98 protein-coding genes, 1 tRNA gene and 2 pseudogenes (2 of these 101 cut by a window edge) are annotated in these 115343 nt (G+C 59.8%); 53 read left to right on the top strand and 48 right to left on the bottom strand.

The window, feature by feature from the left end:
* From HMPREF1531_RS04425 to gyrB, 9 genes are all read right to left on the bottom strand, one after another.
* A protein-coding gene (locus tag HMPREF1531_RS04425) for a Tat pathway signal sequence (RefSeq protein ID WP_156860171.1) crosses the window boundary here: on the bottom strand, positions 1–787 show its 5' portion. It extends 212 nt beyond the left edge of the window; only the first 787 of its 999 coding nucleotides appear in the window; its start codon is at positions 785–787; its stop codon lies beyond the left edge, outside the window.
* A 552-nt stretch (positions 788–1339) separates the two neighbouring features.
* The gene (locus tag HMPREF1531_RS14290) at positions 1340–1474 is read right to left on the bottom strand and encodes a hypothetical protein (protein ID WP_016668711.1); all 135 of its coding nucleotides are present in this window, start codon (positions 1472–1474) and stop codon (positions 1340–1342) included.
* A 234-nt stretch (positions 1475–1708) separates the two neighbouring features.
* Complete coding sequence (locus HMPREF1531_RS04420; RefSeq protein ID WP_016668710.1) at positions 1709–1993, bottom strand: hypothetical protein; 285 nt, start codon at positions 1991–1993, stop codon at positions 1709–1711.
* Positions 1990–2706: a RelA/SpoT domain-containing protein gene (locus HMPREF1531_RS04415; RefSeq protein WP_016668709.1), complete on the bottom strand. Its 717-nt coding sequence runs from the start codon at positions 2704–2706 to the stop codon at positions 1990–1992. The genes HMPREF1531_RS04420 and HMPREF1531_RS04415 overlap by 4 nt, the downstream gene beginning before the upstream one ends.
* A 335-nt stretch (positions 2707–3041) precedes the next feature.
* On the bottom strand, positions 3042–3464 hold the full coding sequence (locus tag HMPREF1531_RS14100) for a hypothetical protein (protein WP_016668708.1): 423 nt from the start codon (positions 3462–3464) through the stop codon (positions 3042–3044).
* Positions 3465–3690: 226 nt separating this feature from the next.
* Positions 3691–3767: transfer RNA gene (locus HMPREF1531_RS04405), tRNA-Ile, on the bottom strand.
* A gap of 178 nt (positions 3768–3945) precedes the next feature.
* Positions 3946–4452, bottom strand: coding sequence for a DUF3566 domain-containing protein (locus HMPREF1531_RS04400; protein ID WP_016668707.1), 507 nt, complete (start codon positions 4450–4452; stop codon positions 3946–3948).
* A complete protein-coding gene (gene gyrA / locus HMPREF1531_RS04395; RefSeq protein WP_016668706.1) occupies positions 4445–7150 on the bottom strand; it encodes a DNA gyrase subunit A in 2706 nt (901 codons plus the stop codon). The genes HMPREF1531_RS04400 and gyrA overlap by 8 nt, the downstream gene beginning before the upstream one ends.
* A gap of 53 nt (positions 7151–7203) precedes the next feature.
* Complete coding sequence (gene gyrB / locus HMPREF1531_RS04390; protein WP_016668705.1) at positions 7204–9246, bottom strand: DNA topoisomerase (ATP-hydrolyzing) subunit B; 2043 nt, start codon at positions 9244–9246, stop codon at positions 7204–7206.
* A gap of 287 nt (positions 9247–9533) precedes the next feature.
* On the opposite strand from gyrB, the gene HMPREF1531_RS04385 reads away from it, so the two are divergent.
* Positions 9534–10292: a hypothetical protein gene (locus tag HMPREF1531_RS04385; RefSeq protein WP_016668704.1), complete on the top strand. Its 759-nt coding sequence runs from the start codon at positions 9534–9536 to the stop codon at positions 10290–10292.
* A gap of 5 nt (positions 10293–10297) precedes the next feature.
* Here the strand turns inward: HMPREF1531_RS04385 and HMPREF1531_RS04380 are convergent, their stop codons facing one another.
* The 6 genes from HMPREF1531_RS04380 to HMPREF1531_RS04355 form a co-directional block, all read right to left on the bottom strand.
* Complete coding sequence (locus HMPREF1531_RS04380; RefSeq protein WP_016668703.1) at positions 10298–10885, bottom strand: hypothetical protein; 588 nt, start codon at positions 10883–10885, stop codon at positions 10298–10300.
* Entirely contained in the window at positions 10882–12816 is a 1935-nt protein-coding gene (locus HMPREF1531_RS04375; RefSeq protein ID WP_016668702.1) for a hypothetical protein, read from the bottom strand. The genes HMPREF1531_RS04380 and HMPREF1531_RS04375 overlap by 4 nt, the downstream gene beginning before the upstream one ends.
* 28 nt (positions 12817–12844) lie before the next feature.
* A complete protein-coding gene (locus HMPREF1531_RS04370) occupies positions 12845–13654 on the bottom strand; it encodes a hypothetical protein (protein WP_016668701.1) in 810 nt (269 codons plus the stop codon).
* Positions 13655–13719: 65 nt separating this feature from the next.
* A complete protein-coding gene (locus tag HMPREF1531_RS04365; RefSeq protein WP_016668700.1) occupies positions 13720–14256 on the bottom strand; it encodes a DUF721 domain-containing protein in 537 nt (178 codons plus the stop codon).
* On the bottom strand, positions 14256–15383 hold the full coding sequence (recF, locus tag HMPREF1531_RS04360; protein WP_016668699.1) for a DNA replication/repair protein RecF: 1128 nt from the start codon (positions 15381–15383) through the stop codon (positions 14256–14258). Before recF ends, HMPREF1531_RS04365 begins: the two co-directional genes overlap by 1 nt.
* Before the next feature lie 157 nt (positions 15384–15540).
* The gene (locus HMPREF1531_RS04355) at positions 15541–15918 is read right to left on the bottom strand and encodes a cytochrome b5 domain-containing protein (RefSeq protein WP_198010986.1); all 378 of its coding nucleotides are present in this window, start codon (positions 15916–15918) and stop codon (positions 15541–15543) included.
* Positions 15919–15970: 52 nt separating this feature from the next.
* Between HMPREF1531_RS04355 and HMPREF1531_RS04350 the strand changes: the two genes are divergently transcribed.
* Positions 15971–16849 carry a TetR/AcrR family transcriptional regulator gene (locus HMPREF1531_RS04350; protein WP_016668697.1) on the top strand — a complete coding sequence of 293 codons (879 nt, stop codon included), beginning with the start codon at positions 15971–15973 and terminating at the stop codon, positions 16847–16849.
* An 11-nt stretch (positions 16850–16860) separates the two neighbouring features.
* On the opposite strand, the gene dnaN is transcribed toward HMPREF1531_RS04350, so the two are convergent.
* From dnaN to dnaA, 4 genes are all read right to left on the bottom strand, one after another.
* Positions 16861–18021 carry a DNA polymerase III subunit beta gene (gene dnaN, locus HMPREF1531_RS04345; protein ID WP_016668696.1) on the bottom strand — a complete coding sequence of 387 codons (1161 nt, stop codon included), beginning with the start codon at positions 18019–18021 and terminating at the stop codon, positions 16861–16863.
* A 114-nt stretch (positions 18022–18135) separates the two neighbouring features.
* A complete protein-coding gene (locus HMPREF1531_RS04340) occupies positions 18136–20712 on the bottom strand; it encodes an ABC transporter permease (RefSeq protein ID WP_016668695.1) in 2577 nt (858 codons plus the stop codon).
* A gap of 2 nt (positions 20713–20714) precedes the next feature.
* Positions 20715–21605 (bottom strand): ABC transporter ATP-binding protein, encoded by an 891-nt coding sequence (locus tag HMPREF1531_RS04335; protein WP_016668694.1) that lies wholly within the window; start codon positions 21603–21605, stop codon positions 20715–20717.
* Between the two features lie 468 nt (positions 21606–22073).
* On the bottom strand, positions 22074–23546 hold the full coding sequence (gene dnaA / locus HMPREF1531_RS04330) for a chromosomal replication initiator protein DnaA (protein WP_016668693.1): 1473 nt from the start codon (positions 23544–23546) through the stop codon (positions 22074–22076).
* A 313-nt stretch (positions 23547–23859) separates the two neighbouring features.
* Between dnaA and rpmH the strand changes: the two genes are divergently transcribed.
* The 8 genes from rpmH (at position 23860) to HMPREF1531_RS04290 (ending at position 29954) form a co-directional block, all read left to right on the top strand.
* A complete protein-coding gene (gene rpmH, locus HMPREF1531_RS04325) occupies positions 23860–23997 on the top strand; it encodes a 50S ribosomal protein L34 (protein ID WP_016668692.1) in 138 nt (45 codons plus the stop codon).
* A gap of 4 nt (positions 23998–24001) precedes the next feature.
* On the top strand, positions 24002–24340 hold the full coding sequence (gene rnpA, locus HMPREF1531_RS04320) for a ribonuclease P protein component (RefSeq protein WP_016668691.1): 339 nt from the start codon (positions 24002–24004) through the stop codon (positions 24338–24340).
* Positions 24337–24666 (top strand): membrane protein insertion efficiency factor YidD, encoded by a 330-nt coding sequence (yidD, locus tag HMPREF1531_RS04315; protein ID WP_016668690.1) that lies wholly within the window; start codon positions 24337–24339, stop codon positions 24664–24666. The genes rnpA and yidD overlap by 4 nt, the downstream gene beginning before the upstream one ends.
* Positions 24666–25754: a membrane protein insertase YidC gene (gene yidC, locus HMPREF1531_RS04310; RefSeq protein ID WP_016668689.1), complete on the top strand. Its 1089-nt coding sequence runs from the start codon at positions 24666–24668 to the stop codon at positions 25752–25754. The genes yidD and yidC overlap by 1 nt, the downstream gene beginning before the upstream one ends.
* Positions 25755–25800: 46 nt before the next feature.
* On the top strand, positions 25801–26316 hold the full coding sequence (locus tag HMPREF1531_RS04305) for a Jag family protein (RefSeq protein ID WP_016668688.1): 516 nt from the start codon (positions 25801–25803) through the stop codon (positions 26314–26316).
* Between the two features lie 80 nt (positions 26317–26396).
* Positions 26397–27017, top strand: a complete 621-nt coding sequence (gene rsmG / locus HMPREF1531_RS04300) for a 16S rRNA (guanine(527)-N(7))-methyltransferase RsmG (protein ID WP_016668687.1) — start codon at positions 26397–26399, stop codon at positions 27015–27017.
* A 1180-nt stretch (positions 27018–28197) separates the two neighbouring features.
* Entirely contained in the window at positions 28198–29040 is an 843-nt protein-coding gene (locus HMPREF1531_RS04295) for a ParA family protein (protein ID WP_016668685.1), read from the top strand.
* Entirely contained in the window at positions 29040–29954 is a 915-nt protein-coding gene (locus HMPREF1531_RS04290; protein ID WP_016668684.1) for a ParB/RepB/Spo0J family partition protein, read from the top strand. Before HMPREF1531_RS04295 ends, HMPREF1531_RS04290 begins: the two co-directional genes overlap by 1 nt.
* A gap of 232 nt (positions 29955–30186) precedes the next feature.
* Here HMPREF1531_RS04290 and trxA read toward each other — a convergent pair whose 3' ends face one another.
* The 7 genes from trxA to HMPREF1531_RS04255 form a co-directional block, all read right to left on the bottom strand.
* Complete coding sequence (trxA, locus tag HMPREF1531_RS04285; RefSeq protein WP_016668683.1) at positions 30187–30510, bottom strand: thioredoxin; 324 nt, start codon at positions 30508–30510, stop codon at positions 30187–30189.
* 88 nt (positions 30511–30598) lie between these two features.
* Positions 30599–31633 carry a thioredoxin-disulfide reductase gene (gene trxB / locus HMPREF1531_RS04280; RefSeq protein ID WP_016668682.1) on the bottom strand — a complete coding sequence of 345 codons (1035 nt, stop codon included), beginning with the start codon at positions 31631–31633 and terminating at the stop codon, positions 30599–30601.
* Positions 31634–31914: 281 nt separating this feature from the next.
* Positions 31915–32640, bottom strand: a complete 726-nt coding sequence (locus tag HMPREF1531_RS04275; protein WP_016668681.1) for a histidine phosphatase family protein — start codon at positions 32638–32640, stop codon at positions 31915–31917.
* Positions 32641–32650: 10 nt separating this feature from the next.
* Positions 32651–34501 carry a protein kinase family protein gene (locus HMPREF1531_RS04270; RefSeq protein ID WP_016668680.1) on the bottom strand — a complete coding sequence of 617 codons (1851 nt, stop codon included), beginning with the start codon at positions 34499–34501 and terminating at the stop codon, positions 32651–32653.
* A gap of 46 nt (positions 34502–34547) precedes the next feature.
* Entirely contained in the window at positions 34548–36452 is a 1905-nt protein-coding gene (locus HMPREF1531_RS04265; protein WP_016668679.1) for a DUF6049 family protein, read from the bottom strand.
* A 9-nt stretch (positions 36453–36461) separates the two neighbouring features.
* Positions 36462–37976 (bottom strand): MFS transporter, encoded by a 1515-nt coding sequence (locus tag HMPREF1531_RS04260; protein WP_016668678.1) that lies wholly within the window; start codon positions 37974–37976, stop codon positions 36462–36464.
* A gap of 13 nt (positions 37977–37989) precedes the next feature.
* Entirely contained in the window at positions 37990–39633 is a 1644-nt protein-coding gene (locus HMPREF1531_RS04255) for a CCA tRNA nucleotidyltransferase (protein WP_084669267.1), read from the bottom strand.
* On the opposite strand from HMPREF1531_RS04255, the gene HMPREF1531_RS12805 reads away from it, so the two are divergent.
* Positions 39605–40219, top strand: a complete 615-nt coding sequence (locus HMPREF1531_RS12805; protein WP_016668676.1) for an HAD-IA family hydrolase — start codon at positions 39605–39607, stop codon at positions 40217–40219. The two genes, HMPREF1531_RS04255 and HMPREF1531_RS12805, sit on opposite strands and share 29 nt — an antisense overlap.
* Here HMPREF1531_RS12805 and HMPREF1531_RS04245 read toward each other — a convergent pair.
* Together HMPREF1531_RS04245 and HMPREF1531_RS04240 are read right to left on the bottom strand one after the other, a co-directional pair.
* Positions 40192–41073 carry a mechanosensitive ion channel family protein gene (locus tag HMPREF1531_RS04245; RefSeq protein WP_016668675.1) on the bottom strand — a complete coding sequence of 294 codons (882 nt, stop codon included), beginning with the start codon at positions 41071–41073 and terminating at the stop codon, positions 40192–40194. The two genes, HMPREF1531_RS12805 and HMPREF1531_RS04245, sit on opposite strands and share 28 nt — an antisense overlap.
* A 12-nt stretch (positions 41074–41085) precedes the next feature.
* Entirely contained in the window at positions 41086–43029 is a 1944-nt protein-coding gene (locus HMPREF1531_RS04240; RefSeq protein ID WP_016668674.1) for a penicillin-binding transpeptidase domain-containing protein, read from the bottom strand.
* Positions 43030–43147: 118 nt separating this feature from the next.
* On the opposite strand from HMPREF1531_RS04240, the gene HMPREF1531_RS04235 reads away from it, so the two are divergent.
* Genes HMPREF1531_RS04235 through HMPREF1531_RS14095 form a run of 4 tightly spaced genes read left to right on the top strand, consistent with a single transcriptional unit; the run spans position 43148 to position 46077 of the window.
* Complete coding sequence (locus HMPREF1531_RS04235; protein WP_016668673.1) at positions 43148–43798, top strand: TetR/AcrR family transcriptional regulator; 651 nt, start codon at positions 43148–43150, stop codon at positions 43796–43798.
* Positions 43795–44646, top strand: coding sequence for an ABC transporter ATP-binding protein (locus HMPREF1531_RS04230; RefSeq protein ID WP_016668672.1), 852 nt, complete (start codon positions 43795–43797; stop codon positions 44644–44646). The genes HMPREF1531_RS04235 and HMPREF1531_RS04230 overlap by 4 nt, the downstream gene beginning before the upstream one ends.
* Positions 44643–45341 (top strand): fluoroquinolone export ABC transporter permease subunit, encoded by a 699-nt coding sequence (locus HMPREF1531_RS04225; RefSeq protein WP_016668671.1) that lies wholly within the window; start codon positions 44643–44645, stop codon positions 45339–45341. Before HMPREF1531_RS04230 ends, HMPREF1531_RS04225 begins: the two co-directional genes overlap by 4 nt.
* A gap of 1 nt (position 45342) precedes the next feature.
* Complete coding sequence (locus tag HMPREF1531_RS14095) at positions 45343–46077, top strand: hypothetical protein (protein ID WP_016668670.1); 735 nt, start codon at positions 45343–45345, stop codon at positions 46075–46077.
* A gap of 19 nt (positions 46078–46096) precedes the next feature.
* Here HMPREF1531_RS14095 and HMPREF1531_RS14390 read toward each other — a convergent pair.
* Together HMPREF1531_RS14390 and HMPREF1531_RS04215 are read right to left on the bottom strand one after the other, a co-directional pair.
* Positions 46097–46159 (bottom strand): annotated as a pseudogene (locus HMPREF1531_RS14390) (hypothetical protein); the annotation flags it as partial.
* A 52-nt stretch (positions 46160–46211) separates the two neighbouring features.
* Positions 46212–46841, bottom strand: a complete 630-nt coding sequence (locus HMPREF1531_RS04215) for a TetR/AcrR family transcriptional regulator (RefSeq protein ID WP_036897190.1) — start codon at positions 46839–46841, stop codon at positions 46212–46214.
* A 117-nt stretch (positions 46842–46958) separates the two neighbouring features.
* Between HMPREF1531_RS04215 and HMPREF1531_RS04210 the strand changes: the two genes are divergently transcribed.
* Positions 46959–48521 carry an MFS transporter gene (locus HMPREF1531_RS04210; protein WP_016668668.1) on the top strand — a complete coding sequence of 521 codons (1563 nt, stop codon included), beginning with the start codon at positions 46959–46961 and terminating at the stop codon, positions 48519–48521.
* A 117-nt stretch (positions 48522–48638) separates the two neighbouring features.
* Here the strand turns inward: HMPREF1531_RS04210 and HMPREF1531_RS04205 are convergent, their stop codons facing one another.
* Together HMPREF1531_RS04205 and HMPREF1531_RS04200 are read right to left on the bottom strand one after the other, a co-directional pair.
* Entirely contained in the window at positions 48639–49871 is a 1233-nt protein-coding gene (locus tag HMPREF1531_RS04205) for a L,D-transpeptidase (RefSeq protein ID WP_016668667.1), read from the bottom strand.
* Between the two features lie 117 nt (positions 49872–49988).
* The gene (locus HMPREF1531_RS04200; protein WP_036897188.1) at positions 49989–50372 is read right to left on the bottom strand and encodes a hypothetical protein; all 384 of its coding nucleotides are present in this window, start codon (positions 50370–50372) and stop codon (positions 49989–49991) included.
* A gap of 283 nt (positions 50373–50655) precedes the next feature.
* Between HMPREF1531_RS04200 and HMPREF1531_RS13560 the strand changes: the two genes are divergently transcribed.
* From HMPREF1531_RS13560 to HMPREF1531_RS04185, 4 genes are all read left to right on the top strand, one after another.
* Complete coding sequence (locus HMPREF1531_RS13560; protein WP_016668665.1) at positions 50656–50832, top strand: hypothetical protein; 177 nt, start codon at positions 50656–50658, stop codon at positions 50830–50832.
* A gap of 82 nt (positions 50833–50914) precedes the next feature.
* Positions 50915–52468, top strand: a complete 1554-nt coding sequence (locus HMPREF1531_RS04195; protein ID WP_016668664.1) for a hypothetical protein — start codon at positions 50915–50917, stop codon at positions 52466–52468.
* Positions 52469–52525: 57 nt separating this feature from the next.
* Positions 52526–53251 carry a glycosyltransferase family 2 protein gene (locus HMPREF1531_RS04190; RefSeq protein ID WP_016668663.1) on the top strand — a complete coding sequence of 242 codons (726 nt, stop codon included), beginning with the start codon at positions 52526–52528 and terminating at the stop codon, positions 53249–53251.
* A gap of 2 nt (positions 53252–53253) precedes the next feature.
* Positions 53254–53787, top strand: a complete 534-nt coding sequence (locus tag HMPREF1531_RS04185; RefSeq protein WP_016668662.1) for a GtrA family protein — start codon at positions 53254–53256, stop codon at positions 53785–53787.
* 90 nt (positions 53788–53877) lie between these two features.
* Here the strand turns inward: HMPREF1531_RS04185 and galE are convergent, their stop codons facing one another.
* Positions 53878–54861 (bottom strand): UDP-glucose 4-epimerase GalE, encoded by a 984-nt coding sequence (gene galE, locus HMPREF1531_RS04180; protein WP_016668661.1) that lies wholly within the window; start codon positions 54859–54861, stop codon positions 53878–53880.
* 165 nt (positions 54862–55026) lie between these two features.
* Here galE and HMPREF1531_RS04175 point away from each other — a divergent pair, with 165 nt between their 5' ends.
* The 4 genes from HMPREF1531_RS04175 (at position 55027) to HMPREF1531_RS12800 (ending at position 58065) form a co-directional block, all read left to right on the top strand.
* Complete coding sequence (locus HMPREF1531_RS04175) at positions 55027–55704, top strand: glycosyltransferase family 2 protein (RefSeq protein WP_016668660.1); 678 nt, start codon at positions 55027–55029, stop codon at positions 55702–55704.
* Between the two features lies 1 nt (position 55705).
* The gene (locus HMPREF1531_RS04170; protein ID WP_016668659.1) at positions 55706–56104 is read left to right on the top strand and encodes a DUF2304 domain-containing protein; all 399 of its coding nucleotides are present in this window, start codon (positions 55706–55708) and stop codon (positions 56102–56104) included.
* A gap of 32 nt (positions 56105–56136) precedes the next feature.
* A complete protein-coding gene (locus HMPREF1531_RS04165) occupies positions 56137–57018 on the top strand; it encodes a glycosyltransferase family 2 protein (protein WP_016668658.1) in 882 nt (293 codons plus the stop codon).
* A 69-nt stretch (positions 57019–57087) separates the two neighbouring features.
* The gene (locus HMPREF1531_RS12800; RefSeq protein WP_016668657.1) at positions 57088–58065 is read left to right on the top strand and encodes a glycosyltransferase family 2 protein; all 978 of its coding nucleotides are present in this window, start codon (positions 57088–57090) and stop codon (positions 58063–58065) included.
* A gap of 32 nt (positions 58066–58097) precedes the next feature.
* Here the strand turns inward: HMPREF1531_RS12800 and HMPREF1531_RS04155 are convergent, their stop codons facing one another.
* The 4 genes and pseudogenes from HMPREF1531_RS04155 to HMPREF1531_RS04135 form a co-directional block, all read right to left on the bottom strand.
* Complete coding sequence (locus HMPREF1531_RS04155) at positions 58098–59399, bottom strand: hypothetical protein (RefSeq protein WP_051123329.1); 1302 nt, start codon at positions 59397–59399, stop codon at positions 58098–58100.
* Positions 59400–59505: 106 nt separating this feature from the next.
* A pseudogene (locus tag HMPREF1531_RS14355) lies at positions 59506–60361 on the bottom strand (nucleotidyl transferase AbiEii/AbiGii toxin family protein).
* Positions 60358–60915 (bottom strand): type IV toxin-antitoxin system AbiEi family antitoxin domain-containing protein, encoded by a 558-nt coding sequence (locus HMPREF1531_RS04145; protein ID WP_016668653.1) that lies wholly within the window; start codon positions 60913–60915, stop codon positions 60358–60360. Before HMPREF1531_RS04145 ends, HMPREF1531_RS14355 begins: the two are co-directional and overlap by 4 nt.
* Before the next feature lie 815 nt (positions 60916–61730).
* Positions 61731–63122, bottom strand: a complete 1392-nt coding sequence (locus tag HMPREF1531_RS04135) for an LGFP repeat-containing protein (RefSeq protein WP_016668652.1) — start codon at positions 63120–63122, stop codon at positions 61731–61733.
* A gap of 383 nt (positions 63123–63505) precedes the next feature.
* Here HMPREF1531_RS04135 and glf point away from each other — a divergent pair, with 383 nt between their 5' ends.
* Genes glf through HMPREF1531_RS04105 form a run of 5 tightly spaced genes read left to right on the top strand, consistent with a single transcriptional unit; the run spans position 63506 to position 70373 of the window.
* Complete coding sequence (gene glf, locus HMPREF1531_RS04125; RefSeq protein ID WP_016668651.1) at positions 63506–64693, top strand: UDP-galactopyranose mutase; 1188 nt, start codon at positions 63506–63508, stop codon at positions 64691–64693.
* 5 nt (positions 64694–64698) lie between these two features.
* Positions 64699–66714, top strand: coding sequence for a glycosyltransferase (locus HMPREF1531_RS04120; protein ID WP_016668650.1), 2016 nt, complete (start codon positions 64699–64701; stop codon positions 66712–66714).
* Entirely contained in the window at positions 66715–67602 is an 888-nt protein-coding gene (locus tag HMPREF1531_RS04115; protein WP_016668649.1) for an ABC transporter permease, read from the top strand.
* Positions 67602–68348 carry an ABC transporter ATP-binding protein gene (locus HMPREF1531_RS04110; protein ID WP_016668648.1) on the top strand — a complete coding sequence of 249 codons (747 nt, stop codon included), beginning with the start codon at positions 67602–67604 and terminating at the stop codon, positions 68346–68348. The genes HMPREF1531_RS04115 and HMPREF1531_RS04110 overlap by 1 nt, the downstream gene beginning before the upstream one ends.
* Before the next feature lie 9 nt (positions 68349–68357).
* On the top strand, positions 68358–70373 hold the full coding sequence (locus HMPREF1531_RS04105; protein ID WP_016668647.1) for a DUF6541 family protein: 2016 nt from the start codon (positions 68358–68360) through the stop codon (positions 70371–70373).
* 292 nt (positions 70374–70665) lie between these two features.
* Here HMPREF1531_RS04105 and HMPREF1531_RS04100 read toward each other — a convergent pair whose 3' ends face one another.
* Complete coding sequence (locus HMPREF1531_RS04100; RefSeq protein WP_016668646.1) at positions 70666–72702, bottom strand: acyltransferase family protein; 2037 nt, start codon at positions 72700–72702, stop codon at positions 70666–70668.
* A 202-nt stretch (positions 72703–72904) separates the two neighbouring features.
* Between HMPREF1531_RS04100 and HMPREF1531_RS04095 the strand changes: the two genes are divergently transcribed.
* A complete protein-coding gene (locus tag HMPREF1531_RS04095; protein WP_016668645.1) occupies positions 72905–74773 on the top strand; it encodes a DUF2207 domain-containing protein in 1869 nt (622 codons plus the stop codon).
* Positions 74774–74948: 175 nt separating this feature from the next.
* On the opposite strand, the gene HMPREF1531_RS14085 is transcribed toward HMPREF1531_RS04095, so the two are convergent.
* The 4 genes from HMPREF1531_RS14085 to HMPREF1531_RS04070 form a co-directional block, all read right to left on the bottom strand.
* Positions 74949–76814 carry a glycosyltransferase gene (locus HMPREF1531_RS14085; protein WP_016668644.1) on the bottom strand — a complete coding sequence of 622 codons (1866 nt, stop codon included), beginning with the start codon at positions 76812–76814 and terminating at the stop codon, positions 74949–74951.
* 9 nt (positions 76815–76823) lie between these two features.
* Positions 76824–77606 carry a lysophospholipid acyltransferase family protein gene (locus tag HMPREF1531_RS04080; RefSeq protein ID WP_016668643.1) on the bottom strand — a complete coding sequence of 261 codons (783 nt, stop codon included), beginning with the start codon at positions 77604–77606 and terminating at the stop codon, positions 76824–76826.
* Positions 77606–78379 (bottom strand): SDR family NAD(P)-dependent oxidoreductase, encoded by a 774-nt coding sequence (locus HMPREF1531_RS04075; RefSeq protein ID WP_016668642.1) that lies wholly within the window; start codon positions 78377–78379, stop codon positions 77606–77608. The genes HMPREF1531_RS04080 and HMPREF1531_RS04075 overlap by 1 nt, the downstream gene beginning before the upstream one ends.
* Before the next feature lie 175 nt (positions 78380–78554).
* On the bottom strand, positions 78555–79745 hold the full coding sequence (locus tag HMPREF1531_RS04070) for an acetate/propionate family kinase (RefSeq protein ID WP_016668641.1): 1191 nt from the start codon (positions 79743–79745) through the stop codon (positions 78555–78557).
* A 300-nt stretch (positions 79746–80045) separates the two neighbouring features.
* Here HMPREF1531_RS04070 and HMPREF1531_RS04065 point away from each other — a divergent pair, with 300 nt between their 5' ends.
* From HMPREF1531_RS04065 to HMPREF1531_RS04020, 10 genes are all read left to right on the top strand, one after another.
* Positions 80046–82517: an ATP-binding cassette domain-containing protein gene (locus tag HMPREF1531_RS04065; RefSeq protein ID WP_016668640.1), complete on the top strand. Its 2472-nt coding sequence runs from the start codon at positions 80046–80048 to the stop codon at positions 82515–82517.
* Positions 82518–82527: 10 nt separating this feature from the next.
* Positions 82528–83466 (top strand): carbon-nitrogen hydrolase family protein, encoded by a 939-nt coding sequence (locus tag HMPREF1531_RS04060; RefSeq protein ID WP_016668639.1) that lies wholly within the window; start codon positions 82528–82530, stop codon positions 83464–83466.
* A 311-nt stretch (positions 83467–83777) separates the two neighbouring features.
* Positions 83778–84302: a hypothetical protein gene (locus HMPREF1531_RS13555; RefSeq protein WP_156860165.1), complete on the top strand. Its 525-nt coding sequence runs from the start codon at positions 83778–83780 to the stop codon at positions 84300–84302.
* 142 nt (positions 84303–84444) lie between these two features.
* Positions 84445–85296, top strand: a complete 852-nt coding sequence (locus tag HMPREF1531_RS14385) for a carbon-nitrogen hydrolase family protein (RefSeq protein WP_016668636.1) — start codon at positions 84445–84447, stop codon at positions 85294–85296.
* Complete coding sequence (locus HMPREF1531_RS04045) at positions 85293–86087, top strand: ABC transporter permease (RefSeq protein WP_016668635.1); 795 nt, start codon at positions 85293–85295, stop codon at positions 86085–86087. The genes HMPREF1531_RS14385 and HMPREF1531_RS04045 overlap by 4 nt, the downstream gene beginning before the upstream one ends.
* Before the next feature lie 61 nt (positions 86088–86148).
* Positions 86149–87054, top strand: a complete 906-nt coding sequence (locus tag HMPREF1531_RS04040) for an ABC transporter ATP-binding protein (protein WP_198010984.1) — start codon at positions 86149–86151, stop codon at positions 87052–87054.
* A 439-nt stretch (positions 87055–87493) separates the two neighbouring features.
* On the top strand, positions 87494–88093 hold the full coding sequence (locus HMPREF1531_RS04035) for a class I SAM-dependent methyltransferase (RefSeq protein WP_198010983.1): 600 nt from the start codon (positions 87494–87496) through the stop codon (positions 88091–88093).
* Positions 88086–88916 carry a carbon-nitrogen hydrolase family protein gene (locus HMPREF1531_RS04030; RefSeq protein WP_036897174.1) on the top strand — a complete coding sequence of 277 codons (831 nt, stop codon included), beginning with the start codon at positions 88086–88088 and terminating at the stop codon, positions 88914–88916. The genes HMPREF1531_RS04035 and HMPREF1531_RS04030 overlap by 8 nt, the downstream gene beginning before the upstream one ends.
* Before the next feature lie 61 nt (positions 88917–88977).
* Positions 88978–90480 carry a B12-binding domain-containing radical SAM protein gene (locus HMPREF1531_RS04025; RefSeq protein WP_016668630.1) on the top strand — a complete coding sequence of 501 codons (1503 nt, stop codon included), beginning with the start codon at positions 88978–88980 and terminating at the stop codon, positions 90478–90480.
* Positions 90481–91242: 762 nt separating this feature from the next.
* Positions 91243–92289 carry a BtrH N-terminal domain-containing protein gene (locus HMPREF1531_RS04020; protein WP_036897171.1) on the top strand — a complete coding sequence of 349 codons (1047 nt, stop codon included), beginning with the start codon at positions 91243–91245 and terminating at the stop codon, positions 92287–92289.
* 647 nt (positions 92290–92936) lie between these two features.
* Here the strand turns inward: HMPREF1531_RS04020 and HMPREF1531_RS04015 are convergent.
* The gene (locus HMPREF1531_RS04015) at positions 92937–94718 is read right to left on the bottom strand and encodes a carbamoyltransferase family protein (RefSeq protein ID WP_016668628.1); all 1782 of its coding nucleotides are present in this window, start codon (positions 94716–94718) and stop codon (positions 92937–92939) included.
* A 373-nt stretch (positions 94719–95091) separates the two neighbouring features.
* Between HMPREF1531_RS04015 and HMPREF1531_RS04010 the strand changes: the two genes are divergently transcribed.
* From HMPREF1531_RS04010 to HMPREF1531_RS03970, 9 genes are all read left to right on the top strand, one after another.
* Complete coding sequence (locus HMPREF1531_RS04010) at positions 95092–96408, top strand: TrpB-like pyridoxal phosphate-dependent enzyme (protein ID WP_016668627.1); 1317 nt, start codon at positions 95092–95094, stop codon at positions 96406–96408.
* Between the two features lie 53 nt (positions 96409–96461).
* Positions 96462–97532 carry a 2-deoxy-scyllo-inosose synthase gene (locus HMPREF1531_RS04005; protein ID WP_198010982.1) on the top strand — a complete coding sequence of 357 codons (1071 nt, stop codon included), beginning with the start codon at positions 96462–96464 and terminating at the stop codon, positions 97530–97532.
* Between the two features lie 93 nt (positions 97533–97625).
* Entirely contained in the window at positions 97626–98450 is an 825-nt protein-coding gene (locus HMPREF1531_RS04000; protein ID WP_016668625.1) for a sugar phosphate isomerase/epimerase family protein, read from the top strand.
* 10 nt (positions 98451–98460) lie between these two features.
* On the top strand, positions 98461–99339 hold the full coding sequence (locus HMPREF1531_RS03995; RefSeq protein WP_016668624.1) for a TatD family hydrolase: 879 nt from the start codon (positions 98461–98463) through the stop codon (positions 99337–99339).
* On the top strand, positions 99323–100495 hold the full coding sequence (gene mfnA, locus HMPREF1531_RS03990) for a tyrosine decarboxylase MfnA (RefSeq protein ID WP_084669264.1): 1173 nt from the start codon (positions 99323–99325) through the stop codon (positions 100493–100495). Before HMPREF1531_RS03995 ends, mfnA begins: the two co-directional genes overlap by 17 nt.
* Complete coding sequence (locus HMPREF1531_RS13200; protein WP_016668622.1) at positions 100495–101619, top strand: zinc-dependent alcohol dehydrogenase; 1125 nt, start codon at positions 100495–100497, stop codon at positions 101617–101619. Before mfnA ends, HMPREF1531_RS13200 begins: the two co-directional genes overlap by 1 nt.
* Positions 101612–102934: a phenylacetate--CoA ligase family protein gene (locus tag HMPREF1531_RS03980; protein WP_016668621.1), complete on the top strand. Its 1323-nt coding sequence runs from the start codon at positions 101612–101614 to the stop codon at positions 102932–102934. Before HMPREF1531_RS13200 ends, HMPREF1531_RS03980 begins: the two co-directional genes overlap by 8 nt.
* The gene (locus tag HMPREF1531_RS03975; RefSeq protein ID WP_016668620.1) at positions 102931–103590 is read left to right on the top strand and encodes an NAD(P)-binding domain-containing protein; all 660 of its coding nucleotides are present in this window, start codon (positions 102931–102933) and stop codon (positions 103588–103590) included. Before HMPREF1531_RS03980 ends, HMPREF1531_RS03975 begins: the two co-directional genes overlap by 4 nt.
* Before the next feature lie 43 nt (positions 103591–103633).
* Entirely contained in the window at positions 103634–104224 is a 591-nt protein-coding gene (locus HMPREF1531_RS03970; protein ID WP_051123326.1) for a hypothetical protein, read from the top strand.
* A gap of 44 nt (positions 104225–104268) precedes the next feature.
* Here HMPREF1531_RS03970 and HMPREF1531_RS03965 read toward each other — a convergent pair whose 3' ends face one another.
* Together HMPREF1531_RS03965 and HMPREF1531_RS03960 are read right to left on the bottom strand one after the other, a co-directional pair.
* On the bottom strand, positions 104269–105258 hold the full coding sequence (locus tag HMPREF1531_RS03965; RefSeq protein ID WP_016668618.1) for a BtrH N-terminal domain-containing protein: 990 nt from the start codon (positions 105256–105258) through the stop codon (positions 104269–104271).
* 92 nt (positions 105259–105350) lie between these two features.
* Positions 105351–107102: a BtrH N-terminal domain-containing protein gene (locus HMPREF1531_RS03960; protein ID WP_036897164.1), complete on the bottom strand. Its 1752-nt coding sequence runs from the start codon at positions 107100–107102 to the stop codon at positions 105351–105353.
* Positions 107103–107437: 335 nt separating this feature from the next.
* On the opposite strand from HMPREF1531_RS03960, the gene HMPREF1531_RS03955 reads away from it, so the two are divergent.
* The 4 genes from HMPREF1531_RS03955 to HMPREF1531_RS03945 are packed head-to-tail and all read left to right on the top strand — an operon-like array spanning position 107438 to position 110793.
* Positions 107438–107971: a PadR family transcriptional regulator gene (locus tag HMPREF1531_RS03955; RefSeq protein WP_016668616.1), complete on the top strand. Its 534-nt coding sequence runs from the start codon at positions 107438–107440 to the stop codon at positions 107969–107971.
* Positions 107971–108264 (top strand): hypothetical protein, encoded by a 294-nt coding sequence (locus HMPREF1531_RS03950; protein ID WP_051123324.1) that lies wholly within the window; start codon positions 107971–107973, stop codon positions 108262–108264. The genes HMPREF1531_RS03955 and HMPREF1531_RS03950 overlap by 1 nt, the downstream gene beginning before the upstream one ends.
* A complete protein-coding gene (locus tag HMPREF1531_RS12795; RefSeq protein WP_016668614.1) occupies positions 108255–108590 on the top strand; it encodes a hypothetical protein in 336 nt (111 codons plus the stop codon). The genes HMPREF1531_RS03950 and HMPREF1531_RS12795 overlap by 10 nt, the downstream gene beginning before the upstream one ends.
* 40 nt (positions 108591–108630) lie before the next feature.
* Complete coding sequence (locus HMPREF1531_RS03945) at positions 108631–110793, top strand: molybdopterin-containing oxidoreductase family protein (RefSeq protein ID WP_016668613.1); 2163 nt, start codon at positions 108631–108633, stop codon at positions 110791–110793.
* Positions 110794–112432: 1639 nt separating this feature from the next.
* On the opposite strand, the gene HMPREF1531_RS12790 is transcribed toward HMPREF1531_RS03945, so the two are convergent.
* The 3 genes from HMPREF1531_RS12790 to HMPREF1531_RS03920 form a co-directional block, all read right to left on the bottom strand.
* A complete protein-coding gene (locus HMPREF1531_RS12790) occupies positions 112433–113086 on the bottom strand; it encodes a GNAT family N-acetyltransferase (RefSeq protein WP_016668610.1) in 654 nt (217 codons plus the stop codon).
* A 1-nt stretch (position 113087) separates the two neighbouring features.
* Positions 113088–115142, bottom strand: coding sequence for a phosphate acetyltransferase (gene pta, locus HMPREF1531_RS03925; protein WP_016668609.1), 2055 nt, complete (start codon positions 115140–115142; stop codon positions 113088–113090).
* Positions 115143–115268: 126 nt separating this feature from the next.
* Positions 115269–115343, bottom strand: partial view of a PEP/pyruvate-binding domain-containing protein gene (locus HMPREF1531_RS03920; RefSeq protein WP_016668608.1) — the end only. The gene runs 2484 nt beyond the window's last position; only the last 75 of its 2559 coding nucleotides appear in the window; its start codon lies off the right edge, out of view — the gene reads right to left on this strand; it ends in the stop codon at positions 115269–115271.

The raw sequence follows: 115343 nt of genomic DNA, 5'->3' as shown, positions 1-115343 counted from the left end.
CTTGGGCACCGATCTCGCCGATGCCCAGATCCGCGTTGGGGAAGATCTTGCCCAGTGCGACGAGGGTCTCGGCGATTTGGGATGCGGTGGGGTGCTGTGGTGGTTTGCAGGCGGTTTCGTAGGCGCTGAGCAGAAGGTAGTCAGTCTCCTCACGTACCTGGGCGGGAATCGTTTCTGCGTAGGGGATTGTCTTTTCCCAGTCCTGGGAGTAGCAGTCGGAGCTAGACCAGTAGTTCAGGGTGATCGCGGTAGTGCCGCCGTGATCACTGATCACCCGGTGGGCGGCTGTCACCTTGGCATTAATCTCGGCAGGGCCGGTACCAGCCCACTCCCCATTGAGTTCATTGCCCACTTCCCAGATGTCGATCGTGTCGCCGAAAGCCGCGTAGTAGGCCTCGGCTCGGGCTCTCACCTGGTCGACATTGAGGGAGGCAATCCCTGTTGAATCAAGGAGTTCACCCATGAGAAAGGCGCGTTCCTTCAAAGCGGCGACCGCAGCGGCGTAGTACTCCGGGCCATTTTTGGGATCGAAGACGATGCGTACTGTGGGGGTTTCGGGGAGGGCATCGACCGCCGCGACGATGGCATCCAGGTTGTCGACGGTGTCGACTGTAACCCCGCGCAGCATCTCGTGCTTGGTCGGGGTACCAACCTCGGCGGGCTGGTGCGCGGCCATGTCTACGGAGGTCCCGGCAAGCTGATTCGTCGCTGTGGGGGAAGGTGCTGCGCAACCTCCGGCGAGCAACACCATGAGCAGTCCGGTCAGTATCCTTGACGTATTCCTCATGTCCCGACCGTAAACGGTCATGGGGTCAACCGTTGCCCGGTACCGACCTGGTTTTTCAGCCCACGTCCGTGACTAGGCCCGGAGGTGTTGGAATCATTGTTTGGTCATCTGGCTGCTACTGGAACCCATACTCCGGTTACATGATCGTGTGGTGCCGTGGGCGTCATTTCATAGGGATGGATTCACGAAAGCATCACCAGCACCGTAGGTGCGCAGTTACCATTAAAGGTTTCCCTAATCTCACGTCCGAAAGCCCATATCAAAACTACACTGCCCAGACGTAAGTTCACCCAATTCGGTACTGAGCCATAGCCTCCCGAACGTCGCAATGGTCAAAACAATGATCCTCAATTCAACTGTTGCCCAGCTGCGAGGCCCGCTGGTGCGATACTCCCATGAGCATCTCGAGTCACGCATTGATAGGCCAGATTGGTTCGGTATGTGGGCCGCAAAGCACACGAGGACGCATCCTCTGCGGCTTTGGTCACGGCATGGTACTGTTTCAGTGTTTTCCCAGATGAGTGAACTTGATCTTCGCCGATCTCGTCCATCTCACAGATGCCTGCGACTCATGGCAGGAGCCTGGTCAAGACGTTTGACCTGAGTGAGCCGGTGTTCTTGAGGACTGATGAACTCGGCAGCCCACCAGTCACCCAAGCGCGTGGCGATGGCATTGATCGTGGTCATTTGCCTTCCCGAACTGCTTCATGATCGCCGAACTGCTTCATGATCGCCCTAGCGGTGACCTTTTCGTGGCGAGGGACGCAGGTGACGGAGATTCCAACGTGTCGCGTCGCGGCCAGACCCCGAATCGCCGTCACGGACGGACCATGAGGGCAACGCTAACGGCGGGTGTCGACAAGTCGCACCACATGCGCCAGCGAGCCAGGCAACCATTTGCTGGCTACGGGTTTCCGGTACCTACATAGAGACGCCAGAGGCGTCAAGCATCGACTGCAGGTACCCCTCGAGATCTTGCTCGCCTTTGAGGAAGTAGTTGGAATGGGTGATCATCACGGAGTCGATGGAGTCGGCGCCCACGAGGACGATGTCGTAGCTTCTATCGCTTCTGTGTTCGCGCTCTAAATCTCGATACCGTGCCAGTGCTGCGTCGGCATCGTTTCCGAAACTGAGCCGTTCTTCTAGTGTCCCTGTCCGTCGGTTGTAGACGAGCAGGAAGTTCTTGATGTCACTCTCGGTGGTCACAACTCGCCTCCCTTGTCTTGCAACATCGCCTTCCAAGCATCTTCCAACTCATTGGAAGTCACATCGGCCATCTTGTCAAGTTCTCTTGCCGCAAACACACGGGATAGTAAGACTGCCCATTGATGGAACGAGCTGTTCCCGTCCTGCTTGTAGTTGAAGCCCAGCATGTCGGAGGCTCCTTCAACCATCTCTGCCCACTGGTGCATCACGATGGTTCTCAGCTGGATCTCCACCGGCCTAGAAGGTTCGGTGCCATAGTCGCAGATGAGATGCACCGCGCGGTAGCCACTGCTTCGCGGGTCCTCAACGTAGTCGATAATTTTAACACCCGAAGATCTACGGCGCTGCTCGATGTAGTCTTGGAGTCTGCGCAGGTCACCCAGTTCGCGGACCACAACACGGACACCTGCGATGTCTCGCATGTTGGCCAAGTTCATTTGAGACTCACGCCCAGTGAGCTTCTCCACAATGGTGCTCATCCGCTTGAGCCGTTGGGTAACGGTAGCCTCAATGGCAAGGGCATCCGTGAACCTGCGCATGGCGACGTTGCAGGCGATCATTGGCTTCACATAGGTCTGCCGATACCTCTCAATGACATCCAGGCATCCTTCGAGCAGCGTCTCGTCAGCCTCACCACGCTTGATCCGGCGCAGCTGCTTGCCAGCCCTCTCCACCTGGCTCTTCGATGGGCTGCTGCCGAATTCAACGCTCACGGTTCTTCCTTCGCGTCCAGGAGACAGCCCTTTGCAGACGGCGCCGCCCCAGTGCAACACGACGAAAGCGTATCGCAGCGCTACTACCGGTGATCGTCAAGATCTTGCGACTCGGTACCAGGACTGTCCCAGAACTCTCACGACTGCCCAAGCTCTCGCTAGCAAAGCTGGGCGTGAACGGAAAAATCTTGAGGAGTGCAGCATGAGTGGGTGTCAGCCAGCAAGCCGATCCATCAACGTTTCCCGGATGATGTCCGAGCGACGCAGCCCGGTGTATTCAGAGCTGCTTCAGCACGCAACCTAGTGACGAGTTCGGCCGACAGCCGGACGGTAACCTACAGCGAATGCGTACCGGGCGCGGTCAATAAAGGCCTCCCAGGGGTCGCATGGGCGGCCTCAACCAGTTCATCCACCACTTCCTGGGTCAAGCGACGGCCGTTGGGTAGCAGCACCTCCTCGGTGGCCAGATTGACATCGGGGCTAATGGGTGTGTCGGTGGTGATCCTCGGTGGGGTGCGCTTCTTGTCAACTCCTTCTGAGCGCGATCGCATCACGTGAACGACAAGCAGACAACCATCAGCGCCTTCAACCGCCACTATTTCGAGTTCAGTATCACGATCATCGACGCCGAAGTACAGCCAGCCAGGTTCGCCCTTGCTCGTCTCGATGGAAACCGGAATCGCCGTGGCGAGCACGTGACGTGCATGCGCACGCCGTTTGCAGCGCTTGCGAGCCGCCTGCGTGAACCTCACCTTCATAACATTAATTATGCAAGGCACGGGAGAGTGATGATGGCCTATGCCGCTGCTTGCCTGTCTACCGTCCTGCTCTCAGCCATCGGGTAATCAGAGCGGTAAAAGCTCAGCGAAGAGCTGTATGTCATGTTCTGAGTGCGAACCGGGCACAACCCAGCTCAGAACCCCGCCTCACTCCCGGCAGAACGATGAAATAAGTAGTGGACCGGTAAAAAACGACCCCACGAGGTGGTGGGCCTAACTGGACTTGAACCAGTGACCTCTTCCTTATCAGGGAAGCGCTCTAACCGACTGAGCTATAGGCCCGCACCATCACCGGAGCACCGGCGACGACGAGTTACGTTACCCCATCCGGCCTACTTCGACAAATCATCATCATCCCCCAGCCAAGAGCATCAACTTACCTTGTCACAAGGGTTTCACGACCAGAAAACACCAAGGGGTGGGGCCGATCCCCCGGCACCCACCCCGGTGATGTGACTTGTCAGTCCTCTGCGAGAGTGATCTCCAGGCCACCCAAGATCGAGGAGGTCAGGTTGTACAAGAAGGCCATCAAGGTGGAGATCGCAGTCATCAGCACCACATTGACCACCGAGACGACCATCGAGTAGCCGAGCACCCGCCAGCGGTCGATGTAGTTGGAGATCTCCACATTCCCCGAACCATCGGGATTGCCGATGACTGCGTTCATGGTCTCCTGCAACAGGTTCATCGCCCCCGAAGCCTCGATGATCGACCACACCACGAGCACTGCGACAACGGTCACGATGCCCAAAGCTATGGATAACATCATCGCGGTCTTCATCACCGACCACGGGTCGATGCGGGCAATGCGCAACCTCGCCTTGCGGGCCGGGCGCAGGTTGCCCTGCGAAGTGCTGCGAACCTTGCCGGTGCGATCCCGGCTGGATTCAGCGGTCACCGTCGAGCTCGCCGCAGCGGGTCTCTTGTCCTGGGCCACGGCGGGCTTCTTCGACCGGTTATCAGTCATCGCTGGAGGTCTCCTCGGCTTGCTGGTCGTTCCCAAGCGTAACCGCATCACCGGCCGCTGGCGCATCATCTGTCCCGGTTTCAGCATCTTCCAGCTCGGGACGCTCCGGGTTGCGTGTGACAGCAACCACCGTGTCGTTGCCCCGGAGACCGACAAATTTCACACCCATGGTGTCGCGTCCGGTGGGGCTTACATCGGCAACCGAGGAACGAATCACCTGGCCGGAAGCCTTGAAGGAGATCACCTCATCGTCGGCAGCCACAACCATGGCAGACACTAGCCCGCCCCGGTCATCCTTCAATCTCATGGCACGAATACCCAGACCACCCCGATTCTGCAACCGGTAGTCGGCAACCGGGGTGCGCTTGGCATATCCCTCGTCAGTCACGGTGAACACGAAGGACTCATCCTCATCCGCAGTGTTCGGGATGATCGACATCGACAACAATTCGTCGCCATCACGGAATCTCATCCCGGTAACACCCGATGTAGTGCGACCCATCGGGCGCACCTGGTCGTCGGATGCGTTGAACCTGATGCCCTGGCCCTTGCGGGAGATGAGCAACACATCGTCATCACGGTTGCACAACTCCGCACCGATCAGCTCGTCGTTCTCATCGCGGAAGCTCACCGCGATGAGCCCCGCAGCCCGCGAGGAATCGTAGGCACTTAGGGCAGTCTTCTTGATCAGCCCCTTGCGGGTGGCAAGCAGCAGGTATTCGGCCTGGTCGTAGCCGGACAGCACGATGCCTTGGGCGATCTGCTCATCGGGCAGGAAGGACAACAATCCGGCGACATGCCCGCCCTTGGCATCACGACCGCCCTCGGGCAGGTGCCAGGCCTTGATCCGGTAGGCCCGACCCAGGTTGGTGAACAACACCAGCCAGTCGTGGCTCATCGCGGTGAACACCGCGTCTACCTCATCCTCCGAACGCAACGATGCACCACGAACCCCCTTGCCGCCGCGTTTTTGCACGCGATACTGATCGATGCGAGTGCGCTTGATATAGCCACCGCGAGTCAAGGTGATGACGCACTCCTCATTCGGCACCAAGTCCTCATCGGATAGGTCCCCGTCGGCATGCATGATCCGGGTACGCCGCTCGTCGCCGTATTTGTCAACGATCTCGTTCAACTCACTGGAGATAATCTCCCGCTGCCGGGCAGGTTTGGCCAGGATGTCGTTCAGATCGGCGATCAACGCCTCAAGCTCGGCGAGCCGGTCGATGATCTTCTGGCGCTCCAGGGCGGCCAGACGACGCAGCTGCATATCCAAGATGGCCTGGGCCTGCACCTCGTCGATGCCCAGCAGCTCCTGCAATCCCAGATTCGCGGCCTCCGAGTTCGGCGAGCGACGGATCAACGCGATGACCTCGTCGAGCATGTCCAAGGCCTTGACCAAGCCACGGTAGATGTGCGCGGCCTTCTCAGCCTCGGCCAGCCGGTACTGGGTACGGCGACGGATGACCTCGACCTGGTGATTCACCCAATTCGAGATGAACTGGTCCAGACGCAGGGTGCGCGGCACATCGTCGACCAGGGCGAGCATATTGCAGCCGAAATTGTCCTGCAGCTGGGTGTGCTTGTACAGGTTGTTCATCACCACACGCGGCTGCGCGTCACGCTTGAGGACGATGACCAACCGCTGGCCGGTGCGGGCCGAAGAGTCGTCGCGGATGTCGGCGATGCCGGTGAGTTTCCCAGAGTTCACCAAGTCGGCAATCTTCTGGGCCAGGTTGTCCGGGTTGCACATATAGGGCAGCTCGGTGACCACCAGCGACGTTCGGCCGTTTTTCTCCTCCTCGACGTTGATCACCGCACGCATGGTGACCGAACCACGCCCGGTGCGGTAGGCGTCCTCAATGCCCTGACGTCCAATAATCAGCGCCCCGGTCGGGAAATCGGGACCCTTGATCCGGGCGATTGAGGCCTCCAATAGTTCCTCGCTGGTGGCTTCCGGATTCGCCAGCGCCCATTGCACTGCGTCGTTGACCTCGCGCAGGTTATGGGTAGGAATATTCGTGGCCATCCCAACCGCGATACCCGAGGAGCCGTTGACCAGCAGATTCGGAAAGCGAGCAGGCAGCACCACCGGTTCGGTCTCCCGGCCGTCGTAGTTGGGCTGGAAGTCGACGGTGTTCTCGTTGATGTCGCGGACCATCTCCATGGCCATCGGCGCCATCTTGCACTCGGTGTAACGCATAGCGGCAGCGGGATCGTTGCCCGCCGAACCGAAATTGCCCTGACCAGCCACCAATGGTGCACGCATCACCCACGGCTGGGCCAGCCGCACCAAGGTGTCGTAGATCGCGGAGTCGCCGTGGGGATGGTACAGACCCATCACCTCACCGACGACGCGGGAACATTTGTTCCAGCCGCGGTCTGGCCGGTAGCCGCCGTCGTACATGGCATAGATCACCCGGCGATGCACCGGTTTGAGGCCGTCGCGCACGTCTGGCAGGGCCCGCCCGACGATCACCGACATCGCGTATTCGAGGTACGACGACTGGATCTCCTGCTTCAGGTCGATCTGCTGGACGATGCCCTTACGTGGTTCAGCGATAGTGTTCTCGTCAGCCGCCGCATTGGTGGCGTCGAGGCGATTACCGCTGGAGCGCTGCTCACCGCCGCCAAGGATGGCGTCGTCGAGGGAGTCGTTGTCGTCAGGTCCGGTGGGTCCTTGCGGAGTTTCAGTCATCTACTCATTCCTTGTCGGTGCGGGCGGGCCCGCTCCAGTTCCGGAGACCGGGATCAGATGTCCAGGAAACGAACGTCCTTGGCGTTGCGCTGGATGAAGTTTCGCCGTTCCTCGACGTCCTCACCCATCAGGATCGAAAAGGCCTGGTCGGCCTGGGCGGCATCCTCAAGGGTCACCTGCAACAGGATGCGACCGTCCGGATCCATGGTTGTCTCCCACAGATCGGAGGCATCCATTTCGCCCAGACCCTTGTAGCGCTGGATCGGGTTGATATTCGGCAGCTTCTTGCCAGCCTTCAGACCAAGCTCCCACAGGGCATCACGCTCTGAATCGGAGTAGGCGAGTTCGTGCGGGGCGTTCGTCCAGCGCAGCCGGAATAATGGCGGCTGGGCCAGGTAGACGTGGCCCTCGTCGATCAGCGGTTTGACAAAGCGGAATAGAAGAGTGAGCAGCAGGGTACGGATGTGGGAACCATCAACATCGGCATCGGCCATCAAGATGATCTTGTGGTAGCGCAGCTTGGCGATGTCAAAATCGTCGTGCACACCGGTGCCCAGAGCGGTGATGATCGCCTCGACTTCCTTGTTCGCCCAGATGCGGTCAATCCGCGCCTTCTCGACATTGAGGATCTTGCCGCGCAGCGGGAGGATCGCCTGGGTGCGCGGGTTGCGCCCACCCTTGGCGGAGCCACCAGCAGAGTCACCCTCGACGATGAATACCTCGCATTCCTCCGGATTGTTGGAGGAACAATCGGCAAGCTTGCCGGGGAGCCCGCCCGAACCCAGCAAACCTTTGCGGTTGCGGGCAGCCTCGCGGGCCTTACGGGCTGCGATCCGAGCCGAGGCTGCAGCCATCGACTTACGGATGATCTCCTTGCCCTCGTTCGGGTTGCGCTCCAGCCAATCACCCAAGCGGTCGTTGACCACCTTCTGGACGAAGGACCGGGCCTCGGTGTTGCCCAGCTTGGTCTTGGTCTGGCCCTCGAACTGAGGCTCAGAGATCTTCACCGACAAGATCGCGGTGAGACCTTCGCGGATGTCTTCATTGGAGACGCGGTCCTCGCGCTTGCGGATCAGCCCCCAGGCCTCGCCCCATTTGTTGATGGTGGTGGTCAGCGCGGCCCGCAGACCCTCCTCGTGGGTGCCGCCTTCGTGGGTGTTGATGGTGTTGGCGAAGGTGTGCAGCGAGGTTCCGTAACCCATGTTCCACTGCATGGCCAACTCCACACCCATCGCCAGTTCAGTGGAATGGGCCTCGACGTCGATGACCGAACTCAACGGCTCGCGATTGCCTTGCAGGTATTTCACGTAGTCGACGAGGCCGTTCTCGAAGAAGAAGGATTCCCGGACTGGGTTGCCGTCCTCGTCCACGTGACCTGCCCGCAGGTCGGTGATGGTGATCCGCAGCCCCTTGTTGAGGAAGCACATCTCGCGGAACCGGGCCGAGAGGGTCTCGTAGGAGAAGTCCGTGGTTTCGAAGATCTCCGCCGAGGGATAGAAGGTGATCGTGGTGCCGGTCTCGGTGGTGGTGCCCACCTGAGTCACCTCGCGGCGGGGAACACCCAGGTCGAAGGACTGTTCCCAGATTGCCCCGTCGCGATGCACCTGGGCAGTCATATGCTCGGATAGGGCGTTGACGACGGAGGATCCGACGCCATGCAGGCCGCCGGAAACCTTGTAACCGCCGTTGCCGAATTTACCGCCGGCGTGCAGCACGGTGAGCACCACGGTCAAGGTGGAAATCCCCTCCACCGGGTGCACCGCCACCGGGATTCCCCGGCCATTGTCGGTGACCCGGCACCCGCCATTGTCCAGCAGTTCAACCGAGATGGTGTCGCAGTGGCCGGCCAGCGCCTCGTCGACAGAATTGTCGACGATCTCGTAGACCAGATGATGCAGACCCCGCTCACCAGTGGAGCCGATGTACATTCCGGGGCGTTTGCGCACCGCTTCGAGGCCCTCCAGGACCTGGATCTGGGATGCGCCGTACTCCCCCTCGGTGGTCAGGTCCGCTGCTTCGTCGGAGAGTTCGATGTCGGGCTCGGAGGTTCCAGGTTCGACGCCCCCATCGGTCTCGAAATCTTCTGCGTCACTCACCAGCGCCAGCTCCTTGGTGTCCGAGAACCCGGGCCCGGTTGGTCTCCGATGCCTGGGGGAACGTGGTGAGATGACACACGCCCCGAATCCAGAATTCTACCAGCCAGGAGGCTTCGCGCCCATTTCTGCGGCACCCTGTGGAAATGATCATCGCAGAATCTGGGGCTGGGCGCGATTCTGGCGGCCTTTGGGGGCTTCCACGCCCCCCAGTACACGCCGGGGTCTCGATGCGAACAACGGTCGCCGGGTGCATGGGGTACGGGCCTGCGCTGGCCTAGAATGCGGCCATGACCGGAACAACCGACCCCCGGCAACGGTTCACTAGACCGGGTCCCCCCGCCAGCCTTCCCAAAAGGGCACTTGACGAGGGAAATCTTCGCTTTGACCACTCGCTGCCCGACGCCGAGATGTCCTTCGACCCAGAGATACACCAGGCTGCTGCCCGAGTGCGTCGCCACATTCCCACCGCAGTGAAGGTGCTCACCAGCATGGTGGGCTGTTTCGCGGCACTGTGCGTGGCCATCTGGGCCATGGGTGGGTTCAAGACCCGAAACGATCTAGACGACGTCGCCCCCGGCCAGCAGTTCTCCGTGGGCCCGGTTAGTTTTACCCTCGACCACACTGAGGTCGACACCTCACGGACCCGCACCAAGTGGTTGGTACGCGGCACCTGCCGTTACGATCTTGATTCCCCCTCGGGGGGGTGGCAACGAGCAGCGACCAAGGCAGCGTTCCTAGGGGTGCGCGATCCGGACACCAACGAGCCGTTCATCAGCACCCAAGATCCGCTGCTCATCCTTGATAACGATCCCACCGCATTTTCGTTAGTTCGCAAGCAGCTGGCCCCGGACATGGAAGCCATCGACTGCGTGTTCGATTTCCCGATGCCAGAATCGGCCCCAACTAACCCCACCCAAGCGGTGATGGTGTTCTACGACCTGCAACTGACGGATGCCCACGCAACCTCCAGCGGCGATGAGAGCTCTCAGATCTGGGGTATTGCGCGATCAGGCCACCGGGTAAAGCTGCCGATCGTCATGAGCTGACCCAGTCACCGGATGACAGGGAACCGATAAGGAGTTCGACGGTCTCCCCGATCCACCAGCCCCACGATCTGATCCACCTGGTCGGCTGGCACCTCAAAATAAGTAACTACCTGTTGACTACGCAGCAAGGGCCGTTTGCTGATGTCTGCCAGGTACTTCTCGCCAGGTGGATAGTCAAGATTGGCCCTGGTCCAGTACTGGCCTTGGTCACCCACCAGATCGAAACTGCTCGCCGAGCGCGGAACGGAACTGGTGTCGAGAGAACTCGGCGCCGCTTCGCCCACGTCATATCCGATGCTGTAGTTGTCGATCTGCACAACACAGCGGATGAAGACCGCCCCCTGCTGGGGAGCCTTGTTGCCGACCCGGTCCAGCGTCTCCCTACTGACGACCGTGTAGGTCGTTCCCCATTGGTCGGTCCAAGATTCGCCGGGATCCATGATCCGCGGCGCAATGAGCACCACCCGGCCAAACCACAGGAGAACCGCGATGCAGATGGCCAGGAGTACCACGGCTGCCACCCACCACCGTCCCCTGTGGCGAAGAGACCCGCTGGATACTTCCCCGGACAAAGGCGACGCCGATTGGCTCATGACACCTCCTTGACGACACGCTCCATGGTGAGAACCTTGCCGGAAGCCTCGGAGAGCATTCGATCAGCCATCGGCTGGTCGATACCTAAGTCGATGCTCGCTGATGCTGGGTAGTCGAGGAAGGCAGAAGCGGAATTGCACTGCAACCTGGCGTCAGCCAACCGGTCGGCGGGGCGCTCGTAGACGTAACGGGCGGTCACCGAGAAACCGGCATCGGGCATCGTGGTGATCTCCCCATTCGCTGAGGGAGTCTGGTGGCCATCGGCGTCGACCATGACGCAGGTCATGGACACCATATCGTTGCGCACCGTGGAGAATTTCACGTCGGCAGTAACGAATACCCCCGTCGTCGTCAACGCCGCGACGTTGTTGTCGCCCAGGGCGGTTGCCGCATCCAAGCCAACCACTTGAATGGACTGGCCTTTGGTGAACCAACCGACCTCACCGGCCCCGACTTGGACCATATCGGTGTCCCCCGCCGGAGATAACCTGCCCACCAATGTGGCTGTGATGAGACAAAGCACGGTCACCAGAGTTAGGGTGACAACCCCAGTCACCTTGTGACGCCATCCGGGACGCTCCAGACGAGTGGCACCGGGAAGGTCATCGACGATGCCGATCTCGTCATCAAGGTCCTCGCGATTCTCTACAACGGTGGCGGTCATGGCAACGGCCAGCAGGCACATGACCAAGGGTTGGCCGATAGTCTGCGAGACCAGCTTCACGAAGGGAGCGGCCTCCACCCACCAGATGAACTCGTGGCCGCCCACCGCCATCTTGATCAGATCTGAGATCAGGGTCTCCACCTGATTGAACAAGGAGTAGCACAGCACATAGGCACCGACGAAACCGGCACCCACTCGCAGCACGTGCCGGGAGGACTGGATGAACGGCAGGATGCGGTCCTCTAGGTCCCCGTAGAAGGCCTCGAAGAGTTCGAGAACCAATGCCTTGGACCCTGCAGATGCGTGCAGGCCGCGGGATCCCAGCTTCTCGGCGCGTGCCCCGAATCTGCCCAGAAAGCTGGGCAGTGGTCCTTGGAGTCCCTTGTCCCAGAGGTCACTGATGGTCAGGGTATAGCTGCCGTGAACCAAGCCGGCAGCGGCCAGCCACAGCAGTGGAGCCAGGATGCCATCGGTGAGTAGTGGCCATGCTGTCGCGGTGAGAAAATGCCACCCCTGCTCCAGAGTCTGCGGAATGAGGTCATGGATTCTTCCGAGCACTTGGAGAATTCCCGAGACGCCTTCTTGGAGCCAGCGAGCCACCTCCCGGTCCATCAGCCAGTAGCGCAGATCACCCAGCATCTGTGTACCGCCGAAGACCAGAACCACCGAGAAGAAGCCTTCGGTCGCGGCTCCTAGGATGCCGCACACCGTCCAGCCCCGGGCCTCGGCGATCTTCTCCAGAACCCGCCGCAGCACATAGGCACCAAGGATCACCGCACCGACGATCAGCCGGTCCTTGGCGGTGTGTGGGGCCAGCACCCAGGCCGCAGCACTCTGTTCAAAGGTTTCCGATGCGACGGAACCCACCATGGCAAGGGTGTTCGTCGCCTTATCGATACCCCCGAAAACAGAATAGACACCGATGAACGGCAGCAAAGCGATGCTCACCACCCGCGTCAGGGGTTCGTCGCGGCCGATTTGCACCACATCCGGTGGCAGCACCTCCCACAGACCGGCTGCCTCACCTGCGATGCGGATCGACATGATCATTGAGGCCAGTAGAGCGACTAGTCCCAAGCTGAAGAGGACGATGGTGACCCACGGGTGGGTCTCCTGGATGGAACGGGTGGACAGCAACCCGATCTCGTAGCACAGCCAGCCTGCCAAGGTAAAGAACAAGAGCTTGGGCAGCACCATCCACCAGACCCGGAAGGTCTGGTGGAACAGACGGGTGAGGTGTCCCCACCACTGAGCGACGCCGGTCATCGGAATCAGTCAACCACCAATCCGCCGATCACCGCATATTCGTGGTGGTTTCAGCGAAAATCTCCTGGGAGATAACGGTCACCGCTTCACGTTCTTGACCTGTCATTGCTGCATCAATGCGGGTGATCTGCACATAGCCGACATCGTCTGCGGCACGAATTGCTACATCAACTAGCACATCGAAGGTGCCGGGGCCCTGTGAAGCTGATGGCCCAGGGGAAGAAGCAGCAGAGGGTGTCGCGGAGTCCCCCGGGGTCGCCGAGGACTGCGGCGTCGCAGAATCTCCCGGCGTCGCTGAAGACTGCGGCGTCGCTGAAGACTGCGGCGTCGCTGAGGACTGCGGCGTCGCAGAATCTGCAGGGCTGATCTCGGCGTCGTTGCCATTGTCGGGAAGACCGTTAGCCGAACAGGAGAAAGCATGCACGCCACTGGGCGTGCTGATCCCAGTGGTATGAGGCGAGGGGGTGATTCCGGTACCGGCAACCAAACCGCCAATGGCCCGGCCACACAGCTGTTCAGCGGTCTCGCTGGTTCTCGTCTCCTGGAGGAGAATCGACACGCGCGCACTGGTGTCAAGGATCCGCACCACCTGCCCCGAGGGTCTCGGTTCGGTCAGCACCGTCCACCGGCTATCAGTGGGTACGAAACCGCTTATCTCCTTGCCGAGCTCTACTCGTTGGTAGCCGTTTTCCGGTGACATTGGCTGGGCGACGTCCTCGGAGGGGGAACTGGATGTAGGCTGTTGAGGGCCGACGGCACCTGGGCGAGACTCGAGACCGCAAGCGCTCAGCACCAGGCACAGACAGGCGCAGACGGCAAACGATCGATATGAGATCATGTCTCATTGTGACCTTTCAGGGGTCCAACAATGGTCCAACCACGCTGGAACAAGGGAATGTCTGCTCAGCCGTAGGTATCGCGGGGTCCGCGACCATCGGCAATGGACAGTCGCCCATGTTTCCAGTTCGGGGCGTCCGGGCCCTTGATCTCCAAGCGTTTTACCGTTTCCTGCCCGATCCGTTCATTGAGCATGGCAATGATCCTCGGTGCCATCCGACGTAATACGGTTGCCCAGGCAGTGGAATCGGTCCTGACTCGAAGTACCTTGTCAACATATCCTTCTGGGCGGGAATGAGCGGCATTGGTCACCCCCACCACCAGCTCCCAGCTCTCCAGCACCCGACGCACTGCAATCTCCCTGCGCCAGCGTCGTCTGCCCACCAGGTCATCCAGTGCTGCTCCTAGAAGTTGCGGGTCCCGGGCGTCGGGAGCGGGCCCGGACCAATCCTGGGATTCATTGGCCGCATGCCGGGTTTTGCGGCTGATGGGTCGCGGCCGCACACCGAGCACGTTACTCAAGACGGTGTCGGCCAACTCGGAACCCAGCGGGTCATAGCCGGCGATCTTCGGCAGGGTGGGGAATTCGTCGTCGGGTTCCATCACTGCTCCCGGTGCTCACTAATGGTTCCAGCATGCACATCGAATCTGGCCCCAGCAAGCGCATCCGGCACATCGGAGGAGACCGCCGCAGTGACCAGCACCTGTTCGGCGCCGCTTACCGCCTCGGCGAGACGTTGCCTGCGCATGGCATCCAGCTCGGCGAAAACATCGTCCAAGATGAGCACCGCCTCGATATCGTCGCGACGCAACAACTCGAAGGCTCCCAGCCTCAAGGCCAAGGCCAGGGACCAGGACTCACCGTGGGAGGCATACCCTTTGGCGGGAAGCTCGCCGATGGTGAGCACGATCTCGTCGCGATGCGGGCCGACGAGGGTGAGGCCCCTGGCTAACTCGTCGCGGCGACGTGCGGTGAGGGCTTGGGCGAAGGCCCTTTCCAGCTCGGTGGGGTCATCGGAAAGCTCGAAGCTGGCACGGTAGGAGGCATTGGTCCAGTTGTTCACCGGTGCGATGGCTCGATAGGCGTCACCGGTGGGTTCCCGCAGTTCGACGAGGGTGTCTAGCCGGGCCGCCAGTAATTCTGCACCATATCTGGCGAGTTGGGCATCCCAGACCTCAAGAGTGATCCCCGCATCCTCGTCCATCTTCCGCCCAACCAAGGATTTGAGCAGGGCATTGCGTTGTTTCAGGACTTTCTCGTAATCCTGTTTGACCCCCAGCATCCGTGGCCACCGGGAGATTACCAGCCCATCGAGGAAGCTGCGCCGGGCCGCCGGGTCCCCCTTGATCACCGAGAGATCCTCCGGCGAGAAGACGATGGTGCGCAACACCCCGAGCAGATCATGGGTGCGGGGCAGGGTGCCCCGATTGATCCTGGCCCGATTGGCCTTGCCGGGGTTGATCTCCAGTTCCAACAGCAGCCTGCGCGGGTCATCGGCTCCGGCAACAACCTCGGCGCGCACGATGGCCTGAGATTCCCCCGTCTTAACCAGCGGAGCATCGGCGGACACCCGGTGTGAACCCAACCGGGACAGGTATTCGACGGCCTCCACCAGGTTCGTCTTTCCCTGCCCGTTGGGGCCCTGGAAGATCGTCACTCCCGGACTCAGGTCCACCTCGGCCATGGTGTAGTTACGGAACTGGTTCAGTTCCAGCCGGGAGACGAACATGGCCCAAGCATAGGTGGTGCGACACCAGGGTGCCGTCCCCCGGTTCGACCAGGTACCAGCACGTCCACAGCCCTGTGGGTGCCGGTAATGACCGAAAACCACGGTGCCGCATCACGTGACGGCATTGTCTCCACACTGCCCGTTCGATGCCGGTCGCTCAGGCTTCTAAGGAACCGACCACCGGCAGTTTCTGCAGGGTGGACAGCGGGTGCCCGGATTTGACGAAGGAATCGGTGACGTCGTGACCGGGCTTCACCCCATGATGGGTCCCCTTGGCCCAACTGGGGACACCAGAGACGTCGTAGACGACCTTGTTGACCGCAATCCAGCATCGTTGCTCCGCTTCACAGGTGGCGGTGGCCAGCTCCCCAGCCGTGATGTGAACGGTGTCGAGAAGTTGTTGTTCTGCGGGAGTGAAACTGCGGTTCAGCTTCGAGGTATCACCTGCATTCGAATTCGGCCGGAACAGCCAAAAGGCAGTTGCCATCGCTGCGACAAGCACGATCACGCCGACGATGATGACGGGACGCATCATTCCTCCAGTCTGAGACATAGTGTCTCATCGGTTATATGAGACACTATGTCTCATGAAGACCGGTGAGCACAAGCCCCACACCAGAGCTGCGGACAAGATGATTGACTTGGGCGTCGAGACCTTAGCCACCCAAGGGCTGAGCGTGGCATTCGAGAACATCCGAATGGAGGAATTCATCGCTGCCTCTGGAGTTTCCAGGGCGACTGCCTACCGGCGGTGGCCACATCGTGAGGAGTTCATCGGTGAGGTGCTGGAAACTGCCCTGCACCGCATATCGCTGATCCCCGAGGACGACCAGGATCTCAAACGTCTTGTCGAAATGGTCATTGAACGCCTCGATGCCCTAGCCACTGAACAAGGGCGGCGCAATCTCGTCGTGGAAGCCCTACGGACCTCTCTCGACGCCGACATCCGTCGGCTATCAGGTTCGGTGAAATGGCAGATGATGTTGTCCTTGTCGGCCGCCCATCACACCCTGCAACCACCGAGGCTGCGGAACCGAGTGGCAGAGGCATTGCGTTCGGCCGAACAGCAGATGGACCAACGCCGAGCAGAAATCTACGGCAACCTCGCTGTCATGGTGGGTTACCGGCTCACCCACGGTCAAGACTTCAAGGCGATGGCAGTGGCGATGGGAACCATGATGAAGGGAGTGGTACTGCGCGCCTTGCCAGATCCTGGATGGCTCGACGAACGTCACCCGGCGATGATGTTCGACTCCACCGAGACGGTCATGTGGTCACAACCGGAGATCATGCTCACCCGGGTATTGCTGGACCATCTGGAACCCAATCCCTCGATCGAGTGGAACCACGAGACCCTGATGAGATCTGTGAGGATCTTCGAGCAGCAAGTGCATCTGATGATGGCCCACTCGGAAAACGATGACCTGCCCGGAGCCGACGAATCCGATCGGTCATTCTCCAGTTGAATTCCCGGTACTCAGCTCGGCAACCGCATCAGCATGATGACGTGCTTGTAGTCGGTGTCCGGCTCGGCATCGGCATCATTGACCCCCTGCACCAGGCAGGGCTTGCCCGCAGCCGTGAAGGAGAAATGCACCCACGGGGTACCCACCGCACCCAAGGCGTCGACCAGGTAGTGCGGGTTGAAACCAGCCGCTGACAAAGCAGGTTCACCGCCTGCGATGTTGGTCACCTCGGCGGCCACTGCCTCGGAAGCCTGGGCCTGCTCACCGGATGCGGCCTCAAGGGCGATCTGATCGTCGCCGATGAGCATCCGCAGCGGGGAGTTACGCTCGGCCACCAAGGCGACGCGCTTCACCGAGGCGACCAATTCATCGGTGCGACAGCGCACCGTCAAGGTGGGCTGGATGTCCATGATGTGACGTACCTTGGGGAACTCTCCACCCAGCAGCCGGGTGGTGAGCTGGCGGGATGCGCCATTCCCGTGACCTTCCAAACCGATGAGTCCCTCTCCCACATCCGGGTTTGACAGGGCCACCGAGATCACCTCGCCGGAAGCCATCGAGCGAGCAGCCTCGGACAGCACCCGGGCCGGTACCAGGGCCGCACCCCGGGTGGACGTCGATCCAGGCTTCCAGACGAGTTCCTTGAGGGCCATGCGGTAGCGGTCGGTGGCTAGCAGAGAAATCCTCTCCCCCTCGATCTCGACCCGCACACCGGTGAACACCGGCAACAACTCGTCGCGGCCAGCAGCCACCACGACCTGAGAGATCGCCTGGGCGAAGTCACCGGACCCAATCTCCCCGGTGGCCGAAGGCATCTCCGGCAACTCTGGGTAGTCCTCGACCGGGAGGGTCTGCAAGGTGAACCTGGCCGATCCGCACACCAGCTCGGCACGACTCGCGTCGGCGGTGAATTCAACCGGTTTTGCTGGCAGTGACTTGGCGATGTCGGCGAGCAACCGCCCAGAGACGAGCACCTCCCCCTCGTCGACAACGTGTGCGGTGACCTGCACCTGGGCGGAGGTCTCATAATCGAAGGAACTCATCGTCACGCCATTGGCATCGGCCTTGATGAGCAGACCCGCAAGGATCGGCACAGAGGGCCGTGACGGCAGTGAACGGGCGGCCCAGGCAACGGCCTCGGCCATGGCATCACGTTCAAGACGGATCTTCACGCTGCTTCCTCACTTCTGGGCCGACCACTGCTGTCGAGCATTCTTTGGATCAGATCATAACGACTGGATCGGCAAGCTCCCACCACCGACGAGCCGAGGTTCGTCATCGAATCGTCATTCATGGGCGATGGCATCAAGAATGTTCATTCTTGCGGCCCGCCTGGCTGGGGAAACAGCAGCCAGCACACCCACCAGGACTGCCCCACCCATGCACACCGCCACCAGCGTCCAGTTGATCGCCAATACCCGAAGCCCCTGGTTGACCAGGACATGTTGCAGACAGATTCCCACACTCAGGCCAAGACCCACCCCCAGCACGGCTCCGAGCAAGGCGATGGTGATGGATTCCAGAGCAATCATCCGGCGCAGCTGGGATCTCTGCATCCCAACGGCACGCAGCAGTCCCAGTTCCCGGGTGCGTTCGATCGTCGACAGCACCAAGGTGTTGACAATGCCCAAGATCGCAATGACGATGGCCAGCCCCAATAGCGCATAGATCGTGTTGAGGGTGGTGTTGATCGTCGAGGTCTGTGAATCGACGAATTCGTCGCGGTCTTCAACCTTGAGCATGGGCTGGTCAGCCAGTGCATCAGTGAGCTGCTGCTTGACCGCATCCCGGTCTGCATCCTCGGTCAAAGTGATACCGACCGTCGACAACGATCCGGAGGCCCCCAGCGCGGTCATCGTCGTCATCCCGGTCATCACCGACGGTGACTGCATTCCCTCCGGGACCTCGAAAATGCCAACGATACGAAGCCCATAGGCAGCGACGGTTGCCGGGCTTGTGACTTCATGGATGTCACCGACCTTGAGGGAGTGGGAATCGGCATACTTCCTGGAAATGATCGCCTCCCCTTCGTTGTCGGTGTACTCCTGTCCATCAACGATGGTCATGGTCAACGTCGCGCCTAAGAACTGGGGATCTACACCGGTGATGGTCACGGACTTCTTCTCGGCATCAACGGTGTACAACGTGCGTTGTGCAATGACGGTCTTCACCCCGTCGATCTCGGCGAAACGATCCACCAACGAGCCCGGCATCCCGGTGAAGGCACTCGCGGGGGTGATTCGGAAATCTTCATGCATCATGTCTCCGGCAAGGGACCGTACTGAAGCGATGGTGGAGGAACCGAGTATCGATATCGTCGATACCAAGGTGAGCCCCACCACCAAGGCGGTGGCCGTCGAGGCCGTGCGGCGCGGATGACGTTTGGTGTTGAGAGACGCCAGCTTGCCCGGGGTACGGAACACCAGGCGCCACAGGCCTCCCAAGAGCCACAGCAGTGGGGTACCGATGATCGCACCGGTCGTGGTCATTGAGATGAGCAGCAAGACGGCACCCAGACCCACCAGAAAGGCCCCATCCTCATCCAGCCACAAGGTTCCAGCGAGCATCGATCCCAATCCCATCAAGCCCAAGCCGATGAACATGATCTCCTTGCGCCCGAACCGTGGCCGGTCATTGTCCAGCTGACCAGTCATGGCCACCACCGGCGGAATCCGTGACCCGCGTTGCGCAGGGAACCAGGCCGATGCCACTGTGACCAAGATGCCAACCACCAAGGCAGCGATGACGGTGGACAGGGAAGGAACCGGGGATGCGGTGGACATGTCCACGCCACTTTGGCTCATCGCCCAGGAGATGCCCCAGGCCAGCAAACAACCCAGGCCCAAACCCCCAGCCGAACCTATCAGGCCGATGACCAGGGACTCGAAGAGCACCGAACGCGACACCTGGCCTCGGCTGGCTCCTAGGGCACGCAGCAAGGCGAGTTCTCGTCCCCGCTGGGCAACGAGGATGGAGAAGGTATTAACGATCAGGAAGATGGCGACTACCAATCCGATCCCTGCGAAGACCAAGAGGAAGGTGTTGACGAAACTGAGGGATTTGTCGATGTAGCTGGAGTTAAACTCGGCCACCTTGCCGCCGTCGGTTGCCTCCCATCCCTCGGGCAGCACCTTGTTGATTTCGTCAACGATCTGGCGGCGAGAGTCCTCGTCGCGCCGATTCTCGTCGAGGGTAACCCAACCCATCTGGAAACCGGTGATGCCCTCGCCCAACAGCACCCGCTGGGCATCCTCGGTGGTGAAAAACGTATAGGAAGCCCCTACACCGCTGGAATTGCCGAATGTGGCGGTGCCGACCAAGGTGCGGGTGATGGTTTCCTGTGGGGTAGCGATGCGGATCTGTTCACCCAAACTGACGCCAAGTTTCCGATAGGTCTGTGGATCGACGGCCACCTCTTGGGAAGATGTGGGCTCATGCCCCTCGACGACGACGATCCCGGGCTGGCCCCCGTAGGCGGGGGCCGTCATCCAGGAGAAACCTAGACCCGGAGCCTGGGAGGCCGAGGCGACTCGTCCCTCAGCGTTCAGCGGATACACCCCGGGATTCGATAAGACGCCATCGATACTCACCACCCCGTCGACCCTGGAGACTGGAGCAAAGTCAGACTCCTGCAACATCTGCTGGGAGGAGAAGGAGACAGTCGTGTCGGATTCGTAAGTGCCCTTCCGGGAGATGGCGATGTCTGGAATCGCGGAAGTGGTTAACTGCTTGATGCTCTGCTTGAGCATGCCTGTGAAGGTCAGGGAACCAACCATGAAGGCGATACCGAGCACCACAGCCAATGACGACAATAGAAAACGCGGCAGGTGTCCGAGCACCGAACGCAGGGATGCCTTGAACATGGTCAGTCCTCAGCAGCCCTGCGAGCATGCGAGGGGAAACTGCCCAGGGGTTCTGCTGATCCCATCTGCACCGTTTCGGTGGCTGGTGGAGGGGGTGGCGGGCTAGTAGGAGTCGAGTCCTGGCCGAAGTGGGAAAAACCTCGTGGCCCGGAAGGCCGGATCATCGGCCGATCCATCTTTCCCATGCGCTGCAGTACAGTCTCACGGGTCGGATCCGCCATATCATCGACGATGCGGCCATCGGCCAAAAAGACCGCACGATTGGCGTGAGAGGCAGCGAAAGCATCATGGGTGACCATGACGATGGTCTGGCCCAATTCCTCAACGCTGCGTCGCAGGAAGGCCAGTACCTCCGCCGAGGAGCCCGAATCGAGATTCCCGGTGGGTTCGTCGGCGAAGATGATGCTGGGTCGTGACAACAGTGCCCTGGCACAGGCGACTCGCTGCTGTTGACCGCCGGAGAGTTGATTAGGCTTGTGCTTGAGCCGGTCACCAAGCCCTACGGTGGAGACCACTTGCTCGAACCAAGCGTTGTCGGCTTTGTGGCCCGCGATGGCTAGGGGAAGCAGGATGTTCTCCTTGGCCGTGAGGGTGGGGACCAGGTTGAAGGACTGGAAGATGAAACCGATCCGGTCGCGACGCAACGCAGTGAGCTTCTTATCGTTGAGTGATCCGATCTCCGTATCGTCGATGAACACCCGCCCCGAACTCGGCTTATCCAATCCGGCGATGCAGTGCATCAGCGTCGACTTACCCGATCCCGACGGTCCCATGACCGCAGTGAAGGCACCTGATACGAAGCCGATGTCGACCTCGGCGAGGGCGACCACCTGAGCATCACCCCGGCCATAGATCTTGACCAGTTTTTCGGCACGTGCTGCGAGCGGTTCCATGGAATCTCCCTTCAGTGCCCCCAACCATAGGCAGACGTTGGCTCACTACGAAAAGGTTCTTTCCACCATGGTTACTTGTGAGGTCTATGACGATGTATGTAGATCTCGTAGTGGTGATAGGCGTTGTGGAATCTGTGGATTGCCTCCATCAAGGCTTGTGGTACCAGAACGAGCCATGTGTATGAGTTGTTGATCCTTGGTGGATGCCTCGGTGGGTTGTGTGGACAGGCACTGTCAGAGGCTGGCCCGTGCCGTGATATCCCCAACCCTGAGCACAGGGTTGTACACCGCACAGGAGAGTTGTCCACAGGGGTTGCGCAATGAAGAGGGCTCGTGAACGGGTGGTCATAGTGCTCACAGACGGCGCATTCTTGAGGTACCGGGACGAATCGGTGATCCAGGGCATGAGTTGCCAGATTGGTTGGCTCGCTCCAGTCACGAAACCTGTTGGCCGCAAGCAGATACGGATCAGGCGGTGGTGATCCGGTTGGTGAGTTCGTTCACTTGGGAGTAGACCGAACGGTCCTCGGCGATGAGTTTGGCGACCTTGTCGACATTGTGCATCACCGTGGTGTGATCCTTGTTGAATGGCTTCGAGATCGCCGGCAGTGACCTGTCTGTCAGCTGGCGACATAGATACATCGCTATCTGACGAGGGATAATGATCGCTTTGACGCGGGAAGTACCGGTCAACTCCTCGACCGTGATACCAAAATACTCGGCGGTGGCGGCGATGATCTGCTCGGGGCTCACCTGAGTGGTCTTCGTCGTGGAGATGACGTCGGCCATCACCGCCCGGGCCACATCCATGTTGACCGGGCGCCCGTCCAGCGAGGCATGGGCGCTCACATTGAGTAACGCTCCCTCCAGCTCCCGGATGTTGGTGTTGATGGTGGCGGCGATGAACTCCAGCACGTCGTCGGGAACTTGCAGATTGTCCGAGGCAACCTTGCGACGCAAGATCACCAGACGGGTTTCCACTGAGGGTAACTGCATGTCGGTGGTCAGGCCCCACTCGAAGCGACTACGCAGGCGATCGTCGAGGGTCTTCAAATCCTTGGGTGCCCGATCGGAGGTCATCACGATCTGTTTCTGTGCGTTGTAGAGGGTGTTGAACGTGTGGAAGAACTCCTCCTGGGTCTGGTCTTTACCCTCCAAGATCTGGATGTCGTCGATCAGCAATACATCAACGTCGCGGTAAGCACGCCGGAAAGCAGCCATCGTGCCTTGCTGGATCGCATTGATGAACTCATTGGTCATCTCTTCGGTGGAGACGTAGCGCACGACGAGGTCGGGCTGGAACTCCCGTACGAAGTGTCCAATGGCGTGCAGCAGGTGGGTTTTGCCCAGTCCGGAAGGCCCATAGATCATCAATGGGTTGTAGTTCGTGCCGGGCTCTTCGGCGACGCGAGTGGCAGCGGCGTGGGCCATCCGGTTCGACTCTCCCACGACGAAGTTGTCGAAGGTATAGCGCGGATGCAACGGCGAGCCGGAATCGGCAGTGGGTTTGGTGCGCGCTTCACCCGGTGAACCGGTCGGTCCAGTGACCGGTACCTCCTCAACCGCGGGGGGCTCGGGGGGCAGAAGGTCGAGTTCCTGGTCAGGTTCGACGGTGACCGCGATCTGCACCTGGCGGGAGAAGGTATCCCACAGCAGATCCTCGATCATCGTTCGTTGTTCGGTCTCCAGACGGTTGCGGGCAAAGTCGTTGGCGACCGGGATGAGAACCAGGGATTCGTTGACCATGGAGGGGGTGACGTGCTTGACCAGTGCCCTGGTTGAGGTCGGGAACTGCGCGAGGGCTTTCGCCCATGCCTTCGCCAGCACGTCGTCATCAGTGGCAGACACCCGAGCACCCACTTCCTGAACCGTCTGTATGCTGGTCGGCACGCCATGGGCGACGGGACGACCCGGTAACCAACGGATTTCCACAGGTTGCATCTGATGTGGACACGCCCCCGTTTACCTGTGGAGAACTCGTCGGCAGTTTCGTTAACCTACCGATAGGCTGAGATTGATTCAACTCGGAATGGCACATGTAGCACATCGGTTCGGCGTGTCGACTGGACAATCCACGATCCGAGGGTGGACCGTGCACTTTTGCCGTTAGGGCCCATCTGGCGTAGCATTCCTGAGTCAATGCCCTGAGGACGTTGATGGTGTTCGTGTGCCTGCGCGGATGTCATCATCCGACTCACCGGGTACGCCAAAGCTGTTCCAACCGGGACACACACCGACTCGACGGAGACTTCCCATGAGCAAGCGCACCTACCAGCCGAGCAACCGTCGGCGTGCCCGCACCCACGGCTTCCGGGCTCGCATGAGCACCCGCGCCGGACGCGCCATCCTCAACGCACGTCGGCGCAAGGGCCGCTCGGAACTTTCCGCCTGAGCCGATGCTTCCGGCCCGGTACCGGATGCGGTCCTCGGGTGATTTCGTGAGGACCGTAAAAGAAGGTGTCCGGGCAGGACGGCCCACCGTCGTCGTCCATGCCCGCCGATGCTCCACCAGTACCAAGGTCGGTTTTGTCGTGTCCAAGAAGGTCGGCAATGCAGTGACTCGCAACCGGGTCAAGCGCCGGATGCGCCACTTGGTGATTGAGCAGCTCCCGGTCGATGGGGTTGATATCGTCGTGCGGGCCCTTCCCTGCGCAGCTACCCACCCTGAGCGACTAGCCGGGGATTTCGGGGATGCGTGGGCAGCTGGTCTGCGTAAACTGGGGGTGGGTTCGTGAGGTACCCGCTCATTTGGTTCGTTCGAGGCTGGCGGCGGTTCGTTTCCCCGCTCTACGGAGATGTATGCAAGTACTACCCGTCGTGCTCGGCCTATGGGCTGGAGGCCTTACGCATCCACGGTGCTCTCAGGGGCTCCTGGATGATCATTCGCCGCATTGTGCGGTGCCATCCCTGGGCTGCCGGTGGGTTCGACCCGGTTCCCGGTTCGGACTTTGCCCGAGAGATGGCTGGACATCCGGAGCGTTTCACCGTTACAGACCACCATGTTCTTCCCCATGATCCCCGGCTGGTGGGGGTCGACATGAATCGTGAGGTTGCTGATTGATGAGCACGCTGGCGCTGATCAACTTATTTGAATCCCTCGGGCGCTTCTTCGGCGCCGTTATGGAGCCGCTGTACTGGGCCGTGTCCGGCATCATCGTGCTGGCTCACAAGATGTTCGCCCCGCTCTTCGGTCCGGATTCAGGGATCACGTGGGCCTTGTCAATCGCCTTTCTGACGGTAGTTATCCGCTTGGTGCTCATGCCGTTGTACGCCAGGCAGCTGAACTCGTCGCGGGCCATGCAGGCCCTGCAGCCAAAGATCAAGGAACTCCAGGACAAATACGGCTCCGACCGTGAGCGGCTCGGCCAAGAGACGATGAAGCTCTACAACGAGGAGGGTGTCAATCCGGCCGCCTCGTGTCTGCCGCTGCTGCTGCAACTTCCGATCTTCTGGGGTCTGTACCGGGTGCTTTACGGGGCCGCCCAGGGCAACGCCATTGGCCATTGGTTCCAGAAAGACACCTCGCTCGTCGACTCGTTGTCGAATGCCACCTTGTTCGGTGCGAAGCTGTCGGGGACCTTCCTTCCGCTAAATGGTTTCGGGGCGACTCAGATCTTGGCATTGGTGCTGATCATCATCATGGTCGGAGTGTTGTTCTTCCAGCAGCTGCACATGATGCGTCGCAACATGCCACCGGCCGCCTTCGAGGGCCCGATGGGTCAGCAGCAGAAGATGATGCTGTACATGATGCCGGCGATGTACGTCTTCATCGGCCCGAACATCCCGATCGGCGTACTGGTCTACTGGGTGATCACCAACATTTGGACCATGGGACAGCAGTGGGTCATCATTCGCAACTATCCCACCCCCGGAACTCCGGCACACATTGAGTGGACCGAGCGCATGGAGGCCAAGGGTAAGGATCCGAAGGCCATCGAACGGGCTCGTGTCGAGAAGGCCCGCTCCAAGAAGAAGGGCAACGGAGGGCTGCTTGGCGTTGCGATGCGTCAGGCACAGGGGGCTCAAGGATCCACCACCGTGACCCGGCAGGGCACCAACCGCTCGACGGTGCGCGGTGATTCGGGTAAGCAGGTGATCCAGCGTCAGCAGGTCACCCGGCAGAGTCGAGCACAACGCAAGAAGAAATGAGTTTTCGGACGCATTGGCGTCCCAATCCGATACCTAGGAGATCACCATGGACGAGAAGTCCGAAACTGTCGAAGACACCGAGATCCTTGACGATACCGACCTCGCCTCTGACGATCCCCTCGATGTTGAGGGTGATGTCGCGGCCGACTACCTGGAAGCCCTACTCGACATCGCTGATCTTGATGGTGATGTGGACATCTTCACCGAAGGTGGGCGAGCTCACGTGTCCATTGAGACCGACTCGGATCAGCTGGTGGGCAAGGGTGGTGAGGTGCTCGAAGCTCTTCAGGAACTCACCCGGCTCGCCGTCCAGAACGAGATCGGTAACCGTTCACTGCTGATGCTCGACATAGCGGGTTACCGCGAGCGTCGCCGCGTCGAGCTGCAGGGGCTGGCTACCGAGGCCATCGTCGAGGTGAAAGAGACCGGGGAGCCGGTACGCCTGGCTCCGATGAACCCTTTCGAACGCAAGGTCGTGCACGATGTTGTGGCTGCCGCAGGGCTTCATTCCGAGTCCGAGGGGCAGAACCCGAACCGTCGCGTGGTGATTTCGAAACCCTGAATGTGCCGCAAAGGCCCCACCAGTCAGCGACCTGGTGGGGCCTTTCCGTTGCTTTGGCCGATTTTCCATAGGGAGGTGCGATGAACCAGTCACCGGTTCCTGATGCCGTTGATGATGTTTTTGGATCTTCTGCCGATCTTGCAGTGGCTTACCACGAGATCTTGGCAACGCGCGGCATTGAGTGGGGGCTGATCGGCCCCCGGGAGGCTGGTCGGCTCTGGTCGCGGCACATTCTGAACAGCGCTGCGGTGGCTGGGTTACCTGATGGTGGAGTCAGCGTGGTCGACGTCGGTTCGGGTGCCGGGCTACCGGGAATACCACTCGCGCTGGCCCGTCCCGATCTGGAGGTAACTCTTTTAGAGCCAATGTTGCGCCGGTCGATTTTCCTGACCGGGGTGGTGGGTGAGTTGGGTATTGATGACCGAGTGCGGGTGCTGCGGGGGAGAGCGGAGAAGTGTACCGAATGTTTTGATGTCGTCACCTGCCGGGCGGTGGCGGGCCTTGGCAAACTTCTTGGCTGGACCACTGGATTGTTTGGTGCGTCTGGGGTGATGCACGCACTCAAAGGGGAAAGCGCTTCCCAGGAAATTGTGGATGCTAAACGGTTTCTGGCCCGCCATCGACTGACAGCCGAACTGACCGACATCAGGGTACCCGGGGCCGAGGTCACCCATGTGGTGACTATCCGGCGAGCCAGGTGATGTGCCGAGGACCTGGATGAAGTGATAGGGAAAATTGATGAGTGGCGAGGACCTTTCATGACCATTTTCCCCTAACCAGCACATGTCTCGGGAGAAGCCTTCCTGACAAAGTGATTGAAATTTGTATAGCATTGTGTGGTGCATTTCCCCTGGTCAGGCCGCAAGACTTGTCTGTTAGGGAGTGTCAGGCAGCCATGCAGATCTGTGGTTGTGTCGGCCATATCGTTGGTCCGTGCCATGCTGCTGGATTGTGGGAGCCGAGACGGATGGTTTGCTTCCGCCATGCGGTGTCGAGGGCGCATGATGCCGATCGTCCGCGGGAGAGGTTCACCGGAACCTTTACCACCCCGGCTTTCGCTGGCGAGCCCGATTCTTGCGGACGGCTGATCGCAGTGGGATTGGTTTGATACCGTTCTCGGGAAATCGTGGACCTTTGGCAGAATGCCGTGATAGGCGGTGCTCAACGACGTGGGGTCTTTTGTTCCCGGTGTCAGGCGAGAACGATCCAGCCGTGGCAGGCTGCCTGTACCGAGGAGGACTCACTCATCATGATCGTCAGTGGGTTTGTGCTGAAGCCTGCGACTGGCCGAGTTGCACCGTACATAGATGACTATCTTAGGTGCGCGTGTCTTTGCTTTGATTTGGGGTCGTGTGGCATCACCAATCCGGCGCATTTCAGATGATCTCGGCGTCGGTATTGCTAAGGGACATTTTGGTTGTTCAATGTGCCGGTGGCAGCCACGAAGATGAGCTGCGGGCGTGCTCGGTCTTGCTGTGATGTGAGGCAAACATGTTGCGATGAAGTGATCACGAGGTCCAGTCACACGAGGTCTAGTCAGAGGACGTGGGTCAGAGGACGGTCAGTCTTGCGTTCTGGTCGACTGTTGGTCCTCAGGGGAGGTACGTGCTTTGGTGAATGGGGTGAGGAATTCCGGAGTGTTCTGACGGTGTTGTGCTCTTCTGTCGGATGATGAGTGTGTCAACTGTCATGCTCACCTTGAGGTCACTTTTCAGTGTGCTTTATGACTGGTGAACATGGGGAGAGGCTTTCACAAGCGGTTCTGCCGACAAGTTCTGGTCCGTTTCACGTGAAACGAGATGGTTGTAGCACGCGTGAGAGAAAGCTGTCAGATCGGTAGGTTATTCTTTTTGAGTCGATGCGTTGAAGGAGGCATACCTCGTGACTGACACGACGACCGTTTCACGTGAAACATTCCCTCGCCCGGCCACACCGAGGACAATCGTCATCGCCAACCAGAAAGGTGGCGTGGGGAAAACGACAACGGCAGTGAACGTCGCCGCCGCGTTGGCAAAAAGCGGGCTCAAGGTTCTCCTGATGGATCTCGATCCCCAGGGGAATGCGTCCACGGCTCTCGGTGTGGATCACGTCTCGGGAACTCCCGGTACCTACGAAGTGCTGTTGCAGGACAAACCAATCGAAGATGTCGCCTCCAACTCGCCAGAATCCAAGAACCTTGTGGTGGTTCCGGCGACAATCGATCTCGCTGCCGCGGAGATTGAGCTGGTTCCGCTTGTGGCGAGGGAACAGAAACTGAAGAAAGCACTCAAAAGATTCCAATCAAAATACTACGTTGACTACGTGATATTCGATTGTCCGCCATCATTGGGGCTGCTGACGCTCAACGCTTTCGTTGCGGCGACGGAGGTCATGGTGCCGATTCAGACTGAGTACTACGCGCTCGAAGGTGTGACTCAGTTGATGCGAACGATCAACGCGGTCCAGGAAGATCTCAATCAGGAACTGGTGCTTGGCACGGTTCTGTTGACGATGTTCGATGCTAGGACGAAGCTTTCCAGTCAGGTGGGGGAGGAAGTTCGCAAGCATTTCCCGGAGCAGACCCTTCGGACGATGATCCCACGGTCGGTCCGGGTGAGTGAGGCGCCCAGCTACGGGCAGACGATTCTCACCTACGACCCGGAATCGGTGGGTGCTAAGTCCTATGTGAAGGCCGCGCGAGAAATTGCAGAACGCGGAGCAGAAATCAACCAGAAGGAGGACTGATGGCCAAGACGAAGCCCGGAGGTCTTGGACGAGGTCTCGGTGCACTCCTGCAGAGCACCGAACCGCGTGCGGAGGAAGTCGTAGAGGAAGCCAATGATGAGCCCCGGCGTGACCAGGCGCCGGACGGTTCCTACTACGCTGAAATCCCGGTTGACAAGGTGGTTCCCAATCCGCATCAGCCGCGGCAGGTCTTCGATGAGGCCGAGCTTGATGAACTTGTCGCCTCGGTCAAGGAGGTCGGCCTGCTGCAGCCGGTCGTCGTCAGGGAACGCTCTGGTGGGTATGAACTCATCATGGGGGAGCGCAGACTGCGCGCTCACAAGATCGCCGGATTGGCGGTCATTCCGGCCATCGTGCGCAAGACCGACGACGCCGATATGCTGCGCGACGCGCTGCTGGAGAACCTGCACCGGGCACAACTGAATCCTCTTGAAGAAGCGGCCGCTTACCGGCAGCTGTTGGATGATTTCGATTGCTCCCAAGAGGAGCTCTCCCAGCGGATCAAAAGATCACGTCCGCACATCTCGAACACCATGCGCCTACTCACCCTGCCCGGTCCGGTGCAGCGCCGGGTAGCCGCTGGTGTGCTCTCGGCTGGCCATGCCAGGGCGATTCTCAAACTTGATGATCCTGCCGCCCAGGAGCGCCTGGCCCAGCGAATCGTCGCTGAGGGGCTGTCGGTTCGTGGTGCCGAGGAGGAAGCCTCGCTGACCCAGCTGACCGGCTGGCCCAGCCCGGCCAGGCGTCGCCAGGCAAAAGAGGTCCCTGCCTACGCAACCGCTCATGCCGACCGGCTGGCCCATCGGCTCGATACGAAGGTACAGATTCAGGTGGGTGCCCGGAAGGGGAAGGTCACCATCGAGTTTGCCGACGCCGATGATCTGGACCGGATCATGGAACTGCTGGAGCGCTGAGTGCTGGACCCGACTGGTGGAGGTCATCCCGAGGCGGACGATGATCCTTGGCGGCGTGGACGACGACCCGGGCCGAAGTCCCCGGACCTCGGCATGCTTCTCCTTGGACAGGAGAAACCGACGCGGCTCCGATCCCCGGATCCGGAGGCGATCAACCATGGAATGACAAGGCTCCTTGCCTCAGCCCTCCATTTTGGAGATTTGCAGGCAAGGAGCTTTGTCGATAAATCAATCAGTCAATGATCGACTCGATGGCCCTGATCAGCGCGGCTTTCGTCTTGCCGCCCTGGAACTGCTGCACAACCTCCCCATTCACATAGAACTGGAGAGTCGGCAAGGCCATCACGCCCTGCTGCATCGGGATATCGGGGTTCGCATTGGTGTCGAGCTTGGCAAAGACCATGCGGTCGCCGTAGGTTTCTGCAAGCTCGTCGATGATCGGGGAGAGCTGCTTGCAGGGCGAGCACCAATCAGCCCAGTAGTCGACCAGGACCGGTTTCGTGGATTTGCGGACCTCTTCCTCGAAGGACTGGTCGGTGATCTCGATAACTGCCATGTGAGTTCCTCTCAAGTGTACGACAGCACGACCGCTGTCAGGGTCGGTGAAATAAACCGACGATTTGGTTGAAAATCAGATCAGTTTGTCAGGAAGGATCCCGGGTGAGGTTTGCTAGATGGCGCTCGGCGTCCAAGGCAGCCCGGCATCCAGTGCCGGCAGCCGTGATTGCCTGCTGGTAGACGTCGTCGACAAGATCGCCGCAGGCAAAGACTCCAGGAAGGCTGGTGCGAGTGGAGGACCCGTCGACCTTCACATACCCGCCCTCGGAGAGCTCGACCTGACCGGCGACCAGCTCAGAACGTGGCACCAGGCCAATGGCCTCAAAGAGCCCGGCAACCTCAATCTCGCGGGTCTGCCCGGTCACCGTATCCTCAAGGGTCAGCGACTGCAGGGTCGGTTCACCGCTCATGTCGACGATCCGGGAATTCCAAGCAACGGTGATCTTCGGATCCTCAAGTACCCGGGAAACCATGATCTTGGATGCACGCAATTCGTTGCGGCGATGGATAAGGGTCACCGAGTTGGCGAAACGGGTGAGGAAGGTGGCCTCCTCGGCTGCGGAGTCGCCACCGCCGACCACGGCGATGTCCTTGCCCCGGTAGAAGAATCCGTCGCAGGTGGCACACCAGGAAACCCCACGACCCGAATATTTCTCCTCGGCTGGGATATCCAGCTTGCGATGGGCCGCCCCCATGGCCAAGATGACCGTCTTTGCGCGATGCATTACCCCGGCGGAATCGGTGACGGTCTTCATCTCCCCCATGAGATCCATTGCGGTCACATCGTCGGCGACGAGTTGAGCGCCGAACCGCTCCGCCTGGGTGCGCATCTTACCCATCAGGTCCGGGCCGAGTACACCTTCGGGAAAACCGGGGTAATTCTCTACGTCGGTGGTGTTCATCAAGGCGCCACCAGCGCCGATTGAGCCCTCAAAGACCAGCGGCGCCAAGCCACCCCGGGCGGTGTACACCGCGGCGGTATACCCAGCGGGCCCCGAGCCGACGATGATCACTTCATGGATGGTGTCATCGGTGTGCAAAAAGGTGGATTCTTCGGAAACCGGGGTACTGGTGCCCAGACCAAGGTCAAGACCCGGCACGGCAAACGGATTGCTGGACATGAGAACCCCTCTCACAGGTTCGACGATCTCGTGACAGGTCGAACGCGCCGATGCCGACGCCTATTCCTCCGGCGGCGCGGACCGGATCACCGGCAGCCTGCACCCAACATTCAACCACCACAGATAAATTCCATACCTGAAGCCCACCCGAGTGTTGACGCCAATAGCTGACAAGGCTCTCAATCTTGAGAGGTCCGCATGACAGCGGGCCTTTCTGCACGATGAGATCGGTGCCAGGCAGATACCAGCTGGCACCGCAAGCCTGCCAGAATTCCGGCAACTCAGCCGGTGATCAGGTCGAGGGGTAGGTGCCGGGTGTTGTTGTGCCAGGTGAGAACCCGTTCCAGGGATGCGCCGTTGTGACTGGTCTCGGTCACCGGGACGGGTTGTTCCATATCAATGAAGGTCGTCCCAGTGTTGTTCATCCCCATCCACGGTTCGGCGACCCCTCCGACGGCGTGGAAGCCGATGGCTGCCCGGATCAGGTACTGGGCGATCCACTCGTGGCAAACGAGACCCACTATGCAATCCTGCCCGGCATGGGCGGCCACCATCTGCCGGATCACCATGGCGCCGCGCTCGGCCCGCGCTGGATCATCTTCCCCATGACCGTGGTACCAACCGCTTTCCTCCGCCTCGGTGGGCAACACGATGCGCGGGGTGAGCGCCTGCAATTCACTGCGTGAAGCACCTGGATGGGGCACCGGATCGGCCGGGTCGCCCTCGTAGGGTCCTCCAGCCTCGTAGATCTCGGGGTGGCCGACGATCGGCAGGTCTAGGGCGTCGGCCAGCGGGGCTGCGGTCTGGATCGCGCGACTCATCAGCGAGCAGTAGATCACCGTCGGAGCGGGTTGAGCACCATCAATCATCGCCTGAGCCAGGCTCTGCGCCTGCTGCTGTCCGCGCGGGGTGAGCAGTGGGTCGGGGGAGCGTCCTTCGAAACCACCAGTGGTTGCATGGAGGAGGTTGTTGGTCGACTCCCCGTGACGAATGATCAGCAACTTCATGGATGACTCCTCAGGAGGTGATAGTTACCTCGGCGATGCCCGATTTGTACTGGGCGTTCCCGATGGAAGGCAGTTGGGTGAAGTACACCATTATGAACCGAGTGGTGGTCGATGTCGTCAGGACGCCGCTGCTCCCCATCGCGTCGTCGCTGGCGACGACCGACCACGACGTGACCGAATCGGTAGGTGCCGTCTGAGTCGAGGGATCCGAAGGCACCATGATCTGTACCTTGTTCGGCTGGTTGGTCAGTTGCAGGCTTACCTGCGAAACCGAGGTCTGCTTCCCCAGGTCGAGCACCAGCCCCACGCCGGGCTTGAGTCCTCCAAAGGAGGGATTTCCGTAGTAGGTCAAAGTATCCCAGGTTGTCGCCGGATCACCGTCGACGGCCAGCGGGGCGTCCGACATATTCTCCGACATGTCGCCGCCGTCAGCTACCGGGTCCAAGACGAAGGCCTGGGCCACCGCCACCTGCTCGTGGGTCTCGGACTGTCCGGGGGATTCTGCACCGCCACCGGCACAGGACTTGACTCCCAGCACCAACGCCACGAGCACGGCGAGCGCCACGATGCCTGTCACCACCGGGCGAAGGGGTAGCCCGTCGATCCGGATCCGGGCACCCGGATTTCGTGGTTTGGCCGGGGAAAGCCACGGCGGGGGCTCTGGTGACTGGCCCGCGAAAAGATCGTCGTGGGCGGTGCCAGATTCCTCGTCATCCACCGAGGGCAGTACCGCGGTTCTGGGGCCATTGGCGTTCGGGGCTGACGTATGAGCCGGAACCTGGGATGGGGTCTGCGTGGCAGCTGGGGCCATGACCATTGTCGGGGCCTGCGGGTCGGTGGCGCTCGGTGTTGTTGGTTCGCCAGGGCCGGTCGCAAGCGTTTGGGTTGGTTCTTGGCCGACACCGAGCACCTGGGTGGCTGCATCCGAGGCCGCCACATCCGGCGTATTCGCTAGGGACGAGACTGAGCTCCCCGATCCGGCCATCATCCTTTCCAAGGTCTCCTCTGCCCCGGTCGCTCCGACGACCGAGGTGAGCGCGTCGGCCAGCTCTGCCGCCGAGTGCAGGCTTGGCCCAACCAGTCCCACGCTGGGGCGCAACCCGGCCAGGGCGATGCTAGCCAGACCCGGATCGGCCTGCGGGTTCAGCTGGGTGGGTGGGCACCAAAACTGCTCGGTGGTGGGGGGCAGACCCTGCAACGGGGCGGGTGGCAGGCCTCGGAAGGGTCGCTGCGGCTGGCTGGGGGGAATCGGCCAGTGGCCGGTGAGAGCGGCATACAGCAGCGAGGCCAGCCCCACGACGTCAGCCTTCTGCTGGACCGACCAGTCCCGCTGAGCCAGGTCGTTGGCTGCGGCCTCAATGAGAAAGCCGGAGATCTTCACATTCCCGTTGGCGGTCACCACCACCTGGTCGGGGCCCAGGCACTGGTGGAAATTCCCGTCGGCATGCTGGGCGCACAACGCATCGGTCACCTGGCCAACCAACAAACCTGCTTGCCGCGAGGTGAGCAGCTGCCGGGAAAGAAGGTCGACGAGAGAGTCGCCGACGGGGTATTCGCATACCACGTAACTCCACGGATTCTGGCCCGAGGCCTGGGCAGCGTCGAGCACCCGCAGGAACCGGGGATCACTCACCCCGGCGGCTCGTCGCGCGGCCTGTAGTACCCAGCCGAAACGTTCATCGTCAACGGAGGTCAGATGGACGAGTACCGAGCGTGACAGATCCTGGTCGGTCCCCCGCCAGGTGGTCACTTGGGTGTGGACTCCGAGATTCGCCTCCAACCGGTAGCGCCCGCCGATGAGCAAGCCTGGGGTCACGGTTGACACATTCTGGTGCCACGTCGTCGGCTCGTTGTTGTCCATACCCCTCCTGTTTCTCCAAGTCTGCCCGATCAGCCCAGTCAATGGTTCAGGTCGTTGCGGCGTCGCGGTTCTCGTGCCGCACTTGACGCACCCGCAGGGCGGTGGCTCCCAGCAGCACCGCACCCGAGGCGATGATGATGATCCATCCGATCCGCCCGGCATTGGTACCGGTGATTGAGAAATCGACCGGATCCCCCACTGGAATCCGCGACGGAGTGAGCGCCTGGGCGGTGAAAGCGACCGTCCCGTTGCCTTGGGTGCGTGGTTTCACCCGCACCGTGGCGGATTCCCCTGGGCTGATGGTCATCACCTCGGAATCCGGCACCTCGATGCGTAGCGGGTTGGCCGAGGTGAATTTGACCAGCAGATGCACTTGGTGGGCGGTTCGGTTGGTGATGGTCACCGGCAGCTGGTTGTCCTCTGCCGAGGTGGTCACCCAATCGCTGGTGGCCAATTCGATACCTCCAGCACCCACCCCGGCTGACGGCGTCGCATCCAAGGCATCCAGCCAGGCCAAGGCGTCGTTTGGGCTGGACCAGCGGGTTGACCAGGCCCCGGGGATCAGTGAGTCCACGCAGGTTTCGTCGGTGACCATGGCGCACCATGTGGTGACCAGCTGGCGGGTCTGCTGGGTGCGGGCGGCCAGGGTGCCATTGGGACTGGCATCAGCGAGTTGTGCGAGGTCCACCGGTTCGCCAGTTTGGATGGCCGAGGCTTCGATCCAGGTGCGGATCGAAGCGGTGGACGACAACCAGGTGAGCTGTGCGAGGGTGGTGACAACCGACACCATGGCCGTGCCCTGGGTCCCGGCTACCACCTGCTCTGCGGCGGCCAACGAGGTCCAGGTGCCCTCTGGCGTGTGGGGATCAATGATCGATGAAGTGCGCAGCACCCGGGTGGAGCCATTGACACCCGAGGTATTCGATCCCAGCACGACGGAGGCCTGCGGGAAGGCATCCAGCATCGCTTGAGTCACCGTCCCACCAGCCGGGATGATCCACAGTTGGGCCCCGGCCAGCGGATGTGCTTCGGGGAGTTGCGCGCTGCGCTGGGCCAGTTGCTCGTCGGCGACGAGCAGGGAGGCGATATCCGGGGAGCCATACAGGCTTCGGACCAGTCGCTGCTGGGCGAGCATCGCAGTGATTATCTCCAGCCAAGCCTGGGCGGTATCGGCTCCCTCCAAGTGAGAGGCGGCCAGGGCCGTGGCCTCATCGAATAGCAGCGGGTCCACGACGACCTGCAGTCCATTGGCCTGGGCGTAGTTGGTCAGCGGTATCAATCGTTGCGTCAGGTCGATGGCCAGCCGGTTGTCGGCGAACTGCGCGGTTTGCCGCAGCGTGGTCGGTTCGGTCATCGACGGGATGGCGTTCAACTGGACGATGGGGGCCACGTGGGCGGTGACCGAGCCCGGGAGGGAGATGACGGTGCGCGCAGCGCCCAGCCACGAATCGTTCCAGGACGACATGGAGCGTACCTCGACACCGATCCGGTAGGCGGCACCCGGCTGCGACAACCACAGTTGTTCCTCTGCGTCGGAGCCCATCGCGGCTCGGACGGTGAACTGTTTGGTCTGTCCGGGCCCCAGGCTGCCGTCGCCAAGGTGGTCGTGAGCAGGCGCAGACTGCATCACCGCACCGCTGCCGCCATTGGCTTCCATCGCCTCGGCCAGCACATCCAGGGAGGTGATCGGGCGAGCATCACGCCACAGCTGCACTCCCAGGTCGGTGAGGGGTTCTTCGGTGGTGTTGGTCACCGTGCCGCTGAGTACGAGGTCCCCCTCATTCCCCAGCGTCGCCGGGTTTACCGACTCGAGCTCCACCTGGATCTGGTTCTTAGGGGGGTCCGCGCAGGCCGACAAGGGCATCAACCAGGTGGTGACCATCGCAAGGACGGCCATCAGCACCGCGACGACCGGCAGGTCCCCGCATCGGTGATGAGGTCTCGTGAGCACCAGCACATCCTATGGTTCGAGGTCATTGCTCCTGGCTGGTACCCAGGTGTTGGTCGCCGTTCCCGGACCCAGCATCCTTAGGTCCAGCACCGCGAGCACAGCCGCGACGAGCAGCACCACACCGATCAACCCGAAGGCCAGTTGGAAGCCAAGGGCCCAGCCGGCAGCTGCTGTGCCAGCGAACAGGGTGCCGCTGATCATCGCATTGCCGACGGCGGTTCCCATGCGCTCGGCTACTTGTTTCACTGCCCCGGAGGTACCACCCATCTCCACCGGAATGTCGGACAGGGCCAAGGTCTGGTTGGCCGAATTGATGGCTCCTACCCCAATCCCAGACAGCACCAGGGGCACGGCCAGCCACAGGGCGTCGAGGTCACCTGACTCGACGAAATGGGCAATCATCATCGTTCCCGCGATGCCTGCTAGGTGGGGTACGAAAGCCCAGGCGACGATGCGTCGCCCGTTGTTCAGCACGCGGTGTCCGGCCCACAAAGATGCCCAGGCGCTGGCGGCCGCATTCGGCAACCCGAGCAGACCGGACACGATCGCCGAGACCCCCAATCCGCTTTGCACGTACAGGGCGAGCACGGTGAAGATCGAGGTTGCTCCCAGGAACTGCACCCCAGAGACCAATACCCCGTTGGTGAAGGAACGGTGAGCAAACAACGACAGGTCGACCATCGGCTCCCCACCACGGGCCTTGTGGGCCCGTTCCCAGCGGACCCAGGTGAATCCCAGTACCCCGGCCACCAACAGCAACCCGAAAGAAGCCAAGGTCTTGATCATGAAAGGCATCATCGTGCACAGCACGCTGCCGGTGAGCAGCACCATGCCCAGCGGATCAAGGTCAATGCGGTGGGAGGCCAGGGTGCCTGTGGCACGCTGGGCGCGACGGTGCCGTTCGGTCTCGAAGGGCAGCCAGCGGATTCCGGCCACCAGGGCCGTTACCCCGATCGGCACATTCCAGAAGAAGGAGGCCCGCCACCCGGTCTCGGCACCGAGCCAGTTGATCAATACTCCGGTGATCGACGGCGCGACGGCGACCGACACCGACACCACAAGGCCGAACATGGCGAAGGCCTTCGCCCGTGCCAGGCCATTGAAGTATTGGACGATGGCCCCGTTCACCTGCGGGGACGCGATACCGGCCCCCACCCCTTGGGCGATCCGCATGGCGTTGAGCCAGATCGGGTCCTGAGCCACTGCACAACCCAGGGAACCCAGGGCGAACACCGCCAGACCCACCATGAACACCGACGAGCGTCCCAGTACATCACCCACCCGTCCTGCGGGAACCAGCACCATCCCGTAGACCAGGGCGTAACCGGCGAGCATCCACTGCACCTGGGAATTGCTTGCACCCAGGGAGGATTCGATCGAGGGCAGGGCGACGTTGATCGCCGAGATCGCCATCATCGCCATGGCAAGGATGGACATCAGAACCAGCTGCATCAACCCGCGGTGGATCACCCGGTCGCTGCCGTACACATGGATGAGGGACCCAGAATCCGGTTGGGTAGTCATCGCTCACCTGACCTCAGTGTGGTTGGTCGGCCCACCAGGCAAGCAGCTCGGCACGGGCACGTTCCTCGCCGAGCGGACCTTGGTCCATCCGGCGTTCGAGCAGGAATTTGTAAGCGGCACCCACCTGGCGTCCCGGGCCGATGCCCAGTAGAGCCATGATCTGGTCGCCGTTCAGGTCGGGGCGGATCGCCGCCAGTTCCTCGGCCGCAGCCAGCTCGTCGATGCGGTATTCCAGTTCGTCGTAGGCGCGCCGCAGCCGGTCGGCCTTGCGCTGGTTGCGAGTGGTGCAGTCGGAGCGGGTAAGGATGTGCAAGCGCTCCAGTTGATCACCAGCGTCGCGCACGTAACGGCGAACTGCGGAATCGCTCCACCCCGATGACGCCCCGCCAGAGGATCCCTCTGCATAGCCATGGAATCTCAGGTGCAAGGCGATGAGCTCGCATACCGCGGTGATCACATCACGTGGGTAGCGCAACGCCTTCAGGCGTTTGCGAGCCATCTTCGCCCCGACGATGTCGTGGTGGTGGAAGGTCACTTTGGATCCCTCGAAGGTTCTGGTGGCGGGCTTGCCGATGTCGTGCAGCAGGGCTGCCAGGCGCACCACCAGATCCGGGGTGTGGTCGGGGTTCGGTTTCCCGTCGACGAAGTCCCGGGCCTTCTCCAGGGCGATCGCCTGGTCGAGTACGGTCAACGAATGTTCATAGACATCCTTGTGGCGGGCGTGTTCGTCGCGTTCCAGCTGCATGGCGGGTAGTTCGGGCAGGACAATCTGGGCGATCCCGGAACGTACCAGTAGATCGAGCCCGAAGCGCGGGGAATCGGTGAGCAGCAGCTTCGACAGTTCGTCGCGGACCCGTTCGGCGGAGATGATTGAGATCCGCTCGGCCATCTCCCCCATCGCCCGGGCGGTGTCCGGGGCAAGATCAAAGTTGAGCTGGGATGCGAAGCGGGCGGCGCGCATCATCCGCAGCGGGTCGTCGGAGAAGGAGATCTCGGGTGCGGCCGGGGTGCGCAGGATGCGTTTGGCCAAGTCGTCGAGTCCGTCGTGGGGGTCGACGAGCCGCCACTGCTCAATGCTGGGGCCGGTGACGTCCAGGGCCATCGCGTTGATCGTGAAATCGCGGCGCACCAGATCACCGGTGACATTGTCACCGAAGGCAACGACTGGTTTGCGGGAATCGGTGCGGTAAGTGTCGGCGCGAAAGGTAGTGATCTCAATGAGCCAGGTGCGGTCCGTCGTCGTCTGGGCGGAGATGGTGCCGTACTCGGAGCCTACGTCCCAGACCGTCTTGGTGAACTTTTTCAACAGGGAGTGGGTCTGCGCCGGGTGAGCCGAGGTGGTGAAGTCGAGGTCGTTGCCGAGCTTGCCCAGCAGGGCATCACGGACCGAGCCACCCACCAAGTGCAGCTCGTGGCCCGCGGCGGCGAAGAGCTTGCCCAGTGAGGTAATGATGTCGCTTGCGGGCAGCAGCGTCGCCAAGGCAGTGGCACGTACCTCGTTCAGATCGCACACCCAGAACACTCTACCGCCCGGTATGTGCCGACCGGGGATCGCCAGGGCTTTGCCTGCGCAACTGGCTCGCTTGAGGTAACGGTAAGGCCAGGACGGCCCGGTATCATTGGGGCCGATGAGCAGGATCCTGGTTCTCGACGCCATGGGCGTCATCTACCGATCCGCCGACGATGTGGCCGAGCTTTTGATTCCGTTTGTCCGGGCCAAGGATTGCATCCTGTCTGCGGCGGAGATCAAGAGGCATTACCGAGCCGCAAGCCTTGGCCGGATGACCTCGGATGAACTGTGGTTAGCGTGCGGCCTCCCGCAGGGGCTGGACGAGGAATACTGCCAAAGGCACGAGTTGATGCCGGGTATCACGGATTTGGTTCAGGAGGCTGCTGCGCATGGATTACGAGTTACGGCTCTGACGAATGACATCTCGGCATGGTCGAGGCGCCTTAGAGGTCGTTTCGGGCTTGATGAGATCATCACCGATTGGGTGGTCAGCGCAGATATCGCAGTGCGCAAACCGGATCCACGTGCCTTCTCTTGTCTGCTTGAGCGCGTCGGATGTGACGCGGGCGATGTGTTGTTCTTCGATGACCGCTACGCCAACGTGGACGCGGCGCGCCACTTGGGCATTGATGCTCATGAATTCGTCGGTGTCGAGGAAGCACGAACCTTGGTCGGGGTTCATGCTCATCCACGCACATCTGTGGATCAAGCCTTCGGCGGTTGGCCGACGTAATCAATGGGGCGAGGGGTGCGGATTCCGGCTGCGTCGAAGGCGGTGAGGATGCGGGCCCGCAGTTCACGTTCCAGACCCCACTGCTTGTCGGTGGGGCATTTGAGGAGAATCTGGTAGTTTGCCAGATTCCCCTCAAAGGAGTTGAGGCCCAGCACCACCGGGGATTCGAGCATCGTCTCGGACCACACCTCGTCCTGGTCGAGGGCGATACAGATGGCGGTGAGAGTGGAGATGACGGCCTGCGGATCCTGAGAGATCGGCACCGGAACGGTGACTGTCGAGACGGACCATCCTTGGGTGCGGTTTCCGAGGGTGGAGATCTCCCCGTTGCGCACATACCAGATCTCGCCGTGCGGATCCTGGATACGGGTTACCCGCAGTCCCAAACCCAGCACGGTGCCGCGGAGGTCCCCGACGTCGATCGAATCACCGACCCCGAACTGGTCCTCCATCATGATGAAGATTCCCGACAAGATGTCCTTCACCAGGGATTGGGCCCCGAAGCCGATCGCTATCCCGCCGATTCCCGCCGAGGCCAGGGCGGGGGCAATATTGATGCCGACGGCCTGCAGCACCATGAAGGCGACGACTATGACGAGCAATGCGTTGAGGATAGAGCCAAGCATTGAGGCCAGGGTGCGGGATCGGTGGTTTTGCCGTTCGGTGTCCATCGCCCCGGCGGCAGCGATCACCTTGGCGGCCCGGCCCGACAGGTCATCGCGTTGCCGTTCGGCACGTCGTGTGGAAGAGCGGATCCACATCCGGATCACCCGCATCAGCACCCCGCGGGTGACGATGGCGACGGCGAGGATGACGCCGATTTCGATAATGGTGTCCGGCCAGATGATATTCATGGTTCCTGCCTGTCAGCCCAGCAGGGCCTTGATGACTTCGTTGGGGATCCAACTGTGTGATTCGTAGTCCATCACGGTGATCGCGTAATCCTCGGTGTATCCGACGGTCCAGATGTGGTTGCGGGTGATGTCGTCGGAGAATTCCGAGGTGCCCGATTTGCCGCCTTGCAACACCCCAGATACATGGGTGAGGGTACCGGAGGCGACGACCGAGGCCATGATGTCCTGCAACATGGAGGCCTCCTGCCCGGTGAGCGGCTGGGCGGTGGAGGTGGGCACCTGGTCGGAGATGAGGTAGGGGATCTTCGTCTCCCCGCTGGACACCGAGGCAGCCATTCCGGCCATCGCCATCGGTGACATTTGTACCAGCCCCTGGCCGATGTTGTTCGAGGCCTTGGTCACCACATCGGGGGGTGTGGGTATCGAACCGTAGAAGGCGTCGAAGCCTGAATCGTGATCGACGGACAGGCCCAAGGAGGCTGCTGCGGAGGCGAGCTCGGTGTCGGACATGTCCACCGAAGCGTTGATGAATGCGGTGTTGCAGGACTGGGCAACGGCATCGCGTAGCGGGATGACGCCGTTGTGCTCCGGCGGGTAGCCGGGGAAGTTGGTGAAGATGCGACCGTCGACGGTGGCTTCCTTGGAGCAGTTCACCGGGGAGTCGGGGGTGTAGCCGCGACGCAGCAGGGCGAGGGCGGTCACCACCTTCAGCGTCGAGCCTGGTGGGTAGGCGCCGGTGGTGGCGAAGGAATTCGCGCCCGCCGCCGGGGAATTTGCTGCGGCCAAGATCGCTCCGGTGTGTCGGTCGAGCACTACCGCCATCACCAGCCACTCGTAGCGGGACAGCAGTTCCTCAGTGCGGCGCTGCAGGTCGGAGTTGAGAGTGAGGCTCACGCCGGACCCGTCGACTGCGGCCACCGAGTAGACGGTGTGATCCTGCTGGAGCGTGCCGGGATTGGTGGATGGGGCCGGTTCCGAGGATGGGGGCTGGCCCATCTCGGATAGCTGTTCTGGGGTGCGTGGTGAGATGGTGATTGTATGCCCGGGAATCCCACGCAACCGGGAGTCTTGGTACATCTGTACCCCACTGAGCCCGACGATGTCCCCGGTGATGATCTCTCCCTTTGATTTCGCAATGACTTCGGGTGGTGCCTCGCCAGAGATGCCAAGCAATCCTCGTGCGAAGTTCTGGTCCGGGGCTAGCGGGAGGGTGGAGGGCACGGCAGCTGCGCCCGGGACGGATGCGATGGCGTTCGGTACCCGGCCTTCGCGCAGGGTGATGGCTGAGACGAAGGCCAGCGGTCCCGAGGCCAGGACTTGGGCAGCGTACTGGTCTGGATCGACCTCCAGGAGTCCCGCCAAGGACCGGGCGGAGGGTTCCCATTGGGCGGGGTCGGTTTGGGATTTGTCGATACCCACCTTGTAAACGGTGCGGTTCTCCACCAGGGCGGTGCCTGCGGCGTCGCGGATGGTCCCACGTACCCCGGTGCTCCGTTCGTCGCGCAGCCGGGTGGTGGCCGATAACTGCGGATGGACGATTGATGGCGACCAGTCGAGGAGCCAGGTGTCGTCGTGACGCAGCGTGGCATGGGTTTGGAAGGTCCACGAGCCCTGTGGGAAAGCGTATTCCTGGTTGATGAGAACATCGGCCGTGCGGCCCCCATCTTTGTAGGTGATGCCAGCGAGACTCGTATTGGGCAGCAGAGCACCCATGGAGCCGATCACCTGCTCATGGTCGCGCACGGCCTGGTCCTGGTCGATGGCTTCGATGCTGGAGATATCACCGACGGCCAGGGCGACGACCAGCCGCTCGGCCAGGGATTCGGCCTTGCCGGGGTCGATGCCACGGTCGGTGAGCCCTGCGCACCCGCTGGTGACCAGCGCACATGCCAGCCCAGCGGCGGTGAGCCTGGTGGGTATGCGGCCCGGCCAGCCATTGGTTCGCCAACCCTTCATGTATCGAAGCCTATCTGGACGAAATATTTGGCCGGAGCCTCGTTGCCAGCGGCTTACCCTCGGCGTAGATTATGACTCATCAGTCATATGACTGATGAGTCACCTAGGGAGTGATCCGGTGCCGCACCCCACATTCGACAACCTGCCGCAGGACAAAAGACAGCGGCTCGTCGCTGCCCTCAAGACCGAGTTCGCCCGTTACAGCTTCGATGGCGCCTCCGTCGACCGGATCACCCAGCGTGCCGGGGTGTCCAAAGGCAGTTTCTATCAGTACTTTCTCGACAAACAGGACGCCTACCTGGTCGCAGTGCAGGACTCGCTGGAGCGTCGTGTCGCCATGACCGACGATCTTGGTGACGATGCATCCTTCGCCGAGCGTCTGAAGAGCGTCGTCTTGGACACCCAGGCCTTCCAGCTTGCCGATCCGCTCTCGTGGGAGGTTCTCGTCCGGGCGAATAGCAGTGATGCGGTGGCGGTTATGGCGGCCATGCGCAATACCGGCGATCAGGTGCACGCATGGGTCTGCGATGCGGTACGTGCGGGCGTGGCGGGCGGGGAACTGCACCCTGATCTCGATCCGGATGCCGCTGCTTGGCTGGTCGAGCACACGGTCATGGGCCTCGGAAAGTACCTGCTGACTAGGTTCGGGATCCCGAGCGCCCGGGAACTTGCAGACGCTGATGCCCAGACGCGTGAGGACCTCCAGCAGACGGTTTGTGCGGTGCTGGACATGGTGCTGCGTGCAGTGGGCTGTGAAGAGCAGAAATGAGCGGGGTCATCGCGGTCGCAGGGCTAGGCTTCACGTACCCGGGCAACGTGGCGCCCACGCTGCACGACGTGGCCTTCAACATCTCGCCCGGCGAGGTCTTCGGATTCCTGGGGCCAAGCGGGGCTGGCAAGTCCACCACCCAGCGCATCCTCACGGGGCTGCTCACTGGTTACACCGGCAAGGTTACGGTCCTTGGCCGGGAGATCGGGGCCTGGGGTCGCGACTACTACGAGCGGGTGGGGGTGGGCTTCGAATCCCCGATTGCCTTCGGCGGGCTGACGCTGGTGGAGAACCTTAGGTATTTTGCGCACCTCTATCGTGGGCCGACGCGTAACCCGCTAGAACTCCTCGAACGTGTCGGGTTGGCTTCTGATGCGAACCTGCCTGCGGCTCGGATGAGCAAGGGCATGGGGGTGCGGCTGAACGTGGCGCGTGCGCTGATCCATACCCCGGAGATCATCTTCCTCGACGAACCCACCTCCGGCCTCGACCCGGTCGGTGCCGAGCACATGATGAGTCTCATCAGCGACGAGAGGAACGCCGGACGCACTGTGATCGTCTCGACCCATGACATGGGCCTGGCGGAGCGGATCTGCGACCGGGTGGCTTTCATCGTCGAGGGTTGTGTCGCACAGATCGGCGTCCCCGACCAGTTGCGCCGCCAGCACGGCAGCGCAGCCGTGAGACTCAGCTGGCCCGGCGGACAGGCGGTCTTCCCCTTGATGGGTTTGGCGGACAACCGTGAGTTCCACGAGACGCTCCGGAACAAGCCGGTACAGTCAATCCATTCTCAGGAGGCTGGCCTGGCCGATGTTTTTACCCAATTGACCGGTCGGAGTCTGACATGATGCGCCGACTGGGGGCGACCGTGTGGGTTGATCTGCGTCGGCAGGTGACCGAGGGCTTCTGGCTCGTGGCGCTCGTCGTGGCCCTCCTCCTGGCAGCCGTGCTGCGCGCCGTCGACGTCGAGTGGGCCGTGTGGTGGCCGGTCGTTCTCCTGGCCGATCTCACCATTACTGCGTTCTATTTCGCAGCGGCTCACGTGCTCATGCAGCGTGTGGAGGGCACCCTCAATGCGCAGGCCGTGAGCCCGTTGCGGCCGCATGAGTATCTGGCGTCCCTGGTGGTGTCGCTGGCGGTGCTGTCGTTGGTGGAAATGTCGGTGTTGGTGCTTGTTGGATGTGGCCGGCGGTTGAACTGGTTCGCCTACCTCGCTGCCGCCGCGGTTGCCGCAGCCCTCTATGTCCTCTACGGCTTCATCGCAGTGTCCAAATACCCTTCGATCAGCCGGTTCTTGCTGCCGTCTGGGTTGTGGACGGCAGTGTTCGCGGTCCCAATGCTGCCGCTGTTCGGTGCTCCGTCGGGGTGGTGGCTGTGGCTTCATCCCCTCCACCCAGTGGTCGTGCTGATCCAGGTTGCGTTTGGCTGGTTGGCCGCCTGGTGGGCCGTGCCCGCTCTCATCGTCGCTGTGATCTGGGTGCTGATCGGATTCAAGGTGGCCAGCGCCCGCTTCCAGCGCTTCCTCGTGGGTGACCAGGTGTGACATGAGGTGGAAAGTATTGAGGAATTTGGTGGCTGCAGATGGCCGACGCGTGGTGCGTGACGGCTTTCTGGTGTGGATGCTGATGGTCCCGGTCGCGATGGCTCTTGCCCTGCGTGCCCTGGCTGATCCCATCCGCGGCGCGCTCGGCGAGGCTGGCGGTGCCGAGCGCTGGCTGGGCATCATTGAGACGGCATTCTTTGCGGTCGTCATACCGTTAGTGGTGGGGACTCTTCTCGGGTTCATGTTGCTGGATGAGAAGGATGACCGGACGCTGACCGCGATCCGAGTTACCCCCGTGTCTCTTACCGGGTACCTCGCTTGGCGGGCGGTTGTGGCGTGGCTGCTCAGCATGATCATGATCATGCTGGCCCTCCCGATTGCTGGTTTGACCCGCATAGACGTCGTCGATACGATCTTCACTGCAGTGGCGGGAGCTCCCTTGGGCGCGGCCTTCGGGTTGGTCCTCGCGGCGGGTGCCGCCAACAAGGTTCAAGGTTTTGCCGTGGTGAAGCTGGCACTGGTGGTGCTGTTACTGCCCTGCATGGGCCTGATCACAGACGGATTCTGGGCGTGGGCGACGGTGTGGCTTCCCAGCTGGTGGCCGGTCATGGCGAACCGCCAAGCCGACGACGGACGACCCATTTGGGGGTACGTGGCCGGAAGCTACGTGGTGAACATCGTCCTGGGAGTGGCGGCAGTCCGGCACCTGAGCGCACGGGGAAGGTGGAGCCGGTGAACTCGCAGGGGTCACCCACCAGGGTGTATTCGAACAGCCAGGCAGCGTTCTCGTCGGATAGCCCGGTGCATCCGTGGGAGACGTTCTCGCTGCCGTTTACACAACGATATGGTGCTCTGGCCCGGCGATGTCGCTCAGGTGCTGAGGGGAGTGAGAAGTTGGCTGAGTCGGTGTGCCGCGCCTGGAATGTCGGCGTTACCGGTGATCACCTGTTCAATCACCAGTCCAAAGACGACGTTCTGCATCAGGGCCGCTACTTCCACGGGTTCCAACGACGTTGTGACTATTCCGCTGTCTTGCCAGCGGCGAATCAGTCGCGTGAGTTGGGTGCGGATGGTGATGTAGTTCGCGCGAAGCATGTCACCGAGTTGTGCATCTCTGCCGATTTCGTTCCAAGCATTCAGTGCTAGTCGGGTAGAACGGAGCATGGCCGAGGGGTCTTCTGCTTCGGCAGATTCGGGGTGAGGCCACAGGACACCGATCCCTTCGAGGAACGCTTGTTCCAGGGGTGGCGGGTGTGCCTGGTCGGCGAGAGCGGCGATCCGGTTGAGGAGAGGGTCGATGCGAGCCGCGGATACGGCGTGGATGAGTTCCTGCTTTCCCCCAGGGTAGTACCGATAGACGGTGCTTGATGACATGCCTGCTTCGGCGATGATCTCGTCCATAGACGTCGCGTGGAAGCCATTGCGGGCAAAGCAGCGTTCCGCCGCGGCGTAGATGCGGGCTGCCTGGCGCTGTTGTCGAGCGTCGCTGAGCTTGGGCATGCCGCGAGCATACCCGTTTGACCCATCAAATCGAAACGATCGTTTTTGACACATCTCGCATCCGGAGGTACGTTCGCAGAGGAAACCGAAACGATGGTTTCGATATGGAGGTGGGTTATGAGCAGAAACAACACGGCGGCCGTGGCGCCAGCGGTGGGGAAAAGGGTTCGCTCGGGAGCGGTCCTCGTCAGCGCGGTGATCACCCAGTTGATGCTCGTGCTGGACATGACGGTCATCGCGATCGCTCTCCCTCAGATGCAGGACGATCTTGGCATGAGTGCCGATCAGCGCCCATGGGTAGTGACCGCTTATAGCCTAGCTTTTGGTGGGCTGATCTTGTTTGGTGGGCGCCTCACCGCGGTGCTCGGCATTCGGCGCGCATACCGGACCGGTCTGATTGGCTTTGCCGTAGCAAGTCTGGTGGCTGGTTTAGCTCCTTCGTTCGGAGTCCTCGTGGCCGCTCGGGCGGTACAGGGTGGGTTCGGGGCTCTACTTGCCCCCACTGTCCTTGCCTTAGTCAACACGACCTTTACGGATCAGACAGATCGCACGAGAGCATTCGGCACCCTCGGGGCAACCGGTGGACTTGGTGCTGCCGTCGGACTCATGGTCGGCGGGGCGCTCACTGATGCGTTGGACTGGCGTTGGTGCTTATACGTGAACGTGTCAATCGCAGTCGTCGCCTTTCTGGTAGGTCGACGTAGTCTCCCGCCCGCAAGCCAGCGCGACCGCACCACCCGGATCACCGAGGACGTGCTCGGACTCGCCCTCGGATGCGCGGCAATCTTCAGCCTCGTCTATGGGCTGAATCAAGCCCAGCAGCACGAGTGGACCTCGACATCCACCCTCATCTGGCTTTCCGCTGGGGCTGTCTTTGCGGTCCTCTTCGTGGTACGGGAATGGCGTGCTCGCCAGCCTGTGTTGCCGCTGTGGCTCACGACGCATCCGGCGCGAGCCGCTTCCTGCACCGTTCAGTTCCTCAACGGTGCAGCGCAGATGGGGGCGTTCCTTTACCTCACCTACTATTTCCAGGATTTCCTCGGGTACACGCCGCTAAAGACCGGCATCATGTTTCTACCGATGGTTGCTACCCTTGTGCTCACCGCCATGATCGCCAGCAGACTGCTCGTCCCGCGGCTCGGAGCGAAGGGCATGTTCCCACTAGGGCTCGCCATCCAGGCTGCCGCTTTCATCGTGCTCGCCCAAATGACGGTCGATTCGACCTACATTCAGGCTGCACTGCCCGGGCTCATTATCTATGGAGTTGGCGTTGGATTGGTCATGCCAATGACATTCAATGCGGGCACTCGCGGCGTGGGCGAGCACCGTTCCGGGCTTGCTTCGGCTGTACTCAACGCTTCCCAGCAGATCGGCTCTTCATTCGGCGTTGCCCTTCTCGCCACTTACGCAACGCATCGAATCACCGATTACATCAACGCTCACAAGGAAGCGATCCAAGCCGACATCGCGAGGGCTCTCGCTCAAGCCCAGACCACGCCCGACACCGCAGCTGGGCAACAGATCATTGAACAGATCAAAGAGCAGGCCAGCGCCAACGCTCAGATCGCGGCCTACAGCGGTGGGTTTGCCCTTCTTGCATGGATCTTCGTTGGTGCGAGCATGTTGTTGGTGATCGCGGTTCTGTTCTTCGTCCTATCCAGGCGGAAGAGCCATGCGTAAGGTGGCGCGGACCTTGGAACCGGTGGTGAGGAAATGACGGCGGCCCAACTTACTGGAGTCAGAGGGCCAACCTCCGGTCGAAGCACGAGCTGCATGCGTGGCAGAGCCCGGGTTCGCTTACCTCAGGGCGCTGAGTTTCTGCCAGTCTTCCCAGCTGTATACCCAGGCGCCCCAGGTCTGTTCTGGGCGCACGGGGAAGGTGGAGCCGGTGAATTCGCAGGGGTCACCCACCAGGGTGTATTCGAACAGCCAGGCAGCGTTCTCGTCGGATAGCCCGGTGCATCCGTGGGAGACGTTCTCGCTGCCGTGGGATGCGTCGGCCCAGGGAGCGGCATGGAAGTACTCACCAGACCAGGTAATCCGCTGGGCGTAGTAGACCTCCAGCCGGTACCCTTCGGCGGATTCCTTGTCTACGCCGTAGGAGGTGGAGTCCATGATGGTCTTGAACTCCTTGTCCATGATCATCTTGGTGCCAGTCATGGTCTCGTAGCCAGGCTTTCCGGTACTCACCGGCAAGATCTTGACCACTTCGCCGTTGCGGTAGCAGGTGGTGGTGTGGGCATCGATATTTGTTTGCAGTACCCGCAGGTCGCCGTAACGGTAGTCGGCTGCGGCATCGTTGAGAATCCAGTTGTCGCCAGTTCGAAGACCCGCGGCGTGGACCTCGACGTGAGCCGTCGAGCCGATCTCCCAGTAGTTCTTCGGTCGCCACTGCAAGGTGTTCTCGTCGACCCAACCCCAAGCACCCTCCTGCACCGGGGAGGTGGTGATCGACGCCGTGCGCTCAATCGCGGCCCGGTCGGCTTCTGGCACCGGGAGATCGAAACGTACCCACACCGGCATGCCGTTACCGATCACCTCGCCATCGGCGAAGCGGAAATCGACCTCGGTCACCATCGGGGGATTAATCGTCGTCACCGAATGCGTGGAGGTGTGTGGATCCCCATTCACATCCTCGGCAGTCACCTCGACGGTGTAAGAGGCGCGGGGAAACAGCGAACCGCGATCCGGAAGAGCTTGGTTACCGTTCACCGTTGCGTGGAACACCGCGCCATTGGCAACGTCGGTGAACTTCACCGAGGTGGGCGTCCCGTCGGTGACATTGATCTCCAAGGGTTCGTTGGGCCACATCGCATCCAGGCCATGGGCCGCCGAGATGGTAACCGCAGGCACCGGTGGGTTCTCCACCCGTCGACGCTCTTCCTTGTGCTTGTCGTTCGTCTGGTTCGCCCCGGTGGACGAATCAGACGACTGCGTCGACGAACCGCCAGGGCTGCTGGAACAACCGGCAAGCAAAATGCCACCTGCACCCAGCAGGGCGGCGCGGCGGGAGAACGGACCCCAAGTCATGGGCAAATCCTAGGGCAGCACACGGTTCGACCGGATTAATCCACGTCTTGGTTGCACATCGTTTGCGCTGGGCGAAACCATGGGCTCTGCCGGAGAAGGTTCTGCTGCCGCAGAAAGCTATCGGTTCGGAGTATCCATCTCGGAGACGACCTCCACCGGCTGGGTGGTGGGTTGCTCCTCGGTGGCCGTTGGCTCGGCCACGGCCTGCGGCTCTTCCGCGACGACTGGTTGGGTCTCAGCTGCGGGCTGGCTCTCGGTGGGAGTAGCGGTTGACGCGGGAGCCTCGACGGTCGTCGTAGCTGTGGCGGTTTCCGTGGCGGTGACCGTGACCGGAACCACGGATGTGGCAGAACTCGGCTGCGGTGCACTGCTCGCGCCGATAGCGATGCCGGTGAAGAAGGCGATCAGCCCGGTCATCGTCACGGTGATGATGAACTTTGCCGAGCGGTGCTCCTGGGACCGATACCCGTACCACGGCTGCTGCGCGGTGGTCACGATCATGGCCGTGCTCTGGGAGGACCAACCGATGCGGTCTTCTGCCGCATCGCCGTACAGTGCGCCGAGCTGCGGCTGCGAATCCCCCGCTTGGGCTCTTCGCGGTGCCCTTCGTGCATTCAGCGCCTGTGAGTTGTCTGGTCGTGGGCACGACGAAGCGTCCCGTTTGTCCCCGAGCATTGGTTGTCCCCGATAAATCTGTTGTCCGTGTGGCGTTTCCCCTAACGCCTCGCGGCGAGTGTATCGGACAAGCAGCGATGCCAGGAACCCTCACTGGTAACCATGTTTCATGGCAACGCCGTTCGTCACCGGCGATGCCGGGCTCCCTGGCTCGGATTTCGTCCACCAGGCCGTGGCAACAACTGGCAACTCGGTCACCGTGCGGGAGCCCTCATTCCGCAGGGTCGTGGACCCGTCGTGGATGGGCAAGGACCAGGACATGGACAGGAAGCAGACCGGGTGCTAGCCAATATGATGGTTCCGCGAATACGCACACCCCCACCGTATGGGTGACTGAACGAGCAGTTGACCGAGCAGAGGAGTGAACGGTGAATCCGAGCCGACTGCCGACCGCCATTCGCGCCCACGCGTTCCACATCCTCGCAGCCCTGCTGGTGATCGCCTACCTCGTCGTGTCCTGGCGGGAGGCGCACGCCTACTTGGAGTACGACGAGGCCTACAACCTCCAGGTCATCGAATCCTTGGCCAGTGGCAATGGCTACAGCACCTTCGGTGCCCTGCAGAACGCAGAAGCGAAACCCTTCGATCCCTACATCTCCACCGGGCCGGTGATGCTGCTGCCCGGGGTACTCACCTGGCTCGCCGGGGGCGGTTACTCGTGGATGATGCGGCTTGTTCCGCTGGGATTCTTCACTCTGCTGGTGGTGTGCCTATTCGGTTTCACCCGGCAGTTCTGGGGCAAATGGTGTGGGCTCGCGGTCGCGGCCACACCCTTCCTGCTGATCGTCGGACGGCAGGATCTCATCAGCATCGGACTGGTGCCCGGACGCTACATCGGCGAGTTCGCTGCCCTGGGGTTGTTGGTCGCCGCAGCCTGGGCCGGGGCCAACAACCGGATCGGGTTGGCTGCGCTGTTGGCCGGATTGTCCTGCCAGACCAAATCGGTCTTCGTCGTCGGCGGTGCGTTGCTGCTGGCCGTCGTCTGGATTCACGACTGCGTCCAGAATCATCGCCCGGATTGGAAGGGGCTGGGTCGCGGGGTGCTGGGGGCTGTTGCTCCGACCCTGGTGTTTGAGGTGTATCGCCTGATCAGCCTCGGGTCGATGAGTGCGTACCGGGCGAGCATCGACGAGCTGATGGTCTTCCTCGACGGGCAGTCCGGCGACCCGGTGTTCCGTCCAGAGCGTTTCGGGGTGATGGCCGAGATCCTCACCATCCCTGGGATGATCCTGGTGGTGGTGGCCACCTTGTTCGTCGCGCTGCGCATCCTGTCGGCATCTCGCATACCGGCGGCTGCTGGCATCGATGCGGCCGCAACGGACCAGACTAAGTCTGGGAGCAGTTCCGGCGAGGCTCTGGTCGACGCCCAGCCCGCGCCGGATCGCGCCCTGGCTACCTGGTGCTGGGCCGCGCTCGTCGGCTACGGGTTGTTTGCGACGTGGAGCTGGATCTGGCAGGCCACCCAGGCTAGCCCTCGCCAGACCGTGCCGCTAATCATGCTGCTCCACGCGACCTGCGTGATCCTGGTCTTCCGGATGGGCTGGCCGCGCCGCTGGTGGGCGCCGGTGCTTGCCGCGATCATGGTCGCTCTCGCCATCGGACAAGGGATTCGCGCCGTGGGATACCTGGGAGCCGACGAGGCCCTCGATGATCAGCGGGAGGCTGCCAAGGTAATTCTCGCCTCGGGCACTGGTGCACTGCCGGTCTACGGGGCATGGTTCCAATTGCCCGAATACCAGCTGCTCACCGGCATTCACCATGAGAACCGTCCCGGAGTCGATGCCCCCACCATCGACGTGTACACCGATCTGATGGCCGCCTCTATGCTGGAGGAGGAGACACCCGATGCCATGGGCTTCCTGTCGCAGTGCCGGGGAGCGGTGCTGTACGAATCATCAACGGTGGTGGTCTGCAGGCGATGAGTGCATGCCTGGATGTGGTTCACTGGTGTGGTTAGGTTCAACCGGGAAGGATCCACGATGACTGATCTGACGATCGTCATGCCCGCATACAACGAGGCCGATGGCATCGCGGACTTCCTCACCGACCTCGACACACGCTTCGAACCTGAGGTCCGGATCATCGTCGTCAACGACGCATCCACCGACGACACAGCCGAGGTGGTGGAGGGCCTCGGGTTGTCCCGGGTGGAACTGATCGACTCCCCGGTCAACGTGGGCCACGGTCCCACCACCATCAAGGCCCTGCAGGCAGGTGTGGCCGCCGGGACCAGAATGGTGATGGCTGTCGACGGGGACGGTCAGTTCGACGTTGGGGACATGCACCGTTTGGTGGACATCGCGCTGGCCGCCGAAAGTGATGTGGTGGAGGGCAGTCGCTTCGAGCGTGGTGACCCGCTGTTTCGGATGCTGACCTCCCTTGCCACCCGGGTGCTGGTGGCGTCGCGGTGCGGCATGTGGCCCAAGGACGCGAATACCCCACTGCGGGTCTACCGGGCCGATGTGCTCGCCGACCTGCTGGGGCGCATCCCGCAGGATGCGATGACTCCCAACCTGTTCATGTCGGTTCTCTCCCGTCGTCGTCGCCTGGCGTTAATCGAGATACCGGTGAAGTGTGGTGTGCGCCGCGGCGTCACGACCGAGGGCTCGACCTGGGGCCAGCGACGCCGGTGGTTGCCCACCAAGCGTTTCCTGCGATTCTGCACCGATGCCGTCGGCCAGTGGTTCGGTACGAGAATCCGGTGACGATGTCCGAACCACCCGACGACGTGACGATGCCCGCCACTCCCGGTGGGATGCCGCCTGTCCCCGATGAACCGGTGCGCGGCGAGTATTCCCCGGAGCAGCCTGGGGCGACGGAATCCAAGCCCCACGTCACCTTCACCTTCGCCAGGTTCATCCGGCTGGCAAAGCAGATGACCAAATACGGCATCTTCGGGGGCATGGGTGCTGCCACCGATTTCGGCGTCTACACCGTGCTGGTCACATACGCCGGGCTGATGCCGGTGGCTGCGAATGTGCTCTCGATCCTTGCCGGAATCGCCCTGAGCTTCACCTTGAACTCCCGGTTCACCTTCGGGCGCACCGACCACGCCTGGGCGCGCGGCATGCGCTTTCTCACCGTCGGATTGCTCGGCTTGGGCCTGTCGACGGCCATGCTTGCCGGGCTGACCCAAGGCCTGCAGCTGAGCCCGGTCATCGCCAAATTGATCACTTTGCCGTTGATCGCCTTGTTCCAGTTCGTGGTCAACAAGTTCTGGTCCTTCGGCACCCTGGGCTGAAGGTGAGGGCACCGGGTGCCAATACGGCCATACACGGGAACCCGTGACCGCTGAACTCCTGCGTGGGAGCCCAGCGGCCACGTAAAGGGATCAGCCGACGTCAATACGACGTGGACCCGCCTGCCAGGCCTTCCACGCCGATTCGACGATCTCGTCGAGCCCGGCCGTTGAGCGGAAGCCCATGGTGCGCTCCAGGCGGTCAGCATTGGCGATCAGCTTCGGCGGATCGCCAGCCCTGTGCCCCTCGACCACCGCCGTGGTGTCCAACCCGGTGACTCGCCCGATCGCTTCGATAACCTCCTTGACCGAGGAGCCCTGGCCGGTGCCAACGTTGAAGATATGCTCGGTCATGCCGGTGTCCAGGGCCGCGATGGATTCGATGTGGGCCTGGGCAAGGTCACGCACGTGCACGTAGTCACGAATGCAGGTGCCGTCCGGGGTGTCGTAGTCGTCGCCGAAGATCCGCGGCGCCTCGTTCTTGGCAAGCCGGTCGAGGACCATCGGAATGAGGTTCATCACCACCGAATCCCCCAGGTCCTCCCAGCCGGAACCAGCGACGTTGAAGTAACGCAGTGCCACCCACTTCAGCCCCCAGGCGCGGGCGCAGTCGGCGAGGATCCACTCGCCGATCAGCTTGGTGCGTCCGTAGGGGTTAATCGGGTTCCCCACCACATCCTCCGACACCACCGCGACGTCGGGTTCACCGTAGGTTGCAGCAGAGGAGGAGAAGATCATCTTGTCCACCCCGGCGGCCTGCATCGCGGTCAGCACATTGACCAGCCCGCCAATGTTCTGCTGGTAGTAGAACAATGGCTCGGCGACAGACTCCCCAACCTGCTTCTTGGCTGCAAAGTGGATGACCGCATCAACGTCATGGTTTTTCAGCACCTCGGTGATCCGTCCGAGGGCCCCGTCGGCGGCGATGTCGAACTGGACGAGCGTGGCGTCGCCGACCCGCTCAGCGGTGGAATTAGACAGGTCATCAATCACGACGACGGGGGTGCCCTGCTCACGCAGCAGGCGAACGACGTGGGCACCGATGTAACCAGCGCCTCCGATCACGCACACGGTCATTGGGCGGTCCTTTCTTCGAATGGCTTTGTCCCCGATGCTAGTCAGCTGTGCCGCATCGGTGTTGTCATCTGAGGCTCTGGGAACGTCCCGTCGCAGTGTGCCGTACCGGGCAGACCGGGATGCCCGCTAGACTCGACCCGACATCGTCTGCACGCGAGGAATGCCTTGAATCCCGACACATGGTTGATTGTTCCCCTCTACAACGAGGGCCAAGTGGTTGGTGACGTCATCCGTCACGCCCGGGAGTCCTTCTGCAAGATCGTCTGCGTGGACGATGGCTCGCGGGACGACTCCGGTCAGATCGCCGCCGATGCGGGGGCTGTTGTGGTCACCCACCCGGTGAACCTCGGCCAGGGCGCAGCCCTGCAAACCGGCATCCGCTACGCAATGGGCGACCCGGCGGCGAACTACTTCGTCACCTTCGATTCCGACGGCCAGCATCGCACCGAGGATGCCGAACGCATGGTGCAGCGACTGCGCACCGAGGAGTTCGACGTGATCCTCGGCTCCCGATTCCTGGATTCTGAGGTGGAGGCTGGCCTGCTCAAGCGGATCGTGCTGAAGGCCGCGGTGCTCTTCGAGCGGATGACCACCAAACTCAAGGTCACCGATACCCACAACGGCCTGCGGGCGCTGAACCGCACTGCTGCCGAGAAGATTCACATCCGGCAGAACCGCATGGCTCACGGCTCCGAGATTCTCCAAGAAATCGCAGTTCACAAGCTGCGTTATTCCGAAGAGCCGGTCCACATCATTTACACCGAATACTCCATGGCCAAGGGACAGTCGCTGTGGAATTCGATCAACATCCTCGACGAACTGTTCCTGAACAGGGGTCTGTGACATGGGTAACCAGATCATTATCCAGGTGCTGCTGATCCTGGTGCTGCTGTTCCTCATGGCGGTGCTATTCATCCAGCGCCCTGGCGCCCGCTCCTTGGCGATCCGCCGTCTCACCTACGGCGGGCTCATGGTGGCTGCGATCTTGGCGGTGCTGTTCCCCGGATGGCTCACCTGGCTGGCCGGACTGGTCGGCGTTGGGCGTGGCACCGACCTGCTGCTCTACGGGCTGGTGCTGGTGTTCATCTCCCATTCGATGGCCTCTAAGAGCCGCCATGCCCAAACGGACCACAAATTCACCGAGTTGGCCCGTCACACCGCCATCGCCGAGGCTGAGAACGCAGCCGAAGCCGGGAAACGATTGTCGGCCGGGCCTGATCAGACGGCCACTGCCGTGCACTAGAGTTGTGAGCTACCCGAGGCGAAGGAGCTTCCATGACCGTTGACGTCCTGTTTCCCTACTACGGGGATGTCGATCTGATGAAGAGCGCCGTTCTCAGCGTTCTCACCCAGACCTACACCGACTTCCGGCTGATCGTCATCGACGACGGTTACCCCGACGACTCGATCCCCGGATGGTTCGAATCCTTGGGCGACGAACGGGTGAGTTACGAGCGTAACGAGACGAACCTGGGTGCCAACGGCAACTATCGCAAGGCCGTCGGGAAAGTCACCAACGACTTGGCCGTGATGATGGGCGCCGACGATATCATGCTGCCCAACTACCTGCAGTGGCTGGTGGATGCCGCGGAGGCCCACCCCGATGCCGATATCTTCCAGCCCGGGGTCGTGGTGATCAATGAGAACGGTGCCCAGGTGCACGGGCTGACCGAGAAGATCAAGGACGTCTACCGTCCCGGCGGTTCGGGCCAGCGCATCCTCACTGGTGAGCAACTGGCCGCCTCGCTGCTGCGTGGCAACTGGCTGTACTTCCCATCCTTGGGGTGGCGGGCCTCGGCGATGAAGGACATCGGTTTCCGTACCGGTCTCGACGTCGTGCAGGATCTCGCCTTGGCCCTTGATGTCGCGATGCGCGATGGCAGCCTGCTCTTCGACGACGTGGTGGCCTTCATGTACCGCCGCCACTCTGCATCGGACTCCTCAGTGCGTGCCCTCACCGGGACCCGTTTCGACGAGGAGCGTCGCTTCTTCTTGATGATGGCCGAGGAGATGGAAGCACTGGGCTGGAAGAAGGCTCCGGCCGTCGCACGCAATCATCTGTCCTCCAGGCTGCACGCTGGAACCCTACTGCCCAAGGCAGCGCTCAAGGGCAACTGGGAGGGTGTGCGCAATCTGGCCCGCCACGTCATCCAATGACCGCGACGGTGGGCGGGTGAATGGTTCCGTTCACCGCTGCTGCCTACCGGCGGGCCGAGAGGAGTCGAGATGCCGCGCGTGAGTGTCATCGTGGCCGCCCACAACGCTCGGGCCACGATCGCCAGGGCGGTCGAATCGGTGGCTGCCCAGACCACGGATGACTGGGAACTGCTCGTCATCGACGATTGCTCCACCGACGACACCGTCGCCATCCTGGAATCCCTTGCCACCAAGCTCGATGGCAGGCTGAAGGTATTGTCCACCGTCACCAATCAGGGCCCGGCAGCGGCGCGCAATGTGGGCTTGGAAGCTGCGGGCGGAGAGTGGATCAGCTTCCTGGATTCCGATGATGAGTACCTGCCTGAGCGGCTGGAGATGATGCTCGGGGCCACCGATGAGAGCACCGACGTCGTGGCCTGCGCCCATCTCATCGTGTCCACCGACGGTTCTGAAAGACTGCGGGCCCCCAAACGTACCGGGAACATGTCTGGGCCCGCTGCGGCTGCGGCCACTCTTGCCGAGACACAGAGCAATTACGTGTGGGACAAGATGTTTCGCGCCAAGGTGATTACCGGGCTACGTTTCCCACCGATCCGGCGGGCCGAGGATAACGTCTTCACCGTCTCGGTGTTGTCCCGAGCCCGCAATGTGCGTTACCTGGCCGAGCCCGGTGTGCGGTATTACGTCTCGCCCACCTCATTGACGTGGGGATACGTTGCCACCCAGCAGGAGACCGCCGCCTTGGTCGAGTTGCTGCGTCAGGCGGTGGACGAGCACACCGATGCGGTCACCGAGCGCGCCCTGGCCACCTCAAAGACCGCCGCTTGGCTCTCGGTCGCCCACCAGGGGATCACCGCGAAGCCATCCGCGGAACGCGTCGGTCACGTCCGGGGATGCATCCGGGCCCTCGGCTGGGATGAGATCGCGGACACACTACGCACCCACCCGCTGTTGGGCCTTGCGGCAGGAGTGATGAAGCTGCTGCCCGGCCCGTACACTGCCTTGTACGCCGCCTATGCGTCGCGAGTCTACGGGGTGGAGGCCTGAGCCCTGCCCAGTGCGATGCAACGCAGCGGGGTTCAGCCCAGATCCGTCGCCGGTTGCCCGCTAGACAAGCGACGGCGGTGCCGCACCAAGGTGATGACGTGTACGGCAACCCCTGGCAGCGGGCCGATGCCCAGGGCCAGGATGGCCCGAGTCACCAGGTCCAGGGGTAGGGCAGCGATACCGAAGGCGCAGACGGCCGCGATGAACCAACCGCCGGTGTAGGCCCGGTGGGCGCTGATGCCCAGGGTGGCGGCACCGGTGAGCACCAGCCAGCCCATCCCGGCGGCCGCGACGGTGAGCGCACCGACGGTGAACGGGGCCACTTGGTAGGCCGACCCGTAGATCGCCCGGATGATCCACGGCCCGATGAGCCCCGCCAGGATCCCACCGATGACACCGATACCCAGCACGCCCGCCATGAAAGTGAAGATCACCTTGAGATTGCGGCCTTGGTCGTGGGTGAATTTGTTGATCGCCACCCCCTGAACCGCTTGGAGCGGAATCATGATGGGTGCCCTGGTGAGGGTGATTGCGAGGATCGTCCCCGCCAGCACGCCGGAATCCACGTCGCCTCCGGTGGCCCGCAGCAGGGCGGGGAAACCGGTGACGAGCAACGCCCAGGAGGCCGACGACAGCATCGTCATGATGTTGTTGCGCAACAGTTTCCCGAGCGGAACGTCGGCCCGGGCCGCGAAGGAACCTCGCCCCGAGGTGGTGAACAGGCAGAACAAGATCCACACCGCGGCGGGTAGCACCACGCTGATCTGGACAGGCAGCAGGGCCCGGGCGAGCACCAGCCCGGCGACGAGGGCCCCGATGGGCCGCACGATCGCCTCCACGCCGATCAGCCAAGCGAAGGTGTACCAGGATTTCTGGCCGGATAGCGCCCCCAGGGTGGTGAAGTGACCCGCGCTGAGCACTACCCCGGCGACGACGGCGAGCACGACCCACGGCGAGCTACGATGGAGGAAAACCCCTAGCCACAACGGTGAGGTGGCGGCGATGATCGCACCCACCGATAACCCCAGGATGAGCGCGGCTGTCTGAACCCGGGCACCTGCACCCCGGTCGGTGGACAGCTGCGATGCGGTCACCGCACGAGTGCTCTCGGTCTGTACCCCGGCGATGATGCCGACGATCCCGAAATACAGCGACCAGAAGACGAGGAATTCCGCGTTGTCGTCCACCGACAGCACCCGTGCCGTGAGGACGGTGATGATCAAGCTGGCGGCCGCCGAGACGACCGAGGCCACCAGGATGGCCGTGGTTTGTCCCGCCGAAGCAGGTGGGGTCCCGGAGTCGTCGTCGCGCAGGGCGCTGGATTCATCACTCACGCGGGGGAGTCTAGTGGTGTGTTTCGTATTCGCTTCGGCTAAGGCATCACTTTCAGATGAATCTGCCGACGCGAGAGTGGAAGACATGTGGCCTTGGCTTTGGCGGTTAATCACTGGGCGTGGAAGTGAAAACGGGGTCAATGAAGCGGGCGACGAGGGTGACCTGATCATTGAGCTGGGCTTCACAGACCTCTTCGAGACGCTCTTTGCGCCGCCAAGCGGCCCACTTAGCCTGCTCAATGGCGCCGTAGCCCTTCAAATGAGGGCTGACAGGTTCGAGGGCCACGCCACGGTAGCGGGCGACGGCTTCGGCGGATCGCCGCAGTTCGTGAGGGTTGAAACCATGACGGCAGAGTTGGACGATATCGACGTAGTCGCGCCATCTGGTGCTGGTGATGCCGCGCTCCAGGATGGTGACGGCTTTCTCAGCAATGGTTGTCTCGGCCGCGTATCCCAGTAGCTGCAACGGCTCGCCGAGTACTCGGTCGATTGAAACGATGCAAGGTTCTGGAATGATGGGATCTCCTGTGGAAACATCCCATGCCGAAGTACCCTTCCATGGCCCGATGCATGCGTTCACGCGTACCCGGTATCCGCCGGTAACCGGCGCGTTCTCGAATCTCTTGGACGCTGATGCTGTTGATGTCGAAGGTGACGCCGTCATCGGATGGCACCTTGGCGAGTTGGGTCACGACGAATGTGAGATGTTCGGGAGTAACGTCGGCGTTGATCACGTTCGCATCGGCGTCCTTGGTGGGGCGACGAACGCCGTTAGCGGCGAGCAAAATTCCGCCTTTGAGCACGAAGTCATCTCCATGTTCACTGCGGACGAGGCGGTCCAAAAAGGACTCGAGTAGATGGCGAACCAGGTATTCCTGGGTAGGTGTCGGTCTTGCGGTTTTACTCGCCGTGGATCGAGCCTTGGATTGGAGGATAGTGAAGACTTCTTCGCCGCGCGTCATGACAGTGTCTCCAGGGCGTGAAGGATCGGAGCCTTGGCTCGGGGGAGCTGCAGGGCGATCTGCATCAGGGTGCTAGGTTTCCCGCTGCGGCGCAGCCATTCCTTGAGGGCATCTCGTGCGGTCTCGTAGCCGAGCTGGCCACGCAGGCGGAACGCGTCCGCGATGCAGCGTTCGGGGGAGTAGAGCCCGATCGACAGATCTGTGCCTTCGACGAAGATCTCGTCGCGACCGAGGTCGAAGGTGGCGGCATCGAACTGGTGCCAGGTGATCGCGTGCTCGGTTGCGGGGTGGCGCCCGCCACGAGGGATTGCGACATCAAGAGTGTCGGGAACGGCGTCGGTCAAGTCATGGTGGGCGAGCGCAGAAGTGAGGCAGATCGTTGCGTCGGATCGCCGGGTCGCAGCTTCGACCATGTCCCAGTCCATGGTCGGCGTGTCTGCAGGGAGGTAGATGCCACGTGCGACTCGGGTCAGGTCGCCGGCGCAGGCTGCCCGGTAGAGGCCGGTGCGGGACAGTCCGGCGCGGTCAGCGGTTGATGGGGTGATTGGTTTCATAGTCGCACCTCAACTCGGTCGGTACGGAATGTCTACAGATGCTAGTAGCTGATGACGTTTCATTCCACTCCGGTGCCGAAGTGCAGAGAAACAAAACGCGTCCCTATAAGTCGACAGGGCGGTTTTGGTTCTGGGGTGTGAATCGTGTGGGATGTCGGTACTAATGGGACGAGATGTAGCTTGTGGGCTCACCGGGGATACGGTGTCGGTCTATTCGCCCTTGCTGAGCCAGTTCTGGACGTGGTGGGCTTCCGGTCGCGATCCCGGGCATCGAGTGATGATCATGACAGTTGAGGCGCACGGATGCGCCGTTGTCGCTGTGCCCTCGTGTTCGGTGTCTAGCGGGCCAGGCGCGGGTTGCGTTTAGTTGGTGCTCGCGTGATCCTTTCGCCGCTTAGATGCTCGGGATGCAGGTCTCGGTTGGGGCATGAGCTCTACGGTGCGTTCACGTGCACGGGTGCAGGCAACGTAGATTTTGCGGTGCAGGTCTCGAGTGCTGTCGAGGCCGGCGGCCAAGGCTTCCTGCTCCTCGGGTTTCAGGTGGAGTCCGACGACCTGCCACTCGCAGCCTTTGGCCTGGTGGGCTGTCAGGCCAGGAACTGGACGCCCAGAAAAGATCAGTCGTTCCTGCAACTGGGCGAGCCGTTTCGTGTGGCTGTGGTGAGGCGGACGTAACTCTCGCGCCGACACGCTATTGATCCGCCTTAGCCAAGGGGTTGCGCGTCCTGGCCGGTGAAAAAGTGCTGCGAGCGACCTTCGCCGCTCGCAGCACTCGTGGACAACCAAGGATCACATCAAGTGATCCGGTCAACTCGTCACGGACGCTTGGTTACATTCCCCGCAGGGTCGGCGACCAAGGTGCCACCCTCGAAGTCCTGGGTGCATCCCGACGCGTCGCAGGTGACGTCGCTGGTCGGGTACCCCAAGGAGCCTCGCTCGTAATCCTGGGCGACCCAGGCATCCAGCAGCTTGCCATACATGAAGAAGGTGTCACCGGCAGGGTTGGTCATGATCCGCCCCGTCTCGTAGAGCTGGTAAGAGGCCGCGTCGCTCAGCTCGATGACGTTGCTCGTCGGGTAGCCCAGAGGGCCGTTACCCCAGCCGCTGCGCTCCCAAGCCATCCGGGAATCCCCGATGGACTCGTACACCTGCCCGTTCGGTGACAGCAGCAGTGCGCCGCCCATGAAGTCCTGGTAGCGCCAGCCGCGGTACTGCCAGTTAACCTCGCTGGTCGGATAACCGAGAATGCCGTGCTCGTAGTTGCGTGCCGACCACTCGGCGAGAATCGGACCGTACATGGCATGAGTCCCTACGTCATCCTGCTCATACGACATGATGCGTCCATTCTCGTAGAGCTGGTAAGAGGCTTCGGCTTCCTCATCCAACCACGCGATGCCGCTGACCGGGTAGCCCAGTGGGCCAGGAGCCCAGCCGCTCGCGGCCCAAGCTTCGCGAATCGGCCCGTACGACTCGTATACCTGACCGTTCGGTGACAGCAGCAGTGCGCCCTGCTCGAAATCCTGGAACCGCCAGCCACGGTACTGCTCTTGGTTGGCGGAGATCGGGAGGCCCAACCAGCTGGCATCTGCTCCCCAGTTGAGCCACGACATCAGGATCGGTCCATATAGGGTGTATGCCCCGATGTCTGGATCCCAGGTGATGCGTCCATTCTCATAGAGTTGGTACGCCCCGCCCTCGGGCAGCGGCACCTCATTGTCTACCGGGTAACCGACGGGGCCAGTCTGGTAGCCCTCGGCTGCCCAGGCGGAACGGATTCCGCCCTTGGATTCCACCCAGGCGCCATCGGGCTTCTGCAACAGTTCCCCACCCTCGAAATCCTGGTAGTGCCAGCCTCGATCCTGTTCCCGGAACATTCCCAACGGGAAACCGAGCCAGCCGTGCTCCAGATCACGCTGGGCCCATTGCTCGTAGACCGGGGATTTGACCCACGATGTGTGCCCGTTCGGAGCTTGGTATAGGAAACCATTCTCGAAGCCCTGGTAGCACCATCCGCCACGCAAGCCGCACACATAGCCGCCCACCGATCGACCAGGGCCGTTGAGCCCGCCGTATTGTCGCCATGCGGAATCCATGGGTGTGCCAGGAGAATAGTCTGCTTGTGCCCGGGCCGGTGACCCGAGTTCGACGAACCCCAGGGCGCCCAAGACCATGAGCAGTGCCACAAGGGGTGACATTACTTTGTTCATATCTGCACCTTCATCGGTCGCGAGGATTGATACGGGGCCAGGAAGGCCCCGGTTGCCGCCGGCGCCACCCTAGTGGCCTCGGCGGGCAACAGAACCTGATGCTGGTGGGGTGGTGTTCCAAATGATGAGGAGTGCTTGTATCCGGTGCCCCATGGCCGTGCAGGCACAGCCGCACACGGCGTGACCGGTCCCCGAAACCCCGCACGAACGACCTCCCCGTCAAGTCATTCACGTTCAGTTCCTTCCATCCTGCACGCAAAGCTCCCTTGTGGCGTGGGGGCTCGCCGAATCACGCCGATGATGGCAGCGAGCGACGGCCCGGGCCGGGTAGGCTTTCGGAAGCACTCCAGGTGAGGGTGCCCGTCTTTTCGCCGAGGAGAATCGTGGACGCAGATCTGGTAGTGGTGGGATCCGGGCTGTTCGGTCTGACCATCGCTGAACGAGTCGCCAACATGGGCCGCAAGGTCGTCATTGTGGAACGCCGCAGCCACATCGGTGGCAATGCCTGGTCGGAATTCGAACCGACCACCGGCATCGAGGTACACCGCTATGGTGCCCATCTGTTCCACACCTCCAACAAGAAGGTCTGGGACTACGTCAACCGGTTCACCAGCTTCACCGGCTACCGGCACCGCGTGTACACCACCCACAAGGGAGTCGTCTACCCAATGCCGGTGAACCTGGGCACAATTAACCAGTTCTTCGGCGCCGCGATGGGTCCCGACGCGGCCCGCGCCCTGGTCAAGGAGCAATCTCAGGAACTCGGTGACAAGGAACCGGAGAATTTCGTGGAGAAAGGGATCCAGCTGGTTGGGCGCCCGCTGTACGAGGCATTCTTCATGAACTACACCGCCAAGCAGTGGCAGACGGCCCCCGAGGAGTTGCCCGCATCCATCGTCTCCCGCCTGCCGGTGCGTTATACCTACGACAACCGCTACTTCAACGACACCTACGAGGGACTGCCCACCGACGGCTACGGCGCCTGGCTGACCCGGATGGTGGAATCCCCGGACATCACGGTGCTCACCGGCACCGATTTCTTTGACGAGACCCACGAGTACTCGAAGTCGAAGGTCGTCGGCACGGTCCCGGTCGTCTACACCGGCCCCATTGACCGCTACTTCGACTACTCCAGCGGTGACCTGTCGTGGCGCACCATCGACCTCGCCGAGGAGGTGCTCACCAGCACTGGTGATTTCCAGGGCACCTCGGTGATGAACTATGCCGACCTCGACGTCGATTACACCCGCATCCACGAGTTCCGTCATTTCCACCCCGAACGTGACTACCCGAGTGATAAGACGGTCATTCACCGCGAGTACTCCCGCTTCGCCACCCGCGACGACGAGCCTTACTACCCGGTCAACACCGACGACGACCGCGCGAAGCTGGCCGCCTACCGTGCGGCCGCGGAGGGCGAACCCCACGTCATCTTCGGCGGGCGCTTGGGTACCTACAAGTACCTCGACATGCACATGGCCATCGCATCGGCGCTGATGACCTTCGAAACCAAGTTGCAGCCCTTCTTCGAGCAAGGAACCCCCTTCCCCAGCGGAGGGGCCGAGGCGTGAGTGTCATGACTGAACGGATGCCGGTCCCTGCGCAGTGGGATACTGATGTCTCTCATGTCACCGCACAGGGGTACCGGATTGCCTCGCGGGTCATCTTCCCTCAGGGCGGCGACTTGGATGTCCTGCCGTTGTACGTCGACAAGAACCACGACGACGTCGTCCAGCTACGCCCCGAGAACATTCTCGGTCGCGACAGTTTCCGCATCGTCGCCGGGGAAAGGGTCAGCTTCGGCTCTTATTTCAATGCCTTCGCAGCTTCCTACTGGCGTCGCTGGACCGTCGTCAACGAGGTGCGGCTGGTGATCAATACCTCCGGCGCCGGGCAGATCGCCGTCTACCGCACCAATGCCCGCGGGGTGCCGCTGCGCATCGACACCCGCGACATCGCAGGTGATGCCATTCAGTCGGTCTTCGACCTGCCGCTGCAGACCTTCGGCGACGGGGGTTTCTACTGGTTTGAGATCATCGCCGCCACCGAGGTGGTGCTCGATTCCGCCCAGTGGTGGGTGGCCGAGTCCGATCGCCCGCACGGCACCCTCACCTTGTCGACGACCACCTATAACAAGCCTGACTATGTGGTGCGCAACTTGGGTTTGATGAGCCAGGACCCGAACCTGCTGGGTGTGCTCGACCAGGTGCTGATCGTCGACCAGGGTACCGAGAAAGTCGTCGATGAGCCCGGCTATACCGAGGCAGCGGCCAGCCTAGGTGAGTTGGTTGATGTCATCGAACAACCCAACATGGGCGGATCGGGTGGTTTCGCCCGCGGCCAGTACGAGTCCACCGTGCGCGGGCTCAGCGACTACGTCGTGCTGCTTGACGACGACATTTCCATTGAGACCGAATCGTTCATCCGCCTGGCCACCTTCGCCGACATGTGCAAGAGCCCAACCCTTGTTGGCGGACACATGTTCGACCTGCTGAACCGCACATCCCTGCATACCTTCGGGGAGATCGTTGACCCGAACACCTGGCAGCCCACCGTGCCTGGTGCCGACCAGTACCTGTCGCACAATTTCAACAAATACGGTCTGCGTGAGTCGCGGTGGATGCACACCAGGATCGACGTTGATTACAACGGCTGGTGGATGTGCCTCATCCCCACCCGAGTGATCCGCGAGGTCGGGCTGTCATTGCCGCTCTTCATCAAATGGGACGACGTCGAATACGGCTTGAGGGCCCGCGACCATGGCTTCCCGACGGTCTCTTTGCCAGGCTCTGCCGTGTGGCACATCGCCTGGGGTGACAAGGACGACCTCGTCGGCTGGCAGGCCTATTTCCACGAACGCAACCGGCTGCTGACCTGCATGCTGCACACCAGTAGACCCAAGGGCGGCCAGGTTCTCTACTATTCGCAGACCCAGGATCTCAAGCACTTGGTGTCGATGCAGTACTACACGATCCAGGGCCGCCTACTCGGTCAGCGCGACCTGCTCGCCGGGCCCAGCCAACTACACGACCTGCTGGTGACCCGCAATGCCGAGGTGCGCGGCATGGCTAAGGAGTACTCGGATTCCCAGCTCAAGCCGGAATACGAGAACTTCCCGCCGATCCGCACCACCAAGATCGCGAAGCCACCGCGTCGCCGGGCCCGTAACGAAGACGATCCCCGCGAGGCCCTGCCGATCAACGAGAGCAGGCTGCGGCTGATACTCAAGGGCGGTTTCGCGGTGCTGCGGCAGTTCCTGCCGATGGACGAACACGCCACCGAGAACCCCCAAGTGCACATCCCCCACAAAGACAACAAGTGGTGGAACACCGCCCAGTGGGATTCGGCTCTGGTCTCCAACGCGGAGGGTACCGGGCTGAGCTGGTACCGGCGCCAGCCAAAAATGACCAAGGCGCTGATGGGGGAATCGGTCTCCAATCATGTCAAACTCCTGCAGAACTGGGACCGGCTGGCGGCCGAGTATCGCGAGGCATTACCGCGGATCACTTCCCTGGAAGCCTGGGAAGCTACCTTTGGCATCACCCACGACGCGAACGATCAGGCCTCCGCACGTGCCGAGGTGAACGACTAGGTGCAATCATCAGTTCTTGCCGATCAACCTCTTCGTGCGCCCGGCCATAGTGCCGGGCTGCTGGAGTTGTTCCGGTGGTGGTTCCTGCTGAGACTCCTGGTGAAGAAGGAACTGCGGATCCGTTACCGGGGCTCGGTGCTCGGCATGGTGTGGAGCTATGTGAAACCGGCCGTGCAGCTGGGGGTCTACTACGTGGCGATGGGTCACTTCCTGGGGCTGGGGCGGTCCATCCCCGGCTACGTCGTGTACCTGTTTGCTGGCATGGTGATGATCTCCTTCTTCAACGAGATCATGCTCAACACCACCCGGTCGATCATCTTCAACGCCCCACTGGTCGGCAAGATCTACATGCCTCGGGAGCTGTTCCCGGTCTCCAGCTTGTGGGTGGCTTTCGTCCATGTGGTGCCGCAGATCGTCGTGCTCGTCGTGGGTGCCCTGCTGATGGGCTGGCGCCCGGGTCTGCTGAATATCCTCGCAGCGATCGCAGCGCTGGTTCTGGTCGGTATCTTCGCCCTGGGGCTCGGGCTGATGTTCGCAGCTTTCAATGTCTATTTCCGCGATGCTGAGAACCTCGTCGAGCTGCTCATGATGGTGGCCATCTGGGTCTCCCCAGTGTTCTACCAGTGGTCGATGGTGGCTAGTTCGGTCCCCGGATGGGTGTTCGGCGCCTATCTGGCCAATCCGCTGGCAATGAGCGTCGAGTTGGCTCATTTCGCCTTCTGGGTGCCCCTGGAAGGGGTCGTGGCCCCCGGGACTTCGCAGGCCTCGCTGATGCCGGGCGGTATTGGGATGTTGCTCGGTATCGCTGTGGTGATCGGCGTCGCCTTGCTGCTGTGTGGTCAACTGGTCTTCCATCGCCTTGAGGGCAAATTCGCCCAGGAGCTGTGATGGACGATTCGCGATTGCTCATGGCCCGGCTGGCGAATGTCACCAAGGCATTCGACCTGCGGCACACCCGCTCCATCAAGGAATACGTTGTATGGCTGGCGACCGGACGCAAAGGCGACTTTTCGGAGACCTTCAACGCCCTCGATGACGTCAGCTTCGATATCCACCAGGGTGAATCCGTCGCTCTGCTCGGGTTCAACGGTTCCGGGAAGTCCACCACCCTCAAACTGGTCTCCGGGGTGCTGCTGCCCGATGAGGGCAGCGTGCAGGTGCGTGGCCGGGTCGCCGGGCTCATTGAGGTGGGTGCTGGGATGCACCCCGACCTCACCGGGCGGGAGAACGTCTACCTGAATGCCGCCATCTTGGGCCTGGACGAAGCCGAGGTCGATGACCGGTTCGATTCCATCGTTGAGTTCTCCGGCATTGAGAAGTTCATCGATACCGAGGTGAAATTCTATTCCTCGGGCATGTACATGCGTCTGGCCTTTTCCATCGCGGTTCACTCGAACCCCGACCTATTCCTCGTCGATGAGGTGCTGGCCGTGGGCGATGAACCCTTCCAGCGCAAGTGTATCGATAAAATGCTCGAATTGCGGGCCTCCGGACAGACCCTCATGGTGGTCTCGCATGATCTAGACCTGATCAAGACGGTGTGCGAGCGTGGGATCGTGTTGCGCAACGGTCAGTTGCTCCTTGATGCGGACATCAACGAGGCTGTCGATTATCTTCGAGCTCTCGACGGATGAGAGGTAGTCATGTGGATTGAGGTTGTGCCGTTCGCGCTCATGACGCTCGGCATTCTGGTGATTCCGGGTACCCTCATCGGTCTGGCATCCGGGCTGCAGTTGCGTGCTGCGATCCTGTTCTCCCCGCTGGGCAGCGTCGCGACCGCGGCGATGGCCGCCATCGCCGCGAACCTGCTCGGCATTGGCTGGGGATTGCTTCCGATGCTCGTCATGACGGCCATCGTCACGGGGGCCGGTTTCGGTGCGACGAAGCTGCTCACCAAGATTTCGTGGCTGAGTGCTCCCGGGGAGGATGCCCCTTTCGGTGCGACGAAGCTGCTCACCAAGATTTCGTGGCTGAGTGCTCCCGGGGAGGATGCCCCAACCAGAACCACCGTCTGGTGGACCGTCGCCGGTGTAGGGGTCACCGCGGTCATCATGGTGGTGCGTGGGATACAGATGATTGGTTCTCCCGACTGGTTCTCCCAGACCTATGACAACGTCTACCACCTCAGCGCGGTGCGCTGGATCCTGGACACCGGCAACGGATCATCGCTGAAAATGGGTGTGACGAGCACCGACGGGTCTGGTTACTTCTACCCGTCGGCATGGCACGACGTGGTGTCGCTGTGCCTGCGCACGATGGGCAGCGACGACGTGGTGACTGGGACGAACGGGCTGGTGCTGGTCGCGATCAGTGTGGTGTGGGCCTTCGGCTGCATTGCCTTGGCGGTGACGCTATTTCGTGACGAGCCTTTGGTTCTCGCGGCGACCGGGGCGTTGGCTCCGGCCTTCGCCGCATTCCCGCACATGCTCGTTGGCTACGGTGTGCTCTACCCGAATCTGCTCGGGCTGTGCCTGCTGCCCAGCCTGCTGGCTTTGATGACGTCCTTGCTGGGATTCGGCACCGGCCCGCGTATCCAACCCGCCGCGGCTCTGACCACTGCCGTGATCGGCATGATTGGTGCCGGGTTGGTGCATCCCAACGTCGCGCTGACCGTCATCTCCGTCGTCGGCATCGTCGCCATCGCGGCGTGGGCCGCCCCACAGGTGCGGGAACTGATCGATGTGGGACGGCTGGCACCGTTGGGTTGGTTGCGGATCGGGTTCGCCGTGGTATGGATTGCCGCAGCCATCGGCTTGTTCCTGGTCATCCGCCCGGTCCGCGAGGTAGCCACCTGGGGTCCGCAGCGCAGCATGCTCGACGCCATGATCGAGTCGGTCACCATCTCCCCGATGGATGCCACCATCCCGCTGCTGGGCTCGGGGCTCGCCCTGATTGGGCTGGTCATCGCCTGGCGTTCCCCGAAGTACAAGGTGATCGCCCTCATCCACCTGCTTTTGGTCTTTCTATGGCTAGTAGCTGGCGCCCAGTTGCAAGGGGCGATGCGCTACCTGTTCGTCGGCCCCTGGTACAACGACAACTACCGGCTGGGCGCGATGCTGCCGGTCACTGCTGTGCCTTTGGCGGTGTTGGCCGTGGTTACCGTCGTGCAATGGTTGCTGGGCTGGGGACGGCTGCAACGGGTGGCGACGAGCGTGTGGGTTCCCGTCGTCGTGGTGGGGCTGATCGTTCCGGCAACCCAGCTCGATCCGAACCAGGCGAAGATGGTCGAATGGGTGCGCGACCGCTACGAGATCGCGGATGATTCGCCGTTGGTGACCGCCGACGAGTATCAGGTGATCATGAACGCGGCACAGGTGATTCCCGAAGGTGAGCAGGTCGTGGTGAACCCGTGGAACGGCAGCTCGATGATCTACCCGCTCACCGGGGTGCAGGTCCTGGAGAAGCACATTCCGTCGTCCTCCACCCCCGAGCAGCGGGTGATCACCCAGGACCTCAACGAGATCACCACTAATCCCAAGGTGTGTGAGGTGTTGAGAGCCCGCCGCGCCATGTGGGTTCTCGACTTCGGCCAACGCCAGATGATCAACAACACCCGGATCAACTACCCAGGCTGGCGCAACCTGGCCTCGACTCCGGGTTTCGAACTGGTAGACCGGCACGGTGACGCATCCCTGTACCGGGTGGTCGCCTGCGGCTGAGATTGTGGGGGTTACTGGCTGCATGTGAGGGCGCGCAGCGCCTGGGGAATACAAGTTGCTGACTATTGCATGCGGGCTTGGCAGCGTGACATGAATCAGAAACCATGTCGGTGGTACCCGGATGTGATGCGGCCGATCCAGCGCTCTTGCTATGCCCCGTGGGACTGAGAAGAAAACGATGGAGACCGGCTATCCATTGCTGGAAACGCCCCCCTGGGGCTCTTGTCACCGGCCTCCTGCCTCCAGTGTAGACACGGATCAGGTATGGCCGCCAGGAATCATCACGGTGATGTTAGTCCAGGCCCAGAGGGTCGCGCAGCGGCTGCGCCAGGCTCTTGGAGAAGGTCCGGGTGATGTGGTCGTGGTCGTAGTAGACCGGAAGTCCACCGATGACCGGATAGCAGCGCTGGTCGTCGCAGAATAGGTCGGACAGGTCGATGGCCTTGACCTTCGGGTCGTCGGCGGTCAGCGCAGCCTCGTACTGCAGATCGGTACGCATCGCGGTGGTCTTGTCGGTGGCGCAACCCATCTGGTTGCCGGGATGAGAAGCCAGGCAGTCGGGCATGTTCATGCCGGTGGTCCACGGGTAGTCTCGCAACACGGTGACCGTTGTGAACTCGGTCCATTCCCGCCACAGGGCGTGGAATCCCTCGATCGCATTGGCTTCCGAGACGAATCCCGAACCGGTGAAAGCCGTTGTGACAACCATGTCTGGCTGCAATTCCCGTAGCTGGTTGGTCACCCGGTGGGCGAAATCCTTGCACTGCTGAGACGGGCGGGGTTGGTTGTAGAAGGAGTCGGAGTCACCATAGGTGGCCGGGCACCCGCCCTCGAAGAACAACACCACACCCCAGCCTGCTTCGTCGGCCAGCGCTTTGATCGCATGGTACATGGATTCGGCGTGGGAATCCCCGACCAGGGCGAGCACTTTGGCGGGGCGCTCCCCCGACCAGCAGACGCGAGGGTCACCATCGCAATCGGCGATGCCCCAGGGTGCGTCGGTCTCCGAGACTTCGTAGCCGGGTGGCGCCGAGTAGGGGTCGGCCCCACACAGCTCCCGGTTGGCGGCGGCACCAGCCCCAACGCAGGGATCCTGGCCGAGCTCACCGGCCAGACGTTCCAGGGTCCTGTCCTGGTACCACTTGCGGGCTGGGACATAGGCGAGCGCTGACCCGGCGATGAGGGCCATCGCGATGGCCGTCACGATGAAGGTCTTGCGATTGGAGGTCTGCAGCCATGGATGCGTCTGGCCCGGTATCTCGACCCATTTGCGGGTGAAGTGCGACAGGAACAAGGTGACGGCCAGAATGCCTGCCTTGTGATACCAGTGCAGGGGTCCGAGAACGAAGGGCAGCAGGGCAATGAAAGGCCAGTGCCACAGGTAGACCGCGTAGGAGATATCACCGATCCACTGCACGAAGCGGAGATTGGAGACCCAACTGAGTGGATCCCGGGAGCCGGTGTCACCGGCGATGATGACGGCTGCGGCGCCGACCGTCGGCAATAGTGCCCACAGCCCCGGGAAGGCGACCTGCCCGAGCAGCATCCCGCCTGCCAGGATCGCTGCCAGCCCACCCCAGCGAAGCACGAGTGCCCCGGTCCGATCGGGTGCCCACACCCGCAGGAAAAACGAGGTCAGCCCACCAATGGCAAATTCCCAGACCCGGGTTGGGGTGAAGAAATAGGCGGCCGACTGGTCGGTCCAGGTGTGCCAAGTGCAGAAGGCCAGGGAGACCACCATGACCACGACCAGCAGCAGGGCTACGGTTTTGACGGTGTGGCCACGCAGCCAGTGCCGGGCAGCCCACAGCCCCAGCAGGATCAGGGCGGGCCAGATCATGTAGAACTGCTCTTCGGTGGACAGCGACCAATAGTGTTGCACCGCCGATGCTGTGTCATTCGAGGCTGAGTAGGTGATCGCCTTCTTTGCCAGCCATAGGTTCTCCACATAGAAGGTCGACGCCACGATCTCCCTGGCGGTGGCCAGTTGGAATCGCTCCGGGAGCAGCATCGCACTGGCGACGAAGGAGATGGCAAGCACCATGAGACTGGCCGGCAACAGGCGGCGGATGCGCCGGGCATAGAAATTCGTCAACCGGACGGTACCGGTGCGGTCCATCTCCTTGAGCAGGTGGGAGGTGATCAGGTAGCCAGAGATGACAAAAAAGACATCGACCCCAACGAAGCCGCTAGCAAACCACTTAGTGGGATACAAATGGAAGGCGACGACCAGCCCGACGGCGATCGCGCGCAACGCCTGGATCTCCGGCATGAACCGCCGAGAACTTCGTCGGCGAGCAGCTTCGCGGTTGAAGAAGATTGGCGGCATCGATTTCCTCGTTGTGGGGATTGCTTGGGCGACGCTATCACGAACCCGTGCACTTCGTGATCCTGCCATCGGTTTCCCAGGCGGGAGAGACGCTCCTGTCCGCGATGGTCATGACCGGACCCGGGATTGTGGGTGTGGTGCTGGCCCGGGCGGTTCGGCGTAAACTCGCAACGACCGCACCCCGCTGTTGATGGAGGCTCGGATGTCATTCCTCCGTTCCCATGGCGTTGCGCTCCGGTTGCCCGTCGGGGTCATCGCTTTACTGTTCATGATCTTGTCGAGTTGTCTCACGGCGCTCCCGGCCAGGGCGACGCCCGATGATAAGGTTGATTCCTGGCGGATCGATTACCGGGTCGATGAACAGGGCCTGCTGCATGTGAGTGAGACCTTGGTGTGGCGTTTCGGCGACAGCTCGGGGCGCCACGGCATCAACCGGGATTTGGTGACCAGGGAACCTTTCGAGGACGGCAAGGGACGCCAGGATGCGGTCTATGAGATCACCGACATTAAGGTGAGCGGACCGAACTCTTCCGCAGGGCCCCAGGTCACCGATAGTTGCCGGACCGACAAGCGGCATTGCACCAAGCGGGTACGCATCGGTGATCCATCGCGCACGGTGAGTACCCCGACTGCGACCTACACGGTTTCCTATGTGGTCTCAGGGGCACTGCGGCACGTCGACGACCACGACGAGCTGTACTGGGATGCGCTGGGATCAGACACCCCGCTGGTGGATTCGACACAGGTGGAGGTGAGCGTGCCCGGGGGCGCCCAGCAGGTCGCCTGCTACACCGGGCCTGTGGGTTCAACGCAGAGTTGCACTTCGGCCTCAACCAGCGGCAGGGATGCGATGTTCACTCAGACCACGAAGAAGTCTGGCGAGATATTGACCATCGTCGTCGCGATTACTCCCGGGCTGGTGGCCGACAACCAGCCCCATCTGGAAAAGGCCCCGCTGCCTGATGTGCTGCTGGGCCTGATGAAGGGCGGGGTGATAGGGGTTGTCGCCACCGCGGTGATGGCTGTCGTGGTACGGATCACCAAGCGTCGACGTGCTGACGAGCCCCCGCTCCCCGACAGCGATACGGGGCCGGACGATGCCACCGCATCTGGGCAGTATCAGCAGCCGCCGAGCCTTCCAGAGATGCCAGTGGTACTCAGCGGATTGCTGCTCGATGGGAAGGTAGGCAATCCCGAGTTGACGGCCGAGTTGGTCGACCTGGCGGTCAGGGGCATCGTCAGCATCGGCGATGAGCTGGGCGACGGCACCACCCGGGTACGGCTGGTGAACCCGTACCTGCCGAAGGCCCCTTGGGAGGAACAATTCATTCAGGTTCTCTTCCGAGGCCGCCTGGGCAAGGGAAATGACGTCGTCACCCTGGACCGGGACCGTCTGCTGCAGGCAGGAAATGTGGTCCTTGGGGCAGCCAACCAACTCGCCGCCGAGCGTGGGCTCATCAAACGACCCAGCCGGGGATTCGTCCGAGGGGTTTCCCCACTGATGGCTCTCCTCCTGGTACCGCTCGCGTTCATGGGATTCATGTTCACGGGGTTCTTCAGTGTCTTGGGTGAGGTTGCGGGAGAAGGCTTTTTCATCGTCATGTTCGGTCTGCTGGGCCTGGTGATTCCCTTGGTGATCGGTGGGTTGTTTATCCGCAAGTACACCAACCCTGCTCAACTGACCTCGACCGGCAGCACGGCCGCCGCACAGGTCAGGGCCTATCGTGACTGGCTACGGGCAGGCAAAGCCGATCAGGTGGTGCTCGATCCCTCCCGAGACATGTTCTCTGAGCTTCTGCCGTGGGCGATCGCCGTCGGCCAAGCCCAGGGGTGGGTTAACATCTGCTCGACGCTGAACGTCTTCGAGGGCCGCCTGCCCAACTGGTACATGGGTGACTGGTCCAGCTTCCGCAATGGTCTGTTCCTCGTATCGGTGGTTTCCGATATGACATCTACCGGCTCCGATTTCGCCAGTGGTGGTGGCGGGGGAAGCTTCTCCAGTGGTGGGGGAGGGTTCTCCGGTGGTTCTGCGGGCGGTGGCGGAGGCGGTGGTGGTGCCTCCAGCTGGTGAGAGGCGTTCACCTGGGCTACCCGCCGGTTGGTGTGCCAACGGCTCTTGGTGACTCGTCGCGCACACTCACCAGCCCAGCCATCACCTGCGTCATGTCTTATGCCGTTCCTGGGTGCTGCGGCACGAAGGCAGACACGACGAATGACACTGGAGATTGTGGACTGCGACCCACCGTTCAACTCTGGATGCGCGCCCGCGGGTCCAGCTTCCGGATGCGGAGCGCGTCGCGAAGGGCCTTGAGCACGTTCTTCGCCTCGGCCATACCGTTGCGCAGCGGAGAAAGCGCCACCACACCGGCGGTGATGACGAAGGGTTTCAGCTTCACCGCCAGATTCTCCCCGTAACGGAAGTGCACCGCGAACAGGTTGCGGTACATGTAGAAGCCCTTCCAGCTCGACAGGTCCTGATCCTGGACGAATTCGAACTGGCGTACCAGTGCGGAATCGCGCACCATGTACAGCTGATAACCCGCCTTGCGGGCACGAATGGCGTAGTCACAATCGTCGTAGAAAATGAAATAGCTCGGATCGGGGTAGCCAATCTCCTCGATCACCTGACGGTGCACCATGAATCCCTCGAAGGCCGCATTATCCACCGGGACCCGCTCGGGCATCGACTCCCGGGTGGAATATATCGAGTCGATCGTCGCCCGCTTGGGCCGTAGATGGACCGGATTACGCAGGTCGAATTCGACCGCGGCCTTTTCCACCAGCTCACCCGCCCGGTTCTCCCGCACACAGGCCAGCAGCGGACCGCCGTCGGCCAGCAGCGCGGCCAGGGCACCCGAGTCCGGGACGACGTCGTCATCCATCATCCACACCCGGTCATGGCCGTCGCGGTGGGCCGCCTTGAGGCCGCGGTGGAAACCACCCGCTCCGCCCAGGTTTTCCCCAGTGTGGTCCACCACCAGAGGAAGCTCTGTGTGCCGTGCCAAAACGGCGAGGCTCGCATCGTCTGGGGAGTTGTCGACGACGTAGATGGTGTCGGCAGGCCGGGTCTGGGCGGCCAGCGCGGTGAGCAGCTCGTCGAGCAGTTCTGCCCGCTGGTAGGTGACGATCACCACGGCCACCCGGTCATTGGTGGCATCACCCAGCTGCACTGCCCCGGCGGCCCGGCTGCCGGGAGTACCGGCTGATGACAAGAAACGCTCGTGTCCACCGAAGTCGCGACGCAAACCGTCGATGATGGCCTGCGCACTGAGCGCAATGCGCCGCGCACTGGGCCGCACGAAGGTGTAGAACCAGGCGGTCTTCGCCCAGAAGGCCGCTGCGTGCAACCATCCGTGGTGAGTGAGCAGGTTCACCGTGTTGTTGCGGGCCATGCAGTAGTGCTTCAGGTCGGAAGGTGAATGGTTGTAAGTGGTCAGCCCCCGCATCATCGGGGTGCCCAGATCGTCGGTGGCTGGATGCAAGAAATGGGCTCCTACAACGGTCGCGACTCGCGCCCCGGCTGCCCGGGCACGCCACAGGTACTCGACATCATCGCCCCAGATGAAGAATTCCGCGCGCACCGTACCGATCCGGTCCACCAGCTCCCGGGTGACCAATACCCCGTTGAATGGGATCACCACGTCGTTGACGATCCCATCGTGGGAGACCTTCTCCAGTTGCTCCAGGTTCCGGGCGATCGTGGTGGTTCCGGGCAGCCGGATGGGGAAGCACAACTCCTGCGGGCGTTGTTCAGCGAGCACCGCCGGGCCCCAGAAATCGAAGGCGCCGCGATGTTCCAGGAGCTGGTCCAGACAATGCGGGGTGGGAATGCCGTCGTCGTCCATCATCCAGGCCAGCTGTGCGCCGAGGTCATGGGCCCAGTTCAACCCCTCCGCGAAACCACCGGCCCCACCCAGATTGCGGGGCAGCACCCGGAACGACAGATGCTCATCGGTGAGGGTGGCCAACCACTGCCCGGTGCCGTCGGTCGAGGCATTGTCGACGATCAGGATGCGATCCAGGCTATCGATGCCGCGCAGCCGCTCAACGAGTCGCTTGAGGAGGTCCAGCCGGTTGAAGGTGACGACCACGGCGGCGACGTCGATGCTCATTGTCCGAGCCTACTGGTTGTCGTCGCCCTGCTCGGGGCGGCGTACTGGTGGACGGGAGGACATGCCGGGCTCCAGGGCGGCGCGGTGCAACATCTCGGCCTGAGTGGGCATCGAATAGGCCGTGGCGATCGAGTCGTGCAGCTCAATGACCTTGAGACGCAGCCGCTCGTTGAACTCATGGGCGATCTCCCCGGGGCGTGGACGCATCGGGATGCCGAAATTGACGTGCACCTCGGGACGCCCCGGCGACCAGCGCTTCTGCTTGGGCGGCCAGGCCGCATAGGCCCCGACGACGGCCGAGGGGATCACCGGGCAGTTGAAGGAGATAGCCAATGCGGCAACCCCCGGGGTGAACGGGCCCATGCCCCCCGACCGTGAGCGGGTGCCCTCCGGGAAGAGGAACAGTGGCACGTCGTCGCTGAGCAGTTGCTTGGCCATGCCGCGGTGGGAGCGGGTGCCCGAACGGTTGACCGGGAAACCGTTCATGAACAGCTGGATCGCGGTGGCCGTGGTACGCCTAGTGAAAAAGGTGTCGGCGGCTGCTCCGGTGGCCAGGCGACGGCTCAGCTTCTTGGGTAGCGCCCCGATGATCAACGGCGCGTCGAAATGGGAGGAGTGGTTACCGATGACGATGTAAGGGGCCTGCACGCCGACCAGATTCTCGGTGCCGTGCACGTGGACGTCGAGCACCGACCACACCGCAGGTTTGAGCAGCAGCTGCTGGGCTGCCGAGGTGGTCCAGGCGTTGGTGTTGGAGGTGAACCGTCTCCGGCCCCCGCCGATTTCTGCCATCAGTTCTTGCTCCTTGAGGAAGTTATCTTGCGGGCGACCCAGCGACCCAGCGCCTCGGGAGCATGCTCCAAGACCCATACCGCGATCCGCCACACCGCCGACGGGACCGCCACCGTGCGGCCCCGCTGCGCAGCATCGAGGGCGCAGGCCGCGACCTGGCTGGCCTCTACCCATGCCCACTCGGGAAGCTTCGGGCGCGGCACCCCCGCGCGGGCATGCAGTTCGGTCTTGACCCAGCCCGGGCATACTGCTGTCACCTGCACTCCAGTGCCCTCCAACTCCAGGGCCAGGGCCTTGGAGTAGGTGAGCACCCAGCGCTTGATTGCTGAATAGTTGCCCTTGAGAATCCAAGCCGAGACCGACGAGACGTTGACTACCACTCCGTGGCCGCGACGCTTCATGCCGCGTGCGGCAGCCCCGGCCAAGATGAGCACCGCGGTGCACATGACCGCCATCGCGTTTTCCTGGATCGTGGTGTTGTCGCACAGCAATGAGGCGTTCAGCCCGAAGCCGGCGTTGTTCACCAATACCTCGACGGGGCGGTCCTCGTCGGTGAGCCTGTCAATCACCGGGTCGAGGTCGCTGCGCACTCCGAGATCGGCCATGATGGTCTCCACCGCAACGCCGTGGGTACAGGCAATGTCGTTGGCGGCGTCGGCGAGGCGCTGCTCGTCGCGGGCAACGAGCACGATGTCGTGGCCCCTGGCCGCCAACTCGTTCGCGAAGGCCAAGCCTATGCCGGAGGTACCCCCGGTGATGAGTGCTGTGGCCATGTGCCAAGAGTAGTCCCCGGGCGCTGCACCTGCCCGGTTCCGGGACCGTAGGTTTCCGCGGCCCCGGTCGATGAGCCCGGTCCCCCGGCGCAATGTGACCGATGGGCCCTAGCCCCAGGTGTCCATCGGCCACATTCTTGGGTGGGCGGCAGTAGACGCCCTTTACACGAGCGACTCAGTCGATCAGGGCGATCGCCTGGCGAGCCATCGCCAACTCCTCGTTGGTCGGGACGACAAGCACCTTCACCTTCGAGCCCGGGGTGGAGATGACCCGAGGCTGCTTGGAACGCACCTTATTGGCCTCCTCATCGAGTTCGACGCCCAGGAAACCGAGCCGGTCGCAGACGTTCTTGCGCACGTCATCGGCATTCTCTCCCACCCCGGCGGTGAAGGTCAGGGCATCCAGTCCGCCGAGCAGGGCGGCGTAGCCGCCGATGTAGAACACCAGCCGGTGGGTGTAGACATCCATCGCCAGTTTGGTGCGCTCATCGCCGGCTTCGATGGCCGCCGAGACGTCGCGCATGTCGGTGTGCCCGGACAACCCGAACATGCCCGACTTCTTGTTGAGCAGGTTGTCGACCTCTTCGATGGACAGATTCAACTGACGGGCCAGGTAGGGCAGCACGCCCGGGTCAATGTCACCGCAGCGGGTGCCCATCACCAGACCGGCAAGCGGGGTGAGCCCCATCGAGGTCTCAACCGCATGCCCGGCATCCACTGCGGAGATGGATGCGCCATTGCCCAGGTGAGCGACGATCTGCTTGAGGTCGTCGCGGCCCAGCAGCTGGGAGACGGCCTGGGAGACGAACTGGTGCGAGGTGCCGTGGAAGCCATATTTGCGCAGCGAGGTCTTGGCTGCGACATCGGTGTCGACGGCATAGGTGTAGGCCTCGGCCGGCATATTGACGAAAAATGCGGTGTCGAAGATGCCCACGTGGGGCACGTCGGCGAGCAGCTTGCGGGCCGCCCGGATACCGGAGATGCCAGCCGGGTTGTGCAGTGGTGCCAGTGGTGAGAGCTCGACGAGGGTGTCCAGCACCTCGTCGGTGAGTAGGGTCGGCGCGGAGAATTTATCGCCGCCGTGCACGGTGCGGTGGGCTACGGCGACGGTGGCCGACAGGTCGGGGCCATGCTGGTTGAACAGCTCGAAGACACCGGACAACGCGATCTCGTGGTCGGGCAGGTCACGGTCGGCGTGGTACTCCCCGCCGTCGGCACCCAGCACCTCGTGGTCGATGGTTCCGGTGGTTCCGGTGGCGATGCGCTGCACCAGACCCTTGGCCAGCACCTCCTCGGTGTCGGTGTCGATCATCTGGTACTTGATCGACGATGATCCACAGTTGAGGACGAGGATTGGCTTGGACATGGGTGGAACTCCTTGTTCACGACGACTTCGGGTGAAAATGTGACAGGCACAGACTAGCGCTGAACTGACCACCTTGTGCTAGGTGGAACATCGAAGCCAAGGAGACATTGCAAACCTCGACCAGAAGGTCTTGGAACCTCACACGGATTCGTCGCGTATAGTAGTGAATCGGGAAGACTGTTCGGGGCCCGTGGTTAAGCAACCCTACAGAACTATTGTGACGCGACAGCATTGACATATCTATTCCAGTGTGGAATACTAAGGTTAATGGATCTTTCACTAGCGCGCATGGGAGGGTCGATGGGTCTCGAGAGTATCGTCTTGGAAGGGGTGTCAACCCACAACCTTAAAGCCGTTCGTGTGGCGATCCCCAAGGGGAAGCTCGTCGTCGCGGCTGGAGTGTCCGGATCGGGCAAGTCATCCCTGATCGTCGATACTTTGTTTGAGTACTCGAAATCGCTCTACCTGGGGGCACTGTCCAGCAAGGCCATAGACTTAGGAGACGGCGATTACCAAGCTGACCGAATCTCAGGAGTTCAACCACCAGTAGCCCTGAGACAGCGCGACGGGGGCTACTCCAACCCACGGTCAACCGTGGGCACGTTCACTGGAATAGATGGGTTGCTTCGCTTGATGTTCGGTGCGGGTGCGTGGCCGGTGTGTCCCGTGTGCCTGCGGGTCACAGATGCTGACCTCCTGTGTGAGGACTGCGGATGCTTTGCGGAGCCGCTGAGCCCTCAGCATTTCAGCCCGAATCGTCGTGAAGGCAAGTGCCTCGAATGTGACGGGATGGGCAAGATGATTCAGTTCTCCATGGACCGAATTATCCCAGATCGTTCCAGAACCTTGAATGATATCTGGGATGCCGCGCCCTCCGGAACGTTTGCCGTGCCCAATATTCGGAAGGCTTTCGAGGCAATGGCGGCGGATGAGGGGATACCCTTGAATTCTCCATTCGAGAATCTTACCGAGAAGCAAAGAGAATTAGTCCTTCACGGATCGCCAAAAGTATACACTATCAAGGTCAGAAAGGTCACCAACGATGTGCGGTTCGAGGGAATCCTTGACTTTCTCGATCGCGCATACCGCGGCGCATCGACCGCAAGGCGACGTGAAGTACTCGCGCAGCTTCTTGAGGAGGAGGTGTGTCCCTCCTGTGGTGGGGCCAAGTTGCGGCAGGAATCCCTTCAAGCAACGCTCGCGGGCCGCTCGATCACGGATTTTCAGAATAGAGAGCTCGTTGACGTCTGTGCAGATCTCGAACAACTGATCATTGGTGATGATCTGCCCGTGCAAGTACGTGACGTGGCAGAAGCGATTCGAAAGCAACTCACCAACATCTGTCAAGTGGGTCTGGGACACTTGCAATTAAACAGAACCGTAATCACGTTGTCTAGCGGCGAGTTGCAGAGACTCCTATTGGCTCAGCATCTGGCAAGCGACCTCACGGGGGTCATGTACATTTTGGATGAGCCGACCGCTGGCCTTCATGACAGCGAAACGGCACAAATCATCCAGTCCCTGAGGCGATTGCGCGACTTGGGCAATACAGTCATTGTCATCGAACATGATGAGGCTATCATCCGCGCGGCAGATTGGATCATTGAGCTCGGACCGGGAGCCGGAGTGAAAGGAGGAGAGATTGTTTTCGAAGGGATCTATGCTGACCTTCTCGACTGTCCAACTTCCGTAACGCGGGCGGCCCTTATGGCTGATCCTATCGAGCGGCGCCGCATTAATGTAGACAGGGGTGACTGGCTGGAGATCCACAAGATCTGCAAGAACAACGTACACAATGCTTCCGTTCAAATCCCCTTAAGGGCGCTCACATGTGTTTCGGGAGTCTCGGGCGCAGGAAAAAGTTCGTTGGTGTCTGCCATCCATGACAGACTCACTGTGATTGCGCCTACTGGGTCTGACGAATCGCCAACCGTTGTAGGTGGGGTGAATATCGAAGACGTTATGTACGTGCAGAAGCGGGCTTTGGGTCGATCCAGTAGGAGCAGCCTCGCAACCTACATAGGCGTGAGCGAGCAGATCAGAGATGCATTTGCGGCCGCACCTCAAGCTATCGAGGCAGGGTTGAGTCAGGCCCAATTCAGTACCAATGTGCCAGGTGGACGATGCGAAGCATGTAAGGGTCTCGGTCTGATGGAGGTCGATTTTTCTCTGTTCCGCAGTGAGACGGTTCTCTGTCCGGAATGTGGGGGACAACGGTTTCAAGAGCAGGTGCTGGGCATAAGTCTGGATGGCTTAAATATCCATGATGTCCTGTCATTGAATTTGTCCGACGCCCACGAATGGTTCCGCTTCCGGGGACAAAAGAAGACAGCAGAAATCCTCGAAGTTCTTCTCGAATTTGGACTTGGGTATCTTCAATTAGGTACTGCAACCAGCACTTTGTCCGGTGGAGAAGCGCAGCGTCTCAATCTCGCCAGAGAGCTGCTCAAACAGAGAAGGAGTGGAACTCTGTTCATCTTTGATGAACCGAGCCGGGGTCTGCATCCGGCCGACATCCGTCACCTGCTGGCACTTTTTGAACGCCTGATCTCAACAGGGAATACAGTCCTTGCCATCGAGCACAACATTCGAGTAATTGAGGTCTGTGATTGGGTGATTGACATGGGACCTGGTGCGGGACGGTCAGGCGGGAAAGTACTTCAATGCAGTCGGCCTGACTCACTGTTAATGAATCAGAATAACAAGACGGGATCTTTTCTAAGATCCTCTAAGGATGTCGTTCGGTCCGCAATGCCTCAGAAGAGCGCATGAGGAGGTTCTAATGAAGGTTGCAGTCATACAGTCAGAATGGATTGAAAATATTGAAGAGGCATTGGAAAGGGCTTACCGGGCGGTTCGAGACATAGCGCAGTATGGTCACGTTGACTTCGTATGCTTTCCTGAATTCTTCTTAGGTCCCCCTTGGTACATGCCGGGGCAGGGCGAATTGAAGGGAGTGACCGATACAGTAATCCCCGGTCCAATCACTGATGAATTTTGCGAACTTGCAAGGTCCGTAGGGACGCACATTGTTTTAGGCTCCTTGGTTGAGAATATGACTGATGGAATGTACCGAAATTCATCACTACTCATCAATCCGACAGGACATATCGCGGGGAACGCAGTCAAGGCCCACGCATTCGGAAATGAAATGGTTCTGTGTTGTCAAGCAGATTCCTTGGAAACATTTGACACGGGGCTAGGACGCATTGGGGTGGCTGTGTGCTCGGACTTCTGGATCCCAGAGGTAATTCGTGTCTTCGCACTGGCGCACGCAAGGATTATATTTGTACCTGGTGGAACCTTGATCCAAAACCAGAGTCTCATGGTGAATGCACTGAGTACTGCGGCATATATGAACGGCGTGTATCTCGTCTACGCCAGTTCAGTTGGTCGCGTTCAAGGCAGGCGCGGAGAACGCAAGGTTGAGGTCCGTTTTGCAGGCACAAGTCTTGTGGCGGATCCTAACGGCACTGTGATTGCTCGAGCTGGCTCCGACGGGACTCAGACTCTTTTGGTCGATTTGGATCTAGAACGCCTGAACGACTGTGATGCACGCTCTTGGATCGCACAACGTCGCCCGCAAGCCTATCAACCGCTTCTTGACCCATACGTTGGCATTAGACGAGATCTCACTGCGGAGTTGCAGATGAACATTGGGGCACCGTCGATGTCGGATACGCGCGAGGTTCCGGAGATGGGTGGGAGGAGAAAGAAATGAGAATCATAATTCCGCAAGTACGTAGCGGTTGGGACTGTAGGGCCAATGAGCGGGCGGTTATCCGATCCTTGTCGAAGATCAGGGGGAGTTGTGATGGAGTCGTCGTCCTACCGGAGGCGGTATTCACGGGGTTTGGGAACCCAGAGATTCCGTCGTCGTTATTGAGTCGCAGGTGGCTTGAATTGCTTTCTAACTATGCCCGTTCTGAGCGGTTATATGTCTATACGGGATCTTGGCCCGAGGAACGCTCCCGGGGTATCCGAATACAAGTGGCCCGCTTGTTAGGACCAGATGGAAGGGAGCTTGCCCGCGTGGAGCGTGAGATCCTTTCAGACGGCTCAACTGCGACCGGAGACGATTTTCCCATTGTTGAGTCCCCTCTTGGATCCTTGGGGCTCGTGCTCGGGCCCGACTTTTGGCTAATCGAGCCCGTCCGAATCCAGTGCCTCAAGGGAGCAGAGTTGCTCTTGGTCTCAGGCGCTATCACCGGGAGCAGGAGGGCTGCACAGGTGGCCGCCATCTGGGGGATTGCTACCATCAACACAGTGGGAATCGCGTTTGCTGGCTCATTGGGATGTGGCGCCTTGGGCGGGAGCTCTATTGCTATGCCCGAGGGTTTCGTGGGCCGTCTTGAAGAAGAGGATGCAGTGGTAGAGGGCGACTGGAGCAGGGACACCATCGTAAGGGTTCGCGAACCAGATCTGCAGTTCCAACAGACGATGTGGTTCGGATTGTGGTCCAGACGTCCTAGTCTCTATCGCACGCTCACTGAGGTAGACTTTTCGGGTGATGAGCGAATCGGCATGCAAAAGTGTGATTGTGAGGTGGAGGCTTGATGTGCACAGTGAATTCCAGGCATCAGGTAAACTCTCGCATCAGAAAAACTCTCGTCGTTTTGAACCAGTCATGCTACGTGTCCCAGACACGGCATCGAGTTAGCGACACAGTTTTATACTCGCATTCTGAATTGGAGAAACGGTGAGCATCATACGTGGAAGAAAAATTCGACTCGCGGCTCTTCAGATGGAGTCGCGACCCGGTTCACGTGACGAAAATCTTAGAACTGCAGTGGCAATGCTACGTTCGGCTGCTGAACGTGGTGTGAATCTGGCTTGTTTGCCAGCAGCCTTCGCGACGGGAATGAACCTCCCTTCCGTTCGCCAAGATTCCACAGCAGCGGACGGACCGATAGCTGAGTTTCTTGCACAGCAGGCCCGAAGTTTAGGGATGTACATCGTAGCCGGGGTACTTCTCAACGAAGATCGCGACGTGTTCGATGCTGCAGCGCTCGTGACTCCGAGTGGTGAAATAGCGGGCTGGTATCGACGAACCTGCACATGGGCGGGCGAGGCCGACTACATATCGACTGGGTCGGTGACCCCGGCGATTGACACCGACCTAGGAAGAATCGGGCTATTAGTCGGAAATGATATCAGATACCCTGAGGCAAGCAGGCACTACCTCCTAGATTCGACGGATATCATTGTAACCGTGGCCAATCTTTTCGCGCCATATTCTCATGCCGTTCCTTCGATCGTCCGTGCTCGTGCGGCAGATAATGCGTGCACCATTGTATTCTGTGATTCAGTTGGTAGCAATCGATTTCTACGGATGCCTTATTTTGGACGAAGCATGATCGTGGATGGTCTTGTCTGGGATGCTGCGGGTGCGTCCGACGCAGACGTCTTGGCGGACGCAGGACCTGAGTCCTGGGAGGCCCTGGTGCACGCTGAGATCTCGTTGAAAATGCAGCGCAAGACTAGGGATAAGACCCCGTTTCGGACTGATGCGCAAACGCTTTGGAAGACGATTCATAGGGGGCGGTCATGACGAGGTACTTGGAGGAACCAAAGAAAAATTTGGCAGTCACAAGATGGATCCAGGACGTTTTCGAACTTGTGGTTCTGGACATTCGACAGTTTTTCGCGAATAAGCTTTTCACTGTGTCGACATTCCTTACAAGTGTATCAATGGTACTCTCGTTTGGAGCCGCTACTCGACAGATGAACAGTCCAACAGGAGATGCTTCTAGTTTCTTTGGCTTCGTTTTCCCGGGGATTCTTGCGTGCGGCGTGATGTTTGCCTGCACTTACACCATTGGATACACGATCATCATCGATCGGAGTCGACGCACAATTGAAGATCTGATTCTTTCTCCTCTGTCGTATTCAGGGTTTTTAGTCGCTCGACTCATTGGCGTTCTTTTCAAGTGCTTGCTTCAGTTTGTGACTGTGTTCATAATTGGAATCTTGTTTTTTGAGGCGCGAGTGTCTTCTTGGCCTCTGCTGTTTCTAGCGTTGTTCTCCGGATCTTTCTTTTTTGCTGGTCTGGGGACGTTTGTGGCGTGTTTCACGAATGAGATATCATTTCCCGCAGTCATCAACATTATTGTGATACCAATCATGTACTTTGCAGGAATTTTTTACCCTTTGACAAATTTAGACTGGGTAGGAGAGATTATGGCGCGGCTCCCATTGTCCGCTCATGTTGAAATTTTTCGCGCGGCGCTGGGGCAGGGTCCCTCCCCAAGTATGTTGACGTTGATCGTAGCAGTCTTTTACGGAATTGCTGCCGTGGCAGTGGCTGCGTACACGTTCCGAAGGAGTATTGGCCGTGTTTAGAGGACGAAGCCGACATAGCGAGCACGACGCTACTCTCTGGATCCAGGGATTGGGTTACAGAGTGAGCGATGCCTTCACACTCAGGGACATCTCACTGGCAGTCGAAAGTGGTCAGGCTCTCGCTGTGGTGGGAACCAATGGCGCAGGGAAAACGACCCTTATCCGACTGGTTGCCGGACTCCTCGCCCCTTCTGAGGGCCAGATCCGCATATGTGGAGAGTCTCCCAGGAATTGGGGACGTGTAAGTCAGCATTTGGGCTACGTGCAGCAGTCAAAGGAGCTTCCAGACGGCGTTTCTGTCCGGACCTATCTTCAGCATCAGCTGAGGCTCCGGCGCGCGGCCTTGAAGCGCTATACTGAGCTTGTCCATCGTGCTGGGCTCGTGCAATTTGAGGACCAAGAGGTCAGAACCCTTTCTGGCGGTAACCAGCGCAAGCTGCACATCATCTGCGCAGTCGCTCATCAACCGGATCTGCTTGTGCTTGACGAACCGACGGCTGGTCTTGACCCGACCGCTCAAGAAACAGTGTTGGGGTTGCTGGGGGAGCTGAAAAAAGAAGGCGTGGCTATCGTTTTCGCGAGTCATCACAAAAGCGAACTGGAGGCCTTGGCGGATTCGGTGACTGTCTTGCATCAAGGACGGCAGATCCTGGGTACTTCCTTGACACATCTGTTGGCGGGCGATGCACCGGCTTCACTCATCCTCGAAGCAAACACGCACGAGGAGATTGGCGCTCTGCAGAGATGGGCGGCCAACCTTCCTTCACTTAAGACCTCAGTTCGTCGAGTATGTGCCACGGATGATGGTGTCTTGGTGGAGCTGATAAATCCCCATGATCGATACGCGCTCACCGATCTTGTGAGTGCTGCAAGCTTGGATGGTCTCACTTTGCGACTGGCGAAGCTAAGCACTCCCTCTTTGGCTGATGTGATTGCGCAACTGGTGCAACGTGACGGAAGCGAGTAACGATGAGCATTTTGGTTAAGATTATCAGTATCTCTTATCGGAAGGAATGTCCGGAACGGGATACTGGATGGGGCAGAAAATATTGGTGGTTCAATGAACCTGACATTCAAAAGCATGATGCTGGATGGTTTTACTTTGATAGCACATGTAGATTTTTTTATTTAAGGGAGCCTCGACGGTGTCCACAGCATCTAGGCTCAGGTATATCATTGCTTATTCAAGAAGACCTACAGCCGCTCAAGTTGAATAAAATATCCTTTCCTACGGCTAACGACAGATTGCTCAAGGGGAGAGCGGCGAGTCTGAGTACGAAAGTTGCGAGGCACGAGAACAAGGAGCACATGCGATGAGCGAGCATAGACTTCTGGATCTGGTCGACCGGGTCCCCTTGACCCAGCCATTCCCAGACTTGGTCACAGCACGATCGTATGATCTTGGAATGCGCAAATCAGCGCTTATGGCGTTTCGTGCCCCAGCTGAGCGCATCTTAGACCTCGTCGGTCAAGAGCCTCTCGAGATGATTGAGCTCGGCTGCAACACGGCATTGCTCGGCCTGCACATTGCTGGACGTCTTCCGCGAGCGCAAGTGACCGGATTTGACGAGGTTGCCGAGCTGATCGAAGTGGCTGAAGAGAATCTTGCTTTGGCCATCTGGGCAAATGCAGAAGTGGACATGGAAGTTGAGAAGTCTAGCCTTCATAGGCTTCCCGTTCCAGATAGTTGTGCGGACATAGTGTTTTCATTCTCCTCCATGCATAGATGGAAGCATCCCGTCGAAACTCTGAAGGAGGCGTCGAGAATCTGCCGCCCAAATGGGACGGTCGTACTATGTGACTCGAATCGACATGCTGACGAGGGGTTTATAACGTTTATTCTTCAATTTGTTAAGGAAAGCGGTGACCACTTTATGCGTCAACTTCAAGCTGCCTACACGAAGGCGGAGGCAAAAGCCCTTCTTTTGGAAGCGGGATTGGATGATTGGTATGTTATTGAGGAAGATTTAGGTCTGATAATGTCTTCGCGTCCTTTGAATGGGTGAGGCTGCCGTGACAGAGCAACGAATTGCTGCGGTTCAACTAGAATCTCGGATCGGGCGGAAAGCCGCCAACAAACGTCGAGCTGAGAAGGCAATTAGACGGGCGGCAGGAGAAGGAGCTAAACTCATCTGCCTACCGGAAGCGATCCTCACTTCCGGTGATATTTTGGAAGTGTCTAGCGTCGCCAGCGCCATTCCTGGACCTGACACGGAATGGTTGCACGGCTTGGCTCGAGAGCTGGACATTCATCTTGTAGCGGGTCTTCTCGAACGGGCGGACGGTGGCGAATTTTACAGCACTTCTGTAATAGTAGCACCAGTAGATGGGCTGGTCGGCGTCTATCGTCGGGTGCACCTGCATGAACTTGAACGTCGATATATTTCTGCCGGGGAGAGCTATCCCCATTTTGATTTGCCGATGGGAAGAGTGGGACTCATGCAAGGTTATGATCTCAACTTTTCGGATTGTGCTGCTGCCCATCTAAGGGCAGATGTTGACATTATTGTATGTTCGGCGCTCATTCCGGCTACGTATGCATACGTAGCTGAAGCGCGGATTCTCGTCAGGGCAATGGACGCTGAATGTTTATTCGTTTTTGCATCGGGTGTGGGCACTAACCTTTACGCGGGTTTCAGCTATATGGGGCGAACGCAGATTGTGGCGGATCCCCTGTACCTGGACTGGGAACGCTGCGATTTTATGGATGGGGAGGAAAGATTCGCTGTCCTCGATGAAGAGGAGGGAACTGTCCATGTTGACATTGATTTCGAGCGGATGAGGCGTTACTACTCCAAGGCGTCCCTGAGGACTGACGCGCCTTTGTAGAAGACTGTAAGGTAACCCACACCGTGCTGATGATAAGATTTGAAAGGAGCTCGAAGCAGTCATGAAGGTGCTTCTGATATCTACGAACAAGATCAGGGTTCCTAGGCCCGCGCTACCTATCGGGATGGCGTACATCAGTGCTGCTTTGAAGCAGGCAGGGCATGAGGTTCGAGTGCTGGATCTATTGTGGGAAGCTCGTGAGATCCAAGCAGTGCGGAAGTGTCTTGCCGAGGAACAGTTTGATGTCGTTGGCATAGCTGTCAGAAATCTTGACAATCTCACGTACGTAGATCCTATATTTTTTGCGCCCTTGATAGAGAAGATTGTCATGTGCGTGAAAAAGTACTCTAGCGCCAAAGTGGTTATTGGTGGGACCGGATTCTCTGTCGAACCGATGGCATTTTTTGAGTATGCGCGACCAGACTTTGGCGTGTGTGGTGCCGGTGAAAGTTCGATCGTCATGTTGATAGACCGTCTACAGAAGGAAGGAGATCTGTCAACGGTCCCCGGTCTATGCTACGTCGATTGTGACGGTAACTACGTTCAAAATCACCCAGAATTTTCTTTTAATGAGCGGACGCTGGTACCTGATCGCTCGGTGTATGATCGCCGGTATTTTAGGACAGAAGTGTCGGCTATTTCTGATCTTACGCGTGAGAGCCAACCAGCGATTGAGACCCTCCAAACAAAACGAGGATGCAATCTTACGTGCTCGTACTGCATCATTCGGAAGACCGAGGGAAAGAAGATACGATACCGGGCTCCGGAAGAAGTAGTCTCAGAGATCAGGCGGGCGGTGGTCGAGAATCCTGCGGTGAAAGAATTCGAGCTCGTGGATGCCACCTTCAATTCTCCACCAGACTATGCTTTCCAGATCTGTGAAGAGATGATCCGAAAAGATCTAGACGTTCCTTGGTATTGCCAATTGAGCCCCAACACAGTCACTCCGGAGCTGCTGGATGTCATGGCTGCGGCTGGTTGCATTCGTGTCGATCTTGGGACGGACGCGTTCACGGATGAAGCGCTCAGTAATCTCAACAAGGGGTTTGACATGAGCAAGGTGGTACAAGTTGATCAGTACTTGACCAATAGTCCCATCGAGCACACGCACTGCGTCTTCCTTGGTGGTCCAGGAGAGACGGTTGCTGCCCTTCGAGAATCTCTCGACATTTCGGAGAGATTTTTGAATCCATCTCAGATATACGCGAATTTAGGAATTCGAATACTAAGTGGAACGAAACTTTATCGGCAAGCAGTTGAGGCGGGAATTTTGGAATCGGGACAAAGTGTTTTTACCCCTGCATACTATGTTGAACCTGAGATTAGAAAGGAAGCAAAAATTCTGGAACTGGTACGCGAGAGATACTTGAATCATAAGAATTGGTATCTGTGGTGGGGCTTGCGTGGTCAGTCTTTGTCTGAACGTGCGAATCTGTCTGATCAGGCCGTTCTGGAGATGCGGAGAGAGTACGGGCGGACTATGAGTGGAAAGCCTAGGTTGGTGCGTGCTTATCGAACGAAGTCGAATCTCCAAATTTTGGGGCAGTCGAGAGGACTTACATGAATAGGCTAGTAATTGTCACTCTCGTGCCCCATGCGCGTGGCTTTTTAAGAATGAAACAGATCATGAATTCGTTGCCAAGTAACAGCGATGTTTCTGGAAAATAGTGGTATTCTGGAGCTTGTCGAACAGGAGGGTAGTCGAATTGCTTCGTCAATTAGATGGTGAGGATGTGATTCAGGCTGATGTAGAGGAAAGGTTACTTATTGCGCAGCAAATTTTAGATTCTAGAAAATATTGTGACGGGTGTGATGGTTTTTGCTCTGTTGCATCGGATAGTGGACGAGATCTTAATGATAGATTTTGGAGGTCAGTTGTCCGTGGCTTAAGCCCTACATGCCAAACTGGACACAATGCGATGATCTGTGTAGGAAGCTTCTCTTCCAATTTTTACTGGTCATATGCACCTCATACCAGAGACGAGTGATTGGGGTAGCTCTATGTTCCCATAGGTCCATCGGACTGCTAATGTGAGCTTAGCTAAGTTTGTTTGTCGCAAGGTGTGTGCTGTGGCATTTGATTTGTCTTTGGAGCGTGTTTGGCCAACTACATGGAGTTGATTAATACTCAAGACTGCTACGCAAGAAAGGGCTGTGGATGGCTATGTCGGGTAGTTGATAAATTTCATCCAAATGATGTTATCTGGTCCGTGACTAAAAATTTTTAGAGAGATATTTAAAGGTATTAAGGTATTTTTATATGTTATTAAAAGCTGCTGTAAGAACAAAAGGTAGTGTATCATGTTTTGGAGAAAGTGAGAGGATCATGAGTAAGCCGAAAGTGCGACGTTATGAACATCGTCGCGGAATCCATTGCGAATCAGCTTGCCAAGCGAGAATTCTCTGGACGTATGGTCTTGATATTGACGAGGATGTCGTTTTCGGGCTTGATGGCGGGTTTGGCTTCACATTTTTCCCAGCTCCTGGGAGTGCGCCGGACACGGTCGTCGGGAAGCAGGGGATACTTCCCTTCAAAGCAATGCGTTTGATGGGGGTGGAGACAACATCCCACGCTCCCCGCACGACCGATGGTTTGGCGGGTCTCTTGGAAAAGCACTTAGCGGTGTTGATCCGCGTTGACCTTGGCTTGTTGCCTTATTGGGGGCTTAAAGGGCAAAGCTCGTTTGGGGGATATGTGATCAATATTGTCAGTAGGGATGGCGATGATTTTGTGATTTCTGACAGCGCCTTCGACAGCTTGCAGAAAGTTACTAGTGGCAATCTCCAGACCGCGCGGTCCAGCCGCAGTGCTGCTCCGCTAAATCCGGAAAACCGAGCATATACGTTTAGTATGCCAAGACGCGCTGTCAGGCTAGCGGCGATAGGCCCAGTATCTGTGAGGAATCTTTGTCGAGACGTCCTTCGTTCAGGTAGTCGAAACTTTGGTATCCCGGGGATGCGTCAGTTGATAAAGGCGGCGAGAGCTTGGCCGGCTCAGAAGACTGGCGAGCAAGTAGAGGATGTCGATGCTCGCGGCGACGTTGTAGTAGTTGATGCCCTTGAGCGGCAACTACTCCACCTGGGTCGCGCCATAGAGACATTTGGAACTGGCGGTGGCCTTTACCGCCCGATCATGGAACGCTACTTATGGCGGCTCGCCGAGGAGACTGGAGATGACCGCTACGCGACTGGAGCTGAGTATTTCCATGCCAGCGGAGAGCTGTGGAGCGAACTTGGTCAAGCACTGTTGGCGATTGGGGAAGTTGGGGTCGAGCACTCGGCAGTTGAACGCCTTGCTGGGCTGGTCGTGAGCAGGGTGGGCCAGGCGGTGGAGATCGAAAGCCGGGCCTTGGATGGTTTGAAGATGGTTTGAAGAGGCTATGATTCACAATGAACGCGGTTGGCGATGGGGAACGTTAGAGAATGATGGTCTTGTCGTGGGTAAGAATCGGTGCTGACCTCAGAAACGATGACTAAATGTAGCTTGTATGGCCTCAAGCTGGTGGTGGAAGATTAGTTGGGTTTGTAGGTTGTGTTTGGAGATATGGAAGGATTGTTTGACGCATCATAGGTTCTGGTAGGAATCTATGATTTGTTAGGGCAGCATCATTTAGGAGTTGATGTTGGTGACGTGGTCTTTCAACCTAACCAGCTATTTCGCCTGTGCAGGAAGATCCCTTTCGCGGTGACAGTCTTTTTTGGTAGCAATAAATCGCGGAGCTCGATTAGTAATCCAGCCTGCCGCAAATGGGATGGGTGCCAGACGGCTCGGCTTTCACTTGGTATACTTTTACGTTCCGGGCTGCTGTAATGGTGTCACGCGGTGGTGGTGTCGACCAGTTTGGCCTTCGGCGAACGGGTGAGGTCACCGATGATGAGCTTGGTCACCTACCGGCCTGGCGCATAGCGTTCAGGTCTGATACTTTCGGAACCGGGAGCTGCTGAACAGGATGTTGCGCAGCGCCCCAGATAAGTGGTGCATGGCGGCATCCCGTTAATGGCACCTGTTGGTTGGCTCCGTCAGGCTCCAGAGGAACGCCATACCAGTATGTCGGACAGCACTAAATAGTCGAGTTCAGTGCTGAGGAAGCACAGGATCGCGTCGTCGGGTGAGCAGACGATGGGTTCTCCGGCGATATTGAAGGAGGTGTTTATCAGGCATGGTATGCCAGTCCGAGAGTTGAACTCCTGGAGCAAGGCGGCTAAGAGCGGATTGTCCTTGGGAGAGACGGTCTGAACTCGTGAGGTCATGTCCACGTGGCATGCACCTTGAATCGCCTTCTGATACTTCTTCCGGACTGGTACGACGAACGTCATGTACGGAGAACGAACCTTCTTCCCCATGTCAAATACCTCAGGCGCACGTGTCTCGAGGACGATTGGAGCGAATGGTCGAAAGGGTTCCCGGTGCTTGACTTTTCTGTTGATGGTGTCCTTGATATCGGGAAAACTCGGATTCGCAATGATGCTTCGATTCCCTAAGGCCCGTGGGCCGAATTCCATGCGCCCTTGAAACCATGCAATGATGACTTCCTTCTCGAGGAGGTTAACGGTCTCTTCAACGACGTTCTCCATATGGCGCCATTCAATGGCAGATGCATGACGAATCAATGCCTGATCAATCTCGTAAGGCTGGTAGCTGGGGCCCAAGTAGGGAGAAGTAGATGCGTGCACTGGTTCCCCCAATGCGTTGCATGCATAAAAGGCAGCTCCTAGTGAAACTCCCACGTCGCTCGCGCCAAAACTGACATGAACATCTTTGTATGATGATTTTTCAAGGATACGTGTGTTGTTCACGCAATTTAATGCGAGTCCGCCTTCAAAAATCAAGTTGGATAAACTCGCTCTACCCTGCAATATTTTCACTTGATGATGTGTCACTTGCTCAACAAGATCTTGAGCAGCGGCGGCAACACGTACTCGGTACGAAAATGACTCTCTCGCTCCTTCTTGACCACCGAATATCCTGTCAAATAACTCGTAGTATGAGGCCACCTCGTGTGCTGCGAAAGGGGTGGTATAGGTGCCATCACTTCTTACTTTTAGCACCTCACCCAAAAGAGGGTTTGGGTGAGGTGGATCGCCGTAGGCAGCCAACCCCATCACCTTGTACTCGTCATTGTTTGGAGTGAACCCCAAGTATCGAGTGACAATAGAGTATAGTACGGCCAGCGAGTTTCTGAAGTCCACTGATGTATCATCAAATATCTGCACCTGACCGTCTACGATCTGCCCCATGATGGAGGAAAGCCATTCAGCTCGACCATCGCTAATTAAAAAGGCTGAATCTTCGCATCCGTGCAACACGTGTCCTGTCATAAGATGGCAAAGATGATGAGGCACCAGCATTAGGCGATCTGGCGGAAGTGAAAACCCTGTTTTTTCCATAAAATCCCTGACTCTTGCGTCCGGGCTCAACAGCTTCTCGTGGGTTTCCACCAGCCGTGCCAACCGACTTAACTTGGATCCTGCAGTTGAGGTCGAATCGTCGGCAATTTCGTGGATCATTCTGTCGATAACGTCGTCCGCAAACTGCCACGCAAAGGCGAACATGTCGACCTGGTTTAAGGAAAGACCAGCATGCTTTAGACACCACGTAATGGCCTGCCTCGGAAACGCGGAGGTTCGCTTCTGCCTGTTGAAGCGCTCTTCTTCTGCGGCCGCGACGAGTTCTCCGTCCACGACCAAGGCGGCAGACGAGTCGTGTCCGTAGATCAGGTTCCGGTCGATCCCGGTTGCGCCATAAAGACGGCTAAAAACATCCGCCGCCTTCGCGAATCCGTTGTATCCAAGCACGATCATCTTAAGAACTCCTCGAGGTGTCGCCCGATAACGCCAAGCGTATCGACGCGAACTCGCGCGGCATGCCTAAGCGATCGGAATGGCGTCGATGGCTGCGCTTCGTATCCATGGCACCAGTTTTATGATCATTTCACAGAGGAGCACATCGCAGATCAACGGAGACTCACCAAGTTGCTCATCGCGAGCGTCAAGCAAGATCGAACTCTCGTGAACTGTTCAGAATTAGCAAGTCTGCTCGTCAGGGTTGCGGGACTGAACCTTCATCGTGCAGCTTCGGGAGTGTTCGGGTAAGCAAGCTGGACGCGGCGAAAGCCGATGCTGGTTGTGTATCGGCCGATGCTAGTTGTGTATCGAAAGGGTAGGAGCACCACAAGTGAGTACACCATCCAACAACGTGTGGGCGCCAGCGCAGGTTCCTGTGGGTGAGCCGGGAGTGCCCACCCATTGGTTGAACCCGATTCCGAGCCTCCCGGAACCTCTTCCACCGGTGGTTGACGATTCCGAGGATCAGTATCGTATGAAGCTTCAGCGACGGATCCGTCTCCAATCGATGCTGGCCCTGGATGCGGATACCAACTCCCTCATCCCAATCCCTGAGGCTGTACGCGAGGACTTGGCGAACATTGGTCGACCCACGCCCTTGACCCGAGCTCGTGCACTGGAGAGGCGGTTGGGTACCCCAGCCCAGATCTATTTGAAGCGGGAGGACACGCTGCCCACAGGTGCTTTCAAGCTGAACTCAGCCATGGCTCAGGTCCGGGCAGCCAAGGAGGAGGGCGCTGAGCGGCTGGTTACCGAAACTGGTGCGGGGCAGTGGGGCCATGCGGTGGCTTTCGCTTGCGCGCGCCTCGGGCTCCATCCGACCATCTTTTGGGCGGCGATTTCTGCGCGTCAGAAAGCGAGTCGTCACGCACTCCTCGAGCTCCTCGGTGCCCGTGTGGAGTCTTCCCCTAGTTCTGTCACCGAGCTCGGCAGGAGGGTCGGCTCAGACCCAACCATGGTCAACGGTTCCTTGGGTCTCGCCATAGGTGAGGCAGTGGAATATGCTGCGGGACATCCTGAAACCAGGTACATTTCTGGCAGTAATGTTCCGCATGTTCTCATTCACCAGTCAGTCATCGGATTGGAGACGAAGGCGCAGCTTGCCGCATTGGGGGTGAGTCCTGACGTTTTGATCGCATGTGTTGGGGGAGGGAGTAATCTGGTTGGCTTTATGGCACCATTTTTCGATGACAAGGCAGCTCGGGGAGATGATCTTCGATTCGTGGCCGCTGAGGCTGCAACTTCGCCTCGGCTCACCAAGGGGCGCTATGAGTACGATTATTCAGACCTGGGTTGCAACACGCCTATGGTCAAGTCGTACACGCTGGGCAGAGACTATGAGCTGCCCCCAACACATGTGGGCGGGCTTCGTCAGCACAGTGGGTCGCCAATCGTTGGAGTCGTACACCATGCCGACCTTCTCGAGGCTCGCGCCTACGAGGAAAAGGACATCTTCGCAGCTGGTCATGCACTGCTGATGGCGGAACAGATACTGATTGCTCCGGAGTCGTGTCATGCGCTGCTTGCCGGCATCGAAGAAGCTTTGGAGGCAAAGCGCGCTGGGGAGGCCAGGGTCATTGTGATCTGCGTGAGCGGAAGCGGGACGCATGACTTGGAAGGATACGTCGAGAAGGTGATTAAACAATGACAAATGTTACAGTCTCCGCGCTACGTCGGCTGAGCACGGCTTGCGACCCAGCAGTGGACCTCTGGCTGGGGTGCGGTGTGGCAGAATTATTTCCTAAGAGACTCATGGAGTACGAGCACGACCGGGTCTTCCTTGTGACGTCGGAGAAGCTGCGTGGTATCGCGGATCGCCTCCATTCGCTGCTCACTGATGGGGGAGTCTCGGTTGCACCTGTCATGCTCATACCCGAGGGGGAGCCGAACAAGAACTGGAGAACCCTACAGGGGCTATTAGAGGCCCTGGTGCAGTCTGGATGCACGAAGAGTTCCGTCATCGTCGGAATTGGTGGTGGGGTCGTGAGCAACGTGACTGGCCTCGCAGCTGCACTCTTGTATCGGGGCGTTGATTTTGTGGAAGTCCCTACGACGTTACTCAACCTAACCGACGGGGTTCTTAGTAATAAGCAGGCAGTGAATGGGGGTCAGGGAAAGAACCAGTTCGGTGTATATCATGCACCGATCTTTGTTTGGGGGGACACTGCGTACTTGCAGACTGAACCCATTGAACAGTGGCGAAGCGGGGTAGTGGAAGCTGTCAAGAACGGGCTTATTAACGATGCAGGCTGGTTCGACCATCTTGAGTTGGTTCTAACGCCGGATCTTTCGTGCGTGCGAGATGATCCAGTTGGCTTTTGTGCGGACCTCATCTCCTCGAAGGCCCAGATTCTTGACAAGGACCCCGGTGAGCGGGAGCGATGCATGGTCTTGGAATACGGGCATACTGTCGGTCACGCAGTGGAGTTCTTGATGGATGGACAGTTGCTGCATGGAATGGCGGTGGGGGTCGGTATGTGCGCAGCGGCCAAGATTGGTTCCCGGCTAGGAATAACTGATGACGACGTTCTTCCTCGTCAGGAAGAAATCCTCGGCAAGGGACTCGGTTGCCCCATTGATGTGCCCGCAAATTGTGCCCCTGATGCTATTACCGACATTGTGCGTACTGACAACAAGCGTCGTGGTAGTTGCGATGCTCGGATGGTCTTTGTGGAGAAGGTCGGAACCGTGCATGAGGTAAATGGTGAGGTCGAGGTGACCGTGCCGCACTCTCTACTTCTCGAGGTACTTCAGTGTAGCAGGAGGGCCTAGACCGGTGGCACGTAGTCATAGATGCTGCTCCACCCACTTGAAGTTTGTTGACCGTGAGCCTCTCAACCATCTAACGGTATCTAAGGAGACACCATGATCCAGTTGGCGTATAATCTAAATGGACTACGGAGTATGCCCCTGAATGAGGCCTGTACACGCGTGGCCGATGTTGGCTTCGCTGGTGTGGAGTTGTCGTTACATCCGAGCCATCTTGATCCTTTTTCGTGTCGGACCAGGGATCTGGTGGAGCTTCGGCGAGTCGCGGGAGACCTCGGGCTGAAAATTCCTTCACTTGCTGCGGGCGCGGACAACCTGTTGAGTTCCCAAAGATTTGAGCCTTCCTTGGTATCCCCATCGGCGGATGGAAGGAGGCAGAGGCTGGAATTGCTCCGGAGGGCAATAGTGATTGCAGAGGAATTGCAGATTCCCAATTTAAATTTCGCCACCGGAATCCTGAACCCAGAAATTTCAAGAAGTGTTGCATTTGAATGGTTAATGGAGGGGCTTGGTCAGTTGCTGGAACTAAGCGAAACGGTGACCTTGATCATGGAACCCGAGCCTGGGTTCTTCCTGCAACGCAATGCCGAAGTGGCTGATCTGATCGAGGAGATCGGACATCCTCGCTTTCGTCTCGCCCAGGACTTGGGACATACACGGGTGGTGGATAATGACTATTTGAGCTCTGTTCGGGAATACTTGGATGTGTCCCCCGTGATACAAGTCGAGGACATCAAGGGACGGGTACACAATCATGAGATTCCGGGCGACGGAGACATCGATTGGACAGCATTCGCCGACCTATTGGCAGATGCGGGCTGGTCGGGATGGTTGAGTGTGGAACTTTATAACCAAGAAGATCGGTTGGATGATGCCCTGCGTCGAAGTTTTGAAATCCTCCAGTCTGTGGTCGTCCGGTGAGGTTTGATTAATGTCATCAGAACCGCAACTGGAACATGGAAGACGAGTTGGCTTCGAGCCGATTCCCATCTTCGACCATCATGTGCACTCAGACGGCCGAAATGCCGATGACTACGAGTGGATGGCTCTTGGAGGAACCACTACCGTAATGGTTCCGTGCACGTCTGGTGAACCTCATCCAAGCCGGAGGGCATTTCGAGCCCGCTGCAGACGCCTATTGCATGATGAGGTTCATCGTGCGGCAGTGTATGGGATCGACGCTTATGTCGCGTTGTCCGTGCACCCGGGCGATCTTGCAGATGAGCCCGTCGATTTGGATGGGCTCTTGGATGAATTGGCTGTTCAGTTGAACCATGATCGTGCTCGAGCATTGGGCGAGATCTCACTCAGATCTGGGAGCAGTTTGGAACGCGAAGTTTTCGTTCGTCAACTCGTCCTGGCGAAGGAACTCGATCTGCCAGTGCTCGTCGAGACTTCCCCGGATCCCAAGTGCTACAGTGAAGCATTGCCCACCTACCTGGAGTTGATCAAAAAGTCGGGTGTCAATCCCGAGTTAATCAGCTTCATGGATATGGATGCGGACAAGTGGCGTCCTCTTGCCACGTTGGGATTTGGTCCCGCGGGGGTAGCCGTGTCACCCGCATCTGATCCGCTGTTCGGAGTCCGACGGAAGTTAACAGACACTGAAGTGGTACGCATGCTTGATGAATTCTCGATTGAGCACTTCATGCTTAACACTGGGTTCCACTTTGGCTCAGCTGACCCGATGGGGTTGGTGCGAGTCGCTCATCGGCTACAGGTTCGCCACGGGATGAGCGTTGACGAGGTGCATCGGTTGGTCGACGAAACCGCTCGTTGCACCTTCCTTACTGATGAGCGGAACTCGTGACATGGGTATGGACATCTCATCTCGGCCTGTGGAATGGGCGTCGCTTAGTGAAATCACAGCCAGCGACGTGAGTTTCGAAGGTGGCGCGATCTTTAACAGCATCTGCACTCGTCCACATCCCTTAGCCGCCCAAGTGATGGCAGACAATCTTCATCTGAATGCTGGTGACGGACGCCTGTTCCCGAGTGTCGCACGATGCGAGTCGGAGATTACGAATTTCTTGGGTGGGCTGATGGGTTTACCCCGGGCCGTCGGGATGTGTACCTCGGGTGCCACTGAAGCGAATCTCATCGCGGTTCACTCTGCGATTGAGAACTGGAGACGGAAAGGAGGACAAGGGCGACCACAGGTTATTCTTGGCCGCGGAGGGCACTTCAGCTTCGACAAAATCTCCGTTCTCCTCGGGGTCGAACTAGTCCTGGCGTGGTCAGACATCGACACGCTGAAAGTCGATCCAGAGTCCGTCTCGGAACTGATCAGCCCAAGAACGGCTCTCATCGTAGCCACAGCCGGTTCCTCAGAAACGGGGGCCGTCGATGACGTTGAATGGCTTTCAAGGGTTGCACTATCGAAGGGAGTTCCGTTGCATGTGGATGCGGCATCGGGAGGGCTGTTGATTCCTTTCCTCAGGGACTTGGGTGGCGCGCTGCCGGACATCGGCTTCAGAAATGATGGGGTGACCACCATTGCGATCGATCCGCACAAGTTCGGTTCTGCACCGATTCCTTCGGGCCATCTCGTGGCAAGAGAATGGACATGGATCGAAGGGCTCAGGACAGAGTCCCACTATCAAGGGACAGCGAGGCACTTGACGTTTCTTGGTACCCGTTCAGGTGGGTCTATCTTGGCGACGTATGCCTTGTTCGGCCACTTGGGCGAGAAGGGACTGCGCGGGATGGCTGAACAGCTGAAGGCCCTCCGGAGCCATCTCGTGGATCGGTTGCGTAAGGCAGGGGCGACGCTTGCGTATGTCCCTGAGCTTATGGTTGTGGCGCTCAAGGCAGATTCGGATGCGGTTAAAGTGCTCGAGCGGCGTGGGATATTTACATCTTATGCTAAGAGGTTAGGGTACTTGCGTATCGTTGTCCAGTTGCATATGTCAGAGGGTCAGGTCGATGGTCTTGTTGATGCCCTCCTGATGGAGGGAATTGTGTAATGAATCGATTAGCAACCACACGGCCGAAGTGGACTCCTTCTGAGGCCTTGCTTCCGCGAGAGCCAGGTTCTATCCCGAGTGAGATCTCAAGGGGGTCAGATATACGTCTTGAGATCCTCAAACCCGGGATCGTGGTTCTCCGCGAGGATCCCTCAGCTAAGACTGCTCCAGGGCAGGAGAGCGTCAGGGTTGCTGTCGAGTTTGTTAGTCTGTGCGGTAGCGATCACAAGCTGTTCGAGGGAACCTATCAAGGACCCCACCACTATCCGATCACCTTTGGTCACGAATGGTCTGGACGGGTTATCCACGCACCCGCTCAATCCCCATTCCGAGAAGGTGATCTCGTGACGGGTGATTGTTCAAGATATTGTGGTGAGTGCCGACAATGCTCGGTCGATCCCAATACGTGCCGAAGCGTAGAAAAATTCGGGATCACTGTCGATGGATTCAGTCGTTCGATCGTTGATATTTCCGAGAGATATCTGTATCCGGTGCCAGACGCTCTTCCTAGCGCGCTGGCAGCGATATGCGAACCGACCGCAGTAGCTTACCGGGCAGTCGCTCCACATGCGAATCTCGCGGCAGCGCACGGTGCCTTGGTTGTGGGAGCAGGTCACATTGGTCTCGCGGCAGTTTTGGTTCTCCAATCATTTGGGGTACGTGACATCACCGTTGCCGACACGGTCCCGGAGAGGTTGGCATTGAGCCGGGAGATTTTGGCTGGAATCAGGACCGAATCTGGTATCGAGATCCAACCTGGCGACACCTACTTTTCATTGAAACGGTGTGCCCAGTTCGGCTTTATTTTTGATGCAACAGGGTCCTCCGAGGGACTAGCGCAGGCGCTGGTCCGAGCGGACTTCCACGGCACTGTCGTCACTGTTGGGATGCTTCGTCAGCCGAAGGTTCCTCTGGACCTTGTGACGACCAAGGCTTTGCGCCTTTTTGGGAGTATCGGGGGCACCGGCGCTTTTCATGAGGTTATGGAGATTATGCTGGACCACGATGCGGAGTTCAGGCGCTTCATCGGCCGACAGGTTGTGCCGGAGGAATGGCAGACCGTATTTGTGACAAGGTCCACGAAGGTCAAGGATCAGATCCGATTTGGAGGCAGTTGTGGGTGAAATCCGACATCAGCAGTACCAAACTTGGTTGGAAGCGTGTGAGAGATGGAGGGAGTTCGAGGCTCTGTCTGCCTCTGAAGTGCAGGACCACCAGCTCAAGGAACTTAATGCGCAACTGAGCTACACGTTAGCGAATTCTCCCTTCTACAGCACGTACTGGGCGTCGTGTCCGCGGAACGTGTCCAGTTTGACTGAGTTGTCGAAGCTCCCTTTCACGACCAAGGAGGATCTTCGCGGTGGTTACCCCTCACAATTTGTGGCTGCAAAGGACTCGCTGATCATCCGTTATGGTGAGTCGACAGGTACCACAGGGCTGCCGACCTCATCGGCCATTACCTACCGCGATTGGATTCTGTGCAATGTGGCTGTTGAGGCTTCAGTAGGACACCTATTTGGGCCTGCAGACATGGTTTTCGTGTCAATTCCCTACGAGTTGGCTTTCGCCTCGTACGACTTGGACCGCGCCTTGGAAGCAATTGGAGCCACCGTCGTATCTACGGGTGCGCTGACTTCGGTCTGTCCGATCGATCGAGTTGCGCAGATGATGTGCAACGTTCATCCGGCCGGTTTGATTTGTACCCCAACTCGCGCGCTACGCATTTTCGACATGATTAGGGACATTGGGGAGGACCCACGACGGGTGGGCCTCAAAACACTGCTATACGTTGGCGAGACGTGCTCGTCGGCGAAACTGACGAAGATCGGAAAGATGTGGTCCGTCGATGTGGCTACCGCTTATGGTGCCACGGAGACTAACTCCTTGGGATTGCAGTGCGAACTTGGCCAACTGCACTTGACTGAGGATCGCTACATCTTTGAGGTGATCGATCCGCAAACCGGACAGACCGTGAAAGATGGTAGTTCAGGTGAATTGGTGGTGACCTCGATCGCAACCGAGGCAATGCCTCTGATCAGGTATCGCACCGGAGATGAAGTCACGGTGTCTCCCTCAGGGTCGTGTGCGTGTGGAAGCCCAAGGAGAACGATTCAGCATCACGGAAGACTCTCGGAGGGCTACGCGGTTGGCGGGCGACGTCTCAACAAGCTTGCCGTGGAGCAACAAGTTCTCTCCACCCGCGGCACGGGCCTGTACTACGCAGCTGGGGTGGAAGGCGATCAGCTGGTGGTTCGCGTGCAGGTTGAAGAAGGAGCGTTAGTCGAGAAAACATTGCGTAGTGTCGAGAATTCTGTTTCCCAGGCGTTTTCCGTGCCGTGCAGGGCAAGTTCGGTCAGTCTGTCCTCTATCATGGCGGCGATGGACCAAATGCTGAAGCCGGGGAGCTTAAATCTTGAGCATTTGAGAGCCGTTGAATGAATGGGACAGTCGGCATTGTGGGTTGCGGTCGGCTTGGACGATCGATCGGTTCTGTTCTTGCTGAGACCCGACAGCAGGTCGTTTACTGTGATGCAGATCAGGGCGTTGTACAGTGGGCGAAGAGTCAGGGGCTTGATGCAAGTAGTGAGTTGGCTGCCTTCGCCGGGGGATGCGAGCTCATCTTATTGTGCGTTCCTGCTGAACAAGTTGGTGATGTCGTCTACACCTGTGTCAGCTGTAATCCGCGAGCGGAAATTGTCAGCTTGGTTACCAAGCCTGTTGTGAACGGTGGTTCTTATCGGAGGGCCCGCCCAATTGCACAGCATCTTGCGATTGCAGATGGGCGTCCATGGGCAATCGTTGTGGATGATCGTGAGACGGCGGATTTTCTTCGTCCTGTGCTCCCCGGGCGGGTGCACATCGTTATCGACGGCGCATTGGATGTCGGAAAGCTGAATCGCGCCGCGACCCGGATGGCGCTGAGTGCCTGTGTCCAAGCCGAGCACCTCCTGAACTCCATGGGGGCAGTCGCTCCAAGTGTCAAAGTCGGCATTCGGAATATCTTGCTGGGGACCATAATGGAATACGATCGTGATACGAGCAACCCCTATTTGACGGAGCTTCTCTCGGAACTATTGAGGACCCTCGAGGAGTAGCCCGCGCGGGTTTTCATCGATACTAGAAAGATTGGAGATCAATGTGAGTCTGCGCATGACTGAGATTGAATCCGTGTTGGCGGATGAAGCCGTTTTCAATTTGGATCCATCCAACCTGTTGAGCGATTTTTTGGGAAGGGATGTCTCGGCACCTTCGTTGGGGGTGAAGGGTATTCATCACTGGGCCACGTATATCGGAGAGTACCGCCACGATACTGAATTGGAGGAAGCGGTTTCGGCAATCAGTGAGCGAGAGGGCATCGGCAACGTTCGTTGGGGACCGTCGCACATCGCGCCGCATTTCTACGGGGTGTCAGGATATTGGATCAATCTCGATAATCACGGAAGACAGCTCGAGTTCTTCGCATGCAGGGAGACGTCGTCGTGGATGGCAAGGCCACAAGAGGAGCGTAAGCGCCTCATGTCCCATCCGGGTCTGGAGGTTGATGCCCCGGAGTTAGTGGGACCCCTCCTCGAGTTCTTGGCAGTGTTGGGACATCGCACGAGTTCGTTACATTTTGAGCCTATGGATCAACTTGGGCACACGTACGGTCACCTTCAACGAATTGACAACGGCTCCGTCATAGAACTCGTCCATGAGACCCAGTCAGGTAGCCTGAGTGTGGGCTGGTGATGCGAGACTTGCCTTGTGAAGGTCGCAGTGTGTGACGGGTGTGGTCATTGAGTCGCTGTAGCCAGCATGGCCATGGTCTCCTTCTCCTGTCGTCCGAGTTCTGCGAGCATGGCTCCGCCGCGCTCAAGATCATGGACGATCGATGCACGGGTTGCGTGCATCAGGAGGTCCGCAAGTGAAGTCCAAGTACTCGCGAGTTCATCATATTGGGTGGCTGCTTGAAGGTACGCCCGGTTCTGGCAGAGCGCATGTGCCTCTCGCAAGAAGTCTGCCCACAAGGATCGGAACATCCCTCCTCCGGTGCCCCCCCGCTCCATGAATACCCCCACTCTGTGGGCGGTCGCTACCGGATCTTCCAAGGTCTCAGCCCACGAAGTGATGCGCCCAGCCGCTTTCGCGATGCCTTTATGGCCGCTATTGCCGAAGGTGGGATTGAGGAAATCGGTTGCTGTTCGGTGTATGGCACTTCTACAGGAGTCCCTCGTCGGAACTACTGGGTGGTCATCCTGACTCGCTATCGTGAAAGCAAGATGTCGGGAACTCATGGCACCGGTTGCTGCTCGGGCACGGGCGACGCTGGCCGTCGATGTTGACTTGATTCCCAATGGTTCCGTCTCCACTACCACGACATCCTCGTCCGAGCAGCTCAAACATGCAACGTAATGGGCGGGGAAATGATGGTGCTCATTAGTATATTCCAAGTAGAAGCGGTCAAGCTTCAACGCGACAACTCTGCCTTCGGCGAGGTGGTGACGCAATGAGGCCTCAGCCTTGCGGGATGAGCTGGTTTGTTCCTCGTTCAGGCCGATTTCCAGGGCGGCCGCAGCGTTGCGTATAATCTGGTCCGGTTGGATGCGTCCTCCTAAGAACGGTGTGGGCATTTTCTTGGAATGCCAGAAAATGAAAGACAAACCTCGACCAAGGCCGAAGGCCATCGGCTCGGTGATCATGGTTCCAGCACTCAAGGCTAGGTTCATGAAAGCAGTCGTTTCGCAATGAACCCCTGAGTACGGTTGCTGCGAGATGGTACTCACTGTGAGTCTACCTCCAATCTACTCGGATTCTCGTGTTCAAGTGGTAGTAAGTCGTTTGAATGACAGTATGTTTGAGTTGCATGAATGGATCACTAGCAATGTAGGTTTTCGGTTTTTCGGCCGAACACTGTGCAGGATTGAGAGTGCTCACGAATCGTTGCCACGCCCAAGGACGACGCTGTGAGTGTTGCCCGCCAAGCGTTGTCGTCGAGGGTGAGCATCGTGACTAACGGTGAGTTATCTGGGCTGAACCTGGTAGTGGTAGTTTCGAGAGGTGGGTCGCCGTTGCATACGCTTGTGAAGTGCTGTGATGAACCCATGAACAGGAAGCATCCTCCGGGGCGGAGAATGCGGCTGACTTCGGCAATCATGCATGCAGGGTTCGCTGACTCCGTGAGAGGTTCAAGGCAAATGACCGCCGTGAACTGGTCGTCGCTGAAGGGCAGGCATGTGGCCGTGAAACTGCGGTATCGTGTGAGACGGTGGCGTGCCGATGATTCCACATGCTCGCTTTCTTGGTTTCTTGGAGGAGTATCCGATACCCACAGAGTTAAAACCGCATCACGTAAAGCTGCTGCCAGGCTTCCGTCTGAGTCATCCCTTGGGTCGATCAGTAGGATTTCTTGCTGGAGGTTATCGTCCCGCAGCATGGCGCTTAGGTCTTCCAAGGGGAAGGGAAAGTTGCCGTCGCTCAAAGAGCCAACGGTGCCCTCGTAAGTGACATGGGTCAGATGGTCCTTGTCCGATTCGCAGGCCATGGCAACGGAGTGGGGGGTATGCAACCCGAGGATGTGATGACGATCCAGCCCCAAGGGGCCCGAGAGGGTTGCGTCATGGAGTGCTTGGAATGCCCTCTCCTCGAGAGCCGCCAAGTCAGCGATTCCTTCCGCGAGGAGAGCCGTGGCGGACACTGGGTCGAGTGAGTCCCTTGTGTCCATCAGCGCATCGATCAACTCGTCCCACCTCGCTCGGATTACGTTAAATTGAGGGAGGATGCGTTCCAGCCTGCGGCTGACCGACCGATCTGCCAGTTCAGTCAGGAAGGCGTAGAACATCGCCCTGAAGTTGGCTCCCCCTGTCCCTGCATAGCGCCAGAAACGTCCGATCTCGAATGCATGGCTTCCAATCATTGGCCAGTCCATAGGCCGGGAACCCCAGAGTTTGGCCATGAGTTGCATTCCGAATAGGCCACCGTCACGTTCCCTGCCCTCCAACATGCGACGTGCGGTTCTGTGAGCTGCTCGCCAGGCCCTATCGGTGACCATGTCAGGACTTGAAAGAGGGGGATCGACAGTGAGGAATAGTACCTTATGAGGAGAGGGTTCAAATCCCTCTGTAGATGCTCGAGCCGTCTTGAGTGACTTGATGGATACAGGCTGCAAACCTCCCTGCTGCTGAGTGTCTACAACCCAGGCGACGTCATCATTGAGGGCGCAAACGGTCAGACAGTGTGCAGAGAAGTGTGTACGGGAGGCAAAGTGATCCAAGTGATAGATGTCAACGGTGACTCCTGCCGGCGTGCTCCGACCAACTCGCCGTGACAACTCTACGTGCCCATCCGTGGGCGTGGCCGACTGCACTTCGTGAAGGCTTGTGTTGAGCGCGGTGCTGGCTGCTCGGGCTATGGATAGGGTGTGTGTGCGCCCTGTGATCATAGGTGGCGTGGATGTTATGCACGGCGACTGCCAGTATCGGAAATCGATGCCTTCGCCGAGACCGAACATCATGGGTTCCGAGATGTCTATTCCTCTAGCTGCCAGCAGATTGACCATCATGGTGGTCTCGCAGTGGTCGCCCGCTCGGGGACGCCACGGTAGGAGAAGTCTTTCATGCGCAAGCTGCATGTCCGTCCCACATTGCGGTCCTACTGTCCCATCCATGGCCACGTCCTTTCACAAGGTGCCCAACCGGGCACGACAGTTAGCGGATGCTTTGCCAACAATCTCCTGGATGCTACGAAAGGTCTAAGTGAGTCAGTCTGTCCGAGGCGAGGGTCAGCCAAGCGTCATGCGTCAAGTTCTATGAGATGAGCACATATTCCAGTATGGAATGTGTGTCACTATAGCCGCGCGAGCATGCGATGGGAAGGGGTGTAGTGATCCTGCTGGGAAGGCCGTAGCGACTACGATATTCAATGAAACGGGCTCGTCGAAGCATTCCAGTGCTAGAATGATGCGCCATGCATGAGTTGTCGCCATCGGAGTTGCTCGTCTTGGGCCTGCTGGCTGAGGGCGCCACCCACGGCTACGAGTTGGAGCGTCTGATTCGTGCGAGAGGTGTTCGGAATTGGACGTCCTTGGGTACTTCGTCAATCTATTACGTGCTCCGTCGCCTTGAAGATCATGGACTCATCGTCAGCCACAAAGAGAGCCCGGCGGAGAAGGCTCGGCGTGAGTTCAAGCTGACGCACGAAGGGCGAAAGATGTGCGCAGAGGGCTCTCTGAGGCTGCTCAGAGAGGTGAAGCTAGTGCATGCTCCGGTACTTGTCGGCATGGCGAATCTAGAGCTTCTGGATCGCAGTGATGTTTTGCTCGCTCTTCGGGAGCGGCGAAACAACGTTGCCGAGTGTCTTGAGGGGCTCATTGGAGCGAGAACGAACCCAGACGTACCCCTGGTGGCAAGGCTTATCTTCGACCATCCCGCTGCCGTTCTCGAAGCGGAGCTTAAGTGGATCGACGGGACGATTGCCACTCTTGAGGAGATAGATGACTAGTGAGTGATTATAATATCAGGCATGCAAGGCGAGACCTCTACTCTGCAGGTCGCGATATGTGGGTCCCGGTTGTTCCCGCGATGAACTTTCTCGTTGCTTACGGCAAGGGAAGTCTGAAAATCAGCGAGGACTGCGCAGCGGTGGTGGAGAAGTTATACATCTACTCCTATGCTATCCGTGCCTTGGTGAAGAAGGAGCCTGATCGGGTACGCGTCGTGGGACCGTTGGAGGGTACGTGGAGTGTAGAAGACCTTAGAACATTCCGCAGAGAGGACAAAAATTCATGGGAGTGACGAGGATGATCGTCCAGCCCGACTGGATCGCACTTGACATGTTTGAACGGGCAAGAGTGGTTGCTGATGATCGAAAGAAGCTCAGTGCGGGAAATCTTTTCAGATTTGAGGTCTTTGCGGAGGACGAGGCTGTTCAGTACCTCCACGTTGGGTCCTGTGATGGGGAGACCTCGGCGGTGGCTCGGCTTTATGAGGTCTTCCTTTCCAAGGTTGGCATCATGAGATCTATCTGTCCGATACTCGCCGCATTTCCCGGCCCGGCTGCGTATGATCATTCGGCAGCCTGTAACCCGCGTGAGCTAACCATTTTGTCGCGGCGGCCTTGAATAACCGGTGCAGGGTGGGTTGAGCAGGAGAGGTTGCGAGATGTGTGAAGATGCTATTCGCTCCATTTGTCGAAGTTGCCATGGTGGATGCGGAGTGCTTCTCCGCCGTGACGATGCGGATGAGCGGGTCTGGGTGCAAGGAGATCCTTCTAATCCTAACAATCACGGCTTTTTGTGTGCCAAGGGGAGGGCCGCCTCGGCCTTGGCGCGACATCCAGACAGACTGACACGTCCACTGAGGAGAATCGGGCCACGGGGTGAGGGCTTCTTTGAAGAGATCGAGTGGGATCAGGCGCTGTCCATCGTCACAGAACGTATTCGCGATGACGTCGCCACCGCAGGCCCACGGAGCGTTGTCCTGGCTCAAGGCACGGATCGAAACTACCAAGAGTGGGTCTTTCGATTTGCCAACTCGCTCGGGACTCCGAACGTGATGGGGCCTGCAGACATATGCTTCTATCCACGTGTGATGGCGGGCATTCTCACGATGGGCGGCTTCACTTTCGTGGACTACGAGGGTAAGCCTGAAGTAGTCCTGTTGTGGGGAAGTAATAAGCCGATGACCAATAGTGACGGGGTCATTGGCATTCGACTCCTTGATGCAATCGCTGGGGGGACTCAGCTAGTGGTCGTGGACCCGGTTGAGACATCAGTTGCCCGACGGGCACGGGTGCACCTTCAACTACGGCCTGGGACTGATGCAGCCCTAGGCCTTGGTCTCATCCACCAGGTATTTGAGCTTGGGTTGATTGATGCGGACTTTATCGCCAACCATACGACCGATGCTGAGTTGCTACGTGAGCATACGCGTGGATGGACTTTGGATCGCACCGCTGACGTGTGTGGCTTGGAGGCTGAGGATATTTTTGAGGCAGTTCGCCTATACGGTGGTGCGGCTTCTGCGGGGATCGAGATGGGGACAGGTGCTCAGCAGAGCAGAGACTCCTTCAGCTCGGCTCGTCTGTTGGTCATGCTTTCCGGGCTATGTGGGAACATAGACGTTCCGGGCGGTGACGTGTTGTGGGACCCCCCAGGAATTGTCGGCCGCAGGACGATGCCGGGTTCGCAGTTACTGCCCGGTGGTGCCGAGAAAGATCGACTTGTGGGTTCGCATCAAATCTTGGGCATGTCTGGGTGGGCCCATTCCAGTACCGTGTTTGAGGCCATTTTGAGTGGAAAACCATACACACCGCGTTCGTTGCTCGTTTTCGGCTCGAACCTCTTGGTCAGCTATGCGAACTCGATGCAGGTGGAAAGGGCATTGCGCAAGGTTGGCTTCGTGATGGTTGCTGACATGTTCTTGACGCCGACTGCATATTACGCTGATGTGGTGCTTCCAGTTCCCAGCTGGGTGGAGCGGGATCAGATCGTTGAGCATGCGAACTATGTGGCAGCTCGGAACGCGGTATTGTCCCCGATGGGAGAATCTCGATCGGATGAAGAGATCATTACCGAACTAGCTATGCGCTTAGGTCTAAAGGGATTCTGGGAGAGTCCCTCCCAGTCTTTGGATGCCAGACTTGCCCCGGTGGGACGGAATTGGATGCGGCTTCAACGGGACCAGTACTGGGCGAACTCGCTGCGGTACTGCAAATATGAAACCGAGGGCTTTCCGACGCATGATGGGAGGTTTCATTTTGCCCCATCAATATTGAAAAAGTGGGGCTTCCCCTCCTTGCCGGAGTTCTCGGATCCTGGGTCCTTCAACCCCTCCGCACCTTTGATACTTACCTCGCGGCATTCACCCTTCTATTTCAATTCTGAGTTCCGAAACGTGGAAGCGTTGCGAGACAAGCAACCCTACCCAATCGTTGAGGTATCTCGGCAGGTAGCTGCTGACCGAGGTCTAGCTTCAGGGGAGTGGGCCGTTATTGAGAGAAACGGAGAGGTGGCATTCTTCAAGGTGCGAGTGTCCGACCGTATCCGCTCAGATACGGTTTGTGCGTCCGCATCTTGGTGGTATCCAGAGATGGGGACGCCGGAGTCATGGCAGTTGTCAAATATCAATGCTTTGACTGATGACTGCTGGTCAAGTCCTGAAATGGGGTCGGCAAACCTCAGGGGGTGTCGGTGCGATGTGCGCACGTTGACCCCTTCTGAACGCGAACGGATCCGAGCGGCTTTTGAAGCGACTCCCCCGAACGTTGGTGATGATGACCGACGAGCCCGAATCAGGACGCGCAGGCGGGTGGTGCCACCCTGACAAGGGCGTCAGGAAGACGAATTTCGAGTAGGTCCACGTGTGGCTGGGGCGTTGCGGTTGGGCTTTCCATGTAGTGCAGATAGAAGGGTTCGGGTAGGTGGTTCACGTAGATGTCACCGAGATGCGCGCCGACGAGCTTGTCGAAGTGGTCCTTGATCTCGAGAGGTCGCTTAGGTTGGATTCGTCTCTGCATGGAGTAGCCAGCGGGAATCAGCGTCAGCTTGTAAACGTGGCCGACTCTGATAGTAAAGGCGGCTTGAAGTGCCTCGTAGTCGGGTTGTTGGAACAAGAGCCCGGGTTCAAGGAGTCCACCCGGGAAGGACTTGGGGTAGAGGAGACCGACGTACTGGCAATTCATGCCACTGAAGCCGGCCTCGAAGGCAAAGTGGATGAGTTCTCTCCACTGTTCGATTGTGGGGGTGTGTTGGCTTGTAGGGCAGGTAATAACGAGTCTATCCGTTTGTCGCGAACGACTCCATCTGGGGGGATGATGCGATGGGGTACTCACGCTTCGAGCGTATCACCGGGTTTCTCCGCGCATCGAGTTGGTTCGGAGGTGGGGAATGCCGTTCGCTGAGTTGAACATGGAGAAGTACCATGTCATGGGTCGTTCATGTGAGTCTTTTTTCCTACTTGGTGGCGGTGGACGACGCGCGAATGTGTGCCTAGGCACGCATGAACATGGCCTCACCGCCTCCAATTGTGGTTCATCATGCGGGCACAGTTGGTGCTCGGAACGCCAGGATGCTCGGGACCGGTGTTGCGAACTTGTAGTTCCTTTGCTCAGGAACGCCCTTGTCTGTCGCGGTATGAAGCTTGACGTTCAAGCTCTTGCTGATCGGTGTTTCGTCAGCGTGCCACACTTCCGCAGGTTGGTCGCTCAGGTATTTGGAGCGGGTTTCACATCAATCGTGTGGCGCTATCGGGTGTTGTCCGCTTACTACTCGGTCCTGTTTGAGGGATGTTCCCTCAAGTATGCGGCGAGTTTCTACTGCTTCAGGGGTCTTCGAGATCTGATCCTGCGTTCCCAGCGGTGGTTGGGCCTTCCCTCATCGTGGTTGGAGAACCCGGTTTCGGTGAGCTCTTTGGAGCGCCTAGACCATGTTTCGTCTCGAGCTCGAGAGAACTGGCAGTGTTTGTCCTATGTTGGTTCCATTAACTGTTTAGGTGAGGTTGCGCGATGCGTAGCATGCTCGAAGTGTGATGGGACCGTCGACGATCTCATATGCGTCGTCTACGGTGACCCCACCCAAGTTGATCTGTTCCGATTCGATGTTGGCTTGCGGTTGGCTGAATCTGGACCGTTAGATACCTGTAGCTCCTCGGTTCTCGTCACCCCTTCTGAATTGGGAATCTCCATACCGCATTGGGGACCCATGGATTTCATCGATATGACATGTCGAGAGCTCGCGATCAGGGGCGCCTACGTCGGGGCATTGCCCTTGGGCTGTTCACCGATAGACAGGCCGGTCAGGATCGAATTTGTCGATGGCTTACGGTCGAAGCCGATAGTGTTCATGCCGGTGGCGAACGTTCGCCGTTAAACGAGTCGTGGGTGAGTTGAGAGCTGGAGGCGATGCGTGATGCCAAACTCACCGGTTACCAGTGAACCGGATGCTCACTATGGTGAATCTGACTATCAGCGGCCCCTGCGGAAGGTCTCGGTGCTTACCTCCCCGGTGGTGATGGTTTCACCGGCCAGCCACGGTTCCACCATCGCCCAGGTGGGCTCGTGGTGCCCGACGCTGGCATGCAGGAAGCGGCGCAGTGGTGGCACCGGAATCTCATCGACCGGCTCCCGGGAGAAGACCATGAGCATCAACGGCACCGGATTTAGCTCGGGCCCCAACGGTGGCTGCTGGTAGGGCAAGGGCAGCGCCTTGGCCCCATGGCGACGGTAGAAGGCCGCCCTGGCGGCTGGATCACCATGACGCGGATCGACCGTCGGCGAGGCGGGATCTTCCACCTCGCCGACCAGGAAACGCGCCCCCTGACGGTGGATCTCGTCGATGACATACTCCAGCAGCAGGGAACCCAAGCCCTCGCCACGCCGGGATTCGGCGACGGCCACCCAGCTCAGCTGGCGGATCTCCGGTTCCCCATACTCATCCATCGTCACCACCGCGGCCCATGAATCGCCGTCGGCGATGGCGAAGGCCTGCAGGCTCCCGCACACCACCGCCTCAACGAACTCCTCGCGGGTACACCGCTCATCGGGTGGGAAGCTGACGAAGATCAACTCGTCGAAGATCTGTCCGATCTGCTCCCCGTCGGTGACGCGGATGATCTCCATCTCAGCCTTGGGCCTGGATCGCGGTGATCGCCACGGTGTTGACGATGTCGGCCACCAAGGCGCCGCGGGACAGGTCGTTGACCGGCTTGTTCAAACCTTGCAGCATCGGCCCGACGGCGATCGCCCCGGCGGTGCGCTGCACTGCCTTGTAGGTGTTGTTGCCGGTGTTCAGGTCAGGGAAGATGAACACCGACGCACGACCAGCCACTTGGGAACCGGGCATCTTCTGCCCGCCGACTTTGGGATCCATGGCGGCATCGAACTGGATCGGCCCGTCGAAGGCGAACTCCGGGGTGGTTCCCCGGATCAACTCGACGGCGGCCTTCACCGCATCGACATCCTCACCCTTGCCAGAATCGCCGGTGGAGTAGGACAGCATCGCGACCCGCGGCTCAATATCGAAGGCCTTGGCGGTGGCCGCCGATGAGATGGCGATGTCGCACAGCTGCTCGGGGGTCGGGTTCGGGTTTACCGCACAATCCGCGAAGACCAGCACCTGGTCGGGCATGCACATCAGGAAGGAACCCGACACCGTTTTGAGACCCGGCTTGGTCTTGATGAACTCCAGGGCGGGACGAATCGTGTTCGCGGTGGTGTGGGTCGCGCCCGAGACCATGCCATCGGCCAGCCCCAGATGCACCATCATCGTGCCGAAATAGGACGGGTCGGTCATCTTCTCGCGGGCCTGCTCCAAGGTGACCCCCTTCTTGGCGCGCAGTTCCGCGTAGGTGGCGGCGAATTTCTCGACCAGTTCCGGGTCGTACATTGACTGGATCTTCGCACCGGTGATGTCGAAGCCGAGGCTGGCCGCGTCGGCCCGCACCTTGGCTTCTTCACCTAGCAGCACTAGATTGGCGACGCCGCGGGTCAGCAGGATTGAGGTGGCTTCCAGGATGCGTGGATCCTCCGACTCAGGAAGCACGATGGTCTTCTTGTCGGCGCGGGCCTTCTGCATGATCTGGTATTCGAACATCCGCGGGGTGCGCAGTTGAGTGCGGGCCACGTCGAGGGCGCCCACTAGGGCTTCTTCGTTGATCCGGTCCTGGAACAACTTGAGGGCCTCGGCGTATTTGCGCTGCGAGGAGGTCATGTCACCCAGCAACGAGTGCAGCTTGGCAGCGGTGTCCCACGAACCCGTCTCGACGGTGCCGATCGGGATGTCCACTTCGATGCCGTCGAGCAGGGTGGTGATCGAGGCTGGAATCTCGTAGCCGCCGACCAGCAGGATCGCAGCCAAGTCGGGGAAGGTGTCGGAGGCGTGGGCCAGCAGTAGCCCGGGCAGCATCTCAGCGCGGTCCGAGGCGAGCAGCAAGGTGCACTCGGGCTCCAGACGCGACAGCATATTGGGCATCGACATGCCGCCGATCACCGTCGACAGGGATTCCCGGTCGAGCCAAGCCTCCGAGCCACGCCACATCGTTGCACCGACGGCGGTGAACTGCTCGCGCACCGAGGGGGCCGACAATAGGGCGGATTCCGGTAGGGCCCCGGACACGCCACGGTTCAATTCCCCCAGCCGCCACGCAACGTCGTCGACGTTGGCCACGTTGACCCGGTTGGCGATGATCGCGGCGAGGTTGATGTGCTGCTCGTCGAAGGCGCGGATGGCGTTCTGCGCCGAGGCGGTGATCTGGTCGATGTCGCGGTCCATGCCCGAGACTGTGAGCACCACCGGGGCGTTCAGGTTCGCGGCGATGCGGGCATTGAGTTCGAGTTCGGTGGGGGTGGTGGCCCCGTCGTAGTCGGTGCCGATGACCACCAGGGCGTCGAAGCGGTCCTGGAGGGCCCCGTACTGTTCGATGATCGAGGTGATGGCTGCTTCCGGATCGGTCTGGGCGTCGGCGGCCTGCACACCCACGACTTCGTCATAGGTCTGGTCGATACCGGTGTGCGTCAACAGTGCGTGGGTCAGGTCGTCGTGATCCCCCCGCACGACGGGACGGAACATGCCGACGGACTTCACCTGTCGGCTGAGGGTCTCAATGAGGCCCAGGGCGATGGTCGACTTGCCGACGAGGGCTTCCGGGGATGCGATGTAAACACTCTTGTTGGTCACGATACGAACCTACGCCCAAGTGCCCACAGTTTCCGGAAGTTCGTGGCTTTTGGCCGACGGGTTCGCCCGGATACCGCAGCCACGCACCGCTTTGTCTTCGCCGAGTGCCATCCGAGATGTCATTACTCAGCTCTGACGACAGCAGACGAGCCGCTGGATGGCGATGTCGGCGTACAGCACCAGGTCGTCGAAGCTCGCCAC

This window comes from Propionibacterium sp. oral taxon 192 str. F0372, from assembly GCF_000413315.1.
Classification (GTDB): domain Bacteria; phylum Actinomycetota; class Actinomycetes; order Propionibacteriales; family Propionibacteriaceae; genus Brooklawnia.
The sequence above is the reverse complement of the archived record's forward strand: the minus strand, read 5'-3'. Positions and strand labels throughout refer to the sequence as shown.

Bases quoted from the DNA above. Each gene is read 5' to 3' on its own strand.
- HMPREF1531_RS14290 (WP_016668711.1), bottom strand. From the start codon at position 1,474: ATGACCACGATCAATGCCATCGCCACGCGCTTGGGTGACTGGTGGGCT.
- HMPREF1531_RS14100 (WP_016668708.1), bottom strand. From the start codon at position 3,464: ATGAAGGTGAGGTTCACGCAGGCGGCTCGCAAGCGCTGCAAACGGCGT.
- HMPREF1531_RS04400 (WP_016668707.1), bottom strand. From the start codon at position 4,452: ATGACTGATAACCGGTCGAAGAAGCCCGCCGTGGCCCAGGACAAGAGA.
- gyrA (WP_016668706.1), bottom strand. From the start codon at position 7,150: ATGACTGAAACTCCGCAAGGACCCACCGGACCTGACGACAACGACTCC.
- HMPREF1531_RS04385 (WP_016668704.1), top strand. From the start codon at position 9,534: ATGACCGGAACAACCGACCCCCGGCAACGGTTCACTAGACCGGGTCCC.
- HMPREF1531_RS04380 (WP_016668703.1), bottom strand. From the start codon at position 10,885: ATGAGCCAATCGGCGTCGCCTTTGTCCGGGGAAGTATCCAGCGGGTCT.
- HMPREF1531_RS04375 (WP_016668702.1), bottom strand. From the start codon at position 12,816: ATGACCGGCGTCGCTCAGTGGTGGGGACACCTCACCCGTCTGTTCCAC.
- HMPREF1531_RS04370 (WP_016668701.1), bottom strand. From the start codon at position 13,654: ATGATCTCATATCGATCGTTTGCCGTCTGCGCCTGTCTGTGCCTGGTG.
- HMPREF1531_RS04365 (WP_016668700.1), bottom strand. From the start codon at position 14,256: ATGGAACCCGACGACGAATTCCCCACCCTGCCGAAGATCGCCGGCTAT.
- recF (WP_016668699.1), bottom strand. From the start codon at position 15,383: ATGTTCGTCTCCCGGCTGGAACTGAACCAGTTCCGTAACTACACCATG.
- HMPREF1531_RS04355 (WP_198010986.1), bottom strand. From the start codon at position 15,918: ATGATGCGTCCCGTCATCATCGTCGGCGTGATCGTGCTTGTCGCAGCG.
- HMPREF1531_RS04350 (WP_016668697.1), top strand. From the start codon at position 15,971: ATGAAGACCGGTGAGCACAAGCCCCACACCAGAGCTGCGGACAAGATG.
- HMPREF1531_RS04340 (WP_016668695.1), bottom strand. From the start codon at position 20,712: ATGTTCAAGGCATCCCTGCGTTCGGTGCTCGGACACCTGCCGCGTTTT.
- HMPREF1531_RS04335 (WP_016668694.1), bottom strand. From the start codon at position 21,605: ATGGAACCGCTCGCAGCACGTGCCGAAAAACTGGTCAAGATCTATGGC.
- dnaA (WP_016668693.1), bottom strand. From the start codon at position 23,546: ATGCAACCTGTGGAAATCCGTTGGTTACCGGGTCGTCCCGTCGCCCAT.
- rpmH (WP_016668692.1), top strand. From the start codon at position 23,860: ATGAGCAAGCGCACCTACCAGCCGAGCAACCGTCGGCGTGCCCGCACC.
- rnpA (WP_016668691.1), top strand. From the start codon at position 24,002: ATGCTTCCGGCCCGGTACCGGATGCGGTCCTCGGGTGATTTCGTGAGG.
- yidC (WP_016668689.1), top strand. From the start codon at position 24,666: ATGAGCACGCTGGCGCTGATCAACTTATTTGAATCCCTCGGGCGCTTC.
- HMPREF1531_RS04305 (WP_016668688.1), top strand. From the start codon at position 25,801: ATGGACGAGAAGTCCGAAACTGTCGAAGACACCGAGATCCTTGACGAT.
- rsmG (WP_016668687.1), top strand. From the start codon at position 26,397: ATGAACCAGTCACCGGTTCCTGATGCCGTTGATGATGTTTTTGGATCT.
- HMPREF1531_RS04290 (WP_016668684.1), top strand. From the start codon at position 29,040: ATGGCCAAGACGAAGCCCGGAGGTCTTGGACGAGGTCTCGGTGCACTC.
- trxA (WP_016668683.1), bottom strand. From the start codon at position 30,510: ATGGCAGTTATCGAGATCACCGACCAGTCCTTCGAGGAAGAGGTCCGC.
- trxB (WP_016668682.1), bottom strand. From the start codon at position 31,633: ATGTCCAGCAATCCGTTTGCCGTGCCGGGTCTTGACCTTGGTCTGGGC.
- HMPREF1531_RS04275 (WP_016668681.1), bottom strand. From the start codon at position 32,640: ATGAAGTTGCTGATCATTCGTCACGGGGAGTCGACCAACAACCTCCTC.
- HMPREF1531_RS04270 (WP_016668680.1), bottom strand. From the start codon at position 34,501: ATGGACAACAACGAGCCGACGACGTGGCACCAGAATGTGTCAACCGTG.
- HMPREF1531_RS04260 (WP_016668678.1), bottom strand. From the start codon at position 37,976: ATGACTACCCAACCGGATTCTGGGTCCCTCATCCATGTGTACGGCAGC.
- HMPREF1531_RS12805 (WP_016668676.1), top strand. From the start codon at position 39,605: ATGAGCAGGATCCTGGTTCTCGACGCCATGGGCGTCATCTACCGATCC.
- HMPREF1531_RS04255 (WP_084669267.1), bottom strand. From the start codon at position 39,633: ATGGCGTCGAGAACCAGGATCCTGCTCATCGGCCCCAATGATACCGGG.
- HMPREF1531_RS04245 (WP_016668675.1), bottom strand. From the start codon at position 41,073: ATGAATATCATCTGGCCGGACACCATTATCGAAATCGGCGTCATCCTC.
- HMPREF1531_RS04240 (WP_016668674.1), bottom strand. From the start codon at position 43,029: ATGAAGGGTTGGCGAACCAATGGCTGGCCGGGCCGCATACCCACCAGG.
- HMPREF1531_RS04230 (WP_016668672.1), top strand. From the start codon at position 43,795: ATGAGCGGGGTCATCGCGGTCGCAGGGCTAGGCTTCACGTACCCGGGC.
- HMPREF1531_RS04225 (WP_016668671.1), top strand. From the start codon at position 44,643: ATGATGCGCCGACTGGGGGCGACCGTGTGGGTTGATCTGCGTCGGCAG.
- HMPREF1531_RS14095 (WP_016668670.1), top strand. From the start codon at position 45,343: ATGAGGTGGAAAGTATTGAGGAATTTGGTGGCTGCAGATGGCCGACGC.
- HMPREF1531_RS04215 (WP_036897190.1), bottom strand. From the start codon at position 46,841: ATGCCCAAGCTCAGCGACGCTCGACAACAGCGCCAGGCAGCCCGCATC.
- HMPREF1531_RS04210 (WP_016668668.1), top strand. From the start codon at position 46,959: ATGAGCAGAAACAACACGGCGGCCGTGGCGCCAGCGGTGGGGAAAAGG.
- HMPREF1531_RS04205 (WP_016668667.1), bottom strand. From the start codon at position 49,871: ATGACTTGGGGTCCGTTCTCCCGCCGCGCCGCCCTGCTGGGTGCAGGT.
- HMPREF1531_RS04200 (WP_036897188.1), bottom strand. From the start codon at position 50,372: ATGATCGTGACCACCGCGCAGCAGCCGTGGTACGGGTATCGGTCCCAG.
- HMPREF1531_RS13560 (WP_016668665.1), top strand. From the start codon at position 50,656: ATGGCAACGCCGTTCGTCACCGGCGATGCCGGGCTCCCTGGCTCGGAT.
- HMPREF1531_RS04190 (WP_016668663.1), top strand. From the start codon at position 52,526: ATGACTGATCTGACGATCGTCATGCCCGCATACAACGAGGCCGATGGC.
- HMPREF1531_RS04185 (WP_016668662.1), top strand. From the start codon at position 53,254: ATGTCCGAACCACCCGACGACGTGACGATGCCCGCCACTCCCGGTGGG.
- galE (WP_016668661.1), bottom strand. From the start codon at position 54,861: ATGACCGTGTGCGTGATCGGAGGCGCTGGTTACATCGGTGCCCACGTC.
- HMPREF1531_RS04170 (WP_016668659.1), top strand. From the start codon at position 55,706: ATGGGTAACCAGATCATTATCCAGGTGCTGCTGATCCTGGTGCTGCTG.
- HMPREF1531_RS04165 (WP_016668658.1), top strand. From the start codon at position 56,137: ATGACCGTTGACGTCCTGTTTCCCTACTACGGGGATGTCGATCTGATG.
- HMPREF1531_RS12800 (WP_016668657.1), top strand. From the start codon at position 57,088: ATGCCGCGCGTGAGTGTCATCGTGGCCGCCCACAACGCTCGGGCCACG.
- HMPREF1531_RS04145 (WP_016668653.1), bottom strand. From the start codon at position 60,915: ATGAAACCAATCACCCCATCAACCGCTGACCGCGCCGGACTGTCCCGC.
- HMPREF1531_RS04135 (WP_016668652.1), bottom strand. From the start codon at position 63,122: ATGAACAAAGTAATGTCACCCCTTGTGGCACTGCTCATGGTCTTGGGC.
- HMPREF1531_RS04120 (WP_016668650.1), top strand. From the start codon at position 64,699: ATGACTGAACGGATGCCGGTCCCTGCGCAGTGGGATACTGATGTCTCT.
- HMPREF1531_RS04110 (WP_016668648.1), top strand. From the start codon at position 67,602: ATGGACGATTCGCGATTGCTCATGGCCCGGCTGGCGAATGTCACCAAG.
- HMPREF1531_RS04105 (WP_016668647.1), top strand. From the start codon at position 68,358: ATGTGGATTGAGGTTGTGCCGTTCGCGCTCATGACGCTCGGCATTCTG.
- HMPREF1531_RS04100 (WP_016668646.1), bottom strand. From the start codon at position 72,702: ATGCCGCCAATCTTCTTCAACCGCGAAGCTGCTCGCCGACGAAGTTCT.
- HMPREF1531_RS04095 (WP_016668645.1), top strand. From the start codon at position 72,905: ATGTCATTCCTCCGTTCCCATGGCGTTGCGCTCCGGTTGCCCGTCGGG.
- HMPREF1531_RS14085 (WP_016668644.1), bottom strand. From the start codon at position 76,814: ATGAGCATCGACGTCGCCGCCGTGGTCGTCACCTTCAACCGGCTGGAC.
- HMPREF1531_RS04080 (WP_016668643.1), bottom strand. From the start codon at position 77,606: ATGGCAGAAATCGGCGGGGGCCGGAGACGGTTCACCTCCAACACCAAC.
- HMPREF1531_RS04075 (WP_016668642.1), bottom strand. From the start codon at position 78,379: ATGGCCACAGCACTCATCACCGGGGGTACCTCCGGCATAGGCTTGGCC.
- HMPREF1531_RS04070 (WP_016668641.1), bottom strand. From the start codon at position 79,745: ATGTCCAAGCCAATCCTCGTCCTCAACTGTGGATCATCGTCGATCAAG.
- HMPREF1531_RS04065 (WP_016668640.1), top strand. From the start codon at position 80,046: ATGGGTCTCGAGAGTATCGTCTTGGAAGGGGTGTCAACCCACAACCTT.
- HMPREF1531_RS04060 (WP_016668639.1), top strand. From the start codon at position 82,528: ATGAAGGTTGCAGTCATACAGTCAGAATGGATTGAAAATATTGAAGAG.
- HMPREF1531_RS04045 (WP_016668635.1), top strand. From the start codon at position 85,293: ATGACGAGGTACTTGGAGGAACCAAAGAAAAATTTGGCAGTCACAAGA.
- HMPREF1531_RS04035 (WP_198010983.1), top strand. From the start codon at position 87,494: ATGCGCAAATCAGCGCTTATGGCGTTTCGTGCCCCAGCTGAGCGCATC.
- HMPREF1531_RS04030 (WP_036897174.1), top strand. From the start codon at position 88,086: ATGGGTGAGGCTGCCGTGACAGAGCAACGAATTGCTGCGGTTCAACTA.
- HMPREF1531_RS04025 (WP_016668630.1), top strand. From the start codon at position 88,978: ATGAAGGTGCTTCTGATATCTACGAACAAGATCAGGGTTCCTAGGCCC.
- HMPREF1531_RS04020 (WP_036897171.1), top strand. From the start codon at position 91,243: ATGAGTAAGCCGAAAGTGCGACGTTATGAACATCGTCGCGGAATCCAT.
- HMPREF1531_RS04015 (WP_016668628.1), bottom strand. From the start codon at position 94,718: ATGATCGTGCTTGGATACAACGGATTCGCGAAGGCGGCGGATGTTTTT.
- HMPREF1531_RS04000 (WP_016668625.1), top strand. From the start codon at position 97,626: ATGATCCAGTTGGCGTATAATCTAAATGGACTACGGAGTATGCCCCTG.
- HMPREF1531_RS03995 (WP_016668624.1), top strand. From the start codon at position 98,461: ATGTCATCAGAACCGCAACTGGAACATGGAAGACGAGTTGGCTTCGAG.
- mfnA (WP_084669264.1), top strand. From the start codon at position 99,323: ATGAGCGGAACTCGTGACATGGGTATGGACATCTCATCTCGGCCTGTG.
- HMPREF1531_RS13200 (WP_016668622.1), top strand. From the start codon at position 100,495: ATGAATCGATTAGCAACCACACGGCCGAAGTGGACTCCTTCTGAGGCC.
- HMPREF1531_RS03975 (WP_016668620.1), top strand. From the start codon at position 102,931: ATGAATGGGACAGTCGGCATTGTGGGTTGCGGTCGGCTTGGACGATCG.
- HMPREF1531_RS03960 (WP_036897164.1), bottom strand. From the start codon at position 107,102: ATGCAGCTTGCGCATGAAAGACTTCTCCTACCGTGGCGTCCCCGAGCG.
- HMPREF1531_RS03955 (WP_016668616.1), top strand. From the start codon at position 107,438: ATGCATGAGTTGTCGCCATCGGAGTTGCTCGTCTTGGGCCTGCTGGCT.
- HMPREF1531_RS12795 (WP_016668614.1), top strand. From the start codon at position 108,255: ATGGGAGTGACGAGGATGATCGTCCAGCCCGACTGGATCGCACTTGAC.
- HMPREF1531_RS03945 (WP_016668613.1), top strand. From the start codon at position 108,631: ATGTGTGAAGATGCTATTCGCTCCATTTGTCGAAGTTGCCATGGTGGA.
- HMPREF1531_RS12790 (WP_016668610.1), bottom strand. From the start codon at position 113,086: ATGGAGATCATCCGCGTCACCGACGGGGAGCAGATCGGACAGATCTTC.